The following is a 110,762-nucleotide window of genomic DNA, read 5'->3' on the forward strand; positions in this document are numbered from 1 at the left end:
CTGGAGCGGGAGAAGAGTCTCGAACTCTCGACCTCAACCTTGGCAAGGTTGCGCTCTACCAACTGAGCTACTCCCGCGTCATCAACAACAGGCCAGCATTATAGAGTAATTACAGGGGCTGTCAACGGTATAAATCATTCCCGTTTATAAAGTTTCAAACCGCCCGCCCCTCCTATGAAAACGCGCTGTTATCCGCCTACAGATTGCCTGCCTTTTCCTTGATCAGGGGCCAGGCCAGGCGCAGGTAGTAAAACATCGACCAGACGGTCAATACGCAGGCGATCCACAGCAGGCGTTCGCCCCAGACGTGGGTATCGATCAGGCCGAAAATCACTTCGTGGTACAGCAGCAGCGGAATTGCCGTCATTTGCGCGGCCGTCTTGATCTTGCCGATCGAGCTGACGGCCACCGATTTCGAGGCGCCGATCTGCGCCATCCACTCGCGCAGCGCGGAAATCGTGATTTCGCGGCCGATGATGATAAACGCCAGCACGGCGCTGACACGGTCCAGCTGCACCAGGATCAGCAAGGCGCCCGTCACCATCAGCTTGTCGGCGACCGGGTCGAGGAAGGCGCCGAAGGCCGAAGTCTGGTTCCAGCGCCGGGCCAGGAAACCATCGAACCAGTCCGTGACGGCCGCGATGATGAAGACCAGCGTGGCCACCAGGTTTTGATCACCATGCAGCAGCATCGACGAAGGCAGGTAAAACACGCCGACGACCAGCGGGATCAGGGCCACGCGCAGCCAGGTCAGGAGGATGGGAATATTAAAAGGCATAAGAAAGCAATCGGCCGACGGGTAAATTGGTGAACAAAGCGCCACTAGTCTACATGGCGCGCGGGTATTAGCCTAGTCCGCTTGCGGCGCAGCCGGACCAGGCCTGCCGCTGATTAGTGCAACTGCCTGTAAATCTCTTCCGCAAGCTGGGTGGAAATACCTTCCACCGACATCAAATCCTCGATGCTGGCGTCGACCACGCCGCGCAAGCCGCCAAAGCGCGACAGCAGCTTCTGGCGGCGCTTGGCGCCGATGCCCTCGATCTCTTCCAGGCGTGACGTCTGGCGCGTCTTGGCCCGCTTGGCGCGCATGCCGGTAATCGCAAAACGGTGCGCCTCGTCGCGGATTTGCGCGATCAGCATCAGCGCGGCCGACTCCTTGCCCAGCTCCTGCGCCGCGCGGCCATCGACAAACAGCAGCGTTTCCAGGCCGACTCTTCTACCCTCGCCCTTGGCCACGCCGACAATCAAGCTGATATCGAGTCCCAGTTCGGCAAACACCTGGCGCGCCATTTCGATCTGCCCCTTGCCGCCGTCGATCAGGACCACGTCGGGCATCACGCCGTCGCCGTTGGCCACCTTTTCGTAGCGGCGCATCAGTACCTGGCGCATGGCCGCGTAATCGTCGCCGGGCGTGATATCGTTGATGTTGTAGCGGCGGTATTCGCCATTTTGCATGGCGTGATGATGAAATACCACGCAGGACGCCTGCGTCGCCTCGCCCTGCGTGTGGCTGATGTCGAAACATTCCACGCGCAGGCTGTCGAGGTCATCCGTTTCCAGGCGCAAGGCCTCGGCCAGCGCGCGCGTGCGCGACTGCTGCGAACCCTGCTCGGACAACAGGCGCGCCAGCGAAATCTCGGCGCCCTTTTGCGCCATCTCCAGCCACTGGCGGCGCTGGCCCTGCGGCTGGAACACCAGGTTGATGCGGTGGCCGCATTGTTCCATCAAGGCTACCATCAGCGCCGGCTGGTCGAATTCGATATTCAGGATCAAGGTGCCGGGGATGAATTTTTCCGTGTAGTGCTGGGCCAGGAAGGCGCTCAGCACTTCCACTTCGATCGGCTCTTCCGCAATCGCCGCCGCATCGTTCAACTGGCTGGGGAAATAGGCGCGGTCGCCCAGGTGGCGCCCGCCGCGCACCATCGCCAGGTTGACGCAGGCGCGCCCGCCCTGCAGCAGCACGGCGATGATGTCCACGTCGGCGTCGCCCGTGGTTTCCATGCTTTGCTGGTGCAGCACGCGCGACAGCGAGGTGATCTGGTTGCGCACCACCACCGCCTGCTCGAATTTCAGCTCGGCCGCATACGCGTGCATCTTTTGTTCCAGGTCGGCCATCACTTCGCTTTGGCGCCCGCGCAGGAAACGCGCCGCGTTTTCCACGTCCAGCTTGTAGTCTTCCTTGCTGATCAGGTTCACGCACGGCGCGCTGCAGCGGCCGATCTGGTGCAGCAGGCACGGCCGCGTGCGGTTGGCGTAGACGCTATCCTCGCAAGTGCGGATCAAAAAAACCTTTTGCAGGATCTGCATCGATTCCTTGACGGCCCAGGAACTGGGAAACGGCCCGAAATACTGGTTTTTCTTGTCGACCGCGCCCCGGTAATACACCATGCGCGGCGCCTCGCCGCCCGTGATCTTCAGGTAAGGGTACGATTTATCGTCGCGGAACAGGATGTTGTAGCGCGGCTGCAGCGCCTTGATCAGGTTGTTTTCCAGGATCAGGGCTTCCGCTTCGCTATGCGTGACCGTGGTTTCCAGGCGCGCGATGCGCTCGACCATCATGGCGATGCGGGGGCTGGACAAATTCTTCTGGAAATAGCTGGAGACGCGCTTCTTCAGATCGCGCGCCTTGCCTACATACAACACCTTGTCCGCCGCGTCGAAATAGCGGTACACGCCGGGCAGGTTCGGCAGCCTGGCGACGGTGGCCAGCACCTGCGCGCGCGGGTCGGGGATTTCGGAGACTTCTACGCTCATAACTTATTTTTGTTCCGCCTGCTCCACAATCACGAAGGCGACGGCATATTCTTCTTCGTCGCTAATCGTCACTTGCGCGCTCAGGCGGTTCTTTTCCATGAATTCCGCCAGCACGCCGCTGCATACGATCATCGGCTTGCCGCTGGGGTGGTTCAGCATTTGTGCGGCGGGCCAGGTCATCGGCATGCGCAAACCCAGGCCGATCGCCTTGGAAAACGCCTCTTTTGCCGCAAAGCGGGTGGCCAGGAAGCGCACCCCGCGCACGGCGTTCTTGGCGCTGCGGGCGCGGAATTTCTCCATTTCCTGCGGCCCCAGTATCTTTTGCGCGAAACGCTCGCCGTGGCGGAGCAGCGCTGCCTCGATGCGGGGAATCTTGCAGATGTCAGTACCGATGCCGTAGATCATGGCGCCCTCCTCCTCAGGTTTTGCTGCCCAGGCGCGTGGCGACCATGATGGCCTTCATTTCGCGCACGGCGTTTTCCCAGCCGACAAACACGGCGTGGGCGACGATGGCGTGGCCGATGTTCAGCTCGGCGATATCGGGAATTGCCGCAATCGCCTGCACATTGGTGTAATGCAAGCCGTGGCCGGCATTCACTTTCAGGCCGCGACCCACGCCAAACAGCACGCCCGCCTTGATGCGTTCCAGTTCCGCCGCTTGCTCGGCGCCTTCGGTATCGGCATAGCGCCCCGTGTGCAGTTCAATCACGGGCGCGCCCAGCTCGGCGGCAGCAGCGATTTGCTGCTCGTCGGCATCGATGAACAGGCTCACGCGGATGCCCTCGCCCTGCAATTGCTTTACGGCAGCTTGTACTTCCTTGAAGTAGCGCACCACGTCCAGGCCGCCTTCGGTGGTCACTTCGGTGCGTTTTTCCGGCACCAGGCACACATCGGCCGGCTTGATGCGGCAGGCGAAATCGATCATCTCCTGGGTCACCGCCGCTTCCAGGTTCATGCGCGTGATCAATTGCGGCGCGATGGCGATCACGTCGGCATCCTTGATGTGGCGGCGATCTTCGCGCAGATGCAGGGTGATGGCGTCGGCGCCCGCCTGTTCAGCCAGCAGGGCTGCGCGGATCGGGTCCGGGTATGGCGTGCCGCGCGCATTGCGCAGGGTGGCCACGTGGTCGATATTGACGCCCAGGTCGATGACGGGGCCGGAGGGCTGCAAGAAACTCATGAGGTAGTATCCGTAAAAATGCCGTAGCTTCAGCCGCTACAGCTGCATTAAATCAAGCAAAATCTGGCGCGTGTTCAAGCTCGCGCCACCGAGCTGATGGGCCAGCAAAAAACGCATCAGCAACTTGCTTTGCGCTTGCGTGGCGGCATCGCCATAATCTTCGCTCTCCATGTCGAGCAGGGTCTTGCCCGTGATTTTAGGCCAGGCGTCGCTGGCACGTGCAGGACGCGGCCCCCGCTCCGGGTCGACCACGTACACCTGCCCCGCCTCGACGGCCTGGCGCGTGCCGGTGCAGCGCGTCAAGTCCGCCGCCACGCCCGTTTCCTTCAGCAAGGCGCGCTCGAACTTGCGCAGTACGATGGGCGCCGGCTCATTGTGCGCCAGTTGATTCAAGGTGGCAACGTAATGGTCGAACAGGACGGGATGCGCGTCATCGCGCGCCAGCAGCTTGACCAGCAATTCATTGAGGTAGAAACCGCATAGCAAGGCCGTCTTTTCCAGCGGCAACATGCCCCCCACCCACTCGGCGCCCGTCAGGATGCGCAGCTCGGACTTGCCCGTCCAGCCCGCCTGCAGCGGCTGGAACGTCTGCAGCACGCCGCGCAGCTGCGAATGGGGCCGCTTGGCGCCCTTGGCAACGAGCGCGATGCGGCCATAGTCGCGCGTAAACACGTCGACGATAAGGCTGGTTTCTTTATGGGGATAGCTGTGCAGCACGAAGGCTGGCTGGCCGATGACCTTGCCGTCGCGCTGGGGCGGACGGCTGCGGCGCGCTGCAGCAGGTGCAGAAGGTGTGGCCGGCGACGTATTGGCCACCGGCATGGGTGTAACGAGCAGGGCTGGCGCGGAGTCAGGCTGCGCTGGCGTGGTGGTACTCATGCTCATGCGTTTGGCGTCGCCCCCGGGTTGCGGATTACTCGTAGCCGTAGGCGCGCAAGCCCGCCTCGTTGTCGGCCCAGCCCGATTTGACCTTGACCCAGATTTCCAGGTACACGGGGCCGCCGAACAGTTTTTCCATATCCAGGCGGGCCTGGGTGGAGACTTCTTTCAGGCGCGCGCCCTTGTTGCCGATGATCATGGACTTGTGCGTATCGCGCTCGACCAAGATGGCGGCAAACACGCGGCGCAGGTCGCCTTCCTGTTCGAACTTCTCGATCAGCACGGTGCTGGTGTACGGCAGTTCGTCGCCGACAAAGCGGAACAGTTTTTCGCGCACGATTTCCGAGGCGAGGAATTTTTCGCTGCGGTCGGTGATGTCGTCCGGCCCGAAGATAGGTTGATTTTCTGGCAAGAAACGCTTGATTTCATTCTGCAAGCCTTCCAGCTGGAAGTGCAGCTTGGCCGAGACGGGCACGATGGCGGCGAAGTCGCGCATGGCGGCCACTTTCTGTGCGAACGGCAACAATACAGCCTTGTCCTTCACGCGGTCCGATTTGTTAATCACCAGAATGCATGGCACTTCCTTCGGCAGCAGATCCATCACCTGCTGGTCGGCCGGGCCAAAGGTGCCCGCCTCGATCACGTACAGGATCAGGTCCGAGGAAATCAGGGTATTGGTGACCGTCTTGTTCAAGGTCTTGTTCAGCGCGTTCGAATGGCGGGTCTGGAAACCTGGCGTGTCGACGTAGATGAACTGCGCGTCGGGCAAGGTCTGGATGCCGGTGATGCGGTGGCGCGTGGTTTGCGCCTTGCGCGACGTGATGCTGACCTTCGCGCCGATCAGCACGTTCATCAGGGTCGATTTGCCCACGTTGGGGCGGCCCACGATGGCGATATAGCCACAGCGGAAGTTGTCAGGTATGGAAGTGGCTGTCATGCTAGTGTCGATTCTGTTTAGTGTGAGCGGCAACGGCGGTTGCGGCTGGGACGGCTGTACCGTCATCGCTCTGGATGGTGGCAATGCCGGCCAGCTTGAGCTGGGCGGCGCGCGGTTTGGGCTTGCGGCTGGCGGCAGGCGACTTCAGCAGCGCCTGCTCGGCCACGTCCAGCGCCAGTTTGGCGGCGGCTTGCTCACCGGCGCGGCGGCTTCCGCCACGGCCGTAGACCTGGATATTCAATTTCGGCACCAGGCATTCGATCTCGAATTCCTGGCTGTGGGCGGCGCCGTGGGTCGCCACCACATTGTATTGTGGCAGCGAGATTTTTTTGCTTTGCAGAAACTCCTGCAGCAGGGTCTTGGCATCCTTGCCCAGGGTTTGCGGATCGACCGTATCGAGGATGGGGATGTAGAAGGCGCGGATCACATCGCGCGCCGCATCGAATCCCGTATCGAGGAAGATCGCGCCCAGCAAGGCTTCCAGGGTGTCGGCCAAAATGGAGGGACGGCGGAAACCGCCGGACTTCAGTTCGCCTTCGCCCAGGCGCAGGAATTGCGACAATTCCAGCTTTTGCGCGATTTCATACAGCGATTGCTGTTTCACCAGGTTGGCGCGCAGGCGCGACAGGTCGCCCTCGTCGATCGCCTTGAAGCGCTCGTACAGGATGGAGGCGACCACGCAGTTCAGGATGGAGTCGCCGAGGAATTCCAGCCGCTCGTTATGCAAACTGCTGTGGCTACGATGCGTCAAGGCTTGCTGCAACAGGCCAGCATCCTGGAACGTATAGCCTAAACGGGTTTGCAATAACTGAAGATTCATTGTTGTTTCTGTGTCATCTGATTAATTCGACTGGCTGCCGCGCGGGGAGTCGGCGCGGCAGCCATGGGTAGTGCCTGGGTGCTGCCCTGCTTAGTGTATGCCGCCGACGCGTTTCGGATTACTGAAATTCATCCATACCAGGAAAGCCTTGCCGACGATGTTTTCGTTCGGCACGAAACCCCAGTAACGGCTGTCCGCGCTATTGTCGCGGTTATCGCCCATCATGAAGTAATTCCCCGGTGGTACCACGCACGTAAAACCGTCTTCGTTATAGTCGCAGGCATCCTTGTGCGGGAAATCCTTGACTTCGCTCAAGTTCAGGGTCGGCGCCGGATCATCATTGAGGATGCGGTGGCTCACGCCCGTCAGGTTTTCTTTCAGCTGCTTGTGGTAGACGGTGCTTTCATCGTCGAGGTAGTCGTCGAGCGCCGTGTATTCCACCGGCTTGCCATTGACCGTCAAACGCTTGTTTTCATAGGTGATCTTATCACCAGGCACGCCGATCACGCGCTTGATGTAATCCTGCGTCATGTCTTTCGGATACTTGAAGACCATGACATCGCCGCGCTGCGGATCGTTCACTTCGATGATGCGTTTATTGACGATAGGCAAACGGATACCGTAGGTGAACTTGTTCACCAGGATCAGGTCGCCTACCAGCAAGGTCGGCACCATCGACGACGATGGAATCTTGAACGGCTCGTACAGGAACGAGCGCAGGCAAAAGACCAGCGCGATGACGGGGAAAAAGCTGCCCGAATACTCGACCCAGGTCGGCTGGCGCAACAGCGCCGCTTCGATCGCGGCGCGGCTGCTGCCGACATCAGCCTTGATGCCTTCGGCCGCCAGCGTCGACTGACGCGCATCGAAATCGGCCAGGGCGCGGTCGGCTGCCTGGCGGCGCTGCTTGGACAGATAAAACACATCCAGGCACCAGACCAGGCCCGTCAATACCATCAGTACGAACAGGATTAAAGCGAAATTTCCTAAGATCACTTGCAGGTTCATTTATCGTCCACTTGTAAAATTGCCAGGAATGCTTCTTGCGGGATCTCCACGGAACCCACTTGTTTCATGCGCTTCTTACCCGCTTTTTGTTTTTCCAACAATTTCTTCTTGCGGCTGATATCGCCGCCGTAGCACTTGGCCAGCACGTTCTTGCGCAGGGCTTTGACGTTCTCGCGCGAAATGATGTTGGCGCCGATGGTGGCCTGGATCGCCACGTCGAACATCTGGCGCGGGATCAGTTCACGCATCTTGGCAGCCACCTGGCGGCCACGGTACTGGCTGTTGGAGCGGTGGACGATGATCGCCAGCGCATCGACTTTTTCGCTGTTGATCAGCATGTCGACCTTGACCACGTCGGCCGCGCGGTATTCCTTGAACTCGTAGTCCATCGAAGCGTAGCCACGCGACGTCGATTTCAGACGGTCGAAGAAGTCCAGCACGATCTCGGCCATCGGCATTTCATACACCAGCTTGACCTGGCGGCCGTGGTAGCTCATGTCGAGCTGGATACCGCGCTTGGCGATACACAGGGTGATCACGGAACCCACATATTCCTGCGGCATGTACAGATTCACCGTAACGATAGGCTCGCGCACTTCCTCGATGCGCGACGGATCGGGCATCTTCGATGGATTGTCCACGTTGATCAGGCTGCCGTCGCGCTGCACCACCTCATACACCACGGTTGGCGCCGTGGTGATCAGGTCCATGTCGAATTCGCGCTCCAGGCGTTCCTGCACGATTTCCATGTGCAGCAAGCCCAGGAAGCCGCAGCGGAAGCCGAAGCCCAGCGCCTGCGACACTTCCGGCTCATACATCAGGGCGGCGTCGTTCAGTTTCAGTTTTTCCAGCGAGTCGCGCAGCGCGTCGTACTGGTTCGCTTCCACCGGGAACAGGCCGGCAAACACTTGCGGCTGCACTTCCTTGAAGCCTGGCAATGGTTCGGCGGCAGAGCGGTTCGCCAGGGTCACGGTATCGCCCACTTTCGCCGCTTTCAATTCCTTGATACCGGCGATGATGAAGCCCACCTGGCCTGCCGACAATTGCGGCAAGGATTGCGAACGGGGCGAGAATACGCCGATGTCTTCCACCAGCTGCACCGAGTCGGTGGCCATCAGGCGGATCTTGTCTTTTGGTTTCAATGTGCCGTTGACCACGCGTACCAGCATGACCACGCCGACATACGGGTCATACCAGGAATCGACGATCAGCGCCTGCAGCGGCGCATCGGGGTCGCCCTTCGGTGGCGGCACCTTGGCGATCAGGGACTCCAGCACGTCCTGCACGCCCAGACCCGTCTTGGCCGAGCAATGCACGGCGTCGGCTGCATCGATGCCGATCACGTCTTCGATTTCGGCAATCGCGGTCGGCGGATCGGCGTTCGGCAAGTCGATCTTGTTCAGCACGGGCACCACTTCGACGCCCAGGTCCAGCGCCGTGTAGCAGTTGGCCACGGTTTGCGCTTCCACGCCTTGCGAGGCATCGACCACCAGCAGCGCGCCTTCGCAGGCGGACAGCGAGCGCGACACTTCATAGCTGAAGTCGACGTGGCCCGGCGTGTCGATCAGGTTCAGGTTATAGATCTGGCCGTCGCGCGCCTTGTAATGCAGGGCCGCCGTTTGCGCCTTGATGGTAATGCCGCGCTCGCGCTCCAGATCCATCGAATCGAGCACTTGCGCTTCCATCTCGCGGTCGGACAAGCCGCCGCACAATTGAATGATGCGGTCAGCCAGGGTCGATTTACCGTGGTCAATATGGGCGATGATGGAGAAATTGCGTATGTTGTTCATTAACTAATATAAGTGCGAAGTTGACGACACTGCTTTAACAGGAATCAAGGGGATCATGTCCGGGCCAAACAGGGCCAAAACCCGGCGCCCCACTCATGATGAAAAAAGCGCTCCGAGCAGGACATCTGCATGCCCAGGCGAGCGCTTTTGAAGCGACAGAAGCTGCTGCCTCGGACAGGAGCTTTTTCGACCACCCCATTTTACCGGATTTCAGAGTAGAAAGCCCGTCTTTAAGCGCTTGCCGCCCGGGCAACGATGTAAATTATCCATTTTTTGCACCAAAATAGTGCATAACAAGCTTAGGCAGTTGTTTTGGCGCTGTCCAGATAGTGCTGCACGACAGGAATATCGAGAAAATAGTGGCAGAGCTCAGGCTGCGCCAGGTCGCCAAACAGCACCGGCACCAGCTCATCGTAGCGGGCCAGCAGGCTCGGATCAGATGAGGTATCGATATCGATGACCTCGACCGTAAAAGGCTGGGCTGGCGTTTGCAGCAGGCGCAAGGCGTCCAGCATATCCTGGCAAAGGTGGCAATAACTGCGGGAATAAAGGGTGAAGTGCATGGGGAAAGGAATGATGCATCCCGGCCAGGGCCGGGATGCGGGGTGATATCGGCGTTACTTCGCCGATGGTTTCAGCGGTACAAACTGGGCCGTATCGCCGCGGCGCACCAGTACGGCGGCCTGTTTCTTCGGATCCAGCTTGGCGACCAGCGCATTGAACTGCTTGGCGTCTTTCACCGCCACATTGTTCAGTTGCAAAATCACGTCGCCCGCCTGCAGGCCGGCCTGGGCCGCTGCACCGTCGGTATCGTCTACCTGCACGCCGGAATCGATCTTCAGCTCCTGCTTCCTGGCGGCGGTCAGGTCGCTGACCGTCAGGCCCAGGGCATTGCTGACGGGCGCGGCCGGCTCCTTGGCGCCCTTGCCGGCCGTCTTGTCGCCTTCCAGCTCGACCACCGTCACAGCAATATCCTGCTGCACGCCCTTGCGCCAGACGCTGATGGTAGCCTTGCTGTTGACAGGCGTGCCGCCTACCAGGCGCGGCAGGTCGGACGAACGGTCGACGATGGCACCATTGAATTTCACGATGATATCGCCCGGCTTGATGCCAGCCTTGTCGGCGGGGCCGCCCGGCTCCACCATCGACACTTGCGCGCCCTTGGCGTTCGGCAAGCCCAGCGAGTCCGCCACTTCCTTGCTCACTTCGCCGATCTGCACGCCGATACGCCCGCGAACCACTTTGCCGGTTTTCTTCAGCTGCTCGCTCACGCGCATGGCTTCGTCGATGGGCACGGCAAAGGAAATGCCGTTATACGCGCCGGACAAGGTAGCGATCTGCGAGTTGATGCCGATCACTTCGCCGCGCATATTGATCATCGGGCCGCCCGAGTTGCCGGGGTTGACGGCCACGTCGCTCTGGATCAGCGGCAAGTAGTCGCCCGTGTCGCGCGACTTGGCCGAAATGATGCCGGCCGTGACCGTGTTTTCCAGGTTGAACGGCGAGCCGATGGCGATCACCCACTCGCCCACGCGGATCTTGTCCGAGTCGCCAATCGCGACCACGGGCAGCTTGCTGCCTTCGATTTTCAGCAGCGCCACGTCGGTGCGCGCATCGGCACCGATCACCTTGGCCTTGAATTCGCGTTTATCGGTCAGGGTGACATACACTTCATCGGCGCCATCGACCACGTGCGCATTGCTGAGCACGTAACCATCGGCCGAGATGATGAAACCGGAACCGACGCCGCGCTGCACTTCCTGCTCTTGCGGCGCGGCACGGCGGCCGCGCGGCGCCTGCTGGCGCGGCGTGGGGGCTGGCACCGGCATGGCGCCGCCAAAGAAGCGGCGCAGGAATTCCTGCATGTCCTGCTCATCCTGGCCACCGGCGCCCTGGGCGCCCAGCTTCAGGCGCTCGGTGGTGCGGATATTCACGACGGCAGGACCGACAGCATCGACCAGGTTGGCAAAATCAGGCAGATTCACGGCCGGCACGGCGGCAACCGCCTGTGGGGCCAGGCCCAGCATGGCGGGCGCAAAAAAAACGCCGGCCGACGCCAGGCACACGGCGGAAAGCGTCTTCGCTGAAAACGTTTTTCTGTCTGCACAAATATGTTTTTTCATGGGATCATCTTTTCGAATGTTGAATCGGATCAAGCTTTTGCCGCAATTGCACTTCCCGTGCCATCAAGGCCAGATGGCCAGGCAGGCGTGCCGAGATGTGGCAAACCATACAACAATATATCGTATAAGCAAGATATTGCCTGCTTCTAGTGTCAATCGTGCAGAAGGCAGGTGTCAAGAGGGAGATGCAGCCATTAAGCCCGGCGTAAGCCGCGGCTTGCGGGCCAGGCAGGCTGCCGGACTCAGCGCTGCGGCAGGGAACCGGCTTCCAGGGGAGTAGTCGAGACCCGCCCCGCTTCGCTCTCGTGGGCGGTTTCAATCGCCAGGCGACTGGCGAGACGCGCTTCAAAACCAGCGCTGAGTTCGCCATCTCGCTGTGCGGAACGCAAGGCATGGCCGATATGCTGGTAGGCATCCCAGGCCTGCCTGCCCGCAGGCGTATCGAGGGCGGCGAAAGCCAGTTCGAGTTCGCTGGCCGCCAATTCGCCATCGGCCAGTGCGGAAATATTCTCATGCAATCGTGCGTGCGTGTCCATGATAGACCCTGCCATATCAAGAAGATTGGTGCGGAAGCGAAGATCGGTGCGGAAACCGAGCGCGACAATACCGTTTCCCATACTCATCAAATTACCAGCGCTTGTCAATCGGCATGTCCAACAAAGGTTTCAATTTTTCCGCAATCACTTCCCGCGCACGAAAAATCCGGCTGCGCACGGTACCGATGGGGCAAGCCATGATCTCCGATATCTCTTCGTAGCTCAGCCCCTCGATTTCGCGCAGCACGATGGCGGTGCGCAATTCGATCGGCAAGACATCCATGGCCGCATTGACGGTGGCGGCAATCTGCTTGCTGGCCAGCACGGACTCCGGTGTATTGTTATCGCGCAATCGGTGTCCATCATCGAAGGATTCGGCCTGCTCGGCATCGGTATCGCTCGAGGTGGGCGTGCGCCGCCCTTGGGTGACGAGATAATTCTTGGCCGTATTGATGCCAATTCTGTACAGCCAGGTATAAAAAGCGGCGTCGCCACGGAAATGCCGCAGCGCCCGGTAAGCCTTGATAAATGTTTCCTGCACCACATCTTCAGCCTCCGCTGGATCATGCACCAGCCGTGACACAAGACGCATCAGCCGACGCTGATACTTTGATACCAACACATCAAATGCACGCTTGTCACCGGCCTGCACCCGCTCGACCAGCAATTGGTCACTCTCACGCTCTGTCCTCACGCCCGATGCCCCTGGTAGCATGCAGCGCGGGCACTGATATGGATATAGAGTTGGCCCGCTGCAAGAAGTTCAGTGTTCGCCCCACTTTTATTTCCCCTCCCCCCGCGCCGCGATGCTGCGGCACGCCACGGCCAATGGGCGAAAGGCAGCGCAAGAACCTCCACCGCGCCGCACCAGCACGCTGAACACCCGCCCCTCGCCATCGCCCAGGCGCAGCAGCAGCCAGCCCGGCCATAAGGTAGATGCCGGCAGCAGGCGCAGCAGCGATCGCATCGGCTCCTGGCACTGTTCCTGCCTCTGCTCCCGTTCCTGCCGCTGCACCTGTTCCTGCCGATACGCTGCTGCGCCAGCGCGCCCACCAAGCCCCGCGCCATGCTCCAGATATACCGTCAGCCGCAACTGGCCAACCGGCGAAATATCAAGCGTCTGCGGCTTTCTGCGCCGGCACGCCATGGCCAGCAAAAACAGGCCGCCGCATGCGCTGAGCGCGGCTGCAGGCCAGCCCAGCGCATAGCCCGCCACCAGTCCCGGCGCAGGCGCCATCGGCCAGGCGCCCGATAAGGGCCAGGCCGACAACAGCGCGCAACTGCCCAGGCAAGCTTGCAACAAGCGCAAACCAACAGGCGTGCGAATGACAGCCGAGACAGCAATGGACATTTCAATAACTCAAAGGGGAAAATCAGGCGCGCCGACAACATGTCGGGCAAATTCAGCCGCCAACGAACGTTGGCGGCGAATCAGCGCTCACCATGGTTTGACCATGATGAGCGCTAAAAAGTTCAGACTTGGTGCAGACTTATTTCGCTCTGCCGAACACCAGCGAGCCATTCGTTCCGCCGAAGCCGAACGAATTCTTCACTGCATAATCGATCTTCATTTCACGTGCCGTGTTGGCGCAGAAATCGAGATCGCAAGCCGGATCCTGGTTGAAGATGTTGATGGTAGGAGGCGACACCTGGTGGTGCACTGCCAGTACCGTAAACACTGCTTCCAGACCGCCAGCGCCGCCCAGCAAATGGCCCGTCATCGACTTGGTCGAATTGACTACCAGATTCTTGGCATGCTCGCCGAAGGTGCGCTTGATGCCCATCACTTCAGCCACGTCGCCTTGCGGTGTCGAGGTGCCATGCGCGTTCAGGTAATTCACCTGATCCGGGTTCACGCCGGCATTTTTCAATGCGGCGATCACCGATTTGCTGCCGCCGCTGCCATCTTCCAGCGGCGAGGTCATGTGATAAGCATCTGCGCTCATCCCGAAACCGTGCAGTTCCGCATAGATCGTGGCGCCACGGGCAACCGCGTGCTCATACTCTTCCAGCACCATCACGCCAGCGCCTTCACCGAGCACGAAGCCGTCACGGTCCTTGTCCCACGGACGCGAAGCCGTTGCCGGATCGTCGTTGCGGGTCGACAGCGCGCGTGCCGAGGCGAAACCGCCCAAGCCCAGTGGCGACACGGTCGATTCCGCACCGCCAGCGATCATGACGTCGGCATCGCCGTACTCGATCAAACGCGCCGCCGCACCGATGCAATGCAAACCGGTGGTGCAGGCGGTGACGATGGCCAGGTTAGGACCACGCATGCCGTATTTGATCGACAGGTCGCCGGAGATCATGTTGATGATCGAGGCTGGCACGAAAAATGGCGAAATACGGCGTGGGCCGCGCTTGTCATATTCGGCCTTGGTTTCTTCGATCAGCGGCAAGCCGCCAATGCCGGAACCGATGATCACGCCGATACGATCAGCGTTCTCTTCGGTGACGGCGATCCCGGAATCCTGAATCGCCTGGATGCCGGCTGCCATGCCGTAATGGATAAAGGTATCCATATGGCGGGCTTCCTTGCCGGTGATGTAGTCTTCGATATTGAAACCTTTGACTTCACCAGCAAAGTGGGTGCTGAATGGCAGTGCATCGAACTTGGTGATCGTGGCGATACCGGATTTGCCCTCGACGATGGCATTCCACGCGTCGGCAATAGTATTGCCGACAGGTGAAATGCAGCCCAGGCCGGTAACGACGACACGACGGTTTTTAGATCCGCTCAAGCGATTCTCCTGAAATCGGTCAGACAGGCTTAGGCCTTGACGTGCTTGGTAGCGTAGTCGATTGCCTGTTGCACGGTGGTGATTTTTTCAGCTTGTTCGTCAGGGATTTCCATTTCGAATTCGTCTTCCAGGGCCATCACCAGTTCTACGGTGTCCAGGGAATCGGCGCCGAGATCGTCGACGAAAGAGGATTCGATTTTGATGTCTGCTTCTGCAACGCCCAGTTGCTCAGCGACGATTTTCTTAACGCGTTGTTCGATATCCGACATGTTATGGCTCCAAAGTGTTTGTTACGGAAAGTGCGCGCATTTTATCAGGTTTGCGCGTCCGAATACTAATTTCGGTGACTGCTGCCAATTCAACCGAAACTGCTGCTAAAAGATGTGATTATAGACAAAAACGACCGTTGAATCATGCCACAAACGGCCGCCGCGTCTACCGTTCACATCAATTCATGTACATCCCGCCATTCACATGCAGGGTAGTACCGGTAATATACGCCGCTTGCGGCGAGGCCAGGAAGGCCACGGCGGCCGCCACGTCTTCCGGCTTGCCCAGGCGCGACAGCGGAATTTGCGTCAACAGGGCGGCGTGCTGCTCTTCGCTCAACGCCTTGGTCATGTCGGTATCGATAAAGCCCGGCGCGATGCAGTTGACCGTGATGTTGCGGCTGCCAATTTCGCGCGCCAGCGCGCGGCTCATGCCTTCCACGCCAGCCTTGGCTGCCGCATAGTTCATCTGGCCCGGATTCCCAGAAGAAGCCACGACCGACGTAATATTAATGATGCGGCCAGCTTTCGCCTTCATCATGCCACGCAGTACGGCGCGCGACAAACGGCCCACCGCCGACAGATTGGTGGTGATGACGCTGTCCCACTCTTCATCCTTCATGCGCATGGCCAATTGATCTTGCGTAATGCCCGCATTGTTGACCAGGATGGACAGGCTGCCATAGGTCTTTTGCACCTCATCGACCACTTCGGCGCAGCGCGCTGCATCGGTCACGTTCAGCACGACGCCCTTGCCGGCCACGCCCGCGTCCGCCAGGTATTGGCTGATCGCTTGCGCGCCCGCTTCGGAAGTGGCGGTGCCCACCACGGTGGCGCCCTGCTTGCCCAGTTCGGTGGCGATGGCGCGGCCGATGCCACGCGAAGCACCCGTCACCAGCACCACTTGATTGACTAAATTCATGACTATCCTTCTTAATTATCTGTATTAATTGAGCTGCGTCAAAATGCGTTCCAGCGACGCCTGGTCGACGATCGCATCGCCCACCAGCACAGGATCGATGCGCTTGGCCAGGCCCATCAAGACCTTGCCCGGACCGCATTCGATTACCTGGGTGATGCCATCGGCAGCCACTTTCTGCATGGTCTCTACCCAGCGCACGGGGCTGGCAGCCTGGCGCACCAGCGCATCCTTGATGCCGGCCACGTCATTGACGACGGCCACGTCGACGTTATTGATCAGGGCGATTTGCGGCGCCGAGAAAGTCAGGCCCGCCATGTAGTCGCGCAGGCGGTCCGAAGCCGGCTTCAGCAGCGAAGAGTGGAACGGCGCCGATACGGGCAATTTCATGGCGCGCTTGGCGCCCTTGGCCTTGGCCAGTTCGCAGGCGCGCTCGACCGCAGCCGTATGGCCGGCGATCACCACTTGCGCAGGCGCATTGAAGTTGACAGGCTCGACCACCAGGGCCGGGTTTTCCGCGGCCGCTTCCGCACAGGCGGCGCGCACATCGTCGTCGGACAAACCGAGCACGACCGCCATCGTGCCCTGCCCGACCGGCACGGCTTCCTGCATGGCTTGCGCGCGGAAACGCACCAGCGGCACGGCATCTTTAAAGGCGATCACGCCGGCAGCGACCAGCGCCGAATATTCACCGAGGCTATGGCCGGCAACCACGCTCGGCAGCTTGCCGCCAGCGGCCAGCCAGGCGCGATAAAACGCCACGGCAGCCGTCAGCATCACCGGCTGGGTATTGGTGGTCAGGTCCAGCTCTTCCTTCGGACCTTCGGCAATCAGCTTGCCCAGGTCGAATTGCAGGGCGTCGGACGCTTCGGCCACGGTCTGCGCCACCACCGGATTGCCGGCGAAACCGTCGAGCATCGCAATCGCTTGCGAGCCTTGACCAGGGAAAACAAATGCAAATTGTGTCATGGGGACTCCGTTTGATTTTTATTTGAGTTGCAGTAATTGGCTTGCCTCACCCAAGAGCAAAGGCTGGGGTCAGACCCGTCGGGTCTGACCCCGATGCTAACCACTTTACATTCTTGCCAATACAGCGCCCCAGGTGAAACCGCCGCCCACGCCTTCCATCATGACGTTGTCGCCTTTTTTCACGCGGCCATCGCGCACGGCCAAGTCCAGCGCCAGCGGGATCGAGGCGGCCGAGGTATTGCCATGCTGGTCGACCGTGACGACCATTTTTTCCGGCGGCAAGCCGAGTTTCTTGGCCGTGCTGTTCATGATGCGAATGTTCGCCTGGTGCGGGATCAGCCAGTCGATCTGGTCTTGCGTCATGTTGGCGTGCGCCAGCGCTTCATGCGCGACTTTTTCCAGCACGGACACAGCCAGCTTGAACACGGCCGGGCCATCCATATACAGGAAAGCGCTGCCTGCCAGCGCACCACCGGCCAGGCTGCCCGGCACGCTGAGGATGTCCGAATGGCGGCCATCGGCATGCAGCTTGGTGGCCAGGATGCCTGGCTCGGTCGAGGCCGTCAACACGATGGCGCCAGCGCCGTCGCCGAACAGCACGCAGGTGCCGCGGTCTTCAAAATTGAGGATGCGCGAAAACACTTCGGCGCCGATCACCAGCACGTTCTTGTGCATGCCCGACTGGATAAAACTGTCGGCCGTGGCGACCGCATAGACGAAACCGCTGCACACGGCTTGCACGTCGACGGCGGCGCAATTATTGGTAATGCCCAGCTTGTTTTGCACGATGCAGGCGGTGCTGGGGAAGCTGCCGAAAAAGTCGGGCGTCGAGCTGGCGACGATGATCAAATCGAGTTCGTTGGCGTCCATACCGGCCATTTCCAGGGCCTTCTTGGCCGCTTCCACGCCCAGGTCCGAGGAATTCTGCGACGGCGCCGCATAGTGGCGCGCGGAAATACCGCTGCGCGTCACGATCCACTCATCCGAAGTCTCGATACCCTTTGCGGCGAGCTGGTCGGTCAAATCCTGGTTCGTCACGCGTTTTTCTGGCAGATAGCTGCCGGTACCGATAATCTTGCTGTAAATTCTGCTAAAGGTAGTCATGCTGACCCATCCACTAAATGGTAGAGCTTGTTGATTGAGGTTCTTCCGATGCGGGCAGGCGCGGCATCAGCTCGGCGATCATGCTGGCCAGATGCGCTTGCACATCATTTTTTGCCGCATCAAAGGCGCGGCGCAAGGCCCATTCGAAGGAATAGGCGTCGGCGCCGCCATGGCTTTTGAACACCAGGCCGCGCAGGCCCAGCAGGCTGGCGCCATTGAAACGCGAAGGATTCAAACGGTTGCCGATGGCGCTCAGGGCACTGCGCGCGATAAAGGCGCCCAGCATGGTAATCGGATTGCGCTTGAATTCGGAGGTCAGCACCATTTTGACGTAGCGCGCCAGGCCTTCGATGGCTTTCAAGGTCACGTTGCCGACAAAGCCGTCGCAGACGACGATATCGGTCGTGCCTTTAAAAATATCGTTGCCTTCCACGTTGCCATGGAAATTCAATGCACCGCGCTCATGGTCGGCCTGCAGCAATTTGGCGGTGAGTTTCACCACTTCATTGCCCTTGATATCTTCCGTGCCCACGTTCAGCAAGCCGATCGTGGGACGTTCTATGCCTTCCATGGCCGACACCAGCACCGACCCCATGATGGCGAACTGGTGCAGATGATGCGGTTCGCAATCGACGTTGGCGCCCAGGTCCAGCATGTAGGTCGGGCCGTTCTTTTGATTTGGCAAGATGCTGCAGATGGCCGGGCGGTCGACGCCCGACATGGTTTTCAATACATAGCGCGACACGGCCATCAGGGCGCCGGTATTGCCGGCCGAAACGCAGGCTTGCGCCACGCCGTTCTTGACCTGTTCGATGGCCACGCGCATGGACGAATCCTTCTTGCGGCGCAGGGCCACTTCGAGCGGGTCGTCCATGGTAACTTGTTCGGTTGCATGCAATACCGTCAGGCGCGGATGCGACTCGGCTTTGTGCTTTTTGAGTTCGGCACGGATCACCTCTTCCAATCCCACCAGGATCAGTTCAGCGTCAGGCTCGTGTTTTACAAAGGAAATTGCTGCGGGGATAGTGACTGAGGGACCATGATCTCCGCCCATGCAGTCGATAGAAATTTTGATTGTCATTTTTTTTGATTCAGTACCGCTGCGGGCTTGCGGCAAGATGTCAATCGGACTGGCGTATATGCAGGGCGCATAATGTCATGCACAGACTGAGTCAGCTTGATTCAAAATGACGGTGTGCAAGATGAATTGCAGCCGAGAAAAAGAAAAAGCGGTGCCACGCCGAATAACCACGCAACACCGCTTTCATCTTACCCAACAAAACGTCGATTACTCGTCGTTTTTGGTCTTCAGCACTTTACGGCCACGATAAAAGCCGTTAGGGCTGATATGGTGACGCATGTGGGTTTCGCCGGTAACTGGCTCGACGCTCAATTGCGGCGCGACCAGGAAGTCGTGCGAACGGTGCATGCCGCGCTTGGAAGGGGTTTTCTTGTTCTGTTGAACTGCCATGATGACTCCTAATACATAAGTTCTAAAATTTTAGCACAATCGATTAGCAAATACATGCGAATCGAGTATCCCAGCGGCAAAGACTATCCTAAAACAGGCTTTACCGACATCGTTTATTACATGCTACGTTTCACTACACATTGCCATACTCGATTACTACACGCGTTTGACACGTTCTTTGCCGAGGGAGTATCCCTCCTACTGCTTATTCTGGCTTCAAGTCCTTCAAGGCCGCAAATGGCGACTTCTTTTCCGTCTTGAGAGCGTCGAGCTGCCCGGTACTCGGGCAGACGTCATGTTTGGGTACTTGCGGCAGGGCCAGCAAGGCTTCATCTTCGATCAGGGCCATGGCATCCATGCTGCGGCTGCCGACGATCACATCGATCGATTCATCGTTGATGATTTCTTCGATCTCGTCTGCATGCTCGTCATCCTTGCCCAGCATCAAAACAGTCGAAGAAGCGATTTCATACGCATACGGAGTCAGGCAGCGCTGGCATACCAGCTGAACGGTGCCGTTGACCGACAAGGTCAGCTGTGGGTAGCCCAGCTTGCTGGTGCCGCCGACGATCTTCCAGGCGATGCTGCCGGAAGTATCTGCACAATCCTTGGTCAACCGGGTCATTTCAGCGACAGGAGTTACACCCTCGCGGCTCCCGCTGATACGACAAAAATCAAAGGCGTCGATCACAAAAGCATTCATTGGTAGAAAATTTCCCCGGAAAACCTGCGATAATAACAGGGTTTTTAGCGCCGAGTCAAAGGCTAAGCATCTTTTTTGATGCTTTTATTGGCATATTCGTCAACTTATTGATTAACTTATTGACCAACTTCGTGACTAACTTCGTCATGCCGCCCGGAGCCGCATTATACGGCTCTTTGCCTGGAACTCCGCTGGAATTCCGATGACGCCGACTATCGCGGACTCGCCATACCACACCGCCCGCCATCAGCCACCGAATGATACCAACTTCTGCCCCATTGCGCTTGATACTTGCATCGAGCTCCGTCTACCGCAAGGAACTATTATCGCGTCTGCGCCTGCCTTTCGAGGTGGCCGTGCCCGACCTCGATGAAAGCCCGCACCCCGGCGAAAGCCCCAGCGCCACCGCCCTGCGCCTGGCCCAGGCCAAGGCGCAAGCCGTGCTGGAGCGCTTTCCCGGCAGCCTGGTGATCGGCTCCGACCAGGTCGCCACCCTCGACGGCGCACAAATCGGCAAACCGGGCAACCACGCCAACGCCCTGCTGCAGCTGCAAACCATGCGCGGACGGCAAACCATTTTTCATACGGCGCTGTGCCTGCTCGATGGCCGCCAGGCAAGGCCCGTGGCACAGGTCGAAGATATCCAGACCCTGGTGACGGTGCGCAACCTGCCGGACGCCGAACTGGATGCCTACCTGCACATCGAGCAGCCGTACGACTGCGCCGGCAGCGCCAAGAATGAGGGCCTGGGCATCGCCTTGCTCGAACGCATAGACAGCACCGACCCGACCGCCCTCACCGGCTTGCCGCTGATTGCCTTGACGGGCATGCTGCGCAAGGCGGGCGTGGCGTTTTTCAGCAATTGATTTTACTAATTCATTATCTCCTACAAGAATAACCATGAGCACTAGCGGCACCCTGTACCTGATCCCCAACCACCTGGGCCTGTCCGACACCGTTGCCGACGGCGCGGCCGATGCGCTGGCACACATCATTCCCGAGCAGGTGCGGCAGATCACCTCGCAACTCGATTATTTCGTCGCAGAAAACGCCAAGACGGCGCGCGCTTTCCTGAAATTGATCGGCGCCAAGCATCCCCTGGCGAAAACGCTGCAGGAAATCACTATTTCCGAGCTGAACATCAATACCCCGGCACAAGCGCTGGCCGGCTTGCTGGCGCCGCTGCTGGCCGGACGCGATGCGGGACTGGTGTCGGAAGCGGGCGTGCCGGCCGTGGCCGACCCTGGCGCCGACCTGGTGCGCCTGGCCCATCAGCACGGCATCAGGGTGCGCCCGCTGGTGGGGCCATCGTCGATCTTGCTGGCCGTGATGGCCAGCGGCTTGAATGGCCAGAGTTTTGCCTTCAATGGCTACCTGCCCACCGATGCCGCCCTGCGCAGCAAGCGCATCAAGGAACTGGAAAGCCGTTCGCGGACGGAAAAGCAAACCCAGCTGTTCATCGAAACGCCGTACCGCAACGCCGCCATGCTGGAGGCACTGGTCGCGCAATGCGCGCCGTCAACCCTGCTGTGCGTGGCTACCGACCTGAGCATGGAAACGGAAAGCATCGTGACCTTGAACGCAGGGCAATGGAAGAAACAATTGGCAGCCGGCAAGACGCCCGACTTCCACAAGAAACCTACCGTGTTCTTGCTGCTGGGACAGTAATCAGGCTAAAGGCGTCAATGGCTGGCGTGCAGTGAAATATCCTGCACGTAACTGTTGACCCATTCGTAGGCAGACACCTGGATCGCATTCAGGTCGTCTTGCGACAGGTGCAGCTCATCGAGCATGGCGCGCGTGGCGGGGCCGTCATCGGCCTGCTCCACCTGCTCCACCAGCGCCAGCATATGGCCCAGCTCGCCATGCCGGAACAACAGCGCGTCGCTGACCCGGCCATGCACGCGCACACTGCTGACGACCTCGCTCATCTGCATGGAAAACAGCGCGTCCATCAGGGACATGATACCCACCGTAAAACCGATATCGGCGTATTGATGCTGGCCGGGACGCAGTTTTTCCGTCATCAACTCCAGTTGCTTGCCGCGCGTGGTGGCCAGCTGCAGCAAGGGCGAGGCGAACGGGGCGGACGTACCCGGCTTGACGTACAGCAGGATTTGCAGCCAGCGCTGCAGCTGGCGCCGCCCCAGCAGCATCAGGGCCTGCCCCAGCGTATCGATGCGGGCGCCCGCACTGACGGCTGGCGTATTGACCAGGCGCAACAGGTTCAGGCTGATCATCGCGTCGTGCTGGATGCAGCGTTCGATGTCGCGGTTATCGGCGTCGCTCTGCACCATTTCCAGCAAGCGCAGGATGGTCAGCTCGGAGGGGGACATTTTCTTTCCAGTAAGTATCACCGGGCGGGCAAAATAATACCCCTGGAAAAAATCAAAGCCCAGGGCCAGGCATTGCTCGAATTGCGCCACCGTTTCCACTTTTTCAGCCAGTAACTTTTTGCGCGACAAGACCAAGGTCGGCACCAGCTCGCCCAGGGCCACCTCGGACAACTGGGCAATATCGACCTTGATGACATCGATCAGGGGCAGCAACTGCTGCACATCGCTGGACTCGCCCACCACATCGTCGAGCGCAAAACGGAAGCCGGCCTGGCGCAATTGGCTGATGCGCGCCAGTAATTCAGGCGTCACGCGCACGGTTTCCAGTATCTCCAGCACGACGCGGTGGTGCGGCAGGAAACGGATGAAGTCACTCATCAGCGCCACGGCATCGACATTGATAAACGCCAATTGCAAGCCCACCACCTGCTCCATGCCCAGCTCGGCCGCATGGGCGATCACGGTGGCGGTGGCTTCCACGTCGTCGCCGACCACGGCAAGCTGCTGCTGGCTCGTGCTGCGGAACAGCAATTCATACGCCACCAGGCGCTGTTCACGGTTCAAAATGGGTTGGCGAGCGAGGAAAAAATCGTGCAGCGACGAGGCGGAAGAGAGGGGGGATGGCAGCGGAGTATGCATGTTCATGACGAGCCCAACCACACGACAGGGCCGCGTGCAGGCTGCGGCAAGGCCAGGAACCGGTCGCTCCGGCACCTGGCTGCAGTATATGCCAACTATTTTTTATGCGGCGTTCTGCAGCGCAACATAAATCGGCCCGCAAGCATGGCGCCCCGGGCCATTCAAGGCTTACACGCGGCGCGTGCCCGTATTCCTGACGCCGCCCTTGCCTGTTTCCAGCACAAACTTGGCGCCATCGTCGCGGCCCAGCACCTTGACCAGGTAAGGCATGACTTCACGCAACATCGGCTCGAGCGTGTAGGGCGGGTTCAGAATGAACATGCCGCTGCTGTGCAAGCCGAAACCGTCCGGCGACGGCGTATTGACGGTCAGGGTCACGTGCAGCCATTCGGCCGCTGGCAACTGCTTGAGCTTGTCGGCAAACTGGCGCGATTCCATGCGCTGCAGCACCGGATACCAGACCGCGTAGATACCGGACGGGAAACGCACCAGCGCGTCCGCCAGGGTGTCCTTGACCTTGCGGTAATCCATCTTGTCTTCATACGGCGGATCGATCAGCACCAGCGCGCGGCGCGATGGCGGCGGCAGCAAGGCTTTCAGGCTCTGGAAACCGTCGGCCTTGGTGATGATGACGCGCTTGCCGCGCACGGTCGAACGCACGCCGTTCTCTGCGGCATGCGCCTCGACCTTGCGGAAGTTATCGGCCAGGATCTTGGCGTCGGCCGGATGCAACTCGAACAGGCGCAAACGGTCTTGCTCGCGGGCTACCTGGTCGGCGCAATACGGCGAGCCCGGGTAGTAGCGCATCTTGCCGCTCGGATTCATTTCCTTGATCAGGTTCAAGTACTCGGCCAGCGAGGCCGGCAAGTCGGTGCGGTCCCACAACGGGGCAATCCCCGTTTCATATTCGGCGTTTTTCGAGGCATACCCGCCATCGAGCGCATACACGCCCGCGCCGGAATGGGTATCGATATAACTGTAGGCTGTGTCTTTTTGATTCAAATACTTCAATAACTGTATTTGGACATAATGCTTCAACACATCGGCGTGATTACCCGCGTGAAAGGCGTGGCGGTAACTCAACATAAGCTGGCTAATTCCATAAAGAAGGTCAAGGTGGGGCTGTGCTTGCAGGGAACAGACTGGAAGGAACAGGCTGCCGGCCGGGAAACCACGCAGGCTGATGTTAGCAGCGGGCAGATTCAGCACATAATTAGCAGCATTATCCACTAGAAACCGCTGTTATATCAAAAAACACGGCAGATAAGCTACAAGCAGCCTGATGCATTCAGCAGGGACTGCCGCTGCCAGGCGCGGTAGAATACGCCCATTCGGCGCCTTTGCCGGCATTTGAACACACCATGCATAGCCTGACCCTCACGACCGACAACCGCGGCGACATCGCGGCAACCCTGGCCAGTTCGCACTGGACGGTGGCCTGCCTGTGCGCGCAATGGTGCGGCACTTGCGGCACCTACCGCAGCACTTTCGAAGAACTGGCCGCGCGCCATCCCGACAAGACCTTCGTCTGGATCGACATCGAAGACCAGGCCGACGTGGTGGGCGACCTCGATATCGAAAACTTCCCCACCCTGCTGATCCAGCACGAAGATACCGTGGCTTTCTTTGGCACGGTGCTGCCCGACGGCGGCCTGGCGCACCGTATGGTGCAAGCACAGCAAGCGCTGAGCGCGGCCGAACTGGCGGCGCTGTCGCACAGCAGCGCAGAGCGGCGCAGCTGGCAGGCCGACTGCAATCTGCGCACCTTACTGGCGGCCACACTGGCTTGAAGCAATGATTTAATCTTCCAGCCAGCGCGCCAGCACCTCTTGCGCCAGCACCGGCTGGCTATATAAATAGCCCTGCGCCAGCTTGCAGCCGTGGCGCATCAGGAACGCCGCCTGCTCCTCGGTTTCCACGCCTTCCGCAATCACCGACAGGTGCATGCTCTTGCCCAGCTGGATGATGGCAATCGCGATGGCTTCATCATTCGGGTCGGTCGAGATATCCTTGATGAAGGAACGGTCGATCTTCAGGGTTTGCACCGGCAACTGCTTCAGGTAGGCCAGCGACGAATAGCCGGTGCCGAAATCGTCGATAGCCAGGCCCACGCCGATGGCGTGCAAGTCATTGATGAAGCCGAGCGCATCGCCCGTGTTCATGATCACCGATTCCGTCACCTCCAGCTGCAGCCGCTGCGGCTCCAGTCCCGTTTCAGCCAGGATGTCGGCCACCATGCCGGCGATACTGCCCCGCTCGAACTGTTTCACGGACAGGTTGACCGCCATCTTCGGCACGCGCAAGCCTTGTTGCTGCCAGCGCATCATCTGGCGGCACGCTTCATCCAGCACCCATTTGCCCAGCTGATTGATGAAGCCGCTATCTTCGGCCAGCGCAATGAAACGGGCCGGCGGCACCAGGCCCAGCTCGGGGTGGTTCCAGCGCACCAGCGCCTCGACGCCGACCAGGCGGCCCGTATCGATTTCCACCTGCGGCTGGTAATTCAGGAAAATCTCGTGCTTTTCAATCGAGCGGCGCAGGAAAGTTTCCAGGCGCAAACGCTCGACGCCTTCGCCCGTCATCGACGGCGCATAAAAACGGTAGCCATTGCGCCCGCGCGCCTTGGCCTGGTACATGGCCACGTCGGCATTGCGGATCAGCATGTTCAAGTCCAGCGCGTCATCCGGATACAGGCTGATGCCCACGCTGCAGGTAACGAACAATTCATGGCCGGCCACCATGAACGGCTGCTCGAACACGGTCATCAGTTTCTCCGCCACCTGGGTTGCGCCATACTGGCCATCGATAGCCTCAAGCAGCACGATGAATTCATCGCCGCCCAGGCGCGCCAGGGTGTCGCCTTCGCGCAGACGCGCCGACAGCTGATGCGCCACTTTCTGCAGCAGCTCGTCGCCGATATGGTGGCCCAGTGTGTCATTGACATTCTTGAAACGGTCGAGGTCGATGAACAGGATGGCCAGCTGCTCCTGATCGCGCGCGGCGCGCTGCAGGGCGTGCTGCAGGCGGTCGTGGAACAGCAGCCGGTTCGGCAGCGCCGTCAGCGGGTCGTGGTGCGCCAGGTGGTCGAGCTTTTCCTGCGCCTGCTTGACCAGGGTGATGTCGCTGAACACCCCCACATAATGGGTGGTGACGGCGTTCGTGTCGCGCACGGCGCTGATGGTCAGCCATTCCAGGTAAATCTCGCCATTCTTGCGCCGGTTCCAGATCTCGCCGCGCCAGAAACCGCAGGAGGTCAGCTCGCTCCACAACGCCTGGTAAAACACCTCGTCGTGGCGTTCGGAACGCGTCAGCGAAGAGGGCTGGCCCAGCGCTTCGGCCTCGGCATAGCCGGTGATCTGGGTGAACGCGGGATTGACGGCAACGATCAGGCCTGCCCCGTCGACCACCATCACGCCATCGGCGATGTGCTCCAGCACGGTGGCCGACAGGCGCAGCTTTTCCTCGGCTTCCTTGCGCGCCGTGATATCGGCATACACCCAGATGCTGCCTTCGTTGGGACGGTGGGGATCGAGCGCGCAGCCGCTGACCATGGCCCAGAAATAGCTGCCGTCGCGGCGCTGGTAGTGGCGCTCTTCGCTGAAGTCGCCGCCTTGCGCCAGGATGCGGTACTGGCGCTCGCCTGCCGCCTCAAACTCATACGGCGACGGGAAAACGATGGCGGTCGAGCAGCCGGCCATCTCGCCGCTGGCATAACCGAACAATTCCTCGCAACGGCGGTTCAAGGAGACGATGCGGCGGTGGCGCACGAACATCACGCCAAACATCACATTGTCGAGAATCGCGCTCTGTTCCGTCAGCAGCGCTTCGATGCGCATCTCATGGTGCTTGCGCTGGCTGATGTCGGTGATGATGCCGTCGACCCAGATCACGCCCTGCTCGTCGATTTGTGGCTGGCCATGCTCGGACACCCAGCGCTCGGCGCCGGAGGCATTGAGGATGCGGTACTCCAGCTCATACGGTTGCAGTTCAGCAACAGCGGCCCTGACGGCATGCCGATGGGTGCGCCGGTATTCAGGGCAGATCAGGTCGACCCAGGCATGCGTGGTGCCGCGCATGAACTGCAGCGCCGTGTAGCCGGCGATCTCGACGATGGCCTCGCTGACGAAATCGATGGGGCCGTCCGGGCGATAACGGAAGACGGCGCCCGGCACCTGCGTGACGATGGTGCGGAAGCGCTCTTCGCGCTGGCCAACGTCTTCGAACAGCTGGCGGATGGCGGCGCGCATGCGTTCGAGCTGATCGGTCAGGCGGCCCAGTTCATCATTGCTGCCCGATTCCAGCGGGGTATCGAAATCGCCATGCGACAGGCGGTCGGAAAAACGCATCAGGCGGCGCAGGGGCTTGAGCAGGCGCCGGTTCAAGAACAGCACGATCAGCGCCATCGACACGGCCAGCTGCGCGCCCAGCACGAAAATATACGACATCTGCTTTTCGCGCAGCTCCTGCTGGCTGCGCGCATCGTCCATCTCGACGATGACATGGCCGATGCGCTCGCCATGCACGAGAATATCGCGCTCGGCACGGTACAGATTGCCGATCGGGCGCTGCGGCGCCTGCATGCGCATGAACTCCGCATCCGTCTGTCCCAGCACCGTCACTTGCAGCACGGCGCGGTCGCGCATCACCGATTCGACCAGCGAATGGGCCGACTCGGCATTCATGTTCCACAGCGATTCCTGCATGCCCAGCGCCAGGATATCGGCATTGCGCTGCAAGGATTCGTTCAGGCTGGTGCGCGCCGACTGGCGCTCATGCACGCCTACCAGCAGATAACTGCCGATGATGGCGGGAATGACAAGCCCGCCAAACACCACCAGCAGCAACGCGCCATAGATCGAGGATACGGACATGCTCGAAGCCGACATGGACGGCAGCGACGAGCCGTGCAAGGCGCCCAGGCGGGTACGCAAACGGCGATACGGAGAATTAGCCATGCAGGCACGGAACAGAAAAGATCATGCGGGCGATCATCGAGCTTTATAGGGGAGTCAGCGAACAGTGGTGGGAAGAAACTTTTTCAAAAGCAATTATGCATGGAAAAAGTACAGGAAGTCACCAATAAACACGCCCGGCGGGACAGTGCATGGCGTTCAGGCCGCCTGAAAAACCACAAGCCAGCAGAAAAGCCCGCGGCTTGCTATCATCGCGCCACTTTACCAAGAGGAACTACCATGACCTTCTCCATTTATTCCGCGTCCATCCCCGTCTTCAAACAAATCCTGGGCAGCCTGTCGGCCATCCTCGACAAGGCTGAAACGCACGCCCAGGACAAGAAAATCGACCCGAACGCCCTGCTGCACTTCCGCCTGTTCCCGGACATGCTGCCTTTCGTGCGCCAGATCCAGATCGCCACCGACTTCGCCAAGGGCGCCGGCGCGCGCCTGGCCGGCGTGGCCGTGCCGCCGTATGAAGACAGCGAACAAAGCTTTGCCGAACTGAAAGCGCGTATCGCGAAAACCATCGCCTTCCTGGAAAGCCTGCCGCAAGCCGACATCGACGGCAGCGAAACGCGCGCCATCACCACCGGCAGCGGCGAAAAGACCAAGCACTTCACGGGCCAGACCTATCTGTTCCACTACGCGCTCCCGCACTTCTTCTTCCACGCCACCACCGCGTATGACATCCTGCGCCATAACGGCATCGAAATCGGCAAGAAGGACTTTATCGGTAGTTATTAATTAGCTTAACTCAGCTAAGCCAGCGGACAGCATCAAAATGCTTGCTCAGTTACAGGAGCAACGGTGCCTCTAGAAACCGTAGCGAGCAAGCTCAATGCCGGGTTGAGTAGCGCAGCTGTATGTCAATACAGCGAGCAACGGATGCCCGGAAGTGAGCTGCGCAGTAGGTTTCTAGAGGTACCATCAATTACGGCGCGGGTAGCCTTGCGCCAAGATGCGCACCCACACGACTTCCTTCTCTTCCGCCGTCATCGAGACCCAGTGCGCCACTTCCGAGACGGTGCGGCCGCAGCCGCGGCAGATTTCATCAAAAGTAGTCGAGCAGACGGCCACGCACGGTGTATCGGGCCGCAGCGGCAGGTCATCGGACATCGTGCGCCGCCTTCGGGATACCGAGCTTTTCCCAGCCGTCGAGACCCAGTTTTTCCAAGGTCGCGATATTCTTGTCGAAAATCTCCGATGCTTCCGGGAACGCCTCCACCGCGCGCTCGATGCTGTCTTCGCGCAGCAGGTGCAAGGTCGGGTACGGCGAGCGGTTGGTATAGTTGCTGATGTCGTCTTCAAACGTTTCGGCAAACTGATAATCCGGGTGGAAACTGGCCACCTGCAGTTCGCCTTCCAGCTGCATGTCTTCCACGGCCGCGTCGGCCACGTCCAGAAATTCGTTGTAGTCGAGGAAATCGTTGAGCGCGTACGGGTGGATCAGCAGGGTCGTGTCGATCTGCTCCGGGTCGGTGTCGGCCAGGGTTTGCAGCTCGTCCATCAGCATCGCCAGCAAATCTTCGGGATTGCTGGAATCGCACACCACGTAGCGTATCTGTTTCTTGACGTGCACGGCCTTGGCGAACGGGCACAGGTTCAGGCCGATCACGGCCTTTTCCATCCAGGCGACGGTATTGGCGATGATCAGGGCATGGTCGTCGTCGTGACGCGGCGGGGTATTCATCATTAATGCTTTCCTAATAACATGGACGGCGACATAGCCGCCCAAAGCCAAATTGTACGCACTGTGGCGACTCTTTGCGCATTGTCATGCTTGCGGGCCGCCACGCTTGCGCCAGAGCGTGCCACGGCTATGCTGTAACGACGGCAAAACGGGGAAACCGGCAAATTTTATAGTAGTCATTGCACTATTAACGAAGGGAAAATTACGTAAAATTAATCCTTTTCCTGTCATCACGCTGACATAATTCTTGACTCCGGTATGTGGATATACGTACACTCGCTTCTTAATTCTGGGTCAGTCCGATGTTTCTCCGACGACAACAATGGAACACTATGCACGAAAACTCCTTAAAACCTACCGTCCTGGTGGCGTTGGCACTGGCGCTTGCGCCGGCCCTCAGCCAGGCGTATGAAGCCGGTGTTGAGAGCGATAACGCGCCAGTCGCCGCCACCAACCCCGCCCTGATCCCGATGACTTCCCAAGTCACGGCGAAACTCCCCACACTCGACAACCGCCTGCAAAGGACCGACAAGCTGATGAAAAATCTCAGCGACAGTTCCGATCCGCTGCGCGAAGCCGACGTCTGGGGCCGCATCCGCAGCGGTTACGCGATTCCCGACATTAACAACCAGCTGGTGACCAACCACGTCAACTGGTACGCCACCCGCCCCGACTACATCGCCCGCACCACGGCGCGCGCCTCGCGCTACATCTTCCACGTGGTGCAGGAACTGGAAAAACGCGGCATGCCGACCGAACTGGCCCTGCTGCCATTCATCGAGTCGGCCTTCAATCCGCAAGCATTTTCCAGCGCCAACGCGGCCGGCATGTGGCAATTCGTGCCCGCCACCGGACGCGATTTCAACCTCAAGCAAAACATGTTCAAGGACGAGCGCCGCGGCATCCTGGCCTCGACCGATGCGGCGCTGACGTATCTGCAGCGCCTGTATGACATGTTCGGCGACTGGCAACTGGCCCTGGCCGCCTATAACTGGGGCGAAGGTTCGGTACAGCGCGCCATCAAGAAAAACCAGGCGCTGGGCAAGCCAACCGACTTTGAAAGCCTGTCCGACCTGATGCCGGCCGAGACACGCAACTACGTGCCCAAGCTGCAAGCGGTGAAAAACATCATCGCCAACCCGGCCCAGTATGGCATCACCCTGCCGGTGGTCGAAAACCAGCCCTACTTTACGGCGATCGACAAGACCAGCGACATCGACGTCACCGTGGCGGCGCAACTGGCCGAGCTGTCGATGGACGAGTTCAAGGCGCTGAACCCTGAATTCAACCGCCCGGTCATCATCGGCAGTGAAAAAACCAAGATCTTGCTGCCGCAGGAAAACGCGGCCAAGTTCACCACCAACCTGGCGCAATGGGGCCATGCCTTGTCGAGCTGGACCACGCACAAGATCCTCAGCGCGCGCGAACGCCTGGAAACGCTGGCGTCGAAGTTCGGCACCACGGCCGATGTACTGCGCAAGGCCAACAATATCCCGCAGAACACGCGCTTGCGCGCCGGCTCCACCATCCTCGTGCCCAAAACGGCCGCCACGATGAATATGGACATTACCCAGGAAATCGCCGACAACGCCACCATGCTGCTGGAAGCGGACCGCCCTGAACGCTCGGGCAAGAATGTGCGCCATGCCAAAGGCAAGGGCGGCAAGGCGCAGTCCGGCCCTATTTCGCTGGTCAAGCCACGCATCCAGCGCGGCGCGCATAGCCGCAAGGCCCACCATTGATCCTGGCCTGACCACGATCACGCATGCAGCATGTGACCGGCCGCCACAGCCTAGCTGTCGCGGCCGGTTTTACTTTCATCGTGCCACCCACCGCCTCGCCACCACTACCGAACAGGAGTCGCCATGGCCTTCTTGCAAGGAAAAAAGATCCTCATCACGGGCTTGCTCTCGAACCGCTCGATTGCCTACGGCATCGCCAAGGCGTGCCACCGCGAAGGCGCCACGCTGGCGTTCACCTATGTCGGCGAGCGCTTCAGGGAGCGCATCACCGAATTCGCGGCAGAGTTCGGCAGCGAACTGGTGTTCGAGTGCGATGTCAGCAGCGATGCGCAGATCGCCGCCGTGTTTCACGACCTGGCGCAGCACTGGCAACAACTCGATGGCCTGGTGCACGCGATCGGTTTTGCGCCGCGCGAAGCGATCGCCGGCGATTTCCTCGACGGCCTGTCGCGCGAAAGCTTTCGTATCGCACATGACATTTCCGCCTACAGCTTTCCCGCCATGACCAAAGCCGCCCTGCCACTGCTGCATCCCGGCGCGGCGGTCCTGACCCTAAGCTACCTGGGCGCGCAACGCGCCGTACCCTATTACAACACCATGGGCCTGGCCAAGGCGTCGCTGGAAGCCTCCGTGCGCTACCTGGCCGTATCGCTGGGCCCCAGGGGCATCCGCGCGAATGGCATCTCAGCCGGGCCGATCAAGACCCTGGCCGCTTCGGGCATCAAGGATTTCAGCAAGCTGCTGGGCTTCGTGGCCGAGCACGCACCCTTGCGGCGCAACGTCACCATCGAGGAAGTGGGCAACACGGCCGCCTTCTTACTGTCCGACCTGGCCTCGGGCATCACGGGTGAAATCACCTACGTCGATGGCGGCTTTTCGCAAGTCATGGCCGTCAACCCGGAAGTAGACTGAGGCGGTGACGGGCGAATTTCCTTCGGTTGTCACTTGACAACCCTAGAACATTTGCCTATATTGGAGGCATCGTATGGCGCGCTCCTCGCATCCCAAGAAAGAAATCGAAGCGGCGCTACGCTACGCGGAAAACGAAGGCTGGCGCGTGGAAACCGGTGGCAGCCATGCCTGGGGCAAGATTTACTGCCCCTACCATGATGACGGCTGCCGCTGCGGCGAATTCTGTATCGCCTGCATCTGGAGCACGCCCAGAAATCCCGGCAACCACGCGCGGGCGATCCGCCGGGTAGTCGATAACTGCACCTTCCAAAAGCTCATGCACGACCTCATGCAACGCACATCAAAAGGGTAGCCGCCATGGAGTATATCTTCACCCTCAAGTACCGCCTGCCCGATGGCGAACACGATCTCGACGCGCTGGCCGCGCGCCTGGGCCACGGCGGTTGCGACGACGCCCTGATCGGCATCGGACAAGCGGGCCGTTTGGCGCTGGAATTTACACGCGAGGCCGGCACCGCCCATCAAGCGCTGCAAAGCGCGCTGGCCGACGTGAAGGCCATCGTGCCCGATGCCATGCTGGTGGAAGCGGCGCCCGACTTCGTCGGCTTGACCGATGTGGCGCAAGTACTGGGGCTGACCCGGCAAAACATGCATAAGCTGATGAACAAGCACCGCCACAGTTTTCCCGCCCCCGTGCATGAAGGCAGCGCGACGATCTGGCACCTGGCGCCCGTGCTGGCATGGCTGCATGACAAGGGCAATTACCAGCTGGAACACAGCCTGATCGAACTGGCGCAGGCCACCATGCACATCAATCTGGCCAGGGAAGTGGCCAAGGCCGCACCCTTGCCACCCGGCCTGCTCGCCCTGTTCAGCTGACATGGTTGCCACCGAATAAATACCGGTATCACCGGCGCTTCCTGGCAATGCACTGCTTAAATGTGGCAGGACTTTCGTTTCACCACATTTAAGCAGTGCAAAACAGCTGAAAATACGGTATAGTGTCGTTTGTGCGCTGCAATATGCTTTCGCGAAACGAAAGCACCAGGCAGTAACATGGAATACCAAACTTAGCAGCTTCGCAAGCCTTTAGCGCATCCACAGGATGCCGCTTATAAAGCCCTCCCGCCTTGTGTGTCGCCCTTGACACCGTCCCGGCGCAAAGCTTTTGTGCCGAAATTTCTTTTTAGTTGAGTCATTTCGTTTTGGTTGGCGTTGCTATTTTGCGTTCTGCTTTTTGCAAGAATGCTGATTTTTACGAAAGAAAAGAATGACATTTGAATCTTTAGGCCTGCATCCGTCCATCCTCGCCGCTCTGACCGAATCGGGCTACACCGCGCCAACCGCGGTACAGTCGCAAGCGATTCCTGCCGCGATCGAAGGCCGTGACTTGCTGGTCTCGTCGCAAACCGGTTCGGGCAAGACCGCAGCATTCATGCTGCCGTCGCTGCACAAACTGGCCAGCGCCGAACAAAACGCCGCCGGCAAGACGCCGAACCAGGAAATGCAGGCTGCGCGCGCCCGTGGCGAGCGTCCACGCTTCAAGGCTGCCCAGCCAAAAATGCTGGTGCTGACCCCAACCCGCGAACTGGCACTGCAAGTGACCACCAATACCGACAAATACAGCACCGGCATCCGCCGCATCAAGGCTGTGTCGATCCTGGGTGGCATGCCTTACCCTAAACAAATGCAATTGCTGGCGAAGAACCCGGAAATCCTGGTGGCGACCCCAGGCCGTTTGATCGACCACATGGAATCGGGCAAGATCGACTTCTCGCAACTGGAAATCCTGGTGCTGGACGAAGCGGACCGCATGCTGGACATGGGTTTCATCGACGACATCGAAAAAATCGTTGAAGCCACGCCAGAAGGCCGTCAAACCATGCTGTTCTCGGCAACGCTGGACGGCGTGGTCGGCAATATGGCCCGCCGCATCACGAAAAACCCGCTGGTGATTCAAGTTGCCAGCTCGACCAACAAGCATGAAAACATCACCCAGCGCGTGCACTTCGTGGACGATCTGTCGCACAAGAATCGTTTGCTGGATCACCTGCTGCGCGACGAATCGCTGGACCAGGCTGTCGTGTTCACCGCCACCAAGCGTGACGCCGACACCATCGCCGACCGTCTGAACATCGCCGGCTTCTCGGCTGCCGCCTTGCACGGCGACATGCACCAGGGCGCGCGCAACCGCACCCTGGACGGCATGCGCCGCGGCCAGGTCAAAGTGCTGGTCGCCACCGACGTTGCCGCCCGCGGCATCGACGTGCCGACCATCACCCACGTGTTCAACTACGACCTGCCGAAGTTCCCGGAAGACTACGTCCACCGCATCGGCCGTACCGGCCGCGCTGGCCGCAATGGCCTGGCCATCTCGCTGGTGAACCACGCTGAAGGCATGAACGTCAAACGCATCGAACGCTTCACCAAACAATTGATCCCGGTCAATGTCATCGAAGGTTTCGAGCCTAAGAAAACGGCTTCGGCACCACGTTCGAGCGCACGTCCAGGCGGCTGGAAACCAGGCGACAACCGCGGCGGCGCAAAACCAGGCCAACGCACCTTCAGCAAGCCAGGCGCACCACGCAAAGATGGCGCACCGAGCAGCGGCGGCGGCTACAAGGGTTCCAACCCGCGCAGCACCGACGGCGCACGCCGCAGCTATGGCGACCGTTAATCACGGACCAGCCGCTCTGCCAGTGAGCAAGCAATAAAAAACGGCCGCCAGATCACTCTGGCGGCCGTTTTTGCATGTCTGGACAAGCTTATTTCTTGGCTACTTTCTGGCGCGACAGCTTGCGCAGCTTGGCTTGCTCGAAGCGCTGGTGCTGCTCCGGCGTTTCCAGCACCAGCGGCGGCACGGCGACCGGCTTGCGGTTGGCGTCGACGGCCACCATGGTGAAATAACAGCTGTTGGCGTGGCGCACCAGGCGCTGCTGGATATTCTCCGTCACCACGCGGATCCCCACTTCCATCGAGGTCGTGCCCGTATAGTTGATCGAAGCCAGGAACGTCACCAGTTCGCCCACGTGGATCGGTTGCAAAAACATCACCTGGTCCACCGACAAGGTCACCACGTAGCTGCCCGAATAGCGGCTGGCGCAGGCGTACGCGACACTGTCGAGGTATTTCAGGATGGTGCCGCCGTGTACGTTGCCGGAAAAATTGGCCATGTCCGGCGTCATCAGCACCGTCATCGTCAATTCATGGGCCGACCAGTTCATCGCGCTGTCCACAGTATTCTCCAAAGGGGTAAATTAAAAAAACGGCAGGGGGAAATGAAAACCGGCCCCAGGGGCCGGTTGCAAGCCTTACAGGCCCAGCGTATCGATATCGGCCAGCGAATCGCGGCCTTTGTCGGAAATGTCGTGCCCTTGACCATCGGCGCGCGCCTGGATATGGGCTTTCTTGCCCAGGAAATAGGCGACGTCGGTGTCGAGCTTGGCCAGCGGGTCGGCCGCGACAGCGCGCAAGCCCATGATGCAGCGGCGCACAAACAGCAGTTGCTGCGCCTTTTCCGTGATGGACAGACGGCCGTCCCGGGCATAGCTGAGCAGCTTCAGGCCGGACAGGCGCTTGGCGTTGCGGGCGACGCAGGCGCTGGGGCGCTCGGTCTTGATGCCGCGTGCAACTTGCTCCAGCGCGTCATATTCATCGGTTGTTAATTTCTCGTTCTTCATTACTTTTCCATAAAAGGCCAGGTGTTCGGCCCCCATGGTACGCGCCCCGCTGCACATCGGCAACAGGCAAGACCATTCAGTTGCCGCCGCCCGGGCAGGCGGCGCACTGAAATATGGCTAAAGCAACGCTTATTTCACGCTACGCAGCAACAGCCACGCCAGGCCGCACCCTGCCACGGCGCCAGCCAGCGCCAGCGCCATCAGGCTTTTGCCGGCAAACGCGGGGCGGCGGCCCAGGTAGATCTTGTTATATAAGGAATTACCCATGATGGTCTCCTGTACAAGGGTGATGATGGTGTCCCATTATAAGAACAGAATCGTGACGGCCGCGTGACACACAACAGTTAGCACTTAATTTGTATCCACTCGGCAACAATATTGCCATTTTTTGTTGTTTAAATGGCGTGTGCAAACGATGGGCGGATCGGGGCCGCGCCCATCTTCACGGGTGGCTGGGGCGGCGTCGGCTCCTCGATCGGCACCGGATCGATATGCGGTGGCTTTTCCGGTGGCGGCGTGAGCGGATCACCTTCCGGCGGTGGCGGAATATCGGGTTCGGGCGTGCTGTGCGCGCGCAGGGCAGGCTGAGGAAAATGGGTCATGACAGCTCCTTTCGTTTGCCCTTGACAGTACCCGATGACAAAAAATCATGGCGCTCGACTGCACCGAAAAAAATAAAACCGCCCAATGGGAACCTGCCACGCAATACCCTGTCTTACTTTCAGTGCAGTCATAAAAAACATGGACACCGAGATCGACACTGATATAGACACCGATGGCTCGTAAAAAAATCCTGTTTATCGCCGAAGCCGTTACCCTGGCCCATATTGGCCGTCCATTGAGCCTGGCGCAAGCCTTGCCGGAAGACCAGTATGAAGTGCATTTTGCGTGCGCCGCTGGCTATGATTTCTGCTTCAAGGAGACCCGCCTGCGGCGCTGGTCCATCGCCAGCATCCCCTCCGCGCAGTTCCTGCACGCCCTGGCAAAAGGCCAGCCCGTGTACACGGAAAACACCTTGCTGCGGTATGTGGACGATGACCTGCGTTTGCTGGCCGAAGTGCAACCGGATCTGGTGATTGGCGACTTCCGCCTGTCGCTCTCGGTCAGTGCGCGCCTGCAGGACATCCCCTACATCAGCATCAGCAATGCCTATTGGAGTCCCCATGTGCGCCAGCATTACACGGTGCCCAGCTTGCCACTGACGAGCGTGCTTCCCATCTGGCTGGCTGATCCCTTGTTCCGCCTGATACGCCCGCTGGCCTTCGCCTCGCACGCCGTGCCGCTGAACCGCGTGCGCCGCCACCATGGCCTGCCCTCGCTGGGCGGCGACCTGCGCCGCATCTACACGGATGCCGACCAGACCCTGTACGCCGATATCCCGCAACTGTTTCCACCACACGCCATGCCCGGTAACCATGGCTACCTGGGCCCCATCACCTGGGCGCCGCCGCTCGTTGCACCCGACTGGTGGCAGCACCCTGAACTGGCTAGCGGGCGCCCTATCGTCTACGTCACCCTGGGCAGCTCGGGCCAGGGGCAGCTGCTGCCGCGCGTGCTGCGCGCGCTGGCGCCGCTGCCTGTGACGGTGCTGGCCGCCACCGCCGGCACTATCGAGCTGTCGTCCGTGCCGCCCAATGCTTTCGTGGCGCCCTTCCTGCCCGGCGACGCCGCCGCACGGCGCGCCAGCCTGGTCATCTGCAATGGCGGCAGTCCCACCAGCCAGCAAGCGCTGACGGCGGGCGTGCCCGTGATCGGCATCGCCGGCAATCTCGATCAATTCCTGAACATGCACGCCATTGCCCACGCCGGCGCCGGACTGCTGCTGCGCGCCGACCGCTTGCGCGAGGCGGCGCTGCGCCATGCCGCCACCCGCCTGCTCGACAGCGCCCGGGCCAGGCACGCTGCGCGGCAGCTGGCAGCCGCCTTCCACGAATATGCCCCCGCACAACGCTTGCAAGCGCGCATGCACGCACTGCTGACGTCCTAGCCTGCCACAGCGCGTCGGCTTTTCTTACAGCGTCGTGCGCAATACCTGCCTAAAATCAATATTCCTCCTTCAAGTCCTTGATTTACAAGGCCATGCAAGCCTTGGCATGGAAGTCGCTTTAACTCCCGCATGCGCATTTGCGCACAGGATCCGGGTCAGACTTTCTTCCACCAGCAAGCAGATGAATGAGGTAAGCAAAATGAAACTGTCTCAACTGAAACTTCTTCCGGCAGCGGCGGCGCTGGCCATGCTGTGCGCCGCCGGCAGCGCCCAGGCAGGCGCCTACGGCTATTCCTACGACAACATCTTCGGCCTGACCATCACCAATCCAACGGGGATCGTCACGGTGGCCAGCACCACCAATATCTCGCGCAGTACCTCCACCTTGAACGGCACCAGCATCATCAACGGCGGTTCCGGCATACTCGACTCGCCGCAAGCGGCCCTGGGCGCCGTCACCAAGGGCGAGAACGACTTCACGCAACAGGGGCCGAACGGCACCTACGCACGCGGCGATGCGCAAATCGTCAGCACCCAGTTCCCGCCCTTCCCGCCGGGCGCCACGACCACGCAGGCGGTCAACGTGGCCGAAGCGCATCTCGACAGCCCCGGCACGGCCGACGCCTCGGGCCGCAATGGTTCCACCACGGGCTTTTCCGTCAACTTCGTGGTCGGTTCGCCGACGGCCACCCTGGCCTTCAATTTCCTGGCCAACCCGTTCATGCAAGTCTTCCTGAACGGCGACGTCGGTCCCGGCTCATCGGCCACGGCCAACCTGGTGGTGACTTTCAGCATCACCAATGCGGCCGGCATCACCGTGTTCAACTGGGCGCCCGATGGCCTGCTCGGCTCCGGCATCACGGGTGGTACGGAAACGGCCGACGGCGCCAACCTGAATACCAATCTGTCGACCAACTTCCTGACCCGCGGCAATCTGTTCACCTATGACCCGACAGGCTGCGGCGCGCCCACGGGAACGGGCGTGGGCACGGCGTGCGGCGGGACCTTTGCGGCCCTGACCAATACCCTGGTAGCCGGCAACTACACCTTGACCCTGAACGCGGTGGAAAGCGTCGATCTGGTGAAAGTGGCGCCCATGCCAGAACCAGGCACCCTGGCCTTGCTGGGCCTCGGTCTTGCCGGCCTGTGCTATTCCAGCCGCCGCAAACTCACGGCCTGACAGCAGCTTGCGCGGGGCGACGGGCGAGGGCTTCCTCGCCTTTTTTATGCGCGTCGGCTTTCTTTACAGGCATGCGCTTCATACCTGCTGAAAATCAATAAAACCGACCCAAGTGCCTGATTTACAAGGCACTGGCAGTACTGGCATGAAAGCCGCTTTAGCGACTGCATGGACAGCTGTCCCACCCAAGGACAGGGCTCAGACTCTTTTAAACGGCAAGCAAACACCACGAGGTATTCCAAATGAAACTGGCTCAACTCAAACTTCTCCCGGCGGCAGCTGCGCTGGCCATGCTGTGCGCCGCCGGCAACGCCCAGGCAGGCGCCTACGGCTATTCCTACGACAATATCTTTGGGCTGGTCATCACCAATCCCACCGGTTCCATCACGGTCGCCAGCAGCAGCAATATCTCGCGCGGCACGGCCACCTTGAACGGCGCGAGCGTCATCCAGGGCGGTTCCGGCATCGTCGATACGCCACAAGCAGCCCTGGGTGCCGTCACCAAGGGAGAAAACGATTTTACGCAGCAGGGAGCGAGCGGCACGTATTCGCGCGGCGATTCGCAAATCGTCAGCACCCAGTTTCCCTCCTTCCCTCCGGGCGCGGCCAGTACGCAAGCCGTCAACGTGGCTGAAGCCCACCTCGATAGCGCCGGTTCGGCTGACGCATCGGGCCGCAACGGCTCGAATACGGGATTCTCCGTCAACTTCGTGGTCGGTTCACCCAGCGCTACCTTGTCTTTCAATTTCCAGGCCCATCCGTTCATGCAGGTCTTCCTGAACAGCGATATCGGCATAGGCTCTTCCTCCACCGCCAACCTGGTGTTTTCCTTCACCATTACCGATGCAGCCGGCAACACCATGTTCAACTGGGCGCCCGATGGCGTGGTCGGCTCCGGCATCATGGGGGGCACGGAAACGGCCGATGGCGCCGACCTGAATACCAATTTATCGACCAATTTCCTGACGCGTGGCAACTTGGCCACCTATGATCCCATGGGCTGCGGCACGCCCACAGGCACCGGCGTGGGCACGGCGTGCGGCAGCTTTTATGCGGCACTGACCAATCCGCTGCTCGCCGGCAGCTATACCCTGACCCTGAATGCCGTGGAAAGCGTCGACCTGGTCAAGGTGCTGGCCGTGCCGGAACCGGGCACCCTCGCCTTGCTGGGCCTGGGCCTGGCGGGCCTGTGCTATGCCCGCCGCCGCAAGATCACCGTTTGAAAAACACCAGGGAACAGGGACGGGGCACGCACCACGCCTCGCCTACGCTCCGTATCAACAGGGGCTTGTCGGCATTCTTTACATGTGCACGCCCGGGCACCCGGGAAATGGAGCCTTGCATTTTGTAAATCATTGATTTAAAAGAACAAATATCTTCTGGCAAGAAAATTGCTCATTCAGCATGGTAGCCCCCCCACCACGGCGGCAACAGCCACCTGAGCAACTTACTCGACGAGGATTTCACATGAGCTATCTTTCCCGCGCCCTGCTTCCCATCGCCCTCAGTGGCCTCATCATGGCCAGCGCCAGCGGCGGCGCGCAAGCCTCCGCCTACGGCTATTCCTACAATAATATTTTTGGCCTCACCATCACCAATCCCACCGGCGTCATCTCCGTCGCGGGCAACACCGACATTTCACGCTCGACGGCCACGCTCAATGGCAGCAGCGTGATCCGGGGCGGCAATGGCTTTGTCGATGCGCCGCAATCCGCGCTGGGCGCCGTCACCAAGGGACAAAACAATTTCACGCAACAAGGCCAGGGCAACGCCGCCTATTCGCGCGGCGATGCACAGATTGTCAGCTCGCAAATTCCACCATTTCCACCGGGAGCGACAAGTACCCACACGGTCAACGTCGCCGAAGCCTTTTTATTCGATACGGGCAGCGCCGACGCGTCCGGGCGCAATGGCTCGAACACGGGCCTGTCCGTCAATTTCGTGGTGGGCGCGCCCGGCGCCACGATCCTGTTCAATTTCCAGGCGGCGCCCTTCATGCAGGTCTATCTCGATGCGCTGGCCGGCCCGGGATCGTCTTCGACCGCCAATATGTCGGTCAGCTTTACGATTACCAATGCGCTGGGCCAAACCGTCTTCAACTGGTCACCGGACGGCGTCGCCGGTTCCGGCATTACGGGCGGCACGGAACTGGCCGATGCAGCCGACCTGAACATGAATTTTTCCGCCAATACCCTCACCAGCGGCAATCTGCTGACCTATGATCCGCTCGCCTGCGGCGCGCCAACGGGCACCGGCATCGGCACCGCTTGCGGCGGGACGTACACGGCCCTCACCAACAACCTGGTGGCCGGCAACTACACCTTGACCTTGAATACGGTCAACAGCGTGGACCTCACCATCTTTCCCCGCGCCGTGCAGGTGGCCGAACCGGGCACGCTGGCCTTGCTGGGCCTGGGATTGATGGGCTTATGCCTGAACCGCCGCAAAAGCTGAACCATGCGCTGAGGCGTCAGGAAGCCGCCGCATCGCTTGCGGCGGCCGTTTTTTTCAGCAGGCGCGCCGGCATGCCGCCCCAGATTTCGCCCGCCCCCACCACGCTATCCTTGGTCAGCACGGCGCCCACGGAAATGATGGCGCCATCGCCGATACGGGCACCGGCCATGATCACGGCATGCGCGCCGATGGTCACGCCGTCACCGATCACCACCGGCTTCAATTCCAGCCTGTCGCCCTCGATCACATGCGCAAACACTACCGCGTCATGGCCGACGATGCTATTGCGGCCGATGCGGGTCAGGGGCGGATCGAGCAAGGCGCCTGCGCTGTAGGTGTTATGGCCCAGCCGGGCGCCCAGCGCCAGATACACCAGTCGCAACAGCGGCAGCGGCAGGAAATGCGTGCGGATCAGGGAATTGAACAGCAGCAGGTAAAACAGGATATTGACGTTGGCGGCAAATTCCGCGCGCGAACCCGGTGCGGCCGCGCCTTGATGCAACGGCAACAGGCGCAGGAAGAGCCGGTAGACGGCAAACGCATACACGTAGCCGAGCACAACGGCAGCGGCCACCAGCGCCACGCCCCGCAAATCGCTCAGATAGTAACGGGGCAGCAGCGCGATCAGCCAGACCGCACTGCCTATGCCCAGCAGCAGGATCAGCGCCAACAGGCACAGGAAAAACACGATTTCCCTGGCGCCGATCTCACGCATGGGCCTGTCCCTCCGTGGCAGGCAGCAGCAAGTCCTTCAAGGGCCGGCGCAAGGAGCGCGCGAGGGCCGGCGTGCCAGCGCCGATGCGCCCAAGGAAGACGGCCCGTTCGCTGGCCTCGCCGCCCAGCAATGCCTGGGTTTGGGCCGCCAGTTCCTGCGCCATCTCGAGCATGCCATCGGTACGCGAAAAAGCCCGCCGTTCGCGCACATAGCGGGCAAAGATCAGCGGTGTCAGTTCGGGCTGCAATTGCAGGCCCAGCTGCGTGGCCGTCAGCCAGAAGCGCTGCATGGCGCGGCCGGCCGCCACGTAATCGTCGACCTGGCGCGGCGGCGCATCGGCCAGCAAGGCAAAATGCGCCGCACAATACATGCCGGGTAGCAAGTCCATCTGCAGCCGCGGCGCCAGGGTGCCGCCCAACCAGGTATTGAAAAAGTCCACGCGGCGCCAGCTTTGCATGATCCAGCGCATCAGCCTGGCCGTCAGCGGGTCCACGCCCAGCGCCTGGTCGGGGATGCGGTCGACGCTGAAGCGCGCGCCCCACTCGATCACGTCGCGGTGCACCTTGTGCGCCTCGGGCATGGTCAGGCGCAAGCGGGCATTGTCGAACATCAGCCGTGCACACGCCCATCTGGCCTGCCAGCCTTCGAACCACAGTACGCTGTAACCGGCCGGCAAGCTGGCCGCCAGCGCCGCCTTCTCGCTGGCCCGCAAGCGGCGCGTGCTCAGGCGCCGGCGCTGCACGCTGCGCTGGCGCAGGAACGCCGTCAGCGGGTCGGCAGCCAGGCCTGCTTCGTCCATAAAACGCACGTCGAAGGTCGGCAAGGTATCGGGCATGCCGCCGCGCCGCCGCGCCTGCATGCGCAAGCCATGGCTGCTGGCCACCAGTGCCATGCTTTCCAGCAAGGCGCCCAGCGACAGCTGGCTGGGGTGGCCATCGAGGTCGTAGACGCAGTGCGTGCGCGTATCGTGGCCATGCACGACCACCTGGCGCGGGCCGCGCACCTCGAAACGCCACGGCTGGGTGTTATCGCCGCTGGGCGCCCAGCGGGCCTGGTCGAGGATGTCTTCCAGCACGCTATCCATCGGAACAAAAGCTGCCATCACGCCCCCCTGGCGGCGCGGCGCCGGCGGATGATGGCCATGGCCAGCCTTTGCAGCGGATGGCGGTTGCCGCCGGGCCGCCAGGTATGCACCAGCTTGTTGCGGTAGGCGTCGAAATGCATGCCGCGCGGCGCGGCCATCACCTTGCCGCGCTTCAACAGGATTTTCAGCGCCTCCGTGGCCGCCGCGCCCGCGCACAATTGGCAGCCCATGCTGGTCGATGGTCCGCGCCGCTCCTGCAGATTGATGGCCGTGGGATCGACCAGATAGGGACCGTGCAAGCCTGCCGGGGCCAGCCCGACCAGGAAACGCAGGGCCTTTTCTTCTTCCGGCAAATCGCCCCAGCCGAAATATTGCTCGAACGTCATCTGGCCCGGCAGGAAATTCAGGACCGCCGTGCCCATGCCCAGCGGCGCGGCCGTGATGGCCGGAATGCCCAGCTGGGCGCACATGGCAAACGTGGCCTGGCGCGCGGGAAAGGCAAAGAAATCGAGGCCATCCACATATAAATCAACCCGGTCGAAAAAATCGGCCAGGTTGCTTGCATGCACGCCGTTCGGATATTGCTTGATCTGCAGTTCGGGATTGATATCGAGCGCCATGCGCGCCATCACCTCCACCTTGGGCTGGCCCAGGGTGGACATCATGGCGCCCGCCTGGCGGTTGAAATTGGCGATATCGAAGGTGTCGAAGTCAGCGATATGAAATGCGCCTATGCCCAGCCGCGCCAGGGTCAGCAAATGTACGCCGCCCACGCCGCCCACGCCGGCAATGGCGACCCGCTTGCCGCGCAAACTGTCTTGCTCTGCCCGCGTCACCCAGCCCAGGTTGCGGGCAAACGCCGCGTGATAAGAAAAACCATCCGTCATGCTCACCCCTGTTGATTGTCCCGATGGGACCAGAAATGATCAGACAGCCAGTGTTTTAAAAAGTTCCAAAGAAAAAAACAAACGGGCGGCGCCACCTGGTAGCACCGCCCGTAAAAATATTTATCAGCCACCTACGAACGCCACAGCGCCTGAGCAAAAATCAGGCGAGGGCTTCCTTGGCTGCTTCTTCCGGGGTCAAGCCGTCATAGAACTGGTCGGTAAACCACTCGACCTGCTCTTCGATATGTTCTTGCGCCTGCGCCACCGTGGCGCCGCCGGCCACCAGGAAGCCCTCGACTTCGATGCACCAGTTAATCAGTTCCAGGGTTTCCGGATCGAGTTCTTCTTTCTTAGCCATCTTCAGTTCCTAGTTAGTTGCGGTATTGCTTGGACAGGCGACAGTTTAACAGCTCTGCCGCCCGTGCTTGCCTGCAATCAACGCACCTTGACCGGCGAGACCTTGCTACCAGACAATTTCTTCGCTTCCGGATACAGCACCACCTGCACATAATTATTCATGTCCAGATAGCGCTGGGCCGCCAGTTTCACCGCTTGCGGCGTGATGGCGTTGACGCGCTGGTCAAATTGCAGGATTTGCGCCGGGTCGCGGCCCTGGGTCACGGAAGCAACCAGCTGGTTCATCCAGTAATTGTTTTCCTGCATGGATTTTTGATGACGCGTGATCCAGTTCAGCTTGACCTTCTCCAGGTCGGCCGCCGTCGGGCCATCCGTCTTGATCTTGTTGATTTCAGCAAACGCCGCCGCGATCACCTTATCCACGTTTTCCGGCGCCGTCGGCAAGGTCAGCGCCACCGCATAATGGCCGTAGGGATGCTGGCCCATGGAGGTTTCAAAACCACCGCCGTAGATCATGCTCATCTTTTCGCGCAGCACTTCGATCACTTTCAGGTTGAGCACTTCCCCCAAAGCCTGCAAGGTCAGCTTTTGCTCGTCCGTATAGGCCACGTCGCCATTGAAGGTAATCGAAATCGTACTCTTCGGTTCGCTGCCCACCCGCACTTCCTTTTTCACCACCCCGGCCACCGGGCGCAGGCCCACGTCGCGGTAGGCGTGCGGCAGGTCCGCCACCGGCAAGGTGCCCAGGTAGCTGGCGATCAGCGGCTTGATCCTGTCGACGTCAAAGCTGCCCGTGAAGACAAAGGTCATGCCGCGCGCACTCGAAAAACGCTGCTGGAACACATCGAAGGCGCGGTCCAGGCTGACCTTGTCGAAGTCCGACGCGCGCGGCACGCCTTCCACGCGCGGGCCGTCGCCAAACGTGGCGTGCTGGATGGCATCGTAAAACACGGCTTCCGGCTGCAGCAGCACGTTTTTGGCCAGGTCTTGCTGCTTGCCGATAAACGACTGGTACAGGCCCGCATCCTTGCGCAGATGGGTAAAGTACAGATGCACCATTTGCAGCATCGATTCCACGTCGGCACTGCTCGACGAGCCGCCCAAGCCTTCGCTCAGCTCGCCCAGCGAGGCGCCCACATTGACCGTCTTGCCAGCCAGGACCTTTTGCAAGTCCAGCGGCGCCAGGTCTTTCAAGCCCATGCTGCCGATCACGGCGCTGGCATAGCGGGCATTGTAGATATCGGCGTCGCCAAACAACGACTGCCCGCCGAAACGCGTCGAACCCATCAGCACCTGGTCATTCTTGAAATCCGTGGGCTTGAGCAGCACGCGCACACCATTGCCCAATGTCAATTCCGTCACGCCAATCGCGCTGTTGAGCGTTTCGCTGGCGATGCTGCCGCCGGCCGGCGGAGCATCCATCAGCTTGCTTGCAAACGCTTTCTCCGTGCGCGGCTCGACCGTTTTCTGTTCCGCTTGCGCCACCGCGTCCAGCAATTGCTGCTGGGTCGGCACGCTCGCGGCCTTGTCGCCGGGCTTCGGCGTGGCACCCATGAAGACCACCAGTTTCTTTTGCTGGTCAGGGATCACCTTGGCAACCGTCTCATTGATTTCCTGCAAGGTTACTTGCGGCAACAGTTCCTGTGCATACATCAACTCGTTGGCGATGCCGGGGATGGCTTCCTGCTCCAGGAAGTTGCGCGAATACTCGGCCACGAAACCGGCCGAATCGGACTTGTCGCGCTCGCTGTATGCGCGCTCGTAATTGCGCAGCATGTTCTTGCGCGCACGGTCCAGCTCATCCTGCGTAAAACCGAAGCGGCGCGCCCGCTCGTCTTCTTGCACCAGCGCATCGATGGCCGGCTGCACGCCGCCCTTGCCCAGCAAGGCATAGGCGCTGAACGATTCATAGCCGCGCACCAGCTTGCCCATGCTGCTGCCACCCTGGATAAACGGCGGATTGGCTTGCTGCGTCAATTCCTGCATGCGCGCGCTGAGCATCTGGCCATACAGGTTTTCGATCATCTGGCGGCGGTAGTCGGCGATCGTCACCGCTTCGGGCGCGGGACGGATCGGGTAGCGGATGAAGACCGTGTCGTCCGGCGCTTCCTTGTCGGTAATGACCAGCGCTTCCGTCTGCGAGCGCTGCGGCACTTCCGCATACAGGCGCGGACGCGGCTTGGCCGGGTTCTTCAGCTTGCCGAAGTGCGCGCGTATCATCGCTTCAGCCTGTTTTGGATCGACATCGCCCACCACCATCACGGCCATCAGGTCCGGACGGTACCAGTCATTGTAGAAACGCTTGATGGTGGCCGGCTTGAAGGTCTTCAGGATGGATTCCTTGCCGATCGGCATACGCTCCGCATAACGCGACCCGTTCAGCAGTTTTGGGTACAGCAGCTTGTTCATGCGGTCGTTGGCGCCCTTGCCCAGGCGCGCCTCTTCCAGGATGATGCCGCGCTCGCTGTTGATGTCGGCCGGATTGAATTTCAAGCCATGCGCCCAGTCTTCCAGCACCAGGAAACCCTTTTCCAGGTTTTCCTTCTTCGTGGTGGGAATCGGCAACACGTAGACGGTTTCATCGAAACTCGTGTAGGCGTTCAGGTCGGCGCCGAACTTGACGCCGATCGATTGCAGATATGAAATGAGTTCATTGCGCTTGAAGTGCGTCGAACCATTGAAGGCCATGTGTTCGGTGAAATGGGCCAGGCCTTGCTGGTCTTCATCTTCCAGGATGGAGCCGGCCTTGACCACCAGCCGCAATTCCACTTTCTGCGCCGGCCGGTCATTTTTCTTGATGTAATACGTCAGGCCATTTGGCAGTTTTCCTACGGTAACTTCAGGCGCCAGCGGCAAGGGATCGCTCAGGCGGATTTCAGCTTGGGCCATGCAAGCGCAGGCCAACAGGACAGCGCCCGAGATCAGGCGTAATTTACTCAGCTTCATTTATTCTCATAGGTAAGATTCGGTAAGCGTACCTTACACCGAATTGCCCCACCCGCCATTAAAAACAGCTTAGAGAGTATTACCATTTAGAAATGATTTGAAAACAATTTGGAAACGGCGCCCTCGCCTGCCGGCTTTTTTCATCTGTGCTAAAGTATTGCCGTCGGTCATGTGGACCGGCATAACAATACGTCTTCGGGGCGGGGTGCGATTCCCCACCGGCGGTAGAGACCGGCAACGGCCAAGCCCGCGAGCGCTTGTCAGACTTCGTTTGGCAGGGTCAGCAGATCTGGTGTGACTCCAGAGCCGACGGTATAGTCCGGATGAAAGAAGATGTGCAGTAGTGTGATGTCCCATCGCCACGCCGATGCGGCCAGTTGCGTCTATTCGCTTGCCCTGTAGCGTTTTTCGCCCATGCGAGGAGCGTTTTACCATGTTAGTCAACAGCTACACCGTTGTTTCCGATGACCTTGAAGGTCGCATCCAGTCTGCCCTGGCCGCCATGCGCGCCGGCATCCCCGTCATCCTGCTCGACGATTTCGACCGTGAAAACGAAGCCGACCTGATTATTTCGGCCGAGAAATTGACGAATGAAACCATGGCCCTCCTGATCCGCGAATGCAGCGGCATCGTCTGCCTGTGCCTGCCCACCGAGACCGTCAGCGCGCTGGAATTGCCACCGATGTCGGCCGACAACGGCAGCCGCTACGGCACGCCGTTCACCGTATCGATCGAAGCGCGCGAGGGCGTCACCACGGGCGTATCGGCTGCCGACCGGGTCACCACCATCCGCGCCGCCATCGCCCAGGATGCCAAGCCGTCCGACCTGGTCCGTCCTGGCCACGTCTTCCCGCTGCGCGCCGCACCGGGCGGCGTACTCGAACGTCGTGGCCACACGGAAGGCTCGGTCGACCTGTCGCGTCTGGCAGGCCTGAGCCCGGCCGCCGTGCTGTGCGAACTGATGAATCCGGACGGCACCATGATGCGCGGCGACGATATCGAACGTTTCGCCGAACTGCACGGCATGCCCATCCTCACCATCGAAGAGATGGTGGCATGGCGCAAGAAACATAACGTTTAAACTATCTTCAGGCAGTGACCGCCTTGGGCAAATGCACATGGCGGTACACCAGGCTGGCCGCCAGCGCATAGCCGGCGGCCATGATGGCGTAGGCCAGCGGCAAGCGCAGCGACCAGTCCGGCAACATGTGCAGGATGGTGCCGATCAAGGCCACCCCCACCAGCGCGCCGATCTGGCGGTTGGCGTTCAAGGCGGCCGCCGCGCTATTCGCATATTGCTTGCCAGCCACGCGCATCACGGTGGCCGTCATGGCGGGAATCGCAATGCCGATCGCCACGTTCATCACGGCCGTGCCCAGCGCCAGCAAGACATACGGCGTATCGGGCTTCAAGCCCATCAGCACCAGCGCCATCACGGCCGCCACCAGCAAGCCATACAGCATGGGCGGACGCGTGCCATAGCGGGCCGAGATCGCGCCGGCCGAGAAATTGCCCACCGTATAGGCCGCCATCAACGGCAACAAGTGCAAGCCCGACTGCAAGGCATCGGCGCCGCGCACTTGCTGCAGATATAAACTGAGCAGGAACAACTGGCCAAACACGCTGAAATTGATCAGGAAGCCCACGCCGTTGGCGGCGCCAAAACTGCTGTTCTGGAACAAGGCACGCGGCAGCACCGGATGGCTGCCGCTGCGTTCACGCGCCAGCAGCGCGCCAGCAGCGACCACGGTCAGGGCCAGGGCCGTCAACACGGCCGGCGACAGCCAGCCCAGGGCCGGGCCTTCGATCAGCACGAAGCTCAGGCCTGCCAGCGCCAGCACGCCCAGCCCATGACTGAGCAGCGACAAATCGCGCGGCTGCCTTGCGGGCGCCGCCAGCAGTACTTGCGCCATCACGATGGCCAGCAGGCCGATCGGAATATTCACCCAGAACACGCTGCGCCAGCCAAACTGGTGCACCAGGATGCCGCCGATCAGCGGTCCCGAAGCGCCGGCCACGCCGACCAGCGCCGACCAGGCGCCCAGCATGCGCGTGCGCACTTTTTCATCCTCGAAACTGTGCGTCAGCAAGCTCAGGGAACTGGGCATGAACAGGGCCGCGCCGGCGCCTTGCAGCAGGCGCGCGGCCGTCAGGAAATGGCCATTGGGCGCAGCGCCGCACAGGATGGAACCCAGCAGGAAGATGCCCAGGCCCGTCTGGTAAATGGTTTTCGGGCCAAAACGGTCGGCCAGCGCGCCGCCGGCCAGCAGCAGCGCGGCAAACGTCAGGGTATAGCCATCGACCACCCACACCAGGCCGGTGAGCGGGATATGCAGGTCGCGCGAGATATCGGACAACGCCACATTGACGGCGGTGACATCGATCATGGCCATCACGAAGCCGAAGGCCAGGGTCGCCAGGACGAGGAAGTTACTGGAACGGGGTACAACAGAAGCAGCAGCAGACACGGTCTTTCCTTGAGAGCAGGCGGACCGGTCATTGTAGGAGTGTTGCGTGATGCAGTAAATACGCATAAACTCGGCACTCCGATGCAAAAATGCATCACTTGAAAAATTGCTATATGGATTGGGATAACGCCCGCATCTTTCTGGCCATCGGCCGCGCCGGCACCCTGCGCGGCGCGGCGGCCTTGCTGCACATCGACCAGGCCACCTGCGGACGCCGCCTGGCCGCGCTGGAAACGTCGCTGGGTGCGCGCTTGTTCCTGCGCACGCCGTCCGGCTACCTGCCCACGCCCGCTGGCGAACTGGCCCTGAAGGCGGCCGAAGCCATGGAAAAGGCGGCCGACAAGCTGCAGCGCGACATGCAGGGCGTCGACAACCGCCTGTCCGGCCTGGTGCGCCTGGCCACCACCGACACCATGGCGTGCCATTTCATCATCAGGGCCATCCAGAACCTGCACGCGATCCATCCCGATATCCGCGTGGTGCTCAACGTGGCGCCGCAGATGGCCAGCCTGACGCGGCGCGAAGCCGACCTGGCCGTGCGCGCCGCCCGCCCGCTGGACCCCGACCTGGTGTCGCGCCACCTGATCAAGCGCAGCCTGGGCCTGTATGCCGCCAAGAGTTACCTGGCCGTGCGTGGCGAACCCGTGCGCGGCACCGGCCTGGCCGGCCACGACATCGTGATTTACCACGAGTCGGTGACGCCGCGCCATGCGGAAAAAATCGCTGGCGAGCCGGTCACCAACGCCCGGGTGGCGATGGAAGTCAATACCGGCATGATGCTGCAGGAAGCCACGCGGGCTGGCCTGGGCGTGGCCGAACTGGCGACCCACCTGGGCGACGGCGACCCACTGTTGCAGCGCATCTGGCCCGAGGTGGCCGAACCGTACGACGTGTGGCTGGTGATGCACAACGACCTGTCGCGCTCGGCGCGGGTGCGGGCGGTGGCCGACGCGATTATCGACACCGTGCGCTGACGCCTGCCGCACCATACCGGCTGTATCGCGTGCCGTCCCCGTCTGATGCTAAGATGCCATGATGAGCCGCTCCGCCTCCATCATCATCAGCCTGCGCCGCCTGAACCGGACCACCATCGCGTGGCTGGCCAGCTGGTGGCGCCTGGCGCATTTCTCCATCCTGATCTTTTCGCTGGGCCTGTCGCCATCGAGCTATAACCGCAAGCACCGCCCCGTGCTGGCGTACCGGCTGGTCACCAATACGGCCCCCAACCTGGTCTGGTTCAGCGTCGCCTGCGCACTGGTCAGCCTGGTGCTGATACGCATCGTGGTGGTCAGCGCGCAAAGTTATGGCCTGTCGCGCTATGCGCTGGAAATGGTGGTGCGCGTGCTGGTGCTGGAATTGATCCCCCTGACAGCCGCCCTGTTCGTGGCCTTGCGCATCACCCTGCCCGACGGCATTGCGTTTGCGCAAATGCGCGCCTCCGGCGTGCTCGACACCATGCAGCGCCAGGGCAAGGATCTGCTGCGCGGCGAATATTTTCCGCGCGTGATGTCCGGCATCTTCGCCGTGTGGATGCTGGCCATCGTCAGCTGCGTCACTTCGCTGATCCTCGCCTATCTGACCATCTACGGCTTTACGCCATGGGCGCTGCAAGGCTACACGCGCGTGGTGGGCCAGATCTTCAACCCCGCCGTGGCCCTGATCCTGATGCTGAAAGTGATCTTCTTCAGCTTTGCCGTGGCGCTGATCCCGCTCGCCTCGTCGTACTACCAGGAAGACGCGCAAAGCCGCCGCAGCCGCCTGTGGGCCGCGCACGGCCTGTCGGAAATGCTGCGCCTGTTTACCGTCATCCTGCTGATCGAAGTCGCTTCGCTGATGGGAAACTACTATTAAATGACGAACGATGATGCCCGCCCACCGTCCAACACAGAGCCTGAAGCCATGAGCCAGACACCCATACCCGACCAGGCCGACATCACGGCGCCCGATTCCGCCCTGCCCGCGCCGCCGCCCGTGCGCCATGCCGAACTGAAGGCCGCCATTTTGCTCGTCTCGATGTTCGTGCTGATCGTCGGCTCCGTGCTGTACCTGATGTATGCGCGCGGCGCCTTCGAGGCGACCCAGGTGCTGGTGCTGACCACCGACGATTCCGACGGCGTGGTGGTAGGCGCCGACCTGACTTTTTCCGGCTTTCCCATCGGCCGCGTGCAGCGCATCGAGCTGTCGCCGGACGGCAAGGCGCGCGTCATCATCGACGTGCCCAAAACCGATGCGCACTGGCTGCGCACCAGCAGCATCTTTACCCTGGAACGCGGCATCGTGGGCGGCGCCAAGCTGCGCGCCTACAGCGGCATCCTGACCGACCCGCCGCTGCCCGACAACGCCACCCGCGATCTGCTGGTGGGCGACATGGCGGCGGAAATCCCGCGCCTGCTGGCTGCCGCCAAGGATTTGCTGAACAACCTGGGCACCCTGACGGGCGCCGATTCCCCGCTCGACTCCACCTTGCGCAACGTGCAGGCAGTGACGGGTAAGCTGAGCGGCCCGGCAGGCGCGATGGGCCTGATTACGGGCAACGACAAGCAGTCGCAATTGCTGATCGACCGCGCCAACGCGCTGCTGCTCACGGCCGACCAGCTGGCCCGCCGCACCGACGGCCTGGTCGCCAACGCCGACACGCGCGTGTTCGGCGACAAGGGCGTCATGACGGATGCACAGGCCACCATCGTGCAACTGAACGCGCTGCTGGCCGATACCCGCAACAGCCTGAAAAAAGTCGACGCCGTGCTGGTCGAGGCGCAAGCCGTGGGCGCCAACGCCAAGGCCGCCACGGCCGACCTGGGTCCGCTGCGCGCCGACGTGGAAAGCAATCTGCGCAAGGTCGAACAACTGGTCAATGAAATCAACCGCAAATGGCCGTTCAAGCGCAATCCGGAGATCACCCTGCCATGAGAATTGTCAACACCACCCTGTGCGCCCTGGCCGTGGCCGCCTCGGCAACACTGGCCGCCTGCTCCAGCGGCCCGCCCGTGCCCGACTGGAAAATGAATGCGCAAAGCTCGGTCGAGCGCTTCCAGGCAGCCTATCTGAATGGCAATGCGCTGATCGAACAGACGGAATTTGGCCGCGCCCGCGACCAGGTAGGATCAACCGGCAAGATCGATCTGATCGCCCGCATCGAACTGCTGCGCTGCGCCACGCGCGTGGCCAGCCTGGTCTTCGAAGAATGCACGGGATTCGAAGCGCTGCGCAATGACGCCTCGCCAGCCGACCGCGCCTACGCCGACTACCTTGCGGGCAAAGCCGGTATCGATCTCACGCTGCTGCCAGAAGCGCAGCGTGCCGCAGCCGGCGCCAGCAGCGACACGGCGGCGGCCAGTGCCGTGGCCGCGATCAAGGACCCGCTGTCGCAACTGGTGGCGGCCGGCGTGCTGCTGCGCTCCAAGCGCGCCACGCCCGCCTTGCTGGACACGGCCGTGGCCACGGCCTCCGACCAGGGCTGGCGCCGCCCGCTGCTGGCCTGGCTGGGCGTGCAGCGATTGCGCGCGGAACAGGCTGGCGATGCGCAGGAAGCCGAACGTATCCGCCGCCGCATGGATATCGTGGAAAAAAGCGGCAAGCCGCTAACTGGATGATTGACCGGCCGGGCAAGGCAAATCGCGATAAAAGATGAATCCACCGAGGCCGATGGACTTGGTGTCTGCCTTGACGCGGTACACCAGCATATTCCTGGCAGCGTCCAGGCGCAGCAGATTCTGGTGCAGCGACACATCGCCATGGCCTTGCGCCAGGATGGTGGTCGGGTGCAGGGTCAGACGCAATTCCGACGAAGCTGCATCGTAAGTCCAGCTGCCGGGATTAAAAAAGGTAAAGCCGCCATCGAAACGCAAACGGCCATCCTTGAACTGGGTGAGGCAGATGCCATCGAATTCGCCGGGCGGGTTATACCAGGTGGCGGCGACGTCGTTATTCAAGCCGGGCGGCGATGCGGACGCCGGGCCAGGCATGGCCGACACGGGTTTCGCCCCGCCCTGTATGCCGGCGCAGGCGACCAGCAAGGCCGCGCACGCAAGGAACCCCGCCAGCCTGATTGTTTTCATCTGCATGCCCGCTCCATTTAGTTGCTCTCAAGAACGGCCATCTTAAAACGGGAAAGCCAGCCGCTCAAGGGGCTGGCGCACATAAGCACCTTTATTTATGGCTATGTCACCGTCAGATATGGGAACTCTCCCAAGCTTGCCTTCAATAATGTTTCAGCAGACAGGATGCGCCTGGCATCGAGTATCCAGCGCCAGCCCAGGTAGTTGGCTAAATACCGTGTCGCCACGCCATGAAAAATGGACAACCATCCGCGCAAGCGACTGTGATACGCGTTCACGTTCTGCACGTGGACTGCGCCGCGCACGCGGATGCCGGCACGCAAGTTGACGGCTTGATGGCTGATGCCCGTTTCCCTGGCAAAGGCGGCATACGCCGCATGGCTATCCGTCACTAGCAGGATGTCGCGGTCGATCACGGGCGGCAAGCAAGTCAAAAGTTGCTTCTTCGTCAGTTGGCCCTTGCCGGTGACGAAATCGATGGTTTGCCCGGTGCGGTCGCGCGCCACCAGGATGCAAACATGTTCGCTGGAAATGCCGCGTTGGCGGGCGTGACCACCACGCCGGCGTGCAGGACGCTGCAAATGCCGCGCCCCTTTTTCTGATTCCAGCAGATACATTTCATCGGCCTCGGTGATGCCATGCAGGCAGCGCGGGCGGTCGGTTTTTGCCAGCGATAAAAAACGGTGGCGCCAGCGAAAGCTGGTATTGCGGTGGATGTCCAACTGCTGCGCCGCCTTGCGTACGGAATCCGAGTTCAACAGGCAATTCGCGTAGTCCAGCCACAAGGCTTTGTGACGCAGATGGGCCAAGGGCGTGCCCGTCAGCGCATTGAATGTTTTGCCGCAAGGCACGCAGCGATAACGCTGCAGATCGTTGGCGCGGCCATGCCGGTGCACATGCCGTGCGTGGCAAGCCGGGCAACATAGCCGCGCCTGAGCCGTGCGTTCGATCAGCGCGACAGCCGCTTGCTCGGGCGGCGTACCGCTCAACATTACTACGCTGTCGAGGCGTTGGCGCCGGGACAGCATGGCGAACTGCGCTATGAATGCCTGCCACTGTGTTTGCAGCATGATGGCCTCCCTGTTTAGCTGGTCTGATCAGTCAGACCTCAGCTTTGCAGGCAGGTTCCCCTATTTAACGAGGACAGAGCCTTATTTATTACCAACTTGCTCCAGCTTGGCCGCCGCTTCGCGCAATTTATCCTTTTTGCTCTTGCGGACGCCTTTCACACCGCCATTCACCGTATCGGTCACGGCGCTGACGGGCATAGGCAATTCCGTCGGCTCGAAGCCGGCCACCACTTCGCGCACGATGCGCAGGTCGTTGCGGTTTTCGATCAGGCGGAAATGCGCTTCCGTATCGGCCGTGATGAAACTGACGGCCGTGCCGCTCTCGCCTGCGCGGCCGGTGCGGCCGATGCGGTGCGTGTAGTCGACGGCCGAGCGGGGCAAGTCGTAGTTGACGACGGCCGGTAAACCAGCGATATCGATGCCGCGCGCCGCCACGTCGGTGGCGACCAGCACCTGCAAGCGGCCTGCCTTGAAGTCGGCCAGCAACTGGCTGCGCGTACCCTGGCTGAATTCGCCGTGGAAGGCGCCCACATGCAGGCCGGCGCGCTGCAGCTTGTTCGCCACGTGTTCGGCCGCGTACTTGGTGGCAACGAAGACCAGCACCCGCTCCCATTGCTGCTGCAGGATCAGGTAGCGCAGCAGCTGCGTGCGGCGCGGCAGGTCGACCGTGATGGCGCGCTGCACGATATCGGGCTTGTCCTGCGGCTCGGAGGCCACCTCGATGCGGGCCGGGTTGGCCAGCAAACTGTCGGCCAGCGCCTGCACGCTGTCGGGGAAAGTGGCCGAGAAAAACAGGTTTTGCCGTTTCGGCGGCAGCAGCGCCAGCACGGCATTGATTTCTTCCGTAAAGCCCATGTCGAGCAGGCGGTCCGCTTCATCGAGCGCGAACAGCGACACGCCGCCCAGTTTCACGGCATTATGCTTGACCAGGTCCAGCAGGCGGCCCGGCGTGGCGACCACGATATCGGCGCCGCCGCGCAAGTCCATCATTTGCGGATTGATCGAGACGCCGCCGAACAGCACGGAAATTTTCAGCTTGACGGGCAGCGGCTTGGCCAGCGCATGCACGGTCTGCCCCACCTGCGCCGCCAGTTCGCGGGTGGGCACCAGGATCAGCGCGCGCACCTGGCGCGGGCCGGCAGCGGGCGCCATCAGGGCTTGCAGCAGCGGCAACGCATAGGCGGCCGTCTTGCCGGAACCCGTCTGCGCGGCGCCCAGCACATCGCTGCCGCGCAGGATGGCGGGAATGGCGGCGGCCTGGATGGCCGTCGGCGCGGCATAGCCGGCTTTCTCGACAGCGCGGACCAGGGCGGGAATCAGACCCAGTGAGGAAAATGGCATAGCGGGCCTTCGTGTATTCTTGGAAAGGCGCCAGTATAAAGCAATGCCAGTCCAGGCCCAACCAGGCGCCCGCTCCAACACCGGCTATGGCCGTTTGCGTCCCTGCACCTGCTTGGGCATTTGCAGGCTCGGGTAACCATCTTCATCGTAGCCGGGCATGCCGCGCCGGATCGCATGCGAAAAATCGCGCTCGTCATTGGCCGCCCGCGCCCGTGCCGTGATATGGCCGCCATCGCGCAATTGCTGGAAGGTCCAGCCCGGCACCAGTCCCCGCACGTCGAACAGGTAGCGGTCCAGGTAACCGGAGGCCAGCAAGCGGTAATCGACGGGCAGGCCAGGCACGATGCGGCGCACCATCTCGAACACGATGGTGGTGCAATTGGCCGTCAGGGTATTGTAGAACTGCGGCTGGTTTTTCAGCGATTGCGCTTCGTCCAGGTAGGCCAGGAACAGCGAACGCATGGCGGCGCGCGGCATCATCACGCGGTACAGATGCATGTCTTCGCCACGCGCATTGGTGCGCACGCGCAGGATGTCGCGCTCGTCGGCGGCGATCAGGCTCATTTCAAAATGCTTGAAAAAGCCGCCGATGGCGGAAAAACTCTCGCCCTTTTCCTTGCGGATTTCAATCGAAAACGTCAGGAAGCGGCCATCGGCAAAACCGAACGACACCAGCGTATGCGCGATGAATGGCCCGGTCCAGTACGACAGCGCCGTATCGACCGTGCGCAGCTCGTCGAGGTTGTAGCTGCGCTGCTCCCACTTGACCGTGTAGTCGTCATCGCTGCGCCAGTCGAAATTGCGCACATTGTCCAGGGTGACGATATTGCCCCGGAGCGTGCCCGTCACATTGTGCGCCACGTCATCGGCCCAGGTACGTTCCTGCCTGGGTCCGATCAAGCTCCACCACAGCAGCATCAGCACGAAACCGCCCGCATACGGCAGCAGCACGGAGGCGCCGCGATGCCGCCACCACAGCGCGACGCTGGCCACACCCAGCCCGGCCCACAGCAGCGCGCCGATGGTTTGCGCGGCCGCGCCGCCGCCGAGGTGGTACCACAGCGCCAGCGCGCCCCACAGCGCGCTCAACAGAATAATAAAAGAAGCGGCAGCCTTGCCGATGGTGCGCAGCACGGCGCTTGCACGGTCTGATAAGAAAGTCATGCCGCGATTATAAGACGAAGTTCAGAAAAGCAAGTTTTAATGGTGTGCCAGAAGATCCGGGCGACCAGGGCACGGCATGACCCGGTGCCCCGCATCCACTTACTTCAGCTTACTTCAATTTGGCCGCCAGTTCCGCCACCCGCTTGCCCAGCAGGCGGGCCGTTTCCAGGTCGCCGCTGCGTGGCGCTTCGTCCGGCGATGCATCCGATGGCGAAATCGCCAGCGCGCCGCCAAAGCCGGCGCTCCAGTTGACGTCGGCCGGGCCATGCTCTTTCTTGTTCGATGGCAAGATGCCCGTGCCCACCCATATCTGGCTGTGCTGCATCGCCAGGGTCCAGAAATACTGGATGGTCGAGAATTTATCGCCATTGAGCGAGGCCGAATTCGTAAAGCCGGCGGCAACCTTGTTTTTCCAGTCCTGGCCGAACCAGGCGCTGGACGACTTGTCGGCGAATTTCTTGAACTGCCATGCGGGGCCGCCCATATAAGTCGGACTGCCATAGATGACGGCGTCGGCCTTGCCGATCACGGCCAGGGCTTCCTCGGGCAAGTCGCCGTTCTGGTCGATCCGGTACAGATGCACCTGGGCGCCGGCCACGCTGGCGGCGCCGGCCTGCACGGCCTCGGCCTGTTTGACGGTGTGGCCGTAGCCGCTGAAATACACGATTGCAATGCTGGTCATGGTTTTTTCCTTAAAAAGTGATGGGTGGAACAGGTGGCCACGCGCCGATCTGGTTCAGCATGCCAAACCAGTCTTCCAGGTGCCAGGTATGCGTAATGCGGTCCGCATCCAGATAATGAAACTCGTGGATCGCAATGGCAATAGGTTTGTTAGTTGCGGGAATGCCAAAAAACTCGCCGCGATGAGTGCCCGTGATCTGCGCCCGCACGGCGGCGCGGCCGTCACGGCCGAACATATCGAGAATCGTGATGCGCACATCCGGGAAGGCGGCGCCAAACATTTCAACCACAGGCTTCATGCCGGCCAGGCCAGGCTGCTGGCCGGGGCCGAGCGGCGTGTCTTGCCATGCTGGCACCAGCGCCTGCTCCAGCAGGTCGGGATTGCGCTCGTTGAAGGCGCGGTACAGGGTTTCGATGGCGAGTTGCTGGGCCTGTGTCAGGCCGTTTTGCTGCATGCTCATGATGGGCTTTCTGTCTCAGTGAATGACACGGTCACTGTAGCAAGCCACCACAACGCAAGTCCAATCGATAATTGATATGCGGTATTATCCATGGCATGGATTTACATGGAATCGACCTCAACCTCCTCGTCGCCTTCGACGCCCTGATCTGCGAGCGCAACGTGACGCGCGCCGGCGTGCGCATCGGCCGCACCCAGCCCGCGATGAGCGCGGCGCTGGCCCGCCTGCGCCTGCTGCTGAAAGATGAACTGTTCGTGCGCAGCGCGAGCGGCTTGCAGGCCACACCGCGCGCGCTGGAACTGGCCGTGCCGCTGGGCGAGGCGCTGGCCAGCATCCAGCGCACGCTGGACTTCACGCAAGACTTCATCCCGGCCAGCGCGACGATCCGCTACACCCTGGCCGTCTCTGACCACCCCGCCTTCGTGCTGCTGCCCGCGCTGCTGAAACGGCTGGCGCAGCAGGCGCCCGGCATGACGCTGCGCATCAAGTCTTGCACGGCGCGCGAAGAGGCGCTGTCGCTGCTCGACGCGGGCGAGGCCGATGCGGCAATTGGCGTACCTGGCGGCAATACGCCACGCATTCCCACCATGCCGCTGTTCGAGGAGCACTTCGTCTGCGTGGCGCGCAAGGGCCATCCGCTGGCCAGCCAGGACATGACACTGGAACGTTTTTTGAGCTACCAGCACTTGCTGGTGTCGCCGGAAGGCGATGGCGTGGGCCACGTCGATGTGTGGCTGGCGCAAAGGCAGCGCCAGCGCCGGATCGCCATCACGCTGCCGCATATGTATGCAGCGCCAGCCATTATCGCCGGCAGCGACTTGCTGGCCACCATGATGGCCGGCGTGGTGGCGGCCAGCGGACTGGGTAGTGCGCTGGCGGTGCTGCCGCTGCCCGGCATCGAACTGCCGCCCGTGCCCTTCGTGCTGCACTGGCACCGCCGCAACGATGCGCATCCGGCACAGCGCTGGCTGCGCGAACAGATCGTGCTGTTATGCCGCGAGCTGTATGGCATTGATCACGCCTCTTGAATTCCCGTTCTTGAGATGGCGACGCGCTCGCAAAGACAGATTGCCATCTAATTAATTTCATGAGAGCATCTTTATTTATCCATATGCTGATTGTGACAAAACAGATGACTAAAAAAATCCCGCAATTTATCTGGATCGGCCTGGCCACGGCCGCCGGCACCCTGCTGTACACACGCTTCCTGGGAGCCGAGCAGCAGTTCGACTGGGGACGCGCCATCGTTGTCGGCCTGGTTTGTGCGCTGGGGAACTTTATCTGGCCGACAAAAAAATAACGCTGCCACATGCACGAATCTCCTCCCGAAGCAGCGCTCCTTATCACGGAACGGCTGATACTCAAGCGCCCCAGCATGGATGATGCGGCCAGCCTGCTGGCTTTTCGGATAGCAACACGCGAACATCTGCAGGCATGGGAGCCTGCGCGCAGCGCAGCCTTTTATACCCTGGCAGCGGTGGAAAGCCAACTACGCGGGATGCTGCTGCAGATCGAGCATCAATCAGCAGTCTACTGGCAACTACATGTGCGGCAAGAACAAGGCGAGTCAAAAATCATCGGCGCGTGCAGCTTCACCAATATCGTGCGTGGCCCCTTCCAGGCTTGCTACCTGGGATTTTCCCTTGCCAGCGAGTACGAAGGCCAGGGACTGATGCAGGAAGCGCTGCAAGCGGCGATTGCCGATATCTTCAACCGTCACGGGCTGCACCGCATCATGGCCAATTACCAGCCGCACAACCAGCGCAGCGGGCAATTACTGAGCCGACTGGGATTCGAACGGGAAGGCCTGGCCCGCGCTTATCTGCACATCAATGGCGCCTGGGCCGACCATATTTTGACTTCCCTGATCCATCCCCGGCCAGCCGGCGCGCCATAAAAATACATCAGGAGACAACTTGCAATCGACTTCGCTCTACGCCTTCGCCGGCAGCCTCAATTCTCTGTTGATCGTCATCAGCCTGTATGGCTTGTGGTCGCAGCTGAAGAAAATCTGGCAACGCAAGCAGGATCAGCATATCGCCAGCGGCAAGCGCACCGAGATTCTGTCGATCAACCAGTTCACCGTCAGCTTCCTCGCCTACAACGCATTTTTTGTGTATGGCTATACGATTACGCCATTCAACCATTACATCGTCTGGCCGCGCCTGCTCGCATCATTGATCGCCCTGGGCATTCTGTTCGAGATTTACCGCGATCGCCGCAGCACGACTGCGCGTTACGCCCTGCTCGCCTGTGCGCTGCTGCTGGGTGCCGGTATCGTCGGACTGCTGTTCGGGCCGACGTTCAGCGATCAAAAACGGCTGATCTCGCAAAGCCTGATCGTCGCCGTCACCCTCTTGCTGGCGCAGGGTTATGCACATCAGATCCGCCTGATTTACCGCTCGGGCAAGACGGGCGCCGTGTCGCTGAAGATGAGCCAGTTCATCCTGGCGATGGATATCAGCACCATCTTCTTTGCCTGCGTGATGGGACTGTCCACGGGTTGGCCTTTGTTGTTGCTGGCCAGTGTCAGCGCCATGACCAAGCTGATCATCATGTGGCTGTTCCGCTGGGAAAAGAGCAGTCCCGCCGCGCGCAGCAAGCGGCAGGCGCTGGCCTGATCGGCACGAAAAGCGACTAGAATGGTCTTGTCATCCACTGCCCGAGGCCAGACCACCATGCACCTGTCCAACGCCACCCCCATCCTGCGCATCTTTTCCGTCGCCAAGGCGTACGAGTTTTATGTGGACTTCCTGGGCTTCAGCAAGGACTGGGAACACCGCTTCGATCCGACCGCGCCTGTCTATATGCAGGTGCAACGGGGCGAACTGGTCCTGCATTTGTCCGAGCACCATGGCGACGCCACGCCGGGCGCGGCCCTGTTGATACCCGTCGATGACATTGCTGCCCTGCATGCCGAATTGACGGCAAAGAATTATCCGTATGCCCGGCCCGGCATCAGCGACGAGGAATGGGGCCGCATCCTGGAAGTGGGCGATCCATTCGGCAACAAGCTGCGCTTCTGGCAGCGCAATTAATCCTATGCCAGGCGGCTATTCAAATAGCCAGACAGCACCAGCTTGAATTCCGCCACCAGTTGCATACGTTCGGCGGCATCGGCCTGCGACAGCAGCGGGTTCAGGCTTTTCACTACTTGCAGGGCCACATTGGCCAGCCGCAAGGCTTGCTCATCATTCAACGCCGGCTGCTTTTGCTGGAAGGCGCGGCCAAACCGTTCACGCAGCCGCAGGCGCGCATCGGCGTCGCGCCGGTAATTGAGCGAAGCGTTCAGGACGGCAAAATACGCGGGATGCTGGGTGGAAAAGTCCACCATCAAATCGATGATGCGATCCGACAACTCCTGCACGCTCAGCCCTTCCGCCACGACAATCAAACCATCCCAGCGGCTTTCCATTTCTTCGCCATACAAGACCCGCAAGGCGCGCACGATGGCATCCTTGTTGGGAAAATACTGGTACAAGGCGCCGATCGACGAGGCGGAACGGGCGGCAATCGCCGTCATGGTGGCTGCGTCGTAACCGTTTTCAGCGATTACCTCGGCAGCGGCCGCCAGCATGGTCTGCATGCGCTGGGCGCCACGCTGTTGTTGCGGCGTGCGGCGGGCGTTTTTTGACGTGGCATTAGGATCTGAGGACATCCTCAGATTATAGCGTATAATAATCTGAGCCTACCCTCACATATAGGAGCAACCATGAACGCCCTCAATTCCATTTCATTTGATCCAGCCAGCACCGCCCTGGTGCTGATCGACTTGCAGCACAGCAATGTGGCGCGCGAACTGGCACCCCACTCCGCGCAACAGGTCGTGGCCCATAGCGTGCAACTGGCCGACGCCATGCGCCAGCGCGGCGGCACGGTGGTGTATGTGCGCGTGCTGATCAAGGAATTGCTGCACCTGCCGGCCGATGTGGCGCTGTCGCGCCCGGCATCGGCCCCGCCGCTGCCCGACAACGCCACCGAACTGGTGCCGGAAGCGGGTGTCCAGGAAGGCGATATCGTGATTGCCAAGCGCCAATGGGGCGCCTTCCAGGGCACCGAGCTGGAACAGCAATTGCGCCGCCGTGGCATCACCACCCTGATCTTCACGGGCATCGCCACCAACTTCGGCATCGAATCGACGGCGCGCGCCGCCACTGACCTCGGTTACGCCGTGATCTTTGCGGAGGACGCGATGAGCAGCCTGCGGGCCGACTTGCACGAGTTTTCCATCAAGAACATCTTCCCCTTCATGGGCAAGGTGCGCTCGACCGCTGAACTGCTGACATTCCTGGCGGCCGATCAACACTGAGCTTGTTGACCAGACAGCTGACCTGACAGCGCCCGCATTTCCGCATACAGGTGCGCGGCACGGTGGCCACTCCATCTTGCTGCGTTCGGAATGGGCCCTGCTCCGCTACCTCGACTATGGCCGCCAGCAATTACCGGCCAAAGTACGTGGTTTTATCAACTTTTTGCGTCAACATTTGCAAGCGGGGTCATCCTGAGGGCCATAAATCCGGTTACACTATAATATTGCGTTGCGGCAATATTATGAGGGAGTAAGTTTTGTTAGTCATACTCGGATTTATGGTGGTCCTGTTTTCCGTCTTCGGCGGCTTTGCGTTTCAAGGGGGCCATCTGGCGGCCCTGTTCCAGCCGCTGGAATTGATGATGATCGCCGGCGCCGCGCTGGGCACCTTCTTTGTCGGCAATGACGCCAAGGCCATCCGCGCCACCTTTGCCGCCATCCCCACCCTGTTCCACGGCGCGAAATACACCAAGGCGCGCTATATGGAACTGATGGGGCTGATGTATGAAATCCTCAGCAAGATCCGCAAGGAAGGCCTGATGTCGATCGAAGACGACATCGACGACCCGTACCGCAGCCCCATCTTCGTGAAATACCCGTACACCCTGGGCGACGAGCACATCCTGGAATTCATCACCGATTACCTGCGCTTGATGGTGTCCGGCAATATGGACGCGTACCAGATCGAAAACCTGATGGACAACGAGATCGAGACGCACCACGAAGATGCGGAAATGCCGATCCAGACGATTTCACAGCTGGCCGACGCCATGCCCGCCTTCGGCATCGTCGCCGCCGTGATGGGCGTGGTCCACACCATGGCCTCCGTCGGCCTGCCGCCCGCCGAGCTGGGCGTGCTGATCGCGCAAGCGCTGGTCGGCACCTTCATCGGCATCCTGCTGGCCTACGGCTTCATCGCCCCGCTGGCCAGCCTGCTGCGCCGCAAGCACCATGAAACCTCGAAAATGTACCAGTGCGCCAAAGTCACCCTGCTGGCCAGCCTGAACGGCTACGCCCCCGCCCTGGCCGTGGAATTCGGCCGCAAGGTGATTTCCGCCACCGAACGCCCTTCGTTCAACGAACTGGAAAACCATGTGCGGCAGGTCAAGATACGCAATTAAGCCCCACCATATGTTCCACGGGCGCCGACAACAGTCTGGCGCCATATCAGCAAAAAACCATGGCGTGTCCCTTCCGCTACTTACTTTAATCTTGTTTTGGTAATGCGATGGGCAGCTTTCGCCCATAGCGGACATTGGCTATCGTAGTCTGGAGCCGCTTGGATTTACTGCTTCCTCATCGCGACGAGTGGGATAGTAGACCTTCTTGTGTTCGCACTCGTAGAAGAGAATTCCATGAATGCCCATCGCTCGGGACTTTGGCACACGGCGCTTCCAGATCTCGGTGAAAGTCGCATCCAAGGTTCGTGACGGCTGCGTCTGATAAACCTCATCGATAAATGCTACATCTGTACCATTCGGGAAGATCAACCCAAACTCCTCATCAGTCGCAGCGAAGATGTCAAAGACCGCGTTGTCTGCCCCATCAAAAATTTGAATATTCTTCACTTAGCATTCCTGTTCAATGGCAGCTTCTGGCCGAATCCGGCCTGTCGAGCCAGCAGAGCATGTTGCCCGGCCGAAAATTCACAGGCGGTTACGACAAGCGTCCATACTTATCACTCTTGCTTCGGCTTTTTCTGGAAACGATCGCCATCCGGATCCAGATCTCTGTGTTCGCGAACAACTGGAAGTTGAAGCTTCGACCAGAGGTGTCCCATCATCTCGCCAAGGCCACGCAAGTGCACAGTCCGCTCGTCTTCCGGCAGTGTTCGAATGATACTATCTGCTCCGTTGAGAGCCGCGCCTATGCGTTCGTAGGCTCCCATAAGCTTCTGCGCGGTTGAATGATCCATTTTCCCCTAGCAATTTTTCTAGTTAATTAATTGAAATGACCCGAAAATCTAACTGCCGCTCCTGGCCGTTGGCGGTCATCCATCTACGGCTGCATCTGGCCAAACCCGGCCAGCTCCCACCAGGATAGCATTTTACCATCTGCAAAATATGCAAGATTCAATACCGCCTGCATACGATGCGCCGGGGATAAGGGATGCCAAGGCAGGAGGGCGATACACGGCCTGCCGTATCAGCAGAGGTCTGGTTTTGTCGTCCGGCTTGAAGAGCATGCCCGCTGAGTTGTCGCTGAATTGCCAGTGAGTCCGCCGCTATTCTTCCGGGCAGCTCAATTCATCTTCGTTGCCATATAAACTCATCGGCACGCGCACGCCATCGATTTCCAGTTCGCGCGTCTTGGGTGGCAGCAGCTGGAAGTCGCCCGCTTGCAGCCGTTCGCGCAGGGGCTTGCAGCGCAGCGCTTCGGGTGGGATCTGGCCGCGCGCGTACCAGCTGCCATCGGCCTTTTCGGCCAGCAGGACGGAGCTGGCGCGTGGGTCGTTGCTGATCAGGAGCACTTCCTGCTTGCCGTCGCCATCGAAGTCCAGCAGATACGCGTCGCACTGCTGCCCTGCCCGTTTCAGGCAGGCGGGCAGGCGCCAGACCGGTCCCACCTGGCTCCAGTCCTGGCGCAGGAAAGACTCTGGCAGTGTGGCCGTGGCCGGGCGCACGGTCAGGTTGATCGCCACGTTGCTGAGCGCACCGCTTTCATCGTAACGGGTGGCGCGCTTGAGCACGGCTTCGGCGCGGGCCTGCAGAAGCGCGGCATCCGGGCCTGTGCTGCGGGTCTTGAGCTGCTGCAAGGCGGCCTGGCCATAACGGGCGCCCTCGAAGCGCAGATACTCGACATCAAACTTGTCGGCACTCACCTTGCCGCTGTCCAGGCGCGCCATCTGGCTGGCGACCGACAGGCGGGCCGGATCGGCCAGCGGGGTGAATAACGCGAACAGCACCAGCAAGGTGACAAACGCACTGGCCACGTTGATATGGGAAATCAGATGCAGCCAGTCGCCATATTTGCTGGCCGCCCAGGCGTAACCCAGCGCGTAGCAGCTGGCGATCACCATGCAGGCGGCAGCGATCAGGCGCTCGGAGGTCCAGCCATGCGACATCACGCGCAAGGTCAAGGCATAGATGGCGATGCCGACCAGCCATGGCAGCAGCAAACACGACAGCCGCGTACCGATGCGGATCGCGCGCGCCACGCCCAGCTCCACTTCGCCATTCTGGAACGCCGCATTGATCAGCACCACCAGCAAGCCGGCCATGCCCAGCAGCACGGAAGCCGCATGGCGCGTGGCCCACAGGCGCTCGAAGCCGATGAACGGCAAGGTCAGCAGGAAGCCGGCCACCAGCACGGCGGCGATCGGCAACAGCCACGACATCAGCACCAGCAGCAAGGTGCGGATGCCGCGCACGATGGCCGGGCGCACGTCGGTAATGTGGATGGCGAAGGAAAACGCAAAGCACAGCACGGGAATCACAAACCAGGCTTTACTGAGCAGCTTGCGCAGGAAATCGAGTTTGATCAGCAGGAATAATTGCCCGCCCAGCCACAGCACCAGCCACAGCACGGCCACGAACAGCAGGGAAAACAGCAGCTGGATAGCCAGCTTCCAGGCGATTTCAAAATACGTCGGGTAACGCGCCACCCGCCGCCTGTCGTGCGCGCTCGACAACACCAGCGCATGGGCGATAAAAAAGCCCAGCACACAAAACACGAACAGCTGCGATGACACCATATACAAGGGATTGGCAGGCGCGTAAGCGGCTGCCTGCCGGACGTCGCGCCACACATCGTGCGCGGCCAGCACTGTCAGCACGGCGGCCGCCGCCAGCATCCACAACACGATGCGCCGCGCCGACATATGGCCCAGGCTCGACACCAGCAGCACCGGCAGCAGCACGCCGATCAAGATCAAGGGCGCCAGCAGATAGGCGTGGGTGGCGATCCACGCCTTGTTTTGCACGGCGCTATACAGCCAGTACAGCAGCAAGCCCTGCAGCAAGCCCATCGCCAGGCGCGTGACGGCGATGCGGGGCGCCACCACGGGATCGAGCAAGGGCGGTTCTTTAGCAACTGGGGCTTGCTGCATAGTCATTCCTTTATAGTCTGCAATGCCATATTGCACGCCCAGCCATTATTGCATTTCGTTATCCTCCTCTCAACAACGATTCATGGGCTTTCTCGCCCTTGCCAGCCTTGCGGGTGCCCAGCACGATCAATGGCAGCGCGATCGCGTTGATGACGACCACGGACAGCCAGATGGCGCCTGGCCAGTCTTGCTGGACGACAAAATACAGGCTGGAGAACGCCAGCGGCGCGATGATGGACGCCAGGCTGACCACCGACGCCAGCACGCCCTGGAACTGGCCCTGGCGGTCCTTTTCCACTTGCCGCGTGGCCAGCGCCTGCAGCGCCGGCACGCCGATGCCGCCCAGGGCAAAGATGGGCATGATGGCAAACACAATCCATCCCTGGCGGGCGAACGCCATCACGAGCAGCGCAAGGCAGGCGCAGCCGACGCCGATCAGCACGGCGCCGCGCTCGCCGAACAGCCGCGTCGCCGGACCCGGCAAACATGCCTGCACCAAGGTCTGGCAGACGCCGAACATGCCCAGCGACAAGCCGATCCACAAGCCATTCCAGCCGAAACTGTCATGGCCCCACAGCGCCCAGCACGTGCCATACACTTCGCCGGTGGCGCTGAGGATAAAGAACACACAGATGATGGGTAGCAAAGGCTTCATGGAAAACGCCCAGCGCAAGGGCCGCAGCGGGTTCAGTTCGGCCAGACGGATCTGTTGCTGCTGCGGCGCACGCGATTCGGGCAAGACCAGCCAGGCCAGCAAAAAATTGCCCGCGTTCAGCACGGCAGCGGCAATAAAAGGCAGACGCAGCCAATAGTCGCCCAGCACGCCGCCCAGCACGGGGCCGACGATAAAACCCAGCCCGAACACGGCGTTCAGCAAGCCGAAGCGGCGCGCCCGCGTTTCTTCGGGCGAAATATCGGTGATGTAGGCAGTGGCGACGGACACATTGGCGCTGGTCACACCGGCAATCGCCCGGCCCAGCAACAGCATCCATAACTGGGGCGCAAACGCCATGACGACATAGTTGACGGCCGCGCCCGCCAGCGAGATCAGCAGCACGGGACGCCGGCCCAGCCTGTCGCTCAGGAGCCCCAGCACGGGCGCGCAGATGAATTGCATGGCGGCATACAGCGCCGTCATGATACCGATATAGGGCGCGATATGGCCCGCATGCGTCACCTCCGCCAGCAGCCGCGGCAGGATCGGGAAAATCAGGCCGATGCCGGCCGCGTCGAGCGCGATGGTGGCAAAGATGATCAGCAGCGGCTTGTTCATTGCGCAGCCACGGGCGATGAAGCGAACCAGCGGCGCAGCGCCTGCTCCAGGCCATCGGTGCTGTCGCCATCGGCCGCCCAGGCAATGCAGGCGTCGGGACGGATCAGCATGGAAGGTCCATTGCCGGTGGCCACGCAGCGCAGCTGCTGCGTCGCTGCGGCAACGATACGGGAAGCAGCGGCGCCGCGCGAGGCGTCGAGAAAGACCCCCTTGCCATCCTGCATCACGTCATACAGCATCACGCCGGCGTCGCCATGGCCGATGGGCCGGTTGCCGATCAGGCGGCCCACCTCGTCGCGCGCCGAACCCAGATCGTAGCGCGTGGACAGGCCGCTCATCATTTCGCCGATGCGCCGGTTGACGTCATCGAACTGCATCAGTTCGGCGATCAGTTCGCGCATGGCGCCCGCCTGCGGATCGGGCCGCATGATGGCGACCTGGGCCAGGGTATTGGCCAGCACCGCCTGGGCCACGGGATGGCGTTCGGCCGTGTAGCTGTCGATCAGGCTGTCGGGCATGTCGCCGCGCAAGACCGCCGCCAGCTTCCAGCCCAGGTTCGCCGCATCGGCCAAGCCCAGGCTCAGGCCCTGGCCGCCAAACGGCGTATGGATATGCGCAGCGTCGCCGGCCAGCAGCACCCGTCCCTGGCGATAGGTGGCGGCCAGGCGCGTATTGTCGGTCCAGCGGCTGGCGCTACCCAGCGCGTTGACGCGCACCTCCATGCCGCTGATACGGCGCAGCACGCTTTCAATCTCTTCACGCGTGACGGGCGCCTCGCGATTTTCCGGCGTGCCTGAAAAATCGAGCATGAACAGGCGGCGCGACTCGGGGTGGGCCGAGGGGCCGTAGGAAAACACGCCGCCCGAGGTGCGGTTCCAGCCGATCGGCAACAGGCGCTCGGGATGGTCGATCTCGGCCACGGCCTGGTAAAACGTCGAGCTGGGCGGCGTGCCGGGAAAGTCAAAACCGGCCATCTTGCGGATGCTGCTGCGCCCGCCGTCACAGGCAATCAGCCAGCAGCAACGCAGCTGGCCGGCGCCCGTATCCGATATCCACGCCACCTCGACGCCATCGTCCTGCTGCACCACGCCGGTGACGTCGCAGCCGCGGCGCACCTCGATGCCGAGCGCCTGCACCCGTTCCGCCAGCATGGCTTCAATGCTGTGCTGGTCGACCGGACGCGGGCGCCGCTGCGGCTCGCGCTGCGCATCCTTGCGTATCAGGGGCAAACCAGCGAAATGGCCGCTGAACTTCGAGTCCTTGCCGCGCACCTGGGCGCCCGGCTGTTGCGCGAACGATTGCATCAGCTCAAAGGCGCGCGCCTCCACACTCTCCATGGCGGGCGCCATGCCGCGACGCTGCAAGGCTTCACTGCCCAGGGGACCGATCCCCAGGGCCTTCATCACCTTGCTCGGCGCGGCCAGGCGCTCCAGCACCACGACGCGCGCGCCGCCCAGGGTTAATTCGATGGCGGCCAGCAGTCCGACCGGTCCTGCGCCGACGACGACAACCTGTGTTTGTTCATTGATTCGATTCATAATATACCCAATCCAAATATGTACTCAGTACACATAAGATATGCTATGATCTGCCGCATGTCAATACCAACCGACCTCCGCACCCGCAAACGCCTGGCCACGCGCCAGGCCATCTCCAATATCGCCACGCGCCTGTTCCTCGAACGGGGTTTCGATCAGGTCAAGGTCGATGAGATTGCGGCGGCGGCCGATGTGGGGCGGATGACGGTGTTCAACCACTTCCCGCGCAAGGAAGACATGTTTTTCGACCGCGACGAGGAAGGCCGCGAAGCCTTGCGCTCAGCCTTGCGCCAGCGCAATCCCGGCATCTCGCCGCTCGAAACCTTGCGCCTGCTGGCGCATGGCCTGGTGGCGGACGATAGTCCCTACATGCGATTTTCTGCCGGAAGCCAGGGTTTTATCGCCACCATCGAAGGCAGCGAAACCCTGAAAGCCAGGGCCAGGGCGATACGCGACGAAATTGCGCAATTGCTGGCAGCAGAACTGGCGCACTCGGCAGGACGGGAAATGGATGATGGCGACGCCCACCTGGCGGCGGGACTGGTTGTGGCAAGCTGGACGGTAGCCCTGATCCAGGCGCACCAGGCTTACCGGCTGGGGCAAGATGCAAGCCACGCGCAAGCCGTGTTCCTGGCCATGATCGACAAGGGCAGCATCGGCGTACAGGCGGCGATGGCCGGCACGCCTTATGCCTGAATAATTTTACCGGGATATTTAGTCGAGTTCCTGGCGCGATACCAGGATGCCATCGGCGTCCGCGTAGATCCAGTCACCGGGCGAGACATCCACGCCGCTGACCTGCACGCGGACATCCACCTGGCCGGCGCCCGTCTTGCTGCTCTTGCGCGGATGCGTGGCCAGCGCCCGCACGCCAATCTCGCAGACATTGATTTCATCGCAGTCGCGGATGCAGCCATCGACCACGATGCCGGCCCAGCCGTTATGCTGCGCCAGCACGCCCAACTGGCCACCCACCAGCGCGCGGCGCAGGCTGCCGCCGCCATCGATCACCAGTACATGGCCATGGCCCGGCGTTTCCAGCGTGCTGCGCACCAGCGCATTGTCTTCAAACACTTGCACGGTGGTGGCCGGGCCACAAAAACGCAGCTTTTGCCCGAACGAGCGGTACACGGGCGGCAGCACCGCCAGGGTGCCGTCATCCAGCATGGCAGCGTAATCGTCGCACAGGTCGGTGGTGGCAAAGGTCATGGCAGCTCCGTCAGCGAAGTTTCAGATGCCCTTAATTTTATGCCTTTTGCAGCGCCACGGCACGTGTCTTGCCCCCCACGCCCACGGCCGTGGCGATCGCCAGCGCCTGGAACAGGCCGATAAACACGAACACCAGAGCAGGATGGCCGCCATCCATCAGCGCGCCAAACAGCAGGGGACCGACGGCCAGGCCACTATCGAGACCGGAGTAAACCACGCCATACACGCGCCCGGTGGCGTTTTTCGGCGCCGCCGCCCGTATCATCAGGTCGCGCGACGGCCCTGCCACGCCGGAAGTGAGGCCGATGGCGCCCATCAGCACGACGGCGGCCCAGGCCGGCACGGCAGCCAGCGCCAGCAGCACGGCCAATACGGCGGCCGCCGAAAAGGCGATCGCCACGTTGCGGTCCGGCTGCTTGCTGCGCGCGCCGACCACGCCGCCGGCCGCCATGCCGACCGCGGACGCCAGCATGTACGCCGTGTAGGCGCTGGTGGCCAGGGGCAAGCTCATGTTGTAGAGCTTGACCAGCGCCACGCTGGCAAAACTCTGGATGCCCCCCAGGGCAATCGCGGTAATGAAGAAGAAGGCAAAACACATCCACACGGCCGGCAGGCGCAGGAAATCGAGCGTGCCCTCGCCGCCGGCCGGCTGGCCCGGTACCGGTTTTTTCAGAGGTTCGGGGCGGATTGCGTGGCGGTTCAGGAACAGCACCAGCAGAACGAAAAACGGCAGCACGGCCGCGCACTGCAGCGCGATTCTCCAATCGTAGTGGCTGGCCACATACGTCATGAACAAGGGCGCCAGGGCCCAGCCGATATTGCCGCTGATGCCGTGCATGGAAAAACCATACGCCACGCGGGCCGGCGAGACGCGCTGGTTGAGGATCGTGTAGTCGGCCGGGTGGAACACGCTGTTGCCCGTGCCGGCCAGCATGGCGCCCAGCATCAGCGCCGTGTAGCTTTGCGCGTGCGCCAGCGCCAGCGCCGATAGACCCAGCAAAAAGATGCCGGAACACAACACGGCGCGCGCGCCGAAACGGTCGACCACGAAGCCGGCCAGCGCCTGGCCCACGCCCGAGATGACGAAGAACACCGTCATCAGCAAGCCCAGTTCCGCATACGACAGGTTGAAGGCAGGCTTGAGCCAGACGAACAGGGCCGCCAGGATCAAATGGTAAAAATGCGAGACGCCATGCGCCAGCCCAACCAGGCCGATGACGCGGACGTCGCTGGCAAAGTTAGCGTCTGGAGAGTTGCTAGTTGTTGTTATCATGTCATACCCTGTTTTATACTTGATGCCATCTAGTGTATGCAAAATACCATCGTCTGTTTTTCACCAGCATGACATCATTTATCGAATTAAGGTCAAACTGATGGGTGTACCCGTGCTTCACCATACGCGCATGTGCCCGCCACGCGAGGCGCCCAGCGCCGCCATTCCCGTGACGATGATCGCGCGCGACCTGCAAGCCGACGAATTTCTCTTGCCGCACTCCCACCCCTGGGGGCAGGTCACGTATGCGCTCGAAGGCGTGCTGCGCATCACGGCCCTGAACAGCAGCTGGGTGTTGCCGCCCATGCGCGCCATCTGGATACCGCCCCAGGTCGAGCATGAAGTGACGATACTGGAAAAGACCCGGCTGCGGCCGCTGTGCATCTTTGCCGCGCGCGCACCGTTTGCCGGCCGCGATTGCCAGGTGCTGGAAGTGTCGAACCTGCTGCGCCAGCTGATCATTTCGCTGGAACAGCTGGACCCTGGCCAGGAACCGGCGCGCGAAGCGCTGCTGGCCGAACTGATACTCGATGAATTGTCACGTTCCAGCACCCGCCCCATCCGCGTGCCCTTGCCGTCGGACAAGCGCCTGAAAACCCTGTGCGGCAACCTGATCGAGAAGCCCGGCTCGCCCCTGACCCTGGAGCAATGGGCGCAAGTGGTCGGCGCCTCGGAGCGTACCCTGGCGCGCTTGTTCGAACGGGAATTGGGATTGAGTTTTGGCCAGTGGCGCCAGCAAGTGCGCCTGGCCCACGCCGCACCGATGATCGCGCGCGGCGTGCCTTTGTCACAGGTGGCCGAAGAACTGGGCTACGCCAGCCAGTCGGCGTTTTCCGCCATGTTCAAGAAGACCTTCGGCAGTTCGCCGACGGCCTTCTTTAAAACATAAACTCAGGCCATGAACTCAGGCCATAAAGTCGAATAAAGAGTTCTTGCCCGTATAACCTGGCAGGGCCGAATTGCTGCCCATCTGCTCCTGCGCCGTGTAGGCTTTGACCAGCGCCTGGGCTTGCGCCGTCAGGGCCTTGGCCAGTACGGCTTTCTTGTTGGTCAGGGTGGTGATGTCCTTGCCGACGTTCAACTGCTCCTTGCGCAGCACGCTGGTCTCGCCCGTCAGCTCGCCGATCTTGCTATTGAACTGGTCGGCCACGCCCTTGCCATCGTTGGTAAACAACTTGCCGACAGCGTCAGGATCGGCAGCGACGGCAGCCTTGAGCTTGGCCTCGTCCAGCACCAGCTCGCCATTCTTGCCCAAGGTAACGCCAGCGCTGCCCAGTACCGACGATGGTACGCCCGTGCTGGCAGTGCGCAATACTTGTTCCATCTGCGACTTGACCTGGCCCAGCGCCGTGTCCGATTTCAGGCCGCCTTGCTGCAAGCTTTGCAGCTTGGTGTTGAGCTCATTGTAGGCTTTGACGAAACTGGCCACATTGGTGGCGATCTGGCTGCTGTCCTTGGCGACGACGAGGTCGGTAATGCCGGTGGATTTGAGCTCGATGGTCGTGCCTTCGACGGCGGTCGTCAAGGTATTGCTGGCGCTCTTGATATCCTTGCCGTCCACCGTGACCAGCGCATCTTGCGCGGCCGCCGTCTGCTGCAAGCCCTTGCTGGCGCCCGGCGCGTACGACACCAGGTTGCTGATGGACGCGTCGCCCGTCACGCTGATGCGCATGCTGTTGTCGGCGCCGCTCTTGCCATTGATGGCCAGCGAGTAGCCGTCGGCATTTTTCACCACGCTGGCGTCCACGCCAGCCTGCTTCAGGGCGGCGGCAATCCCATCCAGGCTATTGTTGCTGCTGTCGATAGTCACGGCGATCAGCTTGCCGCCGCCGGCCGTGAACTGCTTGCCGTCTTCGCTGCCCAGTTCGATCTTGATCTGCGTCGGCGCGCCCGTGCCGATGGCGGCGGAAGACGATTTCTGCGCCCCGCTGAGCAGGGTTTGCCCTTGCGCCAGCTGCTTGACGTTCATTTCGTAGGTGCCGCTGACGGATTTTTCGGTGGTGGTGGCGCTGACCACGCCCGCCTTGCTGGGCGTGGCCGAGGTGGCCAGGCCGCTGCCGGCCATGTTCTTGGCGACGGTCTGGAACTTGGCCAGCGCCGATTGCAGCTGGCCCAGGCCGGAAAACTTGGCCTGATCCTTGGCCAGGGTGGTATTGAGTTTGACGACGCCCGTATTTTGCGACTGCATCTGGCGCTCCACCTTGGCATACACATCGGCCGATGGCGATGCCTGCGTGTTATTGGTGTAGACCTTGCTGTTGATCGTGGAATTAAACATGGTGGGCGTCCTGTATGTCCTGATATGGCCGGATATAGTCTGTAAAGGGGGCACGCGCTGCACTGCATGACCGGATCTCTTCTGGTTGATTATTATGCAGCATGGCTACACCATCAAAACAGCGAACAGAGCCGTATTTTGCGCCCTGCAAACCCATTGCACCTGCTCTTCTACAACTATCTTAGCGCATGAACCGGGAAATAGCGCTCATGACTGCCATGTCCAGATGCAAGAAAGTCAATCCTACCTTGAAGCCTGCGCTACTGAATATGCAATGCGACACAGCGGTGCGGGCTTCGATAATTTGCGCCTTGCCTTCAAGGAACAACTCAAACAGCACCTTGCCCTGCTTGCCTGCAGGTACCGGCTCCGTGACCACGGCCGACATGCCGCCCGGTCCGACATCGAGGGTGCGCGCCGCTACCGGCCCCGCACCATCCATCACCAACATTGCCCTGGTACGCAAAATCTTGCGTGCGCCCTGCCTTTGCTCTACTGACACTGTATTCCGCTTCTTTCTATCGATTCATCTGTATTTCGCCGCCCATACGCTACGCGAAATGTCGGGCAATATTATAGTTCCAAATGACTCAGTTTGCCGCCCGGCCACATGACCTGCCGCGCCATGCATGTTTACTCGTGATCGCGCAACTTGTTGAACGCCTCGTCGATGCGCTCGACCGCAATCACCTTGATGCCCTCGATCGCCTGCTTGGGCAAGTTCGATTTCGGGATCATGGCCAGCGTAAAACCCAGCTTGGCCGCTTCGCGCAAGCGTTCCTGCCCGCGCGGCGCGGGCCGGATCTCACCGGCCAGGCCCACTTCGCCAAACACCACCAAGCCACGCGGCAACGGTTTGTTGCGCATCGACGAATTGATCGCAAGCAACACCGCCAGGTCGGCCGCCGGTTCCGTGATCTTCACGCCACCGACCGCATTGATAAATACATCCTGGTCAAACGCCGCGATACCCGCATGGCGGTGCGCCACGGCCAGCAGCATCGCCAGCCGGTTTTGCTCCAGGCCCACCGACAAGCGCCGCGCATTGGGCAAGTGGCTGGTATCGACCAGCGCCTGGATTTCCACCAGCAAAGGCCGCGTCCCTTCCTGCGTCACCATCACGCAGGAGCCGGGCACCTGGCTGTCATGCTGCGACAGGAACAGCGCGGATGGATTCGAGACGCCCTTCAAGCCTTTTTCCGTCATGGCGAACACGCCTAACTCATTAACGGCGCCAAAACGGTTTTTTATAGCTCGCACCAGACGAAAACTGGAATGCGCGTCGCCTTCGAAGTACAGCACCGTGTCGACGATGTGTTCCAGCACGCGGGGACCGGCCAGCGCGCCCTCTTTCGTCACGTGGCCGACTAAAATAATCGTCACGCCCGTCTGCTTGGCGGCGCGCGTCAATTGCGCCGCGCATTCGCGCACTTGCGCCACCGAACCAGGCGCCGAACTCAGGGCATCCGAATACACGGTCTGGATCGAGTCGATCACCACCACTTCCGGCTTTAAATCCGCCAGGGTGGCGAGGATTTTTTCCAGTTGAATCTCGGCCTGCAGCTTCAATTCCTTGGCGTCGATCACCAGGCGCTTGGCGCGCAAGGCGATCTGCGCGCCCGATTCCTCGCCGCTGACATACAGCACGCGTTTCTGGTGCGACATGTTCGCCAGCGCCTGCAGCAGCAGGGTCGACTTGCCGATACCGGGGTCGCCGCCGATCAGCACCACGCCGCCGGCCACCATGCCGCCGCCCAGCACGCGGTCGAATTCCTCGATGCCGGTGCCAAAGCGGGGCACGTCGATGGCGTCGATATCGTCGAGCGACAGCACGGGCGCCGTCTGCGCCAGCGACATATGCTGGGGATTCGAATAGCGGTTGTTGCCGCCCGTCTCGGGCACGGTTTCCACCATGGTGTTCCATTGATTGCAGGAAGTGCATTGCCCCATCCATTTATTACTGATGGCGCCGCAATCGCTGCAAGTGTAGGTGGTTTTGACTTTTGCCATGGTGTGCTGTGCTCGGGTAGGAGTGAAAATGACTGTCTATATATACAGTATCCTCGCAGTATATACAAACAGTCCCCGCAGGTCACGCTTCGATCATGCTTCTATTACAGGCACGCGCGGCGCCAGCGCGCACATCAGCTCATAGCAGATAGTGCCGGCGGCAGCCGCCACCTCATCGATCGGCAAGCCCTCGCCCCACAGGGTGACCTCGCTGCCTGCCCGGGCGCCCGGCGCCTGCGTCAAGTCCACCATCAGCATATCCATCGAGACCCGGCCGACCAGGCCCGTGCGCACGCCATCGACCAGCACTGGCGTGCCCTCCGGCGCGTGGCGCGGATAGCCATCGGCATAACCGCAAGCGACCACGCCCACCCTGACGGGGCCGCGCGCTTCATAGCGGCTGCCATAACCGACCACCTCGCCGGCGACAATATCCTGGATGCCGATGATGCGGCTGCGCAAGGTCATGCTCGGGCGCAAATCGAAATCGAGCGCGGGCGCCTTGCTGGGCGTACCGCCATATAACATGATGCCGGGCCGCACCCAATCGCTATCGAGCTGGTGCAGGAGCACGCCGGCCGAATTCGACACGCTGCGCGGCAGGCAGTCGGCGATGGTGGCCGCGCCCGCCTCGAAGCGCCGCATCTGCTCTTCCAGTGGCAAATGGGCTGGCGCCGCCTCGTCGGCATTGGCGAAATGCGTCATCAGGGTAATCGTGCCGACCCAGGGAATCGCCCGCAGGCGCGCATAGGCCGCGCCCACCGCCTGCGGCGTAAACCCCAGGCGGTTCATGCCCGTGTTCATCTTCAGGTGCACGTCGACGGGCGCCGGCAAGCGGGCCGCTTCCAGCAGGGCAATCTGCTCTGCGCTATGCACGGTGCCGTTGAGACCGTACTCGGCCATGACCAGCAAGTCGGCGGCGTCGAAAAAGCCTTCCAGCATCAGGATCGGCTTGCTCCAGCCCCAGGTCCGCAAGCGCAGCGCGTAATCGAATTCCACCAGCGCCAGCCCGTCGGCATCGGCAAAGCCGCGCATGGCGCGCTGCAAACCGTGCCCATAGGCATCGGCTTTCACCACGGCCCACACCCTGGCGCCGCGCGCACTGGCACGGGCGCGGGCCAGATTATGTTTCATGGCATCCAGATGGATGGTCGCGACGATGGGCCTGGGCATAAGCGTTTTCTACGGCAAGTAATAAAGGCCTATTTTAACGGACAGTCTCCAGGGGCTGCAGACCCCGCGCCAGGCAGACTCTGTCATTTGCAAAATATTCATAACCATAGCTATTTTTCTACGGCAGAAAAATTAAGTCCTGCTTAGGAGACAGCCCCGCCCGGAGGGTGGCGCAAACTTGTAGGTTGTTCTTTCTTCGTGGTATAAAGCAAGCCAGATAAGATTTCAGGCACTCAAGAATGAATCGTGGTTTTTATACCATCATGGCAGCGCAGTTTTTTTCCTCGCTGGCTGATACCGCCCTGTTTTTCGTCGCCGTCGATCTATTGGTGTCCATGAATTCCCCGGCGTGGATCACGCCGCTGTTAAAACTGTCGTTCGTCCTGTTCTACGTCTTGCTGGCCGCCTTCGTCGGCGCCTTCGCCGACTCCATGCCAAAAGGCAAGGTCATGTTCATCGGCAACATGATCAAGATCTTCGGCTGCGCGCTGGTCTTCTTCCACGTCCACCCGCTGCTGGCCTACGCCATCGTGGGATTTGGCGCGGCCGTATATTCGCCTGCCAAGTACGGCATCCTGACGGAATTGCTGCCGCCGGAAAAACTGGTGGCGGCCAATGGCTGGATCGAAGGCTTGACGGTCAGCTCCATCATCCTCGGCACCGTGATGGGCGGCGCGCTCGTCAGCGGCCACGTGTCGGCCATGCTGCTGTCGTTCGACTTCCCGCTGATCGACACTGGCGTGACCACCAAGACGGAAGCGGCCCTGTGCGTGGTCGTAGGCACTTACATACTGGCGACCCTGGCCAACCTGAAGATACCGGACACGCATTGCGTGTATCCGCACCAGGAACGCAATCCGATCAAGCTCATTTCCGATTTCGCCAATTGCTATTCCATCCTGTGGAAAGACAAGCTGGGCCAGATCACCCTGGCCGTGACGACGCTGTTCTGGGGCGCTGGCGCCACCTTGCAGCTGATCGTGCTGGAATGGGCCAAACAATCGTTGAACATGCCGTTCGACAAGGCCACCAGCCTGGTGGGCGTGGTCGCCATCGGCGTGGCGTTTGGCGCGGTGCTGTCGGCGCGCTTCATTCCACTGCGCAAATCCTTGACCGTGATTCCGTTGGGCATCGCCATGGGCGTGATCGTCATGCTGATGACGCAAGTGCATTCTGTGTGGATGGCGTACCCGATGCTGGTGCTGATCGGCGCCCTGTCCGGCTTCTTCGTGGTGCCGATGAATGCGCTGCTGCAACATCGCGGCCACGTGCTGATGAGCGCAGGCCATTCGATCGCCGTGCAGAACTTCAATGAAAACCTGTCGATTCTGACCATGCTGGCCGTGTATTCCATCATGATCCGCCTGCACTTGCCGCTCAACGCCATCATCGTGCTGTTCGGCCTGTTCGTGGCCGGCACCATGTACATGATCATGCGCCGCCACAAGCTGAACCAGGCCGAACACGACAACTTGTCATTAATCGGCGAACAAAAGCACTAATTCATTACGCGGGCAAAGTCCCTGCCATCCTGCGGGCCGCCGCTTGCGCGGTCCAGTCTTCGGGGACGATGAATCCCCGACGCTGCTCCACTTCCCAGCCATCGATCTGCCCGACCGCCGCCACCAGTACAGGCTGCTGCAAATCGATCAGTTGCGTGCGCAAGGCAGCAGTATCGAACACTGCCGCCTCAACACCTTTATACGGCGCCAGCCACTGCAGCTTGGGCAGGATCACATAACGCTGGTCTTGCGGCAATTGTGATGGCGGGCACCAGAAACCGTGAGCATGCTCGCTGGAAATACCGTCCATGGACGCCAGCGTGCCATGTTCATAGAATAGCCAGCCTTTCACCAGCGCCTGCGCCGCAACGACCGGCTGCGACAGCAGGCTGAGCGCAGCCGGGTGGCGCGACAAGGCCAGTTGCTTGTCGAGAATCTTGCGCATCTTCAAGCCCAGGGTATCGGCCAGGTTGGGGCCGATCAAGTGGTGGAAGACGCCCGCATCAGGATGGCCTTCGAGCAGATAAAACTTGGTGGCAAATTCCCAGTGCAGCAATGCGTCGCCATGGCGCAGCAGGAAATCGAACTCGCCCACCGTATCGTTGCGGTTGACCTGCACTTGCAAGCCATGCGCGTGCAGCAAGCCCTGCTGCTCAAAATAAAAGGCCATCAGCTTTTCAGCATACAGGCCCAGGCGGGAATAAAATCTGGCGCCGAGCGCAGCATCCAGAGGCGCCGGGTCGTCTTGCAGCGCGCCCAGCCAGACGGCGACGGCAGGCGTCACCGGCCCCAGGCTGGCGATCCGGCCACCCCAGTGCGGGCTGGCCGGATCCAACAAATCAGGAGAATCGAGCAGCCAGGCCAGCGCCCGCACATGGGGATGCGTCAGATGACCCCAGCGCGACTCGAAGCCCTGCTGGAAGCGGTCAGCCGCGCCCGGCATGCGTACTTTTCGCCAGGCACAAATCACCCCAGGCACGCGCCTTGGCCTTGCCGCTGTCATCCTGCAGCAGGTTTTCTGGATGGTAAGTCGCCACCACGGCAGCGTCGCCCAGTTGGCGCACCTTGCCGCGTACCGGCTTTTCGCCAGGCAAGATGCCGGCGGCGGCCATTTGCCCCAGGGTAACGATGGTGCGCGGTTGCAGCAAGGCCAGTTCGCGCTCAAAGAACGGACGGCAGGCGGCCGACTCGCTTTCCGTCGGCAAGCGTTCCTGGCCAGCCTCGTCCAGCGGACGGCATTTCAGCAAGTGCGTGATGTACACGTCCGATTCCGGCGCGATATCGATGGCTTTCAGCATATTGTCCAGCAGTTTGCCCTGTTCGCCCGGCAGGGCGCGCCCTTCCCGCTCTTCGCCGCGCGACGGGCTGCTGGCCAGCATCAGCCACGCGCCCTGGCGGTCGCCACGGCCCAGCACCACACCCTTGCGGTTCTTGCACAGCTCGCAGCGCGTGCATTTGGCGCTGGCCGCCGTCAGCGCATCCCAATCCATCACGGCAATTTCGGCGTCAGTCAGCTGCCTGACAGGCGGCGGTGGCGGCGCATCGTCGAACCAGGCGGTATCGTCGGATGCAGCGACCGGGACCGGAGCCGGAGCCGGAGCCGGGACTGGGACCGGGACCGGCGCGGGCGGCACGACAATCGGCGCCGAAACAGGGACAGAAGCGGGGGCGACGACTATCTCGGCAACCAGCGCCACTTCTGGCGCGGCAACGGCGACGGCGTCTTCCACGACCACGTCTTCGATGGCGGCTGCCTCGCTGCGGCGCAAGCGCCATAGCGGGCCAACGCCCATTTCATCGAGAAAAACGGCGCTGCGGCTCATAAGGTATAACGCATCACGATGGCGTCCTCACGTTGCGAATTGGCGGCAGGGTAATATCCCTTGCGCCGGCCTATCGGTTCAAATCCGTAGCGCTGGTAAATATCGAGTGCGCGCGCGTTCGACGGACGCACTTCCAGCAGCATCGATTCCATGCCCAGCTGACGTGCACAATGACACGCCTGCTGCAGCAGGAAACGGCCCAGCCCCTGGCCCTGGATGGCGCCTTCGACCGCCACGTTCAGCAAATGCGCTTCATCGACCACCAGCATCAGCAAAAAGTAGCCCAGCAAAGTGCCGTCCGTATCGCGCAAGACCCAGGCCGGGTAATCGCTGTTGAGCGAATCGACAAAATTGCCGTGCGTCCAGGGATGCGGATAGACGCGCTGTTCCAGCGCCAGCACTTCAGGCAGATCGGCTTCCTGCATCGGCTGGTAATCGAGGCGCAGCAAGTCCCAGCCTGCGCCACTATTTTCGCTTGCCAGCGTCATTGACCTGCCTCATTGGCAGTTACAGCAGCGGCTTTGGCAGCAGCGATCTCCAGCCGCTCGGCACTGGTGTAGGCGATCTTGTTGCGCAGATACAGCGGCTGCGCATCGGCTGCCTTCACAAAGTGTCCGGCGGCAAAGGCGATACGCGCCAGCTGCGCTATCTGCACGGCGTGCGGCATGATGGCTGCGTCCGCCTGCGCAGCGCTGGGCAGCGCGGCAAGTTCGGCCGCATAGGCACTAAAGCCATTGCCGCAAGCCGTCACGTCGCCTTGCGGCGCTACGCCGGACGGTGCACTCAAGGCCGCCGGCAAGATGGTTTGCAAGCCATCGCGGTAATCATATTGCGCCCAGTAGACTTCGCCCATGCGGGCGTCGAGTACCGTCAGCACGCGGATGGCGCCATGTTGCTGATGGCACGCCAGGGCCATGGCGTCCAGGGTCACGACGGGCACTACCGGCAAGCCGGCGCCATACGCCAGGCCTTGGGCGATGCCGCAAGCCGTGCGCACGCCCGTAAATGAGCCGGGACCGGAACCGTAGGCGATGGCGTCGCAGTCAGCCAGGCTGACACCGGCTTCGGCCAGCAATTCTTGCACCATCGGCAAGATGGACTGGGAATGGGTGCGCACGCCCGAGGAGGCGCGGGCAAGGACGGCATCGCCGCGCAGCAAGGCGCAGGAGGCGAGTTCGGAGGAAGTTTCAATAGCAAGTATGGTAGACATAAGGTATTTTACCGTACGCAATGCGTACCAACATGGCCGCGTTGCACAACGCCCTGCCCTCAGCTGCCATCAGCACGGCTATAATGGCTGACTGGTTAGCGGCAATGCCGCAGCCCGACTTCGTTCCCACCCTACTGTCCTGGTCAGCCCGTGAATCCACTTCTTGCCAAACTGCAACCATATCCCTTTGAAAAGCTGCGCCAACTGTTTGCCGGCGTGACGGTCAACCCCGACTATGCTCCCATCAGCCTGGGCATGGGCGAACCCAAGCATCCGACGCCACGCTTTATCGAGCAGGCGCTGATCGACAACATCAGCGGCCTGGCCAGCTACCCGACCACCATCGGCTCGGACGCCTTGCGCGGCGCCATCGCCGGCTGGCTGGAGCGCCGCTATGGCATCCCGGCACTGAACCCCGCCACGCAGATCCTGCCCGTGAATGGCTCGCGTGAAGCGCTGTTTGCGCTGGCGCAAACGGTGATCGATCCGACGGCGGGCGCGCTGGTGATCAGCCCGAACCCGTTTTACCAGATTTATGAAGGCGCGGCCTACCTGGCCGGCGCCGAGCCGTACTTCGTCAACTCCGACCCGGCCCGCAATTTCGGCTGCGATTACGACCAGGTGCCCGCTGCCGTGTGGGAAAAAGTCCAGTTGCTGTTTTTGTGCTCGCCGGGCAACCCGACCGGCGCCGTCCTGACCCTGACGGACTGGGAACACCTGTTCGCCTTGTCCGAGCGCTACGATTTCGTGATCGCCGCCGACGAGTGCTATTCCGAGATTTACCATGGCGACACGGCCCCGCTGGGCGCGCTGCAGGCAGCCCACATGCTGGGCCTGTCCACGGTGGAACGCCCGTATGCGCGCCTGGTGGTGTTTTCCAGCCTGTCGAAACGCTCGAACGTGCCGGGCATGCGCTCGGGTTTCGTGGCCGGCGACGCCGAGGTGCTGAAAAAATTCCTGCTCTACCGTACTTATCACGGCGGCGCCATGAGCCCCTCCGTGCAAGCGGCCTCTATCGCGGCCTGGAACGACGAAACCCATGTCGAGGAAAATCGCGCCAAGTACCGCGCCAAGTTCGACGCCATCACGCCGCTGCTGCAAACGGTGATGGATGTGCAATTACCCGACGCCGGCTTTTACCTGTGGGCCGACGTCAGCCGTACCGGCTTGTCCGACACCAAATTCGCGCAACGCCTGTACGCCGAATATAATGTGACGGTATTGCCTGGCAGTTACCTGGCGCGCGACGCGCACGGCATCAATCCGGGCCGCAACCGCATCCGCATGGCCCTGGTGGCCGAAACAGCCGAAGGGCTGGAAGCGACGCAGCGCATAGTAAAATTCTGCCAGCAGCTTTCCGCATCCGCATCAACTAACTAAAGAACACGACTTCATCATGAGCCAACAACTGCAAAACATCATCGACCAGGCCTGGGAAAACCGCGCCGAGATCAACCCGGGCAATGGCAGCGCCGAATTGCGCGACGCCGTCTCCCACGTCATCAATGGCCTGGATAACGGCAGCATCCGCGTGGCGGAAAAAACCACGGGCGACTGGGTGGTCAACCAGTGGGTCAAGAAAGCCGTGCTGCTGTCTTTCCGCCTGGAAAACAACGTCGCCATGCCATCCGATGGCACGATGCAATTCTATGACAAGGTCCCGACCAAGTTCGCCAACTACACCGCAGAAGACTTCGCCAAGGGCGGCTTCCGCGTGGTGCCGCCAGCCGTGGCCCGCCGCGGCAGCTTCATCGCCAAGAACGTGGTGCTGATGCCTTCCTACGTCAACATCGGCGCCTACGTCGATGAAGGCGCGATGGTCGATACCTGGGCCACCGTCGGTTCCTGCGCCCAGATCGGCAAGAACGTCCACCTGTCCGGCGGCGTCGGCATCGGCGGCGTGCTGGAGCCCATGCAAGCAAACCCGACCATCATCGAAGACAACTGCTTCATCGGCGCCCGTTCGGAAATCGTCGAAGGCGTGATCGTCGAAGAAAACTCGGTCATTTCGATGGGCGTGTACATCGGCCAGTCGACCAAGATCTACGACCGCGCCACCGGCGAAGTCACCTACGGCCGCGTGCCGGCCGGTTCCGTCGTGGTCTCGGGCAACCTGCCTTCGGAAGATGGCAAGTACTCGCTGTACTGCGCCGTGATCGTCAAGCGCGTCGATGCCAAGACCCGCGCCAAGACCGGTATCAACGAGTTGCTGCGCGGTATTTAATCGACTCGCTGTAAAGCAATCGCTGCACCCCGAATGTCCCGCTACGGCGGGACATTTTCATTTCCAGGCAGACACTTCAATCGTCACGTCCCCTGGACTCATCCTGTCCTATACTGGATGGCATGAATACTCCTCCCGTCTTGATCGTAGGCGCCGGCCCCAGCGGCCTGATGCTGGCCTTGCGCCTGGCCCACCATGGCATGGCGTGCCGCATCATCGACAAAAATAGCGGCCCCGGCCAGGCGTCGCGGGCCATGGCCGTGCATGCGCGCACCTTGGAGTTTTACCGGCAGATGGGTTTTGCCGACGAAGTGGTGAAGCTGGGCATCAAGATCAATACCGTGCATGTGCATGAAGGGGGCGAAGAGCTGGTCAAGCTGGCGCTGGGCGAAATCGGCGAAGGCCTGAGCCCCTATCCTTTCGTGCTGAGCCTGCCCCAGGATGAGCATGAACGCTTTCTGGTCGGCAAGCTGGCGGACGCTGGCGTACAGGTCGAATGGAATGTCACGCTGGACCTGTGGACGCAGGACGATAGCGAAGTGCAAGCCATCCTGCTCAAGAATGGCGAGCGCCAATATTGCACGTTTAACTATATCTGCGGCTGCGACGGCGCGCGCAGCAAGGTACGCGAGATTGCCGGCATTGAATTATCGGGCGGCACTTACGATCATCTGTATTACGTGGCCGACGCCAAAGTGGCTGGCAGCAATAGCGACTTGCACGCCCACCTGGGCGCGAACAGCTTTGCCCTGATGCTGCCCGTGCGCACCAGCGGCATGCAGCGCCTGATCGGCATCCTGCCCGACCGCCCGCAAGGCGCGCCTGCGCCCGTGTTCGACGATGTGCGCAGCGAGGTGGAAAGCCTGCTCCATATCCAGGTGGAGCAACTGAACTGGTTTTCCACCTATAAGGTGCACCATCGGGTAGCCGAGCGCTTCCGCGACCGGCGCTGTTTCCTGCTGGGCGATGCTGCCCATTTGCATAGCCCCGTCGGTGGCCAGGGCATGAACACGGGCCTGGGCGACGCCGTCAACCTGGCCTGGAAGCTGGCGCAAAAGCTGCACGGCCGCAGCCATGACGCCTTGCTCGATACCTATGAAACCGAGCGCATCGCCTTTGCCCGCAAGCTGGTCGCCTCCACCGACCGCGCCTTCCAGGCCATCGTGGCGCAAGGCGTCACGGGGCAAGTGCTGCGCAAGTGGCTGGTGCCGCACGCCCTGCCGTTTTTGTCCGGCTTCGAAGCGGCGCGCCGCATGCTGTTCAAAACGGTGTCGCAAATCCAGATCAGCTATGAAGACAGCGCCCTTTCCGGCGGCCATGCCGAACATCTGCGGGGCGGCGACCGCCTGCCCTGGTTTTCAGACGGTACGCAAGACAACTTCCTGGCCCTGCGCAGCATGGATTGGCAATTACACATCTATGGCACGCCGGCGCCGGAATTGCTCGATGAGGCGCGTATATTGAAACTGCCCGTGCATTGCTACACCTTCAATGTGGCCGCCAAATTCGCTGGCCTGGGCCGCGATGCCGCCTACCTGGTGCGTCCCGACGGTCATATCGCGCTGGCCCTGCACCAGCAGGAAAGCGGCGCCCTGCGGGCACTGGCCTTGCGGCTGGGCATGCACTTCGGACCAGCAGAAAGCAAGACGGCGCCCCGGCTGGTGCAGGATAAACTGCAATGAGCTTATGACAAATCAAGACCGCACAACTTGACGAACTTTATTTGTTTGATTTGTTTGATGACGTATCCTATAGTGTATCCAGCTCCCAAGGATATGCCATGTCAACAGCCCTGCACAGCGACACTAGCAACACAACAGAAACCAGCGATGACGAACCAGCCGATGCGCCAAATCAGCCAGCGCAACCATCGCTGGCCCAACTGCTGGCACAGACATTGGCCGCCGCACCCGAACCCCTGCGTTTCAACATTGCGCAAGATACCCTGCAGGAAGCTTACACCGCCTTGATCGGTGCCGTGCCGCACGATGACCGCCCTGCGCTGATTGCCCGGATGCGGCACGAGCTCGATATCGTGGCCGAACGGGAGCTGGGCCCGCTCAACGACCAGCGGGCGCACGCGCGTACGCCAGATATCTCCACAGAACAAGTCATGGCAGAACTGCAGTTACAGGAACGGCGGCAGCGAGTCCAAGACGTGGTGTCGGAAAAGCTGTTGCCGGGTGCCGAACTATGCATCCGCCTGGGCGTCACACCGCAGGCGCTCAGCGCCGCGCTGAAGGCCAGACGCCTGTTTGCCTTGCGCGGGCCATCGGGCGACTATGTCTATCCGGCATTCTTTGCCGACCCGCGCCAGGATCGCCATACCCTGGAAAAAATCAGCAAAATCCTCGGCGACTTGCCCGGCGCCGCCAAATGGGACTTTTTTAGCAGTCCGCGCATCTCGCTGGGCGGCAAGTCACCGCTGGAGGCACTGGCCAAAGGCAAGCTCGATGCCGTGCTGGCCGCCGCCCACGCCTACGCCGCCGAATAGAGCTACGCCATGGCAATCCTGCGCCTGCCCCGCCAGCCGCAACTGCCTTCATCGCTCACTATCGTGCAATGCCAACCCGCTACGCTGTACCGGATATCGGGCCATACCAGCGGCGAACCCTATTTTGGCAGGGCCAACACCTATCGTTTTGATGATCCTAATCCGCTGCCATCGGACAGATTCGGCACTTGCTACCTGGGCACGTCGCTGGCAGTCGCGCTCGCCGAAACGCTGCTGCATGACCGCCAGCCCATCCGCAATTGCTTCGTGGTCGAGCTGGCCGTGCTACAGGCTTGCTTCGTGATTCAGTTCGCAGGCTTGCCCTTGACTCTGGCAGACTTGACAGGCCCAGCGCTCAGGCGGCTGGGCGGCCACGCCGAGCTGAGCGGCACATCGTCGTACACCAAGAGCAAGACCTGGTCGACCGCCATCCACGCACATGCAGACAAGGTTGATGGCTTGCTGTATATGTCACGCCACAAGAACGATGAAAAGGCGCTGGTGCTGTTTGACCGCGCCGCGCCCAAGATCGCCATGGCGTCCGTTACGCCGCTGTCAACACACACGGGCTTTGGCCAGGCAGCAACCCTGCTGGGCATCCGTAGCGCGATCCCTTGAGCAAACTGGCTCTTGCTGCACCGCCGCATTGATACACATCAACTGTATAATACGGACCATGTCCGCGTTTTTGCGTTTACGCAAGCGCAGCGATCAAGCAACCCGCATTCATTCCCCTTAGCACACCCCATCATGACGATTACACTCTACGGCATCCCCAACTGCGATACCGTCAAAAAGGCCCGCACCTGGTTGGCTGCGCAGCAACTCGACTTCGCTTTCCATGACTTCAAGAAACAGGGCCTGGAACGCGCCACCGTGGAACAATGGCTGCAGCAATTGCCGTGGGACCTGCTGGTCAACAAGAAAGGCACGACCTGGCGCGCCTTGAGCGATGAGCGCAAGGCGTCCATCACCGACGCCGCCAGCGCAATCGAGCTGATGCTGGAAAACCCATCCATCATCAAGCGCCCTGTGCTGGACAAGGATGGCCAGTTCAGCGTGGCATTTTCGGATGCACAGTACCAAGAGATCTTTGCCATTTAAGCCTTCGCCCCATGACCACCTCCAAAACCCTCGCCCTGACTGAAAAACTGATCGCCCTGTCCTCGGTCACGCCGGACGACAAGGGCTGCCAGCAGCACCTGATCGATCTCCTCACGCCGCTGGGCTTTGTCTGCGAGACGATCCAGTCGAACGATGTCACCAATCTGTGGGCGCGCCGCGGCACCACCTCGCCCGTGTTCGTGTTTGCCGGCCATACCGACGTGGTGCCGACCGGCCCGGTCGAGCAATGGCGCTCGGAACCGTTCATCCCGACCATCCGGGACGGCAAGCTGTATGGCCGCGGCGCGGCCGACATGAAGACCTCGATCGCCGCCATGGTGGTTGCTTGCGAAGAATTCATCGCCGCCACGCCCGATCACACGGGGTCGATCGCCTTCTTGATCACCAGCGACGAGGAAGGCCCGGCCACCGATGGCACCGTCGTCGTCTGCGACAAGCTCAAGGCGCGCGGCGAGCAGATCGACTACTGCCTGGTGGGCGAGCCGACTTCCAGCGGACAACTGGGCGACATGATCAAGAATGGCCGCCGCGGTTCGCTGTCGGGCCGATTGACCATCAAGGGCATCCAGGGCCATATCGCCTACCCGCACCTGGCGAAAAACCCGATTCACGTGGCGGCGCAGGCGCTGGCCGACCTGGTGGCGGAACAGTGGGACGAAGGCAATGAATACTATTTGCCCACTTCCTGGCAAATGTCGAACATCAATGCCGGCACGGGCGCAAACAACGTGATTCCGGGCAATATGGTGATCGACTTCAATTTCCGTTTCTCCACCGCCAGCACGGCCGAGGGACTGCAGGAAAGAGTGCACGCCATCCTCGACCGGCACGACTTGCAATACGCGCTGGAGTGGACCCTGAGCGGCCAGCCTTTCCTCACGCCACGCGGCACCTTGTCCGACGCCTTATCCAGCGCAATCGAAGAAGAAACCGGTATTAGGACGCAATTATCGACCACCGGCGGCACCTCCGATGGCCGCTTTATCGCGCAGATCTGCCCTCAGGTGATAGAATTCGGGCCGCCCAATGCCAGTATTCACAAGATCGACGAGCACATCGACGTGTGCCACATCGATCCGCTGAAGAATATTTACCGCCGTACGCTGGAGCATTTGCTGCCCGAATAAAATACCAGGCCCGCCACGCGGGCCTTTAGCCGTTATTACCGCTCTATCGAGAATGCCATGACACCGAATCCGTTTTCCACGCCACGCGACCTGTTGCGCTACGCCACCACCCGTTTCAACGCCGCCAAGCTGTTTTTCGGCCATGGCAGCGCCGAAGCCTTCGATGAAGCAGCGTATCTGTTGCTGCACACCTTGAAATTGCCGCTCGACAAGCTCGAACCTTTCCTCGACGCCAAATTGCTGCCGTCGGAAGTGGCCGCCGTGATGGCCGTCATCGAGCGCCGCAGCATCGACCGCGTGCCGGCCGCCTACATCACCAGGGAAGCGTGGCTGGGCACCTACAATTTTTACGTCGATGAGCGCGTGATCGTGCCGCGCTCCTTCATCGCCGAGCTGATCCCTGAATACTTCTCGCCATGGGTGCCGGAACCGGAAGCGGTGGAAAACATCCTGGAACTGTGCACCGGTTCGGGCTGCCTGTCGATCATGATGGCCGACGCCTTCCCGAACGCCAGCGTGGACGCGGTCGACATTTCCGCCGATGCGCTGGCCGTGGCCAAGCGCAACGTCGATACCTACAAGCTGCAGGATCGCGTGCAGCTGATCGAATCGGACCTGTACGCCAATGTGCCGGCCAAGAAATACGATCTGATCATCAGCAACCCGCCGTACGTCAACTCCGCCTCGATGGGCGCCCTGCCGCAGGAATACCTGGCCGAGCCGCAAATCGCCCTGGACGGCGGCAGCGACGGCATGGACCTGGTGCGCAAGATTATCGCCGGTGCGGCCGAACGCCTGACCGACGACGGCATCCTGATGATCGAGATCGGCAATGAACGCGCCTACGCGGAAGCCGCCTTTGGCGAACTGGGCCTGACCTGGATCACCACCAGCGCCGGCGACGACATGGTGTTCCTGCTGACGGCTGAGCAGTTGAAGCTGTAAGCGCTACAACGCAGCAATTAAATTCCGGGGTCAGACCCGCCGGTGCTCGGCGCCCCCGTCTTACCCCAGCTTTGAAAAAGAAAAAAATGATACGTTTCATACAAGTAAGCCTGATGCGCGGCATCAAACCGTTGCTCGAACAAGTCGACGTCACCCTTAACCCGGGCGACAAGATCGGCCTGATCGGCGCCAATGGCGCGGGCAAATCGAGCCTGTTCGCGATGATGCGCGGCGAGCTGCATCCTGACCAGGGCGAAATCGATTTCCCGGCCAAGTGGCGCGTGGCTTACGTGGCGCAGGAAACGCCGCCGCTGGACCGTGCCGCGCTGGACTACGCGATCGATGGCGACGTGACCCTGCGCAAGCTGGAAGCGGAACTGGCGCGCCTGGAAGCGGAACCGGAAAGCTCGGAAAACGGTATCGCCATCGGCGAAATCTATAGCGCGCTGGCCGATGCCGACGCCTACACGGTGCAGTCGCGCGGCGAGCAATTGCTGCTGGGCCTTGGCTTTACGCTGGACCAGATGCAGCAGCCTGTCGCCAGCTTCTCGGGCGGCTGGCGCATGCGCCTGAACCTGGCGCAAGCGCTGATGTGCCCGTCCGACCTGCTGCTGCTCGATGAACCGACCAACCACCTGGACCTGGACGCCATCATCTGGCTGGAAGACTGGCTGAAACGCTACGCCGGCACCTTGCTGATCATTTCGCATGACCGCGACTTCCTCGATGAAGTGGTCAACGTGGTGGTGCATATCGACGAGCGTAAATTGAAACGCTATTCGGGCAACTATTCGAGCTTCGAGCGCCAGCGCGCAGCGCAGATGATCCTGGCCGCCGGCGCGCTGGAAAAGCAGCAGCGCAAGCGCGCCCACCTGGAATCGTTCGTCAACCGTTTCAAGGCGCAGGCATCGAAAGCCCGCCAGGCGCAGAGCCGCATGAAGGCACTGGCAAAGATGGAAGAACTGGCGCCATTGCGCGCCGCCGCCGAATTCTCGTTCGAATTCCGCGAGCCATTGTCTGCACCGAATCCCCTGCTGGTGATGGAAGACGTCGATGCGGGCTACAAGATCGAAAACGAAGCGACTGGCGACATCAGCCACAAGACCATCGTCAACGGCATCAAGTTTTCCCTGCAGATCGGCCAGCGCATCGGCTTGCTGGGCCAGAACGGCGCCGGCAAATCGACCTTGATCAAGACCATCGCCGGCGAACTGTCGCCCTTGAGCGGCGACGCCACCATGGGCAAGGGTTTGAACATCGGCTACTTCGCCCAGCACCAGGTGGAAATGCTGCGCCACGACGAATCGCCGCTGTGGCATCTGGCCAAGATTGCACCGACCACGCGCGAGCAGGAATTGCGCAACTTCCTGGGCGGCTTCAACTTCCCCGGCACCATGGTGACCAGTTCCATCGCGCCGTTTTCCGGTGGTGAAAAAGCCCGCCTGGCGCTGGCGCTGATCGTCTGGCAACGCCCCAACCTGCTGCTGCTCGATGAACCGACCAACCATCTGGACCTGGAAACGCGCGAAGCGCTGACCGAAGCGCTGGCCCAGTTCGAAGGCACGCTGGTGGTGGTATCGCATGATCGCCACTTGCTGCGCGCCACCACCGATGAATTCATCATCGTTGCCGACGGCAAGCTGCAGCCGTTCGATGGCGACCTGGACGACTACAAGGATTGGCTGTTCAAGACCAAGCTGGGCAAGGGCACCGACGTGTTGCCGGCCGCCGGCAAGGCCAACAAGACCGATTTCCCGGTGACGCCTTCCGTGCCTGCGCCGGCAGCGGCCAGCGCGCCTGCCGCGCCGGTGCGCGACAAGCGCAAGGAAGCCGAGGAGCGCCAGAAGGCGGCAGCGCTGCGCAAGCCGATCGAAAACAAGATCAAGCGCCAGGAAGAGCAAATCGCCAAGCGTAACGCGCAAAAAGAGGAAACCGACGCCAAGCTGGCTGAGCCGACCATTTATGACGCCGCCAACAAGGCCAAGCTGAAGCAATTGCTGGCTGACCAGAGTTTCTTCACCAAGGACCTGGCGCAGCTGGAAGCGGAATGGCTGGACTTGCAGGATCAGCTCGAAAAGCTGGGCTGACAGGCAAACAGGAAGGCGGCTCGATGAGCCGCTTTCAGGCCGCCTGCATCGGGCCGGGATGGGCGTCGGGGTTGGGCAGGCGGATCGCCATCAATCTGTCGATATCGACCAGGATCAGGCGGCGGCCGTCCACCACGCCCACGCCCAGCAGGTAGTCGGCTTCCGCCGCACCCAAACCGGCCACGGGTGTGATGTCGGCCGGCGCCAGGCTGACGATGTCGGTCACGCCATCGACCACCATGCCCATCACGCAAGCGCTCAACTGCAAAATAATCACATCGGTGGACGGGTCGGGCGCGTCCTGGGCGCCACCGAACGCGGCACGCATGTCGACGATGGGGATGATCACGCCACGCGACACGGCCACGCTTTGCAGCACCTCGCCTTGCGAGGAAAAGCGATCGAGTTCCTTGAGTGGGCGCAACTCTTGCACGTTGCCGTAATGCAAACTATATTCCAGGCCGCCCAAGCGAAAACTCAGGTATGGCGCGCGCAGCGTGTCCGCCATCATCACCGCGCCAGGCGTCGTCGTGGGATGCATGATATTCCTTTCATCCGGTAAGTACTTGCCAGGATGCGCAGTAGCGCAAGACTGGGGTCATACTAACCAGCATCGGCTACCACGACGTTGAGGAACATCAATTTTTCCGAAATGCAAGTCTTTCCCGGCGTCCGCCATGCCGCCCGGCGTCTTCCATTACAATGGGACCATTGTTTTTGATCAATCAGGCCATGCAACACCTCGTCAATCCCGCCGACGTCGAATTTTCCGCCATCCGCGCCCAGGGCCCGGGCGGGCAAAACGTCAACAAGGTGTCTTCCGCCATCCATCTGCGCTTTCCCATCGCGGCCTCTTCCCTGCCGGAAGCCTGCAAGGAACGCTTGCTGGCCCTGCGCGACAGCCGCATCAGCAAGGATGGCGTGCTGGTCCTGAAAGCCCAGCAATCGCGCAGCCAGGAACAGAACAAGGAAGAAGCCTTGCGGCGGCTGCAGGAAATCATCGACAGCGTGACTTTCCTGCCCGCCATCCGCCGCCCCACCAAGCCCACGCGCGGCGCGCAGCGGCGCCGGCTCGACAGCAAGAGCACGCACAGCCTGCTCAAGCAGTCTCGGGGGAAGGTTCGCGATTAAGCTGGCGGAGCGTAAGTCCAGTCGAGCGCCCCGCTGCTATCGGCAAACACGGCTTGCGTGGGCGGCACGGCGCTGCGCAGCAGGGCGCGGATTTCTTTCGGTGGCCGGTCATACACCCTGGCAAAACCGGGCGGCACCGTCATCGCGCGCACGCTGGTGTCGCCATCGACCAGGCCCAGCACGCAGCGCGACTGGCCGGCCGTGGCCAGCCTTTCCTGCCGCGCCTGCTCAGCCAGCGCCAGCATCTGCGCCTGCAGGATTTCCGATTGTTTCACTTCCAGCCGCAGCCGCGCCACTTCCTTGAGCACGGGCGCGATGCGGGCCGCCAGCTTGTCGTACGGCGCTTGCTGGGCCGGCTGCAACACCAGTTCGCCGCGCCGCAGCTGGCCGGCCAGGGTCAGGTAGTTGCGCACGTCGGGAAGTTGCGCGATGTCATCAATTTCCTGCTGCCGCTTGCGCTGCACCTGTTCATACTGGGCGGCACGGGCCAGGTTGTCCGCAATCTTTTGCTCCAAGCCGCTTAAATCGGGCACCAGCGGATACACCAGCATTTCCACGTGCTTGCGCGGCCCCGCGCTGCCGATGCGGATATGGCGCGCCGCCACCGCGCAGCCTTCGGCCAGTTCGATGACGACCTCGTCGGCAATGATGTCGCAATTGCTGGCATGGTCGATCACCACGCGCGTGCCGGAAATAACGCAGCTTTCCGCCCGCTGCAGATGCACCTCGCCCTGCAGCGCCTGCACCACGGAACCGGACGCCACGCCGTCGACTTGCACATTGCCATGCTCATTGAAGGCGGTGCCGCCCACCAGGTTACTGTGCAGCAATATCAAGCCGCCATGCGAATGCAGATGGCCATACACGTCGCCGTGGATGGTGATGTCGCTGCCGTCGAGCATGCGCTGCTCCTGCACTTCGCCGTATTCCTCGTAGGCGGCGCGCAGTTTCAAATTACCCGTGGTGCGACTGCTGACGCCTTCCCGGCTGACGATTTTATTGTCGATCGAAATCTTGCCGCCGCCATCGACATTCACATAGCCCTCCTGCGTGGCCACCAGGTAATCACCGTCGCTGAAATGCTCGACCGCCGTGCCGCTGCCCGCCACCGCAGCCAGGTCCACCTCTTGCGGCGCGGGCGGCGGCAAGATATTGCCGGCCAGGTCATAACCGTGCAAGCCGGCCACCGCCGGCAGCTTGCGCAGCAGGCGTGCATGCTTTTTCACCTGGGGAAACCGGTTTTTAAAGCTGAGCAGATCGAAGCGGCCATCGGCCAGCTCGCGCGGCGCATCGTCGCGGTGGATGCCTTGCGACACTTCGACCAGTTGCCCGTCGCGCCCCGGCTGCGGCGCCAGTACGCGCGCCACCGTGATGCGCTCGGCCTTGCCCGATTCGATGATGGCCCGCACGCTGGCACTATCGATACCGTAGTGCACGCCCTTGCACCACAGATCGGCCACCAGCTCATCGAGATCACGCCGCAAGGGCAGCAAACCGTCCGCATCGGCAGGCAGCGGTTCAAAATAGAACTCGGCCGTATCACCGCGCAGCTTGATGCTTTTATACAGGGCGCGGCGGGAAGCGGGAAAGGCGGCGATGCGGGCGGCGATGCGCAGCAGGGCCTCGCTGCGGGGCGCCGCGCGGGGCGCCGGTGCGTGGAACAGGGTCAGCAGGAATAGCGGATAGTCGAGCCCCTCCAGCAGCCGGCCGGACTGGAACAGCTGGTCGACGGCGGTACGCAATTGCGCAGGCGCCAGAGACAGGTCCAGGAACACCCCTTCCTTGCGCTGGATTATGCCGTTCGGCAAATCACCTGCGGCAGCCGCATCAGGCACAGGCGTATCGTCGTCGCTCACCACTTTCCTCCACATCAAGAAAACTTGTCGGAATGCACAGGAACAATAGCATGCGGCGCGCCTGCGTGCCTGCCCATGAAAAAAATGTGGTGCGCAAAAAAATATAACGCCGATATAAAAAAACCGGGCCTCGTTAATAACAAGGCCCGGTTTTAATAAAACAATGGAAACGTGTTTAACGCCGTGGCGGATTGGCGTAAATGTCCTGCCCCACTTCATTAATCTGGCGGCGCAGATCGCGGCGTTCATCCGGTGTCATGCGGCCATTACGGCGTGACGCATCGACACCTTCATTGGCACGGCGCTGCTCGTCATTACGGGTATCAAAACTGCGTGCGTCACGTTGATCGCGGATGCGCGTATCATTGACCTTGGGCGTCTGTTCGAAACGCTGGCTTTGCAACTGTGGCGGCTCTTCACGGCGCGGCTGCGGCGCCTGGGCATGGGCCACGCTGGACACCAGAACGGACGTCAACGCACAGCCAGCGACGAATGCAGACAGCACGGCACGTGCAGAAACCAGTGCGCTAGGAGCGGCGTGAATTTTTTTGCTAACGATATTCATTGAGTTCCTCTTCCGCAATGCCGTAAACATGAAGCTGTAAAGCCATGAAGCTGTAAAGCATAAAGCTGTAAAGCCATAAAGCTAATTCCACTATGGCACCCAGTGTATGATGCTTTAGACGGTGCAGTAAGAGTAATTGGGTAAAGTTTGTAACAGTTTGTAATGGGTCAACATACCCATTTCCCACTGCCGCGACAGGCGTTACTATATCAACTAAATCAAGATAACACGACACCTTAAATGACCACAACCTCCTCATCCGGCACTAATACAACAACGCAATCGACGCATGGCCACCAGGCAAAAATCATGGTCGTCGATGACGACGTGCGACTGCGCGATCTGCTGCGCCGGTATCTGACCGAGCAGGGTTTTAATGTCTTCACGGCAGAGAGCGCCACAGCCATGAACAAGCTGTGGTTGCGTGAACGCTACGATCTGCTGGTGCTCGACCTGATGTTGCCAGGTGAAGATGGCCTGTCGATCTGCCGCCGCCTGCGCGGCGCCGGCGACCAGACGCCGATCATCATGCTGACGGCCAAGGGCGAAGACGTGGACCGCATCGTGGGCCTGGAAATGGGCGCCGACGATTATCTGCCGAAGCCGTTCAACCCGCGCGAACTGGTGGCCCGCATCGGCGCCGTGCTGCGCCGCAAGGGTCCCGATGAAATTCCGGGCGCGCCATCGGAAACGCCGCAAACCTTCGAGTTCGGCGAATTCGTGCTCGACCTGGGCACCCGCACCCTGAAAAAGAATGGCGAAACGGTGCCGCTGACGACCGGCGAATTTTCCGTGCTGAAAGTGTTTGCCCGCCATGCGCGCCAGCCGCTGTCGCGCGAAAAACTGATGGAACTGGCGCGCGGCCGCGAATACGAAGTGTTCGACCGCAGCCTGGACGTGCAGATTTCGCGGCTGCGCAAACTGATCGAACCAGATCCGTCGAGCCCGCTGTTCATCCAGACTGTCTGGGGCCTGGGCTACGTGTTCATCCCGGACGGACAGCCGCGCTGATCGCAGGCGAGGCACAATGAAGCTTGTTCCCGATATCAGTCTGGCGCGGCTGAAAAGTGGCCTGTTCTGGCGCACTTTTCTGCTGCTGGGCACCCTGACGACGGTCAGCATGAGCACCTGGATCGGCATGATTTCCGTGATCCAGCGCGAGCCGCAGGCGCAGCAGATTTCCGCCCAGATTATCTCGATCGTCACCATCACGCACGCGGCGCTGACGCACTCGGCGCCCGAACTGCGCCGCGAGCTGCTGTTCGACCTGGTCAGCAGCGAAGGCATCCGCATCTTTTCGCTGGAAGACGACGACCACGTCGATCCGCCGCCCGACAATTATTTGATGCCCGAAATCGAAACCCTGGTGAAAGCCAAGCTGGGCAAGGACACGCGCTTTTCCGCGCGCGTCAATGGCGTGGCCGGCTTCTGGATCAGCTTCAAGATCGACGACGACGAATACTGGCTGATGCTGGACCGCGAACGCCTGCGCGGCCTGACGGGCTTCCAGTGGCTGGGCTGGGCCAGCCTGGTGTCCTTGCTGTCGCTGCTGGGCGCCGCCATCATTTCCAGCCTGATCAACCTGCCCCTGTCGCGCCTGACGGCGGCCGCACGCGATATCGCCAAGGGCAAGCAGCCGACGCCGCTGCCGGAAAAAGGCCCGATCGAAATCATCGAGGCGAACCGCAGCTTCAACCAGATGGTCGACGATCTGAAGCAGGTGGAATCGGACCGCGCCGTGATCCTGGCCGGCATTTCGCACGATTTGCGCACGCCGCTGGCGCGCATGCAGCTGGAAGTGGAAATGGCCAACCTGTCCGATGAAGCGCGCGAAGGCATCCAGTCGGACATTGGCCAGATGGACGCCATCATCGGCCAGTTCCTCGACTATGCCAAGCCGACGGAAGCGTCGAGTTTTCTGGAAGTGGACTTGAGCGGCCTGCTGTCGGACCTGGTGCGCGAAGCGATGCGCCTGCCCGATGTCAAGGTCACGGCCGAGATAGCGGAAGGCGCGCATGCCATGGGCAACGCCACCGATCTGCGCCGCGTGCTCAACAATCTGGTGGAAAATGCGCGCCGCTATGGCAAGACGGAAGGCAGCGACATCACCGAGATCGATGTCGCCTGCCAGGTGAAAAGCATCCACGGCGCCAAGCGCGTGGTGATTGAAGTGCAGGACCATGGTCCCGGCGTACCGGCCGACAAGATCGAGCAAATGCTCAAACCCTTTACCCGCCTGGACTCGGCGCGCGGCCAGGCCAATGGCGCCGGCCTGGGCCTGGCCATCGTTGACCGCGTCTTGCTGCGCCACGGCGCCGAACTGCAGGTACGCAACCGCGAAGGCGGCGGACTGGCGTTCCAGATCAGTTTGCCGGCGGTATGACATACCGGCGGGCTGCCGGGGCAGGCGCCCTGGCAGCTCCATCGTTTATTTATTGCGTCAGCAGCTTGCTCATCAACAATTCCGTCGCCCCATAACCGTACAGGGAATCGCTTTCCAGCCCCGGCGTATCGAACGGCACGGATTCCTCGCGGTCCAGCTTGGCCGGATCGGCGTCGGCATAGGTAGCGCGCCAGGCGCGCTGCAAGGATTCATTGCGACGGATAAAGGCTGGCATCGGCCACGCCTCGCGCTGCCATTGGCCACTAGCGCCCAGCAGGGGCCAGCGCTCGTTGAGCAAGGCCATGTCGCCCGTGCGCAAACGCCGCACGGCTTGCGACGGCAATAATTGCTCCAGTTCGGCCAGCGAGGGCAGCACATCGCGTTTGGGCCCGAACATATACGCCAGCATGATGCGGCCGGCCGGCGCCGTGCGCGCCACCACGCCGACGGCATAACCGCCGCCCGTCAAGGGCACGGCAAACCAGCTGCCTTCTCGGTATGGCAAAGACTTCATAAAACCCCTGAAAAAAATGTTAAATGGAACAGGGGCGTAGTTTACGCGAGCCGGCGCGCCAGTGGCGCATGGTACGCCAGGGCATCAAACCATTAGTTACTCGTCTGATTTATATCTTCTCGTCGTAGTGATATTGCGCAACGATCGGACCGGCCTTGAACAAGGCTTCCTTCATTTCCTTGTCCAGGCGCGCGTCGCGGCGGCGCATCCATTCGAGCAGCATGGATGCTTCCTTGCGGCTGGTATCGCCGGCATGCGCGAGCACGCGGCGCAATTCCGGGTCGGTGCAGGCCTCGAAGCGCTGGCTGTTCAGGTCCAGCGCCTGCAGGCTGGCGACCAGGGCGCCAATCGCCCGGTGCATGTCCAGCGCCGTGGCCGGTAAATCGGATTCTTCGAGCGGGAGGGCAGTCATGCGTTTTCCTTCGGTTGCAGGGTCAATCGGACATCATCTGCGCTGCATTTTCCACTGCGCGCCTGAAAATCTCAAGCGCTACCTCGTGCATGGCATCTGTTGTAAAACCGTCAGCCAGGGGGACAGCCTGCCCTGCTTCATGCTAAGCTGTCACTTCGCTAGGGGTCCTGGAAACCGTATCAACGTTTTCCGGGTGAGAGATACCCTTCGTACCTGATCTGGATAATGCCAGCGAAGGAAAGCGCAAAGTACCTCCCTCCTTTGATAGCTCCCGCGTTGGCGCCAGCCGAACAAGCAGTCTTGCCGCACCACGAGCCATCAATGCCTACACCGAACTCATCTTTAAACGTATCTGTTTCCGTCCTGACCCTGGCCATCCTGCACGCGTTTGCCGCGCCCGCATTGGCCGCCGATAATGACAACGCCGCCAGCGATCCGCAAAACATGGCCGAAGTGGTCGTCACGGCCAGCAAGGCGCCGGCCGACAGGCGCGCCGCCGTCGGCGGTTTTAGCGATGCGCCGCTGCTGCAAACACCGGCCAGCGTGACCGTCATTTCGCAAAAAGACCTGCAGGACTTGCAGATCCGCAATACCAGCGACGCCGTCAAGCTGGACGCCAGCATCAACGATTCCTACAACGCCGTCGGCTATGCCGAGCAATTTTCGATCCGCGGCTTTACCCTCGATAACAACTCCAGCTACCGCAAGGATGGCGTGGCGATTCCCGGCGACACGCAAATTCCGCTGGAAAACAAGGAACGCATCGAAGTGCTGAAAGGCCTGGCTGGCTTGCAGGCGGGCATGGCCGCGCCGGGTGGCGTGATCGACTACATCGTCAAGCGCCCCACCGCCACGCCGCTGCGCACGGTCACCGTGGAAGAACGTGAACGGGGCACCCTGTATGGCGCGCTCGACCTGGGTGGCCGCCTGGACGACCCGCGTTTCGGCTACCGCATCAACCTGGCGGCCGAACGCCTGCGCTCGTACATCAAGGGCGCCGATGGCAACCGCAAGTTCATTTCGGGCGCCTTCGACTGGCAGATTTCGCCGCAAGCCTTGCTGCAACTGGACGCCGACTACCAGGACAAGGCGCAAGTGACGGCGCCCGGTTTCCAGCTGCTCGGCAACGGCAGCCTGCCCTCGCATGTCAGCGCCGACACCATGCTCAACCAGCAGCCATGGACGCATCCGGTGGAAACCGTCACCGCCAATCTCGGCCTGCGCTTCCAGTACGCCTTCAGTGACGACTGGCACGCGACATTAAGCGCCAACCAGCATTCGTTCAAGCGCGACGACTACACGGCTTATCCGTATGGCTGCAGCCCGGCGGGCGACGCCCCCGTGTTTTGCAACAATGGCGACTTTTCGGTCTGGGATTACCGCAGCCTGGGCGAGACCAAGAAACCGCTGAGCGCGCAAGCCATGCTCCAGGGCAAATTTGCCACCGGCAGCCTGCGCCACGAATTCACGGCCGGTATCTCGACCTTCCACCGCAAGGATAGCGCCGGCAACTATGTGTACGATGAAACGGGTATCAGCAATATCTACCATCCGGTGATCGTGCCCTCCTCGCCAGGCGTGACGGGCCCCGTGCGCCTGGTGCGCAAGGACCAGGAAAACTCGGTCTTCGTGCAAGACATCGTCAGCCTGGCAAGCAACTGGAAACTGCACGCCGGCTTGCGCCATATCAGTGTCGATGGCTACCAGTACATCCTGGCGGCCGATCCTGCCGACGCGGAAGTGCGCTCCAAACACAGTTTCCTGTTGCCCAATGCGGCGCTGGTCTACAACCCGCTGGACAACGTGGCCGTGTATGGCGCCTACTCGCAAGGCATGGAACATGGGGGTGTCTCCAGCATCTACACGGCCTTGCCCAACGTGGAATTATCCCCGAGCCGATCGACGCAGGTCGAGTTCGGCGTGAAAGCCGACCTGACACCGGACTTCATGCTGGCCGCCAGCCTGTTCCAGATCCGCAAGGGCCTGGAGTTTGTCAACGCCGACAATTACTTTGTGCGCGCCGGCCAGGCCCAGCACCGTGGCCTGGAATTATCGGCCCAGGGCAAGGCTTCAAGCGACCTGCGCCTGAGCGCATCGGCCACCTTGCTGAACAGCCAGCAATCAGGCACGGGCAGCACGGACCTGGACGGCAAGCGCGTCGCCAATGTGCCCGCCTTCAAGACGACAGTCCACGCCGACTATACGGTGCGGCAAGTGGCGGGCCTGTCCGTCAACGGCAGCTGGGAATATGCCGGCAAGAAAGCCTTCGACTCTGGCAATACCGTCTTCGTGCCTTCGTATAACGTGTTCAATCTGGGCGCCGCCTACGCCACGCAGATTGCCGGCACGCCCGCCATCGTGCGCGCCACCGTCAACAATGTGTTCGACAAGTTTTACTGGCGCGACGTGACGCCGCAGGCAGGCGGCTACCTGTTCCCGGGCGCCAGCCGCACCTTGCGCGTATCGGCCCAGTTCGACTTTTAAAACAGATTAGCGTGCTGCCAGCGCAGCGTCGATCAGCGGCATGGCGATTGCCATGCGCTGATCAAGCGAGCCTTGCAGCAACTGGTAAGGAATCTGGCGTTCAGCCAGCTCCGCCAGTAAATTGCGGTAGATCAACTGGCGCACGGCTTCCGACTCGCGCTGCAAGCCATCCGGTACCCACGGCGTATCGGGCGCCGTGACCAGAGTCACATCGTAGCGGGCAGCCTGTGCCAGCGCCGCCAGCGCGGCGTCTTCGCCAGCAAAATAATGCCGGCTGTAAATCACCGTGATCAGGGGCGTGGTGTCGCAAATCAGTACATCGCGCGCGGCCGCCATCGCCTCGTCTTCGCGCGCCAGCTGCGTGCTGGCAATCAAAAACTGGTCATCGGCGAGCGGTACCCTGCCCCGCGTCTCGACGAATTCGCGTAAATATTCCGGCACCCAGACAGTGTGAAAATGCGCCGCCAGCGCGGCCGCCAGGGTCGATTTGCCCGATGATTCGGCGCCCAGTATGGCCACGCGCAGCGGCGGCGGGCTGGTCAAGCCGCTCACTTCAAGACCATCGCGTCGGGCGCGGCCGGCGCAGAATTTTTCCAGGCCCGCCAGCCGGCCGCCGCCATCAGCACAAAAATGCCATACAGCACGGCCGTCAGCGGCAAGCCCTTATGGAGGTACAGGGCCACGTACAGGATATCGACCACGATCCAGACGATCCAGTTTCCCAGCTTCTTGCGCGACAGCAGGAATTGCCCCACCAGGCTGCCGGCCGTCAGGAAACCATCGGCATTGGGCACGTCCGTGTCGGTCGAGGTCAGCAGCCAGGCGATCAGCGCAAAGCCGATGGCCCAGGCGACGATGCTGGCCAGCCAGCCGCGCCATGTCAGCACGGTGACGGGCAGCACGGGTGCGCCATTGTCCGGGTGCAGCCATTGGTACCAGCCCCAGAACGAAACGCTGATAAACACCAGTTGCAAGACCATGTCGCCATACAAACGCGAATCGAAAAAGACAAAGCCGTAAGCGCCCGAGGAAATAATCCCCAACAGCCAGGCCCAGTGATTCTGGCGGATATTGAGTCCAACGGTGGCGATCGCCAGGACAAAGGAAATCAATTCTAGCGGCGTGGTAGTAAAACCCAGCAGGAGGAGCGAGTCGTTCATGAGATCGGAAAAAGGGCGGCAGGGCGCGCGGGATGAGGCTGGTGGTGCAGTATGCAATACCGGGCTTGAATAAGCAAGATTGCATGCCCGCTAGCTCAGATAAAACCGCCCTTCACCGCGCGCGCCAGCGAACGCTGCACGATCAGCTTGTGAAACGGCTTGATCAGCACGATATAAGCGCGGCCCACCTTGTTATGGCAATGTACGACGCTCGACATCGTGATACTGCCATGCGGCCCAGCCTGGCGGTTACGCAGCAGGGACAATCGAAAATCGAGGTGGCTGTCATCTTCACCCACAATGATTTCATCGTCGGTGACAGCATAAATACGGAAGATGCCGATACGGCCGCCCTCGCTGCTCGCCAGCTGCGTGGCAGTCTTGATGCCGAAGGGCTTGACGATGGCGTCGCGCACCCTCATCAGGGACTGCGCCCAGGCCGGCTGGCTGCCCAGCACATGGCGCCCCAGGCTGTCCATCGGCATCTGGTTCGCCTGCTGATGCGGCAAGTTCACAGCATACGCGTCGGCCAGGTTGCTGCCCGCATACAGGTGCGCGATGCTGCTCTCTGGCGGCATCGCCACGGCGCGTACGCCAGGGTTCATCGCTTGCATGGAATCCTCATGTTTTCAGTGATAACATGGTGATCATACAGCACAATGTGAACACCGATAACATTAAATGACAGTACACTATCACCATGGCAACCTGCGCGACACCCTGATCGCGGCCGCCATTGCACAACTGGCGCAACAGAACGATGCGGCCATCTCGCTGCGCGAACTGGCGCGCACCGTAGGCGTATCGATCGCCGCCGTCTACCGCCATTTTCCCAGCAAGGAAGCCTTGCTGGCGGAAGTCGCCGCCGCCGGCTTTGCCGCCATGATCGCCAAATGGGACCAGCAATTGCCGCCGCCAGGCAGCCTGCCGGCCGAACAGCGCTTTCAATTGCTGGGCCAGCTCTACATCGAATTCGCCCTGGCCGCGCCCGCCCATTACCGCTTGATGTTCGAACACCAGGACGTGCGCCCCTACCCTGCCCTGCAAGAGGCGGCATTGGCTTGCTTTGACTACGTGCTGCAGACGGCGGGCGCAGCCGTGCGCGAAGCGGGCGTCGACCCGCGCTGGGAACGGGCCGCCGCCAGCGCCGGCTGGTCGCTGGGCCATGGCTACGTAATGCTGCTGTTGAGCGGCCGCCTGGCCATGGCCGACGGCGGCAATGAATTGTCGCCTGCACTGCTGCCACGGTTTTTTCAATTGCCGGTGGAAGCACTGACGCCTGCACCGCTGTCCTGAATCCTCTGCATATTCCCTTGAGATATAGTGCCTGGATTCGGGATGGCGGGCGGTGGGCGGACGCCCAGGGCGGCACGCAGCAGGGTATCCCTGTCGCCATTCCAGGGTGGCAGGTCAGCAGGGGGCAGCGGCAAGACCTTGTCCAGATTAGGAAAGCGTGCATTGGGATTGAATCCCAGTTCACGATTTAGTACTCCATAGCGTTCCGCCCGCGCTTTATCAATATACGGAACCAGCATGTTTGCAAGATCAAATGGATCGCCGAATTCAATCTCCAGTTTGTTTGCGCATTTTCCACAGCCGAATGCTACTCCGCCATGTAGCACTTTAAGAGCAAGTGCTTTAGTTTCTGGCGTACGCGGCCCGCTAACTCTCCCTGTAGTCATTCTCGGGGAGGCATACATATAAGATAGATTATATGCAACCGGTCCGTACCCTTGGGAAAATGCACATTCCATCATTTTTATTGCGATAGGAATATTAGCCCAATACCCTGCGCCTTCATTTGCAGGCCCCACATTTAGTTTATCTGACAAAAAATCCATCGCTTGCGGATTTCCCATCTGCGCCGCCTTTTGCCAGAATGCATAAGCGCGAGTGCTATCACCGTTGACGCCCGTGCCATTCGCGTAATACGTTCCCATCCTGTCATATGCCGCAGGTATCCCGAGCCGCATCGCCTTTTCCACCAACAGCACCGCCTCTTCCTCACCATACAAAGGGTCGCGCCCTTCCACATACAGGCTGGCCAGATTGAGCATCGCCTTCCAGTGCAATCGCTCTGCCGCTTGACGGGTCAGATCGACGATTTTTTTGTAGTCGCGGTCTTCCACGAAAATTTCAGGATCTTCCAGGGCGCGTGCTTCAAGAAACCAGTCCTCGGCTTGCGCATCGATGGGCGGCACCTTGCTTGCCTCGGTTTCACAGATAAAATCCGCGACATGGGGATTGAAAAGGGGCAGGCTTTGGTTGCGTGGCAGGACTTTGTCGTCTGGTATTTTGCAGGCAAGCAAAGAAATGCAGCACAAGAAGATCAGCGACGTGAGACGCCGTCTGGTGGCAGCCATTCTGGATTGATTCCTCTCCATTGCGTCCTCCATCGCTGCGGCATTGCGTTATACAAGATCAGGAATGGAGTCATCCATCAAATGCCATGTCACCTCGTCCTCTGGCAAATCCAGCAGCCAGTCGCGGCGCGGTCGCGGGAACGGCGCGCCCTGGGTCAGCCACGCCTGGCGCCAGTATTGATTGACAATCGCCTGCAACGGATGGTCGGCCGCTACCCACGGCTGCCAGACGCCGCTGACAGGACAGTCCTCGCCGCCAGTGCAGCTCAACCATGGCTCGGGCCGCGCCACCTCGCGCAGCAAGCCGTGCACCGCGCGCGGCTCCACTGCCCCATGGTTGTGCCGTATCGTCAGGCACTGCTCCCACGTCACGGGGCCATATCGGCTATTGCCAGCGGCATCGAGCACGCTGAAATGGCGGAACGCTACGCCTTTGCGCAATAGCCGGGCCGGCTCCGTCAAACCCTGCCCGGCGGCAGGTTGCCAGTATGCCGAAAATAGCGCGGCCGGCGCGTCGCTGTGCAAGCCGGCAGGACGCAAAGCATAGTCGGCGGGCAGGAAATACGGTTCTTGTAACAGCGACGCGGCGCTTGGCTTCGGGATGGCGAGTGGTGGGCGGACGCCCATGGCGGCATGCAGCAGGGTATCCCTGTCGCCATTCCAGGGTGGCAGGTCAGCAGGGGGCAGCGGCAAGACCTTGTCCAGATTAGGAAAGCGTGCATTGGGATTGAATCCCAGTTCACGACTAAGTACGCCATAACGTTCCGCCCGTGCTTTATCAATATACGGAACCACCATGTTTGCAAGATCAAATGGATCTCCGAATTCAATCTTGAGTTTGTTTGCGCATTTTCCACAGCCGAATGCTACTCCCTCATGTAGCACTTTAAGAGCAAGTGCTTTAGTTTCTGGCGTACGCGGCCCGCTAACTCTCCCTGTAATCATTCTCGGGGAGGCATACATATAAGATAAATTATATGCAACCGGTCCGTACCCTTGGGAAAATGCACACTCCATCATTTTTATTGCGACAGGAATATTAGCCCAATACCCTGCGCCTTCATTTGCAGGCCCCACATTCAGTTTATCTGACAAAAAATCCATCGCTTGCGGATTTCCCATCTGCGCCGCCTTTTGCCAGAAGGCATAAGCGCGAGTGCTATCGCCATTGACGCCCGTGCCATTCGCATAATACGTCCCCATCCGGTCATAAGCCGCCGGTATGCCGAGCAGCATCGCCTTTTCCACCAATAGAACCGCTTCTTCTTCACCATACAAAGGATCGCGCCCTTCCACATACAGGCTTGCAAGATTGAGCATCGCCTTCCAGTGCAATCGCTCCGCTGCTTGACGCGTCAGATCGACGATTTTTTTGTAGTCGCGGTCTTCCACGAAAATTTCAGGATCTTCCAGGGCGCGCGCTTCAAGAAACCAATCTTCGGCTTGCGCATCGATGGGCGGCACCTTGCTCGCCTCGGTTTCACAGATAAAATCCGCGACATGGGGATTGAAAAGTGGCAGGCTTTGGTTACGTGGAAGAACTTTGTCGTTAGGCATTTTGCAGGCGATTAAAGAAATATTCAGGAATACTGCCAAGATAAAAAATGACAGGGGAAGGGAGAATTTTTTATACTTTTTCATGCTCAACCCAAACGTAACGTTGAACTACGGCCATCTTCTAAGGGAAGCAAGAATCCGGTCATTTTCTTGTGGTTCGCACTTGCAGAATCAGATTTTTTCTTACCGCGATTTTCTCCCATCAATTCAACCCATTTCCCGAACGCCGACACAATCTCCGCCTTCGTCCCTCCCCCGCCATCGACCAGCCCGCCGCTATGCATGCGCCATACCCGCTTGCGCAAGTCCCGGGCTACGCGACAGTCGACGGTAGCGATATTGATTTCGCTGTCGACGGCCATGCTGCGCTGGTTCAGGTTGGCGCTGCCTAGTGTCATGAACACGTCGTCGACCAGCATCAATTTGGAATGGATATAAATTTCACGGTAGCGCCAGCGGCCTTGGTCAAACGCGCTCACATTGAGCATCGCCACCGACACTTTCAGCCCGAAGTCGCTCTCGAGCGTCATCGCGCCGGGTTTGTTGATACCGTTGGCGTGCTGCACCACGTCGGGCAACTTGACTGCCACCTCGGCGGAAATGCCGAATCCCGCCCTGACACGCTGGGTTTTCGGTCGTTTGTTGTAGTCGTCGATCATCTCGTTTTGCCCCGTCATGCCATCGTGCTGCCCCAGCGCCGCCAGCGTATCGTGGGTGCGCGGCACCATCTGCGCCCGCTCGGGGACCGGGATGACGATAAACACGTGCATGACCGGCATATCACGCATGGTCTTGCCTGCCTTGGCACTGCCGGCCTTCCAGGCGGCAACGACTTTTTTACGCTCGGCCAGCAAGTGCTGGGCCCATTCTTCATACTGGAAATACTGGTTTTCCACGTACAGGTAGCCGGCCGCCAGGCTGGCCTGGGTCACGGCGCGAAAATAGCTTTCCCGGATGGTCTTGTCTTGTTCCTCGGGCTGCGTCAGGACGATTTGCACGGTGGAGTCGCCTGGGCTAGCCTCGCGCAACAGCCGCGCCGGTGGGCTGCCCCGTGGCAACTCCCGGCTCACGCTGGCATTGGCGGCCGCATGCGTGCGGTCGCCGGCCGCGCGATCCCATGCCTTCACGAAATTGTTATGGAGCGCGATGAGCGCCTTGCCGCCGTCGATGCGGCAGGCGTAATCCTGATAGGGCTTCAGCGTGGCGAACCCGCCGTCCGCAGCCATACCCTGCAAGCATTCGCGCCGCTCGTTGACGCCGCCCTGTTCGCGCAGCGTGTCGTCGAGCAGATGGGCCGTCGTGTCCCAATAATCGGTCACCGAGTTCAGGCCCATCACATAACCGACGGCCTTGGCCCCTTCCTGGTGATCGAAATCGATCAGGACCGGCTTCTGGTGGTGCGTGCCCAGGTATTGCATGCCGGGCTTTTCGATTTCCCCCTTCGTCAGGCCATGCGGCCGGTTTATTTCGGTCGCGATACTCTTGCTGATCGCCGCGCTGTCGCCGTGCCGCAAGCGTATCTCCAGGCCGCCAAACATGCCCCTGAACGCGGCCACATACCAGCTGTAACAATATTCTTGGCGCGCCATCATCGGCATATACTCGGGCCGGACGTACTCACCCCAATAACCGTTGCCTAAAATATGTTTCTTGTTTTTGACCGCATCGTGCAACATCGCCAGGCTGGCTTTGGCGCTGATGCCATCAAGGCGCGGCCCATCGCTTCTCCATGACGAGGCGCCGTGCGAATAGCCTGGCATGGTGCGCGCTATCGGCGAGCCGATCCTGTCGTACCAGACCAGCAGGCGCACCCTGACGTGACGCCGTGCGGCGGCGATCAGCAAGTCGCCAAAAGTTTCGCCACGCGGCCAGGTGGCGCTGTTGCCACGCACCAGTTCCATCCCTGGATCGAAACCCCAGCAGCACAGGTCGATGGACTTTTCGGCCCTGGCGATCTCGCCCGCGATATCGGCGAATCCTTCCTGTCCGCAAATGAACAGTGTCAGCTTGTTGTTATGCGTAATTGGATGAGTGGCCTTGCCCTTCAGGTTGCGGTTTTCCAGCAGCCACTGGAGCGAACTGGTCGCGCTGCGGCCGACTTCGTCGATGTGGGTGGTTTCGATGCGCCCGCTCGATTCCGGCATGGTGCTCTCCAGTCAGTGTCGTGCATCATTGAACCCAGCGGCCATCGCTGGTATCGTCGAACGCGCGCAAACCGCGGTTCGACAGCGTCTGTTCGCTGCCCGGCGCCGCGCCCGGATCGAAGCGCGCGCTCGCCTGCAATGAAAACTCTTCCCCATTGCCAAGGACGATCCGATAACGCGGCGTGCCGTCCTGATGCTCGATCAGGATGCGGCCGAAGTCATCGGTCAAGCCTTGTTCGACTTCCACATCGCCCTTGTACAGCGTGTACGGCACGTTGGCATACTGACCGCCGTCCGCGTGGGCCTGGATGGTATGCTGCAATTGCCCTTGCAGCGGTGCGATGGGCGGTTCCATCTCCGGTTGCGGCCGGTTTTTCGGCGCCAGTGTTTCGAGGTTTCCATGAAACAACGTTGGCGACGCGGTAAAAAACTGCACCTTGTCGCTAATTTCAAGCATGCAATCGGCGCCATGCAGGCGCACGCCTTTGCGGCCGCGAATATGCACCCAGTCGGCCTGGCTGATCAGCTCCAGCACTTTATTGGCGACGATCTCGACCGCATCGGTTTGCGCCGCGATCTGCACCGGGCCAGCTGCGGCGATCAGTTTCATGCCGGCCTTGTGGACGAACAGGCGGAACGCTACGCCTATGCTGGCGAACAGGCCGCCACTGGCCGCCAGCGAGAGGTTGCGCCCGGCGGTCAAGGCGGTATCCTCGGCGCTGGCGATATGCGTCGATTGCGCGGTCGTCGTTTCGATGCCGGCCGGGCTGGCTAGCACCAGATGCGGCTTTGACAGTTCCGGAAACACGTTTTCGCCACCACCAGCGGCGCCCTTGATCGCCGCATACTGGGCTTGCAACACATCGGCGGCGGCGCCCTGCTGGGCTGCGCTTTCTTGCGCGCCATGATGCTGTGCCAGGGCGGCAAGCACCTTGTGCCGTTCAGCAGCCTCGGCCAACCGGCGCAAGGTTTCATCCATGCTCTTGATATGCGAGGCGGTGCCCGGGCGCGCTTCGGTGGTCAGCAACATGCCGCGCCCGGCGCGCGCCACGCCCCAGGCGTCCGACGCCAGTTCCCAGCCCTCGCCACGCGCATCCTTGCGCCCGCTGGCGTCTTCGATGCGGCTGATGCAGCCCAGCGACAATTGGCTATGCTGATGATCGCTGTTCAGCTGTGCCTGGATGCGCTGGTGCGTATCGTCCAGTACCAACTGGTTGCCGCGCACGCCATAGCCGCCGCCAGGCATCAGCTCGGCGCTGCGCCAGCCGCCCAGCACGCGTTGCGCCGGCAAATTCCACGGCGGCGCATGGTTGCCGTTGTACACCGCGCCGACAATCACGGGACGGTCGATATTGCCGTCGAGAAACTGGATCAGCACTTCCTGGCCGATGCGCGGCAACGCGATCTGGCCGAACGCGTGGCCCGCCCATGGCGTCATGACCCTGATCCATGGCGAACTGCCCGCGTCGAACTTGCCCAGCCGGTCCCAGTGAAATTGCACCTTCACCCGGCCCAGCGCGTCGGTATGGATGGTT

At 61.1% G+C, this 110,762-nt stretch carries 114 protein-coding genes, 1 tRNA gene and 2 riboswitches (1 of these 117 running past the window's edge); of the genes, 43 read left to right on the plus strand and 72 right to left on the minus strand.

The window, feature by feature from the left end:
• Position 1 precedes the first annotated feature (1 nt).
• The 23 genes from ACL9RI_RS08455 to ACL9RI_RS08565 all read right to left on the minus strand — a co-directional run bounded on the left by ACL9RI_RS08455 (position 2) and on the right by ACL9RI_RS08565 (position 20,203).
• Positions 2 to 77 (minus strand) — tRNA-Gly (locus ACL9RI_RS08455).
• Between the two features lie 119 nt (positions 78 to 196).
• On the minus strand, positions 197 to 778 hold the full coding sequence (gene pgsA, locus ACL9RI_RS08460; protein ID WP_422726146.1) for a CDP-diacylglycerol--glycerol-3-phosphate 3-phosphatidyltransferase: 582 nt from the start codon (positions 776 to 778) through the stop codon (positions 197 to 199).
• Positions 779 to 891: 113 nt separating this feature from the next.
• Complete coding sequence (uvrC, locus tag ACL9RI_RS08465; RefSeq protein WP_422726147.1) at positions 892 to 2,754, minus strand: excinuclease ABC subunit UvrC; 1,863 nt, start codon at positions 2,752 to 2,754, stop codon at positions 892 to 894.
• A gap of 3 nt (positions 2,755 to 2,757) precedes the next feature.
• The gene (acpS, locus tag ACL9RI_RS08470) at positions 2,758 to 3,159 is read right to left on the minus strand and encodes a holo-ACP synthase (RefSeq protein ID WP_422726148.1); all 402 of its coding nucleotides are present in this window, start codon (positions 3,157 to 3,159) and stop codon (positions 2,758 to 2,760) included.
• Between the two features lie 13 nt (positions 3,160 to 3,172).
• Entirely contained in the window at positions 3,173 to 3,934 is a 762-nt protein-coding gene (pdxJ, locus tag ACL9RI_RS08475) for a pyridoxine 5'-phosphate synthase (protein ID WP_422726149.1), read from the minus strand.
• A gap of 36 nt (positions 3,935 to 3,970) precedes the next feature.
• The gene (recO, locus tag ACL9RI_RS08480; protein WP_422726518.1) at positions 3,971 to 4,813 is read right to left on the minus strand and encodes a DNA repair protein RecO; all 843 of its coding nucleotides are present in this window, start codon (positions 4,811 to 4,813) and stop codon (positions 3,971 to 3,973) included.
• Positions 4,814 to 4,847: 34 nt separating this feature from the next.
• The gene (gene era, locus ACL9RI_RS08485; RefSeq protein ID WP_300756926.1) at positions 4,848 to 5,750 is read right to left on the minus strand and encodes a GTPase Era; all 903 of its coding nucleotides are present in this window, start codon (positions 5,748 to 5,750) and stop codon (positions 4,848 to 4,850) included.
• A 1-nt stretch (position 5,751) separates the two neighbouring features.
• Complete coding sequence (gene rnc / locus ACL9RI_RS08490) at positions 5,752 to 6,555, minus strand: ribonuclease III (RefSeq protein WP_422726150.1); 804 nt, start codon at positions 6,553 to 6,555, stop codon at positions 5,752 to 5,754.
• A gap of 105 nt (positions 6,556 to 6,660) precedes the next feature.
• The gene (lepB, locus tag ACL9RI_RS08495) at positions 6,661 to 7,578 is read right to left on the minus strand and encodes a signal peptidase I (RefSeq protein WP_422726151.1); all 918 of its coding nucleotides are present in this window, start codon (positions 7,576 to 7,578) and stop codon (positions 6,661 to 6,663) included.
• Positions 7,575 to 9,368: a translation elongation factor 4 gene (gene lepA / locus ACL9RI_RS08500; protein ID WP_422726152.1), complete on the minus strand. Its 1,794-nt coding sequence runs from the start codon at positions 9,366 to 9,368 to the stop codon at positions 7,575 to 7,577. The genes lepB and lepA overlap by 4 nt, the downstream gene beginning before the upstream one ends.
• 299 nt (positions 9,369 to 9,667) lie before the next feature.
• The gene (locus ACL9RI_RS08505) at positions 9,668 to 9,931 is read right to left on the minus strand and encodes a glutaredoxin family protein (protein WP_422726153.1); all 264 of its coding nucleotides are present in this window, start codon (positions 9,929 to 9,931) and stop codon (positions 9,668 to 9,670) included.
• Positions 9,932 to 9,985: 54 nt separating this feature from the next.
• Positions 9,986 to 11,491 (minus strand): Do family serine endopeptidase, encoded by a 1,506-nt coding sequence (locus tag ACL9RI_RS08510; protein ID WP_422726154.1) that lies wholly within the window; start codon positions 11,489 to 11,491, stop codon positions 9,986 to 9,988.
• A gap of 242 nt (positions 11,492 to 11,733) precedes the next feature.
• Positions 11,734 to 12,027, minus strand: a complete 294-nt coding sequence (locus tag ACL9RI_RS08515) for a sigma-E factor negative regulatory protein (protein WP_422726155.1) — start codon at positions 12,025 to 12,027, stop codon at positions 11,734 to 11,736.
• A 91-nt stretch (positions 12,028 to 12,118) separates the two neighbouring features.
• Positions 12,119 to 12,742 (minus strand): RNA polymerase sigma factor RpoE, encoded by a 624-nt coding sequence (rpoE, locus tag ACL9RI_RS08520; RefSeq protein WP_422726156.1) that lies wholly within the window; start codon positions 12,740 to 12,742, stop codon positions 12,119 to 12,121.
• A gap of 66 nt (positions 12,743 to 12,808) precedes the next feature.
• Positions 12,809 to 13,378, minus strand: a complete 570-nt coding sequence (locus tag ACL9RI_RS08525) for a hypothetical protein (protein ID WP_422726157.1) — start codon at positions 13,376 to 13,378, stop codon at positions 12,809 to 12,811.
• Positions 13,379 to 13,517: 139 nt separating this feature from the next.
• The gene (gene fabF / locus ACL9RI_RS08530; protein ID WP_422726158.1) at positions 13,518 to 14,768 is read right to left on the minus strand and encodes a beta-ketoacyl-ACP synthase II; all 1,251 of its coding nucleotides are present in this window, start codon (positions 14,766 to 14,768) and stop codon (positions 13,518 to 13,520) included.
• Positions 14,769 to 14,797: 29 nt separating this feature from the next.
• The gene (acpP, locus tag ACL9RI_RS08535; protein ID WP_183676215.1) at positions 14,798 to 15,037 is read right to left on the minus strand and encodes an acyl carrier protein; all 240 of its coding nucleotides are present in this window, start codon (positions 15,035 to 15,037) and stop codon (positions 14,798 to 14,800) included.
• A gap of 178 nt (positions 15,038 to 15,215) precedes the next feature.
• Entirely contained in the window at positions 15,216 to 15,959 is a 744-nt protein-coding gene (gene fabG / locus ACL9RI_RS08540) for a 3-oxoacyl-ACP reductase FabG (RefSeq protein WP_422726159.1), read from the minus strand.
• Between the two features lie 24 nt (positions 15,960 to 15,983).
• A complete protein-coding gene (gene fabD, locus ACL9RI_RS08545) occupies positions 15,984 to 16,925 on the minus strand; it encodes an ACP S-malonyltransferase (protein WP_422726160.1) in 942 nt (313 codons plus the stop codon).
• A gap of 105 nt (positions 16,926 to 17,030) precedes the next feature.
• Positions 17,031 to 18,029: a beta-ketoacyl-ACP synthase III gene (locus ACL9RI_RS08550; protein ID WP_422726161.1), complete on the minus strand. Its 999-nt coding sequence runs from the start codon at positions 18,027 to 18,029 to the stop codon at positions 17,031 to 17,033.
• A 13-nt stretch (positions 18,030 to 18,042) separates the two neighbouring features.
• Positions 18,043 to 19,110, minus strand: a complete 1,068-nt coding sequence (gene plsX, locus ACL9RI_RS08555) for a phosphate acyltransferase PlsX (RefSeq protein WP_422726162.1) — start codon at positions 19,108 to 19,110, stop codon at positions 18,043 to 18,045.
• A 207-nt stretch (positions 19,111 to 19,317) separates the two neighbouring features.
• Complete coding sequence (gene rpmF / locus ACL9RI_RS08560; RefSeq protein ID WP_034749653.1) at positions 19,318 to 19,500, minus strand: 50S ribosomal protein L32; 183 nt, start codon at positions 19,498 to 19,500, stop codon at positions 19,318 to 19,320.
• A 205-nt stretch (positions 19,501 to 19,705) separates the two neighbouring features.
• The gene (locus ACL9RI_RS08565; RefSeq protein ID WP_422726163.1) at positions 19,706 to 20,203 is read right to left on the minus strand and encodes a YceD family protein; all 498 of its coding nucleotides are present in this window, start codon (positions 20,201 to 20,203) and stop codon (positions 19,706 to 19,708) included.
• Positions 20,204 to 20,460: 257 nt separating this feature from the next.
• Here ACL9RI_RS08565 and ACL9RI_RS08570 point away from each other — a divergent pair, with 257 nt between their 5' ends.
• A complete protein-coding gene (locus ACL9RI_RS08570; RefSeq protein ID WP_422726164.1) occupies positions 20,461 to 21,069 on the plus strand; it encodes a Maf-like protein in 609 nt (202 codons plus the stop codon).
• A 34-nt stretch (positions 21,070 to 21,103) separates the two neighbouring features.
• Positions 21,104 to 21,871, plus strand: a complete 768-nt coding sequence (locus ACL9RI_RS08575; RefSeq protein WP_422726165.1) for an SAM-dependent methyltransferase — start codon at positions 21,104 to 21,106, stop codon at positions 21,869 to 21,871.
• Between the two features lie 14 nt (positions 21,872 to 21,885).
• Here the strand turns inward: ACL9RI_RS08575 and ACL9RI_RS08580 are convergent, their stop codons facing one another.
• On the minus strand, positions 21,886 to 23,184 hold the full coding sequence (locus tag ACL9RI_RS08580) for an EAL and HDOD domain-containing protein (RefSeq protein WP_422726166.1): 1,299 nt from the start codon (positions 23,182 to 23,184) through the stop codon (positions 21,886 to 21,888).
• Positions 23,185 to 23,346: 162 nt separating this feature from the next.
• Positions 23,347 to 24,264 carry a 23S rRNA (adenine(2030)-N(6))-methyltransferase RlmJ gene (locus ACL9RI_RS08585; RefSeq protein ID WP_422726167.1) on the minus strand — a complete coding sequence of 306 codons (918 nt, stop codon included), beginning with the start codon at positions 24,262 to 24,264 and terminating at the stop codon, positions 23,347 to 23,349.
• Between ACL9RI_RS08585 and ACL9RI_RS08590 the strand changes: the two genes are divergently transcribed.
• Complete coding sequence (locus ACL9RI_RS08590; RefSeq protein ID WP_422726529.1) at positions 24,208 to 24,411, plus strand: hypothetical protein; 204 nt, start codon at positions 24,208 to 24,210, stop codon at positions 24,409 to 24,411. The genes ACL9RI_RS08585 and ACL9RI_RS08590 overlap by 57 nt on opposite strands.
• A gap of 128 nt (positions 24,412 to 24,539) precedes the next feature.
• Positions 24,540 to 24,968 (plus strand): thioredoxin family protein, encoded by a 429-nt coding sequence (locus ACL9RI_RS08595; RefSeq protein ID WP_422726168.1) that lies wholly within the window; start codon positions 24,540 to 24,542, stop codon positions 24,966 to 24,968.
• Positions 24,969 to 24,977: 9 nt separating this feature from the next.
• Here ACL9RI_RS08595 and ACL9RI_RS08600 read toward each other — a convergent pair whose 3' ends face one another.
• Positions 24,978 to 28,133 (minus strand): EAL domain-containing protein, encoded by a 3,156-nt coding sequence (locus ACL9RI_RS08600; RefSeq protein WP_422726169.1) that lies wholly within the window; start codon positions 28,131 to 28,133, stop codon positions 24,978 to 24,980.
• Between the two features lie 237 nt (positions 28,134 to 28,370).
• On the opposite strand from ACL9RI_RS08600, the gene ACL9RI_RS08605 reads away from it, so the two are divergent.
• Positions 28,371 to 28,877: a DUF1993 domain-containing protein gene (locus ACL9RI_RS08605; protein ID WP_422726170.1), complete on the plus strand. Its 507-nt coding sequence runs from the start codon at positions 28,371 to 28,373 to the stop codon at positions 28,875 to 28,877.
• A 183-nt stretch (positions 28,878 to 29,060) separates the two neighbouring features.
• Here the strand turns inward: ACL9RI_RS08605 and ACL9RI_RS08610 are convergent, their stop codons facing one another.
• Both ACL9RI_RS08610 and ACL9RI_RS08615 read right to left on the minus strand, forming a co-directional pair.
• Complete coding sequence (locus tag ACL9RI_RS08610) at positions 29,061 to 29,249, minus strand: DUF1289 domain-containing protein (RefSeq protein WP_422726171.1); 189 nt, start codon at positions 29,247 to 29,249, stop codon at positions 29,061 to 29,063.
• Entirely contained in the window at positions 29,239 to 29,823 is a 585-nt protein-coding gene (locus ACL9RI_RS08615) for a DUF1415 domain-containing protein (RefSeq protein WP_422726519.1), read from the minus strand. The genes ACL9RI_RS08610 and ACL9RI_RS08615 overlap by 11 nt, the downstream gene beginning before the upstream one ends.
• A gap of 332 nt (positions 29,824 to 30,155) precedes the next feature.
• On the opposite strand from ACL9RI_RS08615, the gene ACL9RI_RS08620 reads away from it, so the two are divergent.
• The 5 genes from ACL9RI_RS08620 to ACL9RI_RS08640 all read left to right on the plus strand — a co-directional run bounded on the left by ACL9RI_RS08620 (position 30,156) and on the right by ACL9RI_RS08640 (position 35,154).
• Positions 30,156 to 31,565 (plus strand): transglycosylase SLT domain-containing protein, encoded by a 1,410-nt coding sequence (locus ACL9RI_RS08620; protein WP_422726172.1) that lies wholly within the window; start codon positions 30,156 to 30,158, stop codon positions 31,563 to 31,565.
• A gap of 123 nt (positions 31,566 to 31,688) precedes the next feature.
• Positions 31,689 to 32,477 carry an enoyl-ACP reductase FabI gene (gene fabI / locus ACL9RI_RS08625; protein WP_422726173.1) on the plus strand — a complete coding sequence of 263 codons (789 nt, stop codon included), beginning with the start codon at positions 31,689 to 31,691 and terminating at the stop codon, positions 32,475 to 32,477.
• A 73-nt stretch (positions 32,478 to 32,550) separates the two neighbouring features.
• Positions 32,551 to 32,829, plus strand: coding sequence for a hypothetical protein (locus ACL9RI_RS08630; RefSeq protein WP_422726174.1), 279 nt, complete (start codon positions 32,551 to 32,553; stop codon positions 32,827 to 32,829).
• Between the two features lie 5 nt (positions 32,830 to 32,834).
• A complete protein-coding gene (locus ACL9RI_RS08635) occupies positions 32,835 to 33,356 on the plus strand; it encodes a helix-turn-helix transcriptional regulator (RefSeq protein ID WP_422726175.1) in 522 nt (173 codons plus the stop codon).
• Between the two features lie 391 nt (positions 33,357 to 33,747).
• The gene (locus tag ACL9RI_RS08640) at positions 33,748 to 35,154 is read left to right on the plus strand and encodes a DEAD/DEAH box helicase (RefSeq protein WP_422726176.1); all 1,407 of its coding nucleotides are present in this window, start codon (positions 33,748 to 33,750) and stop codon (positions 35,152 to 35,154) included.
• An 88-nt stretch (positions 35,155 to 35,242) separates the two neighbouring features.
• Here the strand turns inward: ACL9RI_RS08640 and ACL9RI_RS08645 are convergent, their stop codons facing one another.
• The 4 genes from ACL9RI_RS08645 to ACL9RI_RS08660 form a co-directional block, all read right to left on the minus strand.
• Positions 35,243 to 35,701, minus strand: a complete 459-nt coding sequence (locus tag ACL9RI_RS08645; RefSeq protein WP_422726520.1) for an acyl-CoA thioesterase — start codon at positions 35,699 to 35,701, stop codon at positions 35,243 to 35,245.
• An 87-nt stretch (positions 35,702 to 35,788) separates the two neighbouring features.
• Positions 35,789 to 36,157 carry a hypothetical protein gene (locus tag ACL9RI_RS08650; protein WP_422726177.1) on the minus strand — a complete coding sequence of 123 codons (369 nt, stop codon included), beginning with the start codon at positions 36,155 to 36,157 and terminating at the stop codon, positions 35,789 to 35,791.
• Positions 36,158 to 36,286: 129 nt separating this feature from the next.
• The gene (locus ACL9RI_RS08655) at positions 36,287 to 36,424 is read right to left on the minus strand and encodes a hypothetical protein (protein ID WP_422726178.1); all 138 of its coding nucleotides are present in this window, start codon (positions 36,422 to 36,424) and stop codon (positions 36,287 to 36,289) included.
• A gap of 128 nt (positions 36,425 to 36,552) precedes the next feature.
• A complete protein-coding gene (locus tag ACL9RI_RS08660; protein WP_422726179.1) occupies positions 36,553 to 36,759 on the minus strand; it encodes a hypothetical protein in 207 nt (68 codons plus the stop codon).
• Between the two features lie 173 nt (positions 36,760 to 36,932).
• On the opposite strand from ACL9RI_RS08660, the gene ACL9RI_RS08665 reads away from it, so the two are divergent.
• The 4 genes from ACL9RI_RS08665 to ACL9RI_RS08680 all read left to right on the plus strand — a co-directional run bounded on the left by ACL9RI_RS08665 (position 36,933) and on the right by ACL9RI_RS08680 (position 41,778).
• Positions 36,933 to 38,144, plus strand: coding sequence for a nucleotide disphospho-sugar-binding domain-containing protein (locus ACL9RI_RS08665; protein WP_422726180.1), 1,212 nt, complete (start codon positions 36,933 to 36,935; stop codon positions 38,142 to 38,144).
• A gap of 199 nt (positions 38,145 to 38,343) precedes the next feature.
• Positions 38,344 to 39,324, plus strand: coding sequence for an EDSAP-1 family PEP-CTERM protein (locus ACL9RI_RS08670; RefSeq protein ID WP_422726181.1), 981 nt, complete (start codon positions 38,344 to 38,346; stop codon positions 39,322 to 39,324).
• Between the two features lie 242 nt (positions 39,325 to 39,566).
• A complete protein-coding gene (locus ACL9RI_RS08675) occupies positions 39,567 to 40,547 on the plus strand; it encodes an EDSAP-1 family PEP-CTERM protein (protein WP_422726182.1) in 981 nt (326 codons plus the stop codon).
• Positions 40,548 to 40,791: 244 nt separating this feature from the next.
• Positions 40,792 to 41,778: an EDSAP-1 family PEP-CTERM protein gene (locus tag ACL9RI_RS08680; protein WP_422726183.1), complete on the plus strand. Its 987-nt coding sequence runs from the start codon at positions 40,792 to 40,794 to the stop codon at positions 41,776 to 41,778.
• A gap of 16 nt (positions 41,779 to 41,794) precedes the next feature.
• Here the strand turns inward: ACL9RI_RS08680 and ACL9RI_RS08685 are convergent, their stop codons facing one another.
• From ACL9RI_RS08685 to ACL9RI_RS08705, 5 genes are all read right to left on the minus strand, one after another.
• Positions 41,795 to 42,493 carry an acyltransferase gene (locus ACL9RI_RS08685; RefSeq protein WP_422726184.1) on the minus strand — a complete coding sequence of 233 codons (699 nt, stop codon included), beginning with the start codon at positions 42,491 to 42,493 and terminating at the stop codon, positions 41,795 to 41,797.
• The gene (locus tag ACL9RI_RS08690; protein WP_422726185.1) at positions 42,486 to 43,595 is read right to left on the minus strand and encodes a molybdopterin biosynthesis protein MoeY; all 1,110 of its coding nucleotides are present in this window, start codon (positions 43,593 to 43,595) and stop codon (positions 42,486 to 42,488) included. Before ACL9RI_RS08690 ends, ACL9RI_RS08685 begins: the two co-directional genes overlap by 8 nt.
• Positions 43,595 to 44,464 carry a ThiF family adenylyltransferase gene (locus ACL9RI_RS08695; protein ID WP_422726186.1) on the minus strand — a complete coding sequence of 290 codons (870 nt, stop codon included), beginning with the start codon at positions 44,462 to 44,464 and terminating at the stop codon, positions 43,595 to 43,597. Before ACL9RI_RS08695 ends, ACL9RI_RS08690 begins: the two co-directional genes overlap by 1 nt.
• Before the next feature lie 160 nt (positions 44,465 to 44,624).
• Positions 44,625 to 44,822 (minus strand): hypothetical protein, encoded by a 198-nt coding sequence (locus ACL9RI_RS08700; protein ID WP_152259580.1) that lies wholly within the window; start codon positions 44,820 to 44,822, stop codon positions 44,625 to 44,627.
• A gap of 77 nt (positions 44,823 to 44,899) precedes the next feature.
• The gene (locus ACL9RI_RS08705) at positions 44,900 to 47,767 is read right to left on the minus strand and encodes a M16 family metallopeptidase (protein ID WP_422726187.1); all 2,868 of its coding nucleotides are present in this window, start codon (positions 47,765 to 47,767) and stop codon (positions 44,900 to 44,902) included.
• Positions 47,768 to 47,954: 187 nt separating this feature from the next.
• Positions 47,955 to 48,106, plus strand: a riboswitch (FMN riboswitch).
• Positions 48,107 to 48,200: 94 nt separating this feature from the next.
• Here ACL9RI_RS08705 and ribB point away from each other — a divergent pair.
• Complete coding sequence (gene ribB / locus ACL9RI_RS08710) at positions 48,201 to 48,848, plus strand: 3,4-dihydroxy-2-butanone-4-phosphate synthase (protein ID WP_422726188.1); 648 nt, start codon at positions 48,201 to 48,203, stop codon at positions 48,846 to 48,848.
• 7 nt (positions 48,849 to 48,855) lie between these two features.
• On the opposite strand, the gene ACL9RI_RS08715 is transcribed toward ribB, so the two are convergent.
• Positions 48,856 to 50,235 (minus strand): MFS transporter, encoded by a 1,380-nt coding sequence (locus ACL9RI_RS08715; protein ID WP_422726189.1) that lies wholly within the window; start codon positions 50,233 to 50,235, stop codon positions 48,856 to 48,858.
• 113 nt (positions 50,236 to 50,348) lie between these two features.
• Between ACL9RI_RS08715 and ACL9RI_RS08720 the strand changes: the two genes are divergently transcribed.
• The 4 genes from ACL9RI_RS08720 to ACL9RI_RS08735 all read left to right on the plus strand — a co-directional run bounded on the left by ACL9RI_RS08720 (position 50,349) and on the right by ACL9RI_RS08735 (position 53,828).
• Positions 50,349 to 51,209, plus strand: coding sequence for a LysR family transcriptional regulator (locus ACL9RI_RS08720; protein WP_422726190.1), 861 nt, complete (start codon positions 50,349 to 50,351; stop codon positions 51,207 to 51,209).
• Between the two features lie 61 nt (positions 51,210 to 51,270).
• Positions 51,271 to 52,086, plus strand: a complete 816-nt coding sequence (locus tag ACL9RI_RS08725) for an MlaE family ABC transporter permease (RefSeq protein ID WP_183739233.1) — start codon at positions 51,271 to 51,273, stop codon at positions 52,084 to 52,086.
• 48 nt (positions 52,087 to 52,134) lie between these two features.
• Entirely contained in the window at positions 52,135 to 53,145 is a 1,011-nt protein-coding gene (locus ACL9RI_RS08730) for an MlaD family protein (RefSeq protein WP_422726191.1), read from the plus strand.
• Positions 53,142 to 53,828, plus strand: coding sequence for a hypothetical protein (locus ACL9RI_RS08735; protein WP_422726192.1), 687 nt, complete (start codon positions 53,142 to 53,144; stop codon positions 53,826 to 53,828). The genes ACL9RI_RS08730 and ACL9RI_RS08735 overlap by 4 nt, the downstream gene beginning before the upstream one ends.
• Here the strand turns inward: ACL9RI_RS08735 and ACL9RI_RS08740 are convergent.
• The 6 genes from ACL9RI_RS08740 to ACL9RI_RS08765 all read right to left on the minus strand — a co-directional run bounded on the left by ACL9RI_RS08740 (position 53,817) and on the right by ACL9RI_RS08765 (position 59,010).
• Positions 53,817 to 54,299, minus strand: a complete 483-nt coding sequence (locus ACL9RI_RS08740; protein ID WP_422726193.1) for a hypothetical protein — start codon at positions 54,297 to 54,299, stop codon at positions 53,817 to 53,819. The genes ACL9RI_RS08735 and ACL9RI_RS08740 overlap by 12 nt on opposite strands.
• 95 nt (positions 54,300 to 54,394) lie before the next feature.
• A complete protein-coding gene (locus ACL9RI_RS08745) occupies positions 54,395 to 55,363 on the minus strand; it encodes an IS1595 family transposase (RefSeq protein WP_422726194.1) in 969 nt (322 codons plus the stop codon).
• 81 nt (positions 55,364 to 55,444) lie between these two features.
• Positions 55,445 to 56,704 carry a DEAD/DEAH box helicase gene (locus tag ACL9RI_RS08750; RefSeq protein ID WP_422726195.1) on the minus strand — a complete coding sequence of 420 codons (1,260 nt, stop codon included), beginning with the start codon at positions 56,702 to 56,704 and terminating at the stop codon, positions 55,445 to 55,447.
• 84 nt (positions 56,705 to 56,788) lie between these two features.
• Positions 56,789 to 57,868, minus strand: a complete 1,080-nt coding sequence (locus tag ACL9RI_RS08755) for a DUF4105 domain-containing protein (protein WP_422726196.1) — start codon at positions 57,866 to 57,868, stop codon at positions 56,789 to 56,791.
• Positions 57,869 to 57,977: 109 nt separating this feature from the next.
• Positions 57,978 to 58,550, minus strand: coding sequence for a flavodoxin family protein (locus tag ACL9RI_RS08760; RefSeq protein ID WP_422726197.1), 573 nt, complete (start codon positions 58,548 to 58,550; stop codon positions 57,978 to 57,980).
• A 10-nt stretch (positions 58,551 to 58,560) separates the two neighbouring features.
• On the minus strand, positions 58,561 to 59,010 hold the full coding sequence (locus tag ACL9RI_RS08765) for an ester cyclase (RefSeq protein WP_422726198.1): 450 nt from the start codon (positions 59,008 to 59,010) through the stop codon (positions 58,561 to 58,563).
• Between the two features lie 95 nt (positions 59,011 to 59,105).
• Here ACL9RI_RS08765 and ACL9RI_RS08770 point away from each other — a divergent pair, with 95 nt between their 5' ends.
• From ACL9RI_RS08770 to ACL9RI_RS08790, 5 genes are all read left to right on the plus strand, one after another.
• The gene (locus tag ACL9RI_RS08770) at positions 59,106 to 60,038 is read left to right on the plus strand and encodes a LysR family transcriptional regulator (protein WP_422726199.1); all 933 of its coding nucleotides are present in this window, start codon (positions 59,106 to 59,108) and stop codon (positions 60,036 to 60,038) included.
• Positions 60,039 to 60,142: 104 nt separating this feature from the next.
• Positions 60,143 to 60,310: a hypothetical protein gene (locus ACL9RI_RS08775; protein ID WP_422726200.1), complete on the plus strand. Its 168-nt coding sequence runs from the start codon at positions 60,143 to 60,145 to the stop codon at positions 60,308 to 60,310.
• A gap of 9 nt (positions 60,311 to 60,319) precedes the next feature.
• The gene (locus tag ACL9RI_RS08780; RefSeq protein WP_422726201.1) at positions 60,320 to 60,907 is read left to right on the plus strand and encodes a GNAT family N-acetyltransferase; all 588 of its coding nucleotides are present in this window, start codon (positions 60,320 to 60,322) and stop codon (positions 60,905 to 60,907) included.
• Positions 60,908 to 60,926: 19 nt separating this feature from the next.
• Positions 60,927 to 61,631, plus strand: a complete 705-nt coding sequence (locus ACL9RI_RS08785; protein ID WP_422726202.1) for a hypothetical protein — start codon at positions 60,927 to 60,929, stop codon at positions 61,629 to 61,631.
• Positions 61,632 to 61,688: 57 nt separating this feature from the next.
• On the plus strand, positions 61,689 to 62,048 hold the full coding sequence (locus ACL9RI_RS08790) for a glyoxalase superfamily protein (protein WP_422726521.1): 360 nt from the start codon (positions 61,689 to 61,691) through the stop codon (positions 62,046 to 62,048).
• A 2-nt stretch (positions 62,049 to 62,050) separates the two neighbouring features.
• On the opposite strand, the gene ACL9RI_RS08795 is transcribed toward ACL9RI_RS08790, so the two are convergent.
• Positions 62,051 to 62,668 (minus strand): TetR/AcrR family transcriptional regulator, encoded by a 618-nt coding sequence (locus ACL9RI_RS08795; RefSeq protein ID WP_422726203.1) that lies wholly within the window; start codon positions 62,666 to 62,668, stop codon positions 62,051 to 62,053.
• Positions 62,669 to 62,722: 54 nt separating this feature from the next.
• On the opposite strand from ACL9RI_RS08795, the gene ACL9RI_RS08800 reads away from it, so the two are divergent.
• Entirely contained in the window at positions 62,723 to 63,319 is a 597-nt protein-coding gene (locus ACL9RI_RS08800; protein ID WP_422726204.1) for an isochorismatase family protein, read from the plus strand.
• Positions 63,320 to 63,576: 257 nt separating this feature from the next.
• A complete protein-coding gene (motA, locus tag ACL9RI_RS08805; protein WP_422726205.1) occupies positions 63,577 to 64,440 on the plus strand; it encodes a flagellar motor stator protein MotA in 864 nt (287 codons plus the stop codon).
• A gap of 138 nt (positions 64,441 to 64,578) precedes the next feature.
• On the opposite strand, the gene ACL9RI_RS08810 is transcribed toward motA, so the two are convergent.
• The 5 genes from ACL9RI_RS08810 to ACL9RI_RS08830 all read right to left on the minus strand — a co-directional run bounded on the left by ACL9RI_RS08810 (position 64,579) and on the right by ACL9RI_RS08830 (position 70,178).
• A complete protein-coding gene (locus tag ACL9RI_RS08810) occupies positions 64,579 to 64,887 on the minus strand; it encodes a hypothetical protein (RefSeq protein ID WP_422726206.1) in 309 nt (102 codons plus the stop codon).
• A 110-nt stretch (positions 64,888 to 64,997) separates the two neighbouring features.
• Complete coding sequence (locus ACL9RI_RS08815; protein ID WP_183738476.1) at positions 64,998 to 65,234, minus strand: hypothetical protein; 237 nt, start codon at positions 65,232 to 65,234, stop codon at positions 64,998 to 65,000.
• A gap of 309 nt (positions 65,235 to 65,543) precedes the next feature.
• The gene (locus tag ACL9RI_RS08820; RefSeq protein WP_422726207.1) at positions 65,544 to 67,367 is read right to left on the minus strand and encodes a DUF4153 domain-containing protein; all 1,824 of its coding nucleotides are present in this window, start codon (positions 67,365 to 67,367) and stop codon (positions 65,544 to 65,546) included.
• A 58-nt stretch (positions 67,368 to 67,425) separates the two neighbouring features.
• On the minus strand, positions 67,426 to 68,640 hold the full coding sequence (locus ACL9RI_RS08825) for a TCR/Tet family MFS transporter (protein WP_422726208.1): 1,215 nt from the start codon (positions 68,638 to 68,640) through the stop codon (positions 67,426 to 67,428).
• Entirely contained in the window at positions 68,637 to 70,178 is a 1,542-nt protein-coding gene (locus tag ACL9RI_RS08830) for an FAD-dependent monooxygenase (RefSeq protein ID WP_422726209.1), read from the minus strand. Before ACL9RI_RS08830 ends, ACL9RI_RS08825 begins: the two co-directional genes overlap by 4 nt.
• Before the next feature lie 57 nt (positions 70,179 to 70,235).
• Between ACL9RI_RS08830 and ACL9RI_RS08835 the strand changes: the two genes are divergently transcribed.
• Positions 70,236 to 70,874 carry a TetR/AcrR family transcriptional regulator gene (locus ACL9RI_RS08835; RefSeq protein ID WP_422726210.1) on the plus strand — a complete coding sequence of 213 codons (639 nt, stop codon included), beginning with the start codon at positions 70,236 to 70,238 and terminating at the stop codon, positions 70,872 to 70,874.
• Positions 70,875 to 70,892: 18 nt separating this feature from the next.
• Here ACL9RI_RS08835 and rraA read toward each other — a convergent pair whose 3' ends face one another.
• Together rraA and ACL9RI_RS08845 are read right to left on the minus strand one after the other, a co-directional pair.
• A complete protein-coding gene (gene rraA / locus ACL9RI_RS08840) occupies positions 70,893 to 71,387 on the minus strand; it encodes a ribonuclease E activity regulator RraA (RefSeq protein WP_422726211.1) in 495 nt (164 codons plus the stop codon).
• A 37-nt stretch (positions 71,388 to 71,424) separates the two neighbouring features.
• Entirely contained in the window at positions 71,425 to 72,660 is a 1,236-nt protein-coding gene (locus ACL9RI_RS08845) for an MFS transporter (RefSeq protein ID WP_422726212.1), read from the minus strand.
• A gap of 100 nt (positions 72,661 to 72,760) precedes the next feature.
• On the opposite strand from ACL9RI_RS08845, the gene ACL9RI_RS08850 reads away from it, so the two are divergent.
• Positions 72,761 to 73,549 carry an AraC family transcriptional regulator gene (locus tag ACL9RI_RS08850; protein WP_422726213.1) on the plus strand — a complete coding sequence of 263 codons (789 nt, stop codon included), beginning with the start codon at positions 72,761 to 72,763 and terminating at the stop codon, positions 73,547 to 73,549.
• Positions 73,550 to 73,564: 15 nt separating this feature from the next.
• Here ACL9RI_RS08850 and fliD read toward each other — a convergent pair whose 3' ends face one another.
• From fliD to alr, 4 genes are all read right to left on the minus strand, one after another.
• The gene (gene fliD / locus ACL9RI_RS08855) at positions 73,565 to 74,938 is read right to left on the minus strand and encodes a flagellar filament capping protein FliD (protein WP_422726214.1); all 1,374 of its coding nucleotides are present in this window, start codon (positions 74,936 to 74,938) and stop codon (positions 73,565 to 73,567) included.
• Between the two features lie 181 nt (positions 74,939 to 75,119).
• Positions 75,120 to 75,440 (minus strand): PilZ domain-containing protein, encoded by a 321-nt coding sequence (locus tag ACL9RI_RS08860; protein ID WP_422726215.1) that lies wholly within the window; start codon positions 75,438 to 75,440, stop codon positions 75,120 to 75,122.
• 131 nt (positions 75,441 to 75,571) lie between these two features.
• Positions 75,572 to 76,948, minus strand: a complete 1,377-nt coding sequence (gene radA / locus ACL9RI_RS08865) for a DNA repair protein RadA (RefSeq protein WP_422726216.1) — start codon at positions 76,946 to 76,948, stop codon at positions 75,572 to 75,574.
• Between the two features lie 93 nt (positions 76,949 to 77,041).
• Positions 77,042 to 78,121, minus strand: coding sequence for an alanine racemase (gene alr, locus ACL9RI_RS08870; protein ID WP_422726217.1), 1,080 nt, complete (start codon positions 78,119 to 78,121; stop codon positions 77,042 to 77,044).
• Between the two features lie 239 nt (positions 78,122 to 78,360).
• Here alr and lplT point away from each other — a divergent pair, with 239 nt between their 5' ends.
• Entirely contained in the window at positions 78,361 to 79,623 is a 1,263-nt protein-coding gene (gene lplT / locus ACL9RI_RS08875; RefSeq protein ID WP_422726218.1) for a lysophospholipid transporter LplT, read from the plus strand.
• Positions 79,624 to 79,627: 4 nt separating this feature from the next.
• On the opposite strand, the gene ACL9RI_RS08880 is transcribed toward lplT, so the two are convergent.
• Genes ACL9RI_RS08880 through tsaB form a run of 4 tightly spaced genes read right to left on the minus strand, consistent with a single transcriptional unit; the run spans position 79,628 to position 82,656 of the window.
• A complete protein-coding gene (locus ACL9RI_RS08880) occupies positions 79,628 to 80,566 on the minus strand; it encodes a DUF1853 family protein (RefSeq protein WP_422726219.1) in 939 nt (312 codons plus the stop codon).
• On the minus strand, positions 80,550 to 81,446 hold the full coding sequence (locus ACL9RI_RS08885; protein WP_422726220.1) for a uracil-DNA glycosylase: 897 nt from the start codon (positions 81,444 to 81,446) through the stop codon (positions 80,550 to 80,552). Before ACL9RI_RS08885 ends, ACL9RI_RS08880 begins: the two co-directional genes overlap by 17 nt.
• A complete protein-coding gene (gene rimI / locus ACL9RI_RS08890) occupies positions 81,443 to 81,934 on the minus strand; it encodes a ribosomal protein S18-alanine N-acetyltransferase (protein ID WP_422726221.1) in 492 nt (163 codons plus the stop codon). Before rimI ends, ACL9RI_RS08885 begins: the two co-directional genes overlap by 4 nt.
• Entirely contained in the window at positions 81,931 to 82,656 is a 726-nt protein-coding gene (gene tsaB / locus ACL9RI_RS08895) for a tRNA (adenosine(37)-N6)-threonylcarbamoyltransferase complex dimerization subunit type 1 TsaB (RefSeq protein ID WP_422726222.1), read from the minus strand. The genes rimI and tsaB overlap by 4 nt, the downstream gene beginning before the upstream one ends.
• 150 nt (positions 82,657 to 82,806) lie before the next feature.
• On the opposite strand from tsaB, the gene dapC reads away from it, so the two are divergent.
• From dapC to ACL9RI_RS08940, 9 genes are all read left to right on the plus strand, one after another.
• Positions 82,807 to 84,036, plus strand: coding sequence for a succinyldiaminopimelate transaminase (gene dapC / locus ACL9RI_RS08900; RefSeq protein ID WP_422726223.1), 1,230 nt, complete (start codon positions 82,807 to 82,809; stop codon positions 84,034 to 84,036).
• Between the two features lie 16 nt (positions 84,037 to 84,052).
• Complete coding sequence (gene dapD, locus ACL9RI_RS08905) at positions 84,053 to 84,880, plus strand: 2,3,4,5-tetrahydropyridine-2,6-dicarboxylate N-succinyltransferase (RefSeq protein WP_422726224.1); 828 nt, start codon at positions 84,053 to 84,055, stop codon at positions 84,878 to 84,880.
• Positions 84,881 to 85,002: 122 nt separating this feature from the next.
• Positions 85,003 to 86,562: an FAD-dependent monooxygenase gene (locus tag ACL9RI_RS08910; protein WP_422726225.1), complete on the plus strand. Its 1,560-nt coding sequence runs from the start codon at positions 85,003 to 85,005 to the stop codon at positions 86,560 to 86,562.
• Between the two features lie 98 nt (positions 86,563 to 86,660).
• Positions 86,661 to 87,374, plus strand: coding sequence for a hypothetical protein (locus ACL9RI_RS08915; RefSeq protein ID WP_422726226.1), 714 nt, complete (start codon positions 86,661 to 86,663; stop codon positions 87,372 to 87,374).
• A gap of 9 nt (positions 87,375 to 87,383) precedes the next feature.
• Positions 87,384 to 87,992, plus strand: coding sequence for an RES family NAD+ phosphorylase (locus tag ACL9RI_RS08920; protein ID WP_422726227.1), 609 nt, complete (start codon positions 87,384 to 87,386; stop codon positions 87,990 to 87,992).
• Positions 87,993 to 88,124: 132 nt separating this feature from the next.
• The gene (locus tag ACL9RI_RS08925) at positions 88,125 to 88,478 is read left to right on the plus strand and encodes an ArsC family reductase (protein WP_422726228.1); all 354 of its coding nucleotides are present in this window, start codon (positions 88,125 to 88,127) and stop codon (positions 88,476 to 88,478) included.
• 11 nt (positions 88,479 to 88,489) lie between these two features.
• Positions 88,490 to 89,626 carry a succinyl-diaminopimelate desuccinylase gene (gene dapE / locus ACL9RI_RS08930; protein WP_422726229.1) on the plus strand — a complete coding sequence of 379 codons (1,137 nt, stop codon included), beginning with the start codon at positions 88,490 to 88,492 and terminating at the stop codon, positions 89,624 to 89,626.
• 57 nt (positions 89,627 to 89,683) lie between these two features.
• Positions 89,684 to 90,571 (plus strand): 50S ribosomal protein L3 N(5)-glutamine methyltransferase, encoded by an 888-nt coding sequence (gene prmB / locus ACL9RI_RS08935; protein WP_422726230.1) that lies wholly within the window; start codon positions 89,684 to 89,686, stop codon positions 90,569 to 90,571.
• Positions 90,572 to 90,657: 86 nt separating this feature from the next.
• Positions 90,658 to 92,658 carry an ATP-binding cassette domain-containing protein gene (locus tag ACL9RI_RS08940; protein WP_422726231.1) on the plus strand — a complete coding sequence of 667 codons (2,001 nt, stop codon included), beginning with the start codon at positions 90,658 to 90,660 and terminating at the stop codon, positions 92,656 to 92,658.
• A gap of 34 nt (positions 92,659 to 92,692) precedes the next feature.
• Here ACL9RI_RS08940 and ACL9RI_RS08945 read toward each other — a convergent pair whose 3' ends face one another.
• Positions 92,693 to 93,199, minus strand: a complete 507-nt coding sequence (locus tag ACL9RI_RS08945) for a chemotaxis protein CheW (RefSeq protein ID WP_422726232.1) — start codon at positions 93,197 to 93,199, stop codon at positions 92,693 to 92,695.
• Positions 93,200 to 93,390: 191 nt separating this feature from the next.
• Between ACL9RI_RS08945 and arfB the strand changes: the two genes are divergently transcribed.
• A complete protein-coding gene (arfB, locus tag ACL9RI_RS08950; RefSeq protein ID WP_422726233.1) occupies positions 93,391 to 93,789 on the plus strand; it encodes an alternative ribosome rescue aminoacyl-tRNA hydrolase ArfB in 399 nt (132 codons plus the stop codon).
• Here the strand turns inward: arfB and ACL9RI_RS08955 are convergent.
• Together ACL9RI_RS08955 and ACL9RI_RS08960 are read right to left on the minus strand one after the other, a co-directional pair.
• Positions 93,786 to 95,645, minus strand: a complete 1,860-nt coding sequence (locus ACL9RI_RS08955; RefSeq protein WP_422726234.1) for a flagellar assembly protein A — start codon at positions 95,643 to 95,645, stop codon at positions 93,786 to 93,788. The genes arfB and ACL9RI_RS08955 overlap by 4 nt on opposite strands.
• Positions 95,646 to 95,820: 175 nt before the next feature.
• Positions 95,821 to 96,210, minus strand: a complete 390-nt coding sequence (locus ACL9RI_RS08960; RefSeq protein WP_422726235.1) for a hypothetical protein — start codon at positions 96,208 to 96,210, stop codon at positions 95,821 to 95,823.
• 240 nt (positions 96,211 to 96,450) lie between these two features.
• Between ACL9RI_RS08960 and ompR the strand changes: the two genes are divergently transcribed.
• Both ompR and ACL9RI_RS08970 read left to right on the plus strand, forming a co-directional pair.
• The gene (gene ompR, locus ACL9RI_RS08965) at positions 96,451 to 97,221 is read left to right on the plus strand and encodes a two-component system response regulator OmpR (RefSeq protein WP_422726236.1); all 771 of its coding nucleotides are present in this window, start codon (positions 96,451 to 96,453) and stop codon (positions 97,219 to 97,221) included.
• A 16-nt stretch (positions 97,222 to 97,237) separates the two neighbouring features.
• Positions 97,238 to 98,593, plus strand: a complete 1,356-nt coding sequence (locus ACL9RI_RS08970; protein WP_422726237.1) for an ATP-binding protein — start codon at positions 97,238 to 97,240, stop codon at positions 98,591 to 98,593.
• A gap of 49 nt (positions 98,594 to 98,642) precedes the next feature.
• Here the strand turns inward: ACL9RI_RS08970 and ACL9RI_RS08975 are convergent, their stop codons facing one another.
• Together ACL9RI_RS08975 and ACL9RI_RS08980 are read right to left on the minus strand one after the other, a co-directional pair.
• On the minus strand, positions 98,643 to 99,107 hold the full coding sequence (locus tag ACL9RI_RS08975; RefSeq protein WP_422726238.1) for an Imm26 family immunity protein: 465 nt from the start codon (positions 99,105 to 99,107) through the stop codon (positions 98,643 to 98,645).
• A 109-nt stretch (positions 99,108 to 99,216) separates the two neighbouring features.
• Positions 99,217 to 99,519 carry a hypothetical protein gene (locus ACL9RI_RS08980; RefSeq protein WP_422726239.1) on the minus strand — a complete coding sequence of 101 codons (303 nt, stop codon included), beginning with the start codon at positions 99,517 to 99,519 and terminating at the stop codon, positions 99,217 to 99,219.
• A 150-nt stretch (positions 99,520 to 99,669) separates the two neighbouring features.
• Positions 99,670 to 99,776: riboswitch (TPP riboswitch) on the plus strand.
• A 64-nt stretch (positions 99,777 to 99,840) separates the two neighbouring features.
• Between ACL9RI_RS08980 and ACL9RI_RS08985 the strand changes: the two genes are divergently transcribed.
• Positions 99,841 to 102,003, plus strand: coding sequence for a TonB-dependent siderophore receptor (locus ACL9RI_RS08985; protein WP_422726240.1), 2,163 nt, complete (start codon positions 99,841 to 99,843; stop codon positions 102,001 to 102,003).
• 6 nt (positions 102,004 to 102,009) lie between these two features.
• Here ACL9RI_RS08985 and ACL9RI_RS08990 read toward each other — a convergent pair whose 3' ends face one another.
• The 3 genes from ACL9RI_RS08990 to ACL9RI_RS09000 all read right to left on the minus strand — a co-directional run bounded on the left by ACL9RI_RS08990 (position 102,010) and on the right by ACL9RI_RS09000 (position 103,777).
• Positions 102,010 to 102,546, minus strand: coding sequence for an AAA family ATPase (locus ACL9RI_RS08990; protein WP_422726241.1), 537 nt, complete (start codon positions 102,544 to 102,546; stop codon positions 102,010 to 102,012).
• 5 nt (positions 102,547 to 102,551) lie between these two features.
• Positions 102,552 to 103,163, minus strand: coding sequence for a nicotinamide riboside transporter PnuC (pnuC, locus tag ACL9RI_RS08995; RefSeq protein WP_422726242.1), 612 nt, complete (start codon positions 103,161 to 103,163; stop codon positions 102,552 to 102,554).
• A gap of 95 nt (positions 103,164 to 103,258) precedes the next feature.
• Positions 103,259 to 103,777, minus strand: a complete 519-nt coding sequence (locus ACL9RI_RS09000; RefSeq protein WP_422726243.1) for a DUF2867 domain-containing protein — start codon at positions 103,775 to 103,777, stop codon at positions 103,259 to 103,261.
• A 67-nt stretch (positions 103,778 to 103,844) separates the two neighbouring features.
• Here ACL9RI_RS09000 and ACL9RI_RS09005 point away from each other — a divergent pair, with 67 nt between their 5' ends.
• Complete coding sequence (locus ACL9RI_RS09005; RefSeq protein ID WP_422726244.1) at positions 103,845 to 104,459, plus strand: TetR/AcrR family transcriptional regulator; 615 nt, start codon at positions 103,845 to 103,847, stop codon at positions 104,457 to 104,459.
• On the opposite strand, the gene ACL9RI_RS09010 is transcribed toward ACL9RI_RS09005, so the two are convergent.
• The 4 genes in view from ACL9RI_RS09010 to ACL9RI_RS09025 are tightly spaced (at most 48 nt apart) and all read right to left on the minus strand, a layout consistent with a single transcriptional unit that may run on beyond the window.
• Entirely contained in the window at positions 104,417 to 105,526 is a 1,110-nt protein-coding gene (locus tag ACL9RI_RS09010) for a tetratricopeptide repeat protein (RefSeq protein WP_422726245.1), read from the minus strand. The two genes, ACL9RI_RS09005 and ACL9RI_RS09010, sit on opposite strands and share 43 nt — an antisense overlap.
• 48 nt (positions 105,527 to 105,574) lie before the next feature.
• Complete coding sequence (locus ACL9RI_RS09015; RefSeq protein WP_422726246.1) at positions 105,575 to 107,167, minus strand: tetratricopeptide repeat protein; 1,593 nt, start codon at positions 107,165 to 107,167, stop codon at positions 105,575 to 105,577.
• A gap of 2 nt (positions 107,168 to 107,169) precedes the next feature.
• Complete coding sequence (locus ACL9RI_RS09020; RefSeq protein WP_422726247.1) at positions 107,170 to 109,227, minus strand: phospholipase D-like domain-containing protein; 2,058 nt, start codon at positions 109,225 to 109,227, stop codon at positions 107,170 to 107,172.
• A gap of 25 nt (positions 109,228 to 109,252) precedes the next feature.
• Positions 109,253 to 110,762: the 3' portion of a type VI secretion system Vgr family protein gene (locus ACL9RI_RS09025; protein ID WP_422726522.1), read on the minus strand. 1,184 nt of this gene lie beyond the right edge of the window; only the last 1,510 of its 2,694 coding nucleotides appear in the window; the start codon falls outside the window, past its right edge; the stop codon is at positions 109,253 to 109,255.

The organism is Janthinobacterium sp. Mn2066, assembly GCF_049319705.1.
In the GTDB taxonomy this organism is placed as follows: Bacteria; Pseudomonadota; Gammaproteobacteria; order Burkholderiales; family Burkholderiaceae_D; genus Janthinobacterium.

What these genes read in the sequence shown, in the direction of transcription:
- pgsA (WP_422726146.1), bottom strand. Translation starts at nt 778, where the DNA reads ATGCCTTTTAATATTCCCATCCTCCTGACCTGGCTGCGCGTGGCCCTG.
- uvrC (WP_422726147.1), bottom strand. Translation starts at nt 2,754, where the DNA reads ATGAGCGTAGAAGTCTCCGAAATCCCCGACCCGCGCGCGCAGGTGCTG.
- acpS (WP_422726148.1), bottom strand. Translation starts at nt 3,159, where the DNA reads ATGATCTACGGCATCGGTACTGACATCTGCAAGATTCCCCGCATCGAG.
- pdxJ (WP_422726149.1), bottom strand. Translation starts at nt 3,934, where the DNA reads ATGAGTTTCTTGCAGCCCTCCGGCCCCGTCATCGACCTGGGCGTCAAT.
- recO (WP_422726518.1), bottom strand. Translation starts at nt 4,813, where the DNA reads ATGAGTACCACCACGCCAGCGCAGCCTGACTCCGCGCCAGCCCTGCTC.
- era (WP_300756926.1), bottom strand. Translation starts at nt 5,750, where the DNA reads ATGACAGCCACTTCCATACCTGACAACTTCCGCTGTGGCTATATCGCC.
- lepB (WP_422726151.1), bottom strand. Translation starts at nt 7,578, where the DNA reads ATGAACCTGCAAGTGATCTTAGGAAATTTCGCTTTAATCCTGTTCGTA.
- lepA (WP_422726152.1), bottom strand. Translation starts at nt 9,368, where the DNA reads ATGAACAACATACGCAATTTCTCCATCATCGCCCATATTGACCACGGT.
- ACL9RI_RS08505 (WP_422726153.1), bottom strand. Translation starts at nt 9,931, where the DNA reads ATGCACTTCACCCTTTATTCCCGCAGTTATTGCCACCTTTGCCAGGAT.
- ACL9RI_RS08510 (WP_422726154.1), bottom strand. Translation starts at nt 11,491, where the DNA reads ATGAAAAAACATATTTGTGCAGACAGAAAAACGTTTTCAGCGAAGACG.
- ACL9RI_RS08515 (WP_422726155.1), bottom strand. Translation starts at nt 12,027, where the DNA reads ATGGACACGCACGCACGATTGCATGAGAATATTTCCGCACTGGCCGAT.
- rpoE (WP_422726156.1), bottom strand. Translation starts at nt 12,742, where the DNA reads ATGCTACCAGGGGCATCGGGCGTGAGGACAGAGCGTGAGAGTGACCAA.
- ACL9RI_RS08525 (WP_422726157.1), bottom strand. Translation starts at nt 13,378, where the DNA reads ATGTCCATTGCTGTCTCGGCTGTCATTCGCACGCCTGTTGGTTTGCGC.
- acpP (WP_183676215.1), bottom strand. Translation starts at nt 15,037, where the DNA reads ATGTCGGATATCGAACAACGCGTTAAGAAAATCGTCGCTGAGCAACTG.
- fabG (WP_422726159.1), bottom strand. Translation starts at nt 15,959, where the DNA reads ATGAATTTAGTCAATCAAGTGGTGCTGGTGACGGGTGCTTCGCGTGGC.
- fabD (WP_422726160.1), bottom strand. Translation starts at nt 16,925, where the DNA reads ATGACACAATTTGCATTTGTTTTCCCTGGTCAAGGCTCGCAAGCGATT.
- ACL9RI_RS08550 (WP_422726161.1), bottom strand. Translation starts at nt 18,029, where the DNA reads ATGACTACCTTTAGCAGAATTTACAGCAAGATTATCGGTACCGGCAGC.
- plsX (WP_422726162.1), bottom strand. Translation starts at nt 19,110, where the DNA reads ATGACAATCAAAATTTCTATCGACTGCATGGGCGGAGATCATGGTCCC.
- rpmF (WP_034749653.1), bottom strand. Translation starts at nt 19,500, where the DNA reads ATGGCAGTTCAACAGAACAAGAAAACCCCTTCCAAGCGCGGCATGCAC.
- ACL9RI_RS08565 (WP_422726163.1), bottom strand. Translation starts at nt 20,203, where the DNA reads ATGAATGCTTTTGTGATCGACGCCTTTGATTTTTGTCGTATCAGCGGG.
- ACL9RI_RS08570 (WP_422726164.1), top strand. Translation starts at nt 20,461, where the DNA reads ATGATACCAACTTCTGCCCCATTGCGCTTGATACTTGCATCGAGCTCC.
- ACL9RI_RS08575 (WP_422726165.1), top strand. Translation starts at nt 21,104, where the DNA reads ATGAGCACTAGCGGCACCCTGTACCTGATCCCCAACCACCTGGGCCTG.
- ACL9RI_RS08580 (WP_422726166.1), bottom strand. Translation starts at nt 23,184, where the DNA reads ATGAACATGCATACTCCGCTGCCATCCCCCCTCTCTTCCGCCTCGTCG.
- ACL9RI_RS08590 (WP_422726529.1), top strand. Translation starts at nt 24,208, where the DNA reads ATGCTTCAACACATCGGCGTGATTACCCGCGTGAAAGGCGTGGCGGTA.
- ACL9RI_RS08585 (WP_422726167.1), bottom strand. Translation starts at nt 24,264, where the DNA reads ATGTTGAGTTACCGCCACGCCTTTCACGCGGGTAATCACGCCGATGTG.
- ACL9RI_RS08595 (WP_422726168.1), top strand. Translation starts at nt 24,540, where the DNA reads ATGCATAGCCTGACCCTCACGACCGACAACCGCGGCGACATCGCGGCA.
- ACL9RI_RS08600 (WP_422726169.1), bottom strand. Translation starts at nt 28,133, where the DNA reads ATGGCTAATTCTCCGTATCGCCGTTTGCGTACCCGCCTGGGCGCCTTG.
- ACL9RI_RS08605 (WP_422726170.1), top strand. Translation starts at nt 28,371, where the DNA reads ATGACCTTCTCCATTTATTCCGCGTCCATCCCCGTCTTCAAACAAATC.
- ACL9RI_RS08610 (WP_422726171.1), bottom strand. Translation starts at nt 29,249, where the DNA reads ATGTCCGATGACCTGCCGCTGCGGCCCGATACACCGTGCGTGGCCGTC.
- ACL9RI_RS08615 (WP_422726519.1), bottom strand. Translation starts at nt 29,823, where the DNA reads ATGAATACCCCGCCGCGTCACGACGACGACCATGCCCTGATCATCGCC.
- ACL9RI_RS08620 (WP_422726172.1), top strand. Translation starts at nt 30,156, where the DNA reads ATGCACGAAAACTCCTTAAAACCTACCGTCCTGGTGGCGTTGGCACTG.
- fabI (WP_422726173.1), top strand. Translation starts at nt 31,689, where the DNA reads ATGGCCTTCTTGCAAGGAAAAAAGATCCTCATCACGGGCTTGCTCTCG.
- ACL9RI_RS08630 (WP_422726174.1), top strand. Translation starts at nt 32,551, where the DNA reads ATGGCGCGCTCCTCGCATCCCAAGAAAGAAATCGAAGCGGCGCTACGC.
- ACL9RI_RS08635 (WP_422726175.1), top strand. Translation starts at nt 32,835, where the DNA reads ATGGAGTATATCTTCACCCTCAAGTACCGCCTGCCCGATGGCGAACAC.
- ACL9RI_RS08640 (WP_422726176.1), top strand. Translation starts at nt 33,748, where the DNA reads ATGACATTTGAATCTTTAGGCCTGCATCCGTCCATCCTCGCCGCTCTG.
- ACL9RI_RS08645 (WP_422726520.1), bottom strand. Translation starts at nt 35,701, where the DNA reads ATGAACTGGTCGGCCCATGAATTGACGATGACGGTGCTGATGACGCCG.
- ACL9RI_RS08650 (WP_422726177.1), bottom strand. Translation starts at nt 36,157, where the DNA reads ATGAAGAACGAGAAATTAACAACCGATGAATATGACGCGCTGGAGCAA.
- ACL9RI_RS08655 (WP_422726178.1), bottom strand. Translation starts at nt 36,424, where the DNA reads ATGGGTAATTCCTTATATAACAAGATCTACCTGGGCCGCCGCCCCGCG.
- ACL9RI_RS08660 (WP_422726179.1), bottom strand. Translation starts at nt 36,759, where the DNA reads ATGACCCATTTTCCTCAGCCTGCCCTGCGCGCGCACAGCACGCCCGAA.
- ACL9RI_RS08665 (WP_422726180.1), top strand. Translation starts at nt 36,933, where the DNA reads ATGGCTCGTAAAAAAATCCTGTTTATCGCCGAAGCCGTTACCCTGGCC.
- ACL9RI_RS08670 (WP_422726181.1), top strand. Translation starts at nt 38,344, where the DNA reads ATGAAACTGTCTCAACTGAAACTTCTTCCGGCAGCGGCGGCGCTGGCC.
- ACL9RI_RS08675 (WP_422726182.1), top strand. Translation starts at nt 39,567, where the DNA reads ATGAAACTGGCTCAACTCAAACTTCTCCCGGCGGCAGCTGCGCTGGCC.
- ACL9RI_RS08680 (WP_422726183.1), top strand. Translation starts at nt 40,792, where the DNA reads ATGAGCTATCTTTCCCGCGCCCTGCTTCCCATCGCCCTCAGTGGCCTC.
- ACL9RI_RS08685 (WP_422726184.1), bottom strand. Translation starts at nt 42,493, where the DNA reads ATGCGTGAGATCGGCGCCAGGGAAATCGTGTTTTTCCTGTGCCTGTTG.
- ACL9RI_RS08690 (WP_422726185.1), bottom strand. Translation starts at nt 43,595, where the DNA reads ATGGCAGCTTTTGTTCCGATGGATAGCGTGCTGGAAGACATCCTCGAC.
- ACL9RI_RS08695 (WP_422726186.1), bottom strand. Translation starts at nt 44,464, where the DNA reads ATGACGGATGGTTTTTCTTATCACGCGGCGTTTGCCCGCAACCTGGGC.
- ACL9RI_RS08700 (WP_152259580.1), bottom strand. Translation starts at nt 44,822, where the DNA reads ATGGCTAAGAAAGAAGAACTCGATCCGGAAACCCTGGAACTGATTAAC.
- ACL9RI_RS08705 (WP_422726187.1), bottom strand. Translation starts at nt 47,767, where the DNA reads ATGAAGCTGAGTAAATTACGCCTGATCTCGGGCGCTGTCCTGTTGGCC.
- ribB (WP_422726188.1), top strand. Translation starts at nt 48,201, where the DNA reads ATGTTAGTCAACAGCTACACCGTTGTTTCCGATGACCTTGAAGGTCGC.
- ACL9RI_RS08720 (WP_422726190.1), top strand. Translation starts at nt 50,349, where the DNA reads ATGGATTGGGATAACGCCCGCATCTTTCTGGCCATCGGCCGCGCCGGC.
- ACL9RI_RS08725 (WP_183739233.1), top strand. Translation starts at nt 51,271, where the DNA reads ATGAGCCGCTCCGCCTCCATCATCATCAGCCTGCGCCGCCTGAACCGG.
- ACL9RI_RS08730 (WP_422726191.1), top strand. Translation starts at nt 52,135, where the DNA reads ATGAGCCAGACACCCATACCCGACCAGGCCGACATCACGGCGCCCGAT.
- ACL9RI_RS08735 (WP_422726192.1), top strand. Translation starts at nt 53,142, where the DNA reads ATGAGAATTGTCAACACCACCCTGTGCGCCCTGGCCGTGGCCGCCTCG.
- ACL9RI_RS08740 (WP_422726193.1), bottom strand. Translation starts at nt 54,299, where the DNA reads ATGCAGATGAAAACAATCAGGCTGGCGGGGTTCCTTGCGTGCGCGGCC.
- ACL9RI_RS08745 (WP_422726194.1), bottom strand. Translation starts at nt 55,363, where the DNA reads ATGCTGCAAACACAGTGGCAGGCATTCATAGCGCAGTTCGCCATGCTG.
- ACL9RI_RS08750 (WP_422726195.1), bottom strand. Translation starts at nt 56,704, where the DNA reads ATGCCATTTTCCTCACTGGGTCTGATTCCCGCCCTGGTCCGCGCTGTC.
- ACL9RI_RS08755 (WP_422726196.1), bottom strand. Translation starts at nt 57,868, where the DNA reads ATGACTTTCTTATCAGACCGTGCAAGCGCCGTGCTGCGCACCATCGGC.
- ACL9RI_RS08760 (WP_422726197.1), bottom strand. Translation starts at nt 58,550, where the DNA reads ATGACCAGCATTGCAATCGTGTATTTCAGCGGCTACGGCCACACCGTC.
- ACL9RI_RS08765 (WP_422726198.1), bottom strand. Translation starts at nt 59,010, where the DNA reads ATGAGCATGCAGCAAAACGGCCTGACACAGGCCCAGCAACTCGCCATC.
- ACL9RI_RS08770 (WP_422726199.1), top strand. Translation starts at nt 59,106, where the DNA reads ATGGATTTACATGGAATCGACCTCAACCTCCTCGTCGCCTTCGACGCC.
- ACL9RI_RS08775 (WP_422726200.1), top strand. Translation starts at nt 60,143, where the DNA reads ATGACTAAAAAAATCCCGCAATTTATCTGGATCGGCCTGGCCACGGCC.
- ACL9RI_RS08780 (WP_422726201.1), top strand. Translation starts at nt 60,320, where the DNA reads ATGCACGAATCTCCTCCCGAAGCAGCGCTCCTTATCACGGAACGGCTG.
- ACL9RI_RS08790 (WP_422726521.1), top strand. Translation starts at nt 61,689, where the DNA reads ATGCACCTGTCCAACGCCACCCCCATCCTGCGCATCTTTTCCGTCGCC.
- ACL9RI_RS08795 (WP_422726203.1), bottom strand. Translation starts at nt 62,668, where the DNA reads ATGTCCTCAGATCCTAATGCCACGTCAAAAAACGCCCGCCGCACGCCG.
- ACL9RI_RS08800 (WP_422726204.1), top strand. Translation starts at nt 62,723, where the DNA reads ATGAACGCCCTCAATTCCATTTCATTTGATCCAGCCAGCACCGCCCTG.
- ACL9RI_RS08815 (WP_183738476.1), bottom strand. Translation starts at nt 65,234, where the DNA reads ATGGATCATTCAACCGCGCAGAAGCTTATGGGAGCCTACGAACGCATA.
- ACL9RI_RS08820 (WP_422726207.1), bottom strand. Translation starts at nt 67,367, where the DNA reads ATGCAGCAAGCCCCAGTTGCTAAAGAACCGCCCTTGCTCGATCCCGTG.
- ACL9RI_RS08825 (WP_422726208.1), bottom strand. Translation starts at nt 68,640, where the DNA reads ATGAACAAGCCGCTGCTGATCATCTTTGCCACCATCGCGCTCGACGCG.
- ACL9RI_RS08830 (WP_422726209.1), bottom strand. Translation starts at nt 70,178, where the DNA reads ATGAATCGAATCAATGAACAAACACAGGTTGTCGTCGTCGGCGCAGGA.
- ACL9RI_RS08835 (WP_422726210.1), top strand. Translation starts at nt 70,236, where the DNA reads ATGTCAATACCAACCGACCTCCGCACCCGCAAACGCCTGGCCACGCGC.
- rraA (WP_422726211.1), bottom strand. Translation starts at nt 71,387, where the DNA reads ATGACCTTTGCCACCACCGACCTGTGCGACGATTACGCTGCCATGCTG.
- ACL9RI_RS08845 (WP_422726212.1), bottom strand. Translation starts at nt 72,660, where the DNA reads ATGATAACAACAACTAGCAACTCTCCAGACGCTAACTTTGCCAGCGAC.
- ACL9RI_RS08850 (WP_422726213.1), top strand. Translation starts at nt 72,761, where the DNA reads ATGGGTGTACCCGTGCTTCACCATACGCGCATGTGCCCGCCACGCGAG.
- fliD (WP_422726214.1), bottom strand. Translation starts at nt 74,938, where the DNA reads ATGTTTAATTCCACGATCAACAGCAAGGTCTACACCAATAACACGCAG.
- radA (WP_422726216.1), bottom strand. Translation starts at nt 76,948, where the DNA reads ATGGCAAAAGTCAAAACCACCTACACTTGCAGCGATTGCGGCGCCATC.
- alr (WP_422726217.1), bottom strand. Translation starts at nt 78,121, where the DNA reads ATGCCCAGGCCCATCGTCGCGACCATCCATCTGGATGCCATGAAACAT.
- lplT (WP_422726218.1), top strand. Translation starts at nt 78,361, where the DNA reads ATGAATCGTGGTTTTTATACCATCATGGCAGCGCAGTTTTTTTCCTCG.
- ACL9RI_RS08880 (WP_422726219.1), bottom strand. Translation starts at nt 80,566, where the DNA reads ATGCCGGGCGCGGCTGACCGCTTCCAGCAGGGCTTCGAGTCGCGCTGG.
- ACL9RI_RS08885 (WP_422726220.1), bottom strand. Translation starts at nt 81,446, where the DNA reads ATGAGCCGCAGCGCCGTTTTTCTCGATGAAATGGGCGTTGGCCCGCTA.
- rimI (WP_422726221.1), bottom strand. Translation starts at nt 81,934, where the DNA reads ATGACGCTGGCAAGCGAAAATAGTGGCGCAGGCTGGGACTTGCTGCGC.
- tsaB (WP_422726222.1), bottom strand. Translation starts at nt 82,656, where the DNA reads ATGTCTACCATACTTGCTATTGAAACTTCCTCCGAACTCGCCTCCTGC.
- dapD (WP_422726224.1), top strand. Translation starts at nt 84,053, where the DNA reads ATGAGCCAACAACTGCAAAACATCATCGACCAGGCCTGGGAAAACCGC.
- ACL9RI_RS08910 (WP_422726225.1), top strand. Translation starts at nt 85,003, where the DNA reads ATGAATACTCCTCCCGTCTTGATCGTAGGCGCCGGCCCCAGCGGCCTG.
- ACL9RI_RS08915 (WP_422726226.1), top strand. Translation starts at nt 86,661, where the DNA reads ATGTCAACAGCCCTGCACAGCGACACTAGCAACACAACAGAAACCAGC.
- ACL9RI_RS08920 (WP_422726227.1), top strand. Translation starts at nt 87,384, where the DNA reads ATGGCAATCCTGCGCCTGCCCCGCCAGCCGCAACTGCCTTCATCGCTC.
- ACL9RI_RS08925 (WP_422726228.1), top strand. Translation starts at nt 88,125, where the DNA reads ATGACGATTACACTCTACGGCATCCCCAACTGCGATACCGTCAAAAAG.
- dapE (WP_422726229.1), top strand. Translation starts at nt 88,490, where the DNA reads ATGACCACCTCCAAAACCCTCGCCCTGACTGAAAAACTGATCGCCCTG.
- prmB (WP_422726230.1), top strand. Translation starts at nt 89,684, where the DNA reads ATGACACCGAATCCGTTTTCCACGCCACGCGACCTGTTGCGCTACGCC.
- ACL9RI_RS08940 (WP_422726231.1), top strand. Translation starts at nt 90,658, where the DNA reads ATGATACGTTTCATACAAGTAAGCCTGATGCGCGGCATCAAACCGTTG.
- ACL9RI_RS08945 (WP_422726232.1), bottom strand. Translation starts at nt 93,199, where the DNA reads ATGCATCCCACGACGACGCCTGGCGCGGTGATGATGGCGGACACGCTG.
- arfB (WP_422726233.1), top strand. Translation starts at nt 93,391, where the DNA reads ATGCAACACCTCGTCAATCCCGCCGACGTCGAATTTTCCGCCATCCGC.
- ACL9RI_RS08960 (WP_422726235.1), bottom strand. Translation starts at nt 96,210, where the DNA reads ATGAATATCGTTAGCAAAAAAATTCACGCCGCTCCTAGCGCACTGGTT.
- ompR (WP_422726236.1), top strand. Translation starts at nt 96,451, where the DNA reads ATGACCACAACCTCCTCATCCGGCACTAATACAACAACGCAATCGACG.
- ACL9RI_RS08970 (WP_422726237.1), top strand. Translation starts at nt 97,238, where the DNA reads ATGAAGCTTGTTCCCGATATCAGTCTGGCGCGGCTGAAAAGTGGCCTG.
- ACL9RI_RS08975 (WP_422726238.1), bottom strand. Translation starts at nt 99,107, where the DNA reads ATGAAGTCTTTGCCATACCGAGAAGGCAGCTGGTTTGCCGTGCCCTTG.
- ACL9RI_RS08980 (WP_422726239.1), bottom strand. Translation starts at nt 99,519, where the DNA reads ATGACTGCCCTCCCGCTCGAAGAATCCGATTTACCGGCCACGGCGCTG.
- ACL9RI_RS08985 (WP_422726240.1), top strand. Translation starts at nt 99,841, where the DNA reads ATGCCTACACCGAACTCATCTTTAAACGTATCTGTTTCCGTCCTGACC.
- pnuC (WP_422726242.1), bottom strand. Translation starts at nt 103,163, where the DNA reads ATGAACGACTCGCTCCTCCTGCTGGGTTTTACTACCACGCCGCTAGAA.
- ACL9RI_RS09000 (WP_422726243.1), bottom strand. Translation starts at nt 103,777, where the DNA reads ATGCAAGCGATGAACCCTGGCGTACGCGCCGTGGCGATGCCGCCAGAG.
- ACL9RI_RS09005 (WP_422726244.1), top strand. Translation starts at nt 103,845, where the DNA reads ATGACAGTACACTATCACCATGGCAACCTGCGCGACACCCTGATCGCG.
- ACL9RI_RS09010 (WP_422726245.1), bottom strand. Translation starts at nt 105,526, where the DNA reads ATGGCTGCCACCAGACGGCGTCTCACGTCGCTGATCTTCTTGTGCTGC.
- ACL9RI_RS09015 (WP_422726246.1), bottom strand. Translation starts at nt 107,167, where the DNA reads ATGAAAAAGTATAAAAAATTCTCCCTTCCCCTGTCATTTTTTATCTTG.
- ACL9RI_RS09020 (WP_422726247.1), bottom strand. Translation starts at nt 109,227, where the DNA reads ATGCCGGAATCGAGCGGGCGCATCGAAACCACCCACATCGACGAAGTC.